We start from the raw sequence: 97,764 nt of genomic DNA on the forward strand, positions 1-97,764 counted from the left end.
GTTGAACGCCTTCGAGATGGCCTTCGAAGGCCGACTCGCCGCAGCCCGCAAGTAGTCCTCAACAACCCGTGTTACACCGTTTTCTTGACAGACCCACGGCGCCCGATCGGCGGCATGACAGGGCGTAGGGTCCCCGTGCCGGGGTGCATGATCGAGCGGTGTGGTCGACGCGACCGTCCTCGCGAGGATCAACGCAGGTGCTCGGCAGCCGGTGGGTGGTCGGCATGCTGGGCTAATGGTGATGCGGGACGGGGATGGCCAGGATCGACAAGAGCCGGATTGGGCGGCGCTGGCAGGTGAGTTCGGACTAGTCTCCGTGCCAGTCGATTTCGGCAGGTTCAACGACTTCCAGGACCTCGACGCGCTCGTCGAGACGGTGGAGACCCACGAGGACCTCACCGGGTTCGTGTTCGCACTTGAGGCCAATCTCCATCACGACCCCGAGGCGTGGGAGAACCGGACGCTGGAGAGTTACCTGGATGCTCTCCAGAGGTTCACCACTTCGTTGGACTCGTGGGCGCGGAACAATGCTCAGGCGTTACCGGTCCAGCCGACCTGGCATCTGATAGCAAGGCTGCTGCTGATCGCGCGCACATACGAGTAGCGGACGCGTTCGAGGCCACGCCGGGCGGCGTCACCCACCAGATTGCATGGTGGGCGCGATGAACCTCGTGCACCCAGCGCCACGTGATGTCATCGGCACCTCCGGACGGCATCCGGGCCAGGTCGGCGTGACGCCAGGTAGCGCGCGGATCGCAGCATGCACGCACCTCGCTCGGATCTATGGTGCCTGCTCCACAAACGTGTCGTCGAACGGCCATTGATCGGCGCTTAGATCGGTTCGGATGCTGCACCGGTACCTGAGTAGGTCGATCCGGTCCACGTCGTTCAGGTCCCGGTCCGGCTGTCTCGACGGATCGGCGTCGACGTTGTAGTACAGGTGGCCCTCCGCGATGTAGTCGCGACGAAAGTCCGTGCTCCACTGGGAGTTGTGACCCCATCCGTGGGATAGATCCACCGCTCTGCGGTTGCGCCGCCACCAGGCCCAGTACAGTGCCGAGCGTGCCGCCACGTCGGCGTCGAGGTGGTGGGCGCCGGCCCGGATCGCCACGCCTGCTCGGGCCACCAGCAGGCCGCCGACGATCGCGCCCGGCCAGAACTCGCCGATGACGCTCGGCGGCTCGTCGGCGTCGTCGCTGACCTGCACCTCGACGATCTCGTGGAAGAACGGGTGGAATGACGATTCGGCCAGCGGTACCGCCCTGATCGCCGCGCGAAACGCCGGCCATGCCGACGTGCCCGGGATGGTGCCCCGCCACCACGGCTTGCCGCTGGTCCCGTCCATTAACTCGGATTCCGGTTGAAACGCCGACACCAGCACGTCGACGATGCGACTGAACGCGTACAGCCCTTCCAGGGCCGTGTAGTGGTCGCCCTCGCGCGGTACAGGCACCCGGCGGCTGTCCAGACGGCCCAGCTCGTGCAACTCGGCTACAAGGTGAGGACGCCTATCAAGCCAGGGCTGTAACACCTCGCCGCCCCAACCCGGAGCCGGACCATCTCGCAGCTCGACGAACAAGTCTTGGAACTCCCACAGCGTCGACGGCACGCCGCGCACGTTAAGCCACCCGCACCGCGGCGACAACCGGCTTCTAACCGGACGTGGCCGGCATCGCAGGGCCAGCGCGCGTACGACTACGACACCTCAGCCCTCTTGATCACGTGCGCTGTCATCGGCAGATCCGCTCGTTGCGGCCGCTACGTTCCAGAGGCCATGTAGGCGGCGAGGATGTAGTTGGGGTGCCGGTCGAGGTTCTTGCGGGCGCGGTCGTAGCGCATGGTCGTCCGCGGATCGGCGTGACGGGCGGCGATCTGCACGTCGGGCAGGCTCACGCCAGCGTCGAGCATGGTTGTGACGAAGGTGTGGCGCAGCATGTGCGGGTGCATCCTCGGCATCCGTATCCCTGCAGTGGCCGCCAGGTGCTTGAGTCGGCGGGTTGCCGCGTGTCGGTCCATCCGCGCCCGGAGGGTGTTGCGAAGGATCGGCCCGCTGGTGCGGTCGTCGACGGCCCGGTCGATGGCTCGGGCCACCGCGGGTGGCAGCGGGACCAGCACGACCTTGCCACCCTTGCCGCGCACGCGCAGTACCCGGTGGCCGTGCTCCTCGCCCACGTCGGCGATGCTGGGCCCGCAGGCTTCGAAGATCCGCAGACCGAGCAGGCCCAGAAGCGCGACCAGGGCGAAGTCGTTCGGGTTGGTCGACAGTCGAGCGGTAGTGATCAGTGCCTCGAACTGCAGGTGGCCCAGCCCGAGGGTCGGCGATTCGGCCGGCACCGTCGGCCGGCGGACGTAGTCGGCCGGCGAGTGGTCCAGGATCGCGTCGATGACGCAGACCCGATAGAACCCGACGACGACGGACAGGCGCCGCGAGACCGTCGAGGGCTGGTACCGGCGTACGTCCTGCAGCCAGCGTAGATACCGCTCGACGTCCGCCCGTGCCGCAGCCAGCGGGTCGAGGTCATGGTCGGAGCACCAGCGTAGGAAGACTCGCAGGTCGGACTCGGTATGGACGCGAGTCTGGCCGCGGTAGCGGCCCAGGAAGGCGGACACCGCAGCGCGCAAAACGAGCTGATCGGTTGGTACGATGCCGCAAGCGGGAGCAGGAAAGGCAGCCATACATCACCGTGCGTCACCAGCAGCGATGAACGCCAGCACGCCCGGAGCGGCGTGTCCGGATGTCCTACCGCGGGCTGTAGCCACGCCGGCGCTTGATCGGCCCTCGGTCCGCGCCCGTGGGGCATACTTTCTCAGTCATGACCTTCAACGTCACTGCAGACGCCTATGACCGGTTCATGGGTCGGTTCTCCGAGCCGTTGGCCGTGCGGTTCGCAGAACTGGCCCAGGTACAGGCGGGCCAGCGGGCGCTAGACGTCGGGTGCGGACCGGGGGGACTGACCGCCCAGCTGGTGGACCGTCTGGGCGCAGACAACGTCTCGGCGGTCGACCCATCCGCCTCGTTCGTTGCAGCCGTCCGCGCGCGCTTGCCCGGGGTCGACGTGCGCTCGGCCGTGGCTGAACGTCTTCCCTTTCCTGACGACAGCTTCGACCTCGCTCTTGCCCAGCTGGTCGTGCACTTCATGGCCGATCCGGTGTCCGGGCTGTCGGAGATGGCTCGGGTCACCCGTCCCGGCGGCCTGGTCGCCGCCTGCGTGTGGGATCACGCCGGAGGCAGCGGTCCGCTCGCCACGTTCTGGCGGGCTGTGCACGACATCGATCCACATGTGCGCGACGAGTCGGAGCTGGCCGGGGCGCGCGAAGGTCACCTGGCCGAGCTTTGCGAAGCAGCACGCCTGAAGGACATCGAGCCCATATCGCTGACCGTCACTGTTCGGTTCGCCACATTCGACGACTGGTGGCAGCCGTTCACGCTCGGGGTCGGACCGGCCGGTGCCTATGTCGCGTGGCTGGACGATGCGCAGCGCGATGGCCTGCGCCGCCGATGTGTGCAGCTCCTGCCACCGTCACCGTTCAACATCTCTGCTTCAGCCTGGTGCGTGCGGGCTCGCGCCTGACCGCCGCCCAGCGCGGGGTCGCTCACTCCCAGCCACTTGTGTCACCGCCGTTCAGCCAACCGCATGACGGCACGACTCGCGGCAAAAGCGGATGTTTCATGCTGGCCGACCTACCAACTTCGACGGGACGCGGGTGGCGGCCTACTCGCCTGCGTTTGCGTGGGTGAGTAGGCGAGCGGCCAGCGCGCGCACCTCGGCTCTGAGTTCGGCGGGCCGTTCGATGGTGAAGGGCCAGCCGAGCCCGGCCAGCATCTGGGCGGCGCCGTCGAGGTGTTCGGCTCGGGTGGTCAGCCGCACTCCGTTGGCGACCTCGGTGAGTGTGCCGACCGAGGGAGGGATCCGCCGCCGTGCCTGGGCGAGGCTGGTGTGCAGCAGGACCGAGACGTCGTGGGCGTAGGGCACCGAGGCCAGTCCGGCGAGGACGTGGCCGGTGGGGTCGAATCCGGCCGGTACCTCGAACGCCCCGTCGGTGGCGCGGATAGTGCTGATGCGGTCGAGTCGGAATGTCCGCGCGGATCCGCTGGCGTGGTCGCGACCGGTGACGTACCAGCGGCCGTTGTGGAAGACCAGCCCGTACGGGTCGAGGCCGCGCTCGCTGGAGTGGCCATGCCAGGTGGTGTAGGTCAGCTGTACCGGGTGTCGGTGGCGGGCCGCCTCGGCGAGCACCAGCAGCACCTCGGTGCCGGGCGGGGCGGGTTGTCGGACGGGTCCGGTGACGTCCATGGTGATCAGTAGGGCGTCGATGCGTCGGGCAAGGGCGGCTGGCAGTACCCGGCGCAGCTTGGCGGTGGCGCTTTGGGTGGCCGCGTGATCGGCTGTGACCATGCCCGCGCGGCGTCCGGCGGCAAGGCCGAGGGCGATGGCGACCGCCTCGTCGTCGGTGAGCATGAGTGGCGGCAGCTTGTATCCGGGTGCGAGCCGGTACCCGCCGTAGCGGCCACGGCGCGCTTCGACCGGGATGCCCAGGTCGAGGAGGTGGGTCGCGTAGCGGCGGACGGTGCGCTCGTCGACGTCGAGCCGGCGGGCCAGGTCGCCGACGTTGAATGCGCCGCCCGACTGGAGGATCTCTAGCAGGGCCAGTACCCGCGCTGTCGGCCTGGCCAAAGACGTCCTCCTAATCCGGGCGGAAACTGTCCGGTATTGACCGTAGCGTACCGCGCATGACGACATTCGTACTGGTCCCCGGGTTCTGGCTCGGCACCTGGGCCTGGCATTCGACGGCCGCTGAACTACGCCGGCACGGCCACGACGTGTACCCGATCAGCCTGACCGGCCTCGGGGAGCGCGCTCACCTGGCCCGTCCCGACACCGACCTCGATGTCCACGTCACCGACGTGGTCAACCTCCTGCGCTACGAGGACCTTCGCGACGTGGTCCTCGTCGGGCACAGCTACGCCGGTAGCGTCGTCACCGCGGCCGCCGACCGCGTCACCGACCGCGTCGCCCAGCTGGTCTATGTCGACACCGGCCCGCTGCCCGACGGGGTGACCCACGTCGAGTTCACCCCGCCGGCCGAGCGCGAGCGCAACGCGGCATTGGTGGCCGACCACGGTGACGGGTGGCGGCTGCCGCCGCCGCCCTGGGCCGACCTGGCTGCCAGCGCGCCCGACGTGGATGACTCGATCGTCACGCTGCTGCGCGAGCGGTCGGTCGACCAGCCGTGGGCGACCGCCACCGCCCCGGTCCGGCTGACCGGGGCGTGGGAGAAGCTGCCCAGACTCGGCGTGCTGTCAAGCTTCACCGCCGCGCAGGCGCAGGGGATGGCCGCGACACTGCCGCTGTACCGCCACATGGCCGACGACGCGTGGCGCTACGAGGAACTGCCGACCTGGCATTGGCCGATGCTCAGCCGACCGGTCGAGCTGGCCGCAACCCTGCACCAGGCGCGGCTGACGGCGTAACCGCCGCTGCCGGGTGACCACACACCAGGCCACCCGGCAGCGGTACGCGGTCAACGACGGGAACCGAACAACCCGGCGCATGCACCCAAAGCAACGTCCGCAATTCGGCAGAGTCGGACGTGGCGGGGGCGGGGGCGGGCTGAACGCGCGCATCGCGGCAGAAGCGCGCACGCGGCCTTGCTTTATGGGCGGCCTCGCGGCGGCGGTATAAGCGACCTCGGTAATCTCGAGCCGTCCGGCGCTGGGGTGCTCGGCACTGTCGTGATCGCGCGACCATGGGCGGCAGCTGAAGGACTACCTCGACTGGCTAACGCACCTAGTGACGGAGATGTCGAGTGAGCCCCTGGGATTGCCACTGCCTTGACGGATTCGATGTCCCGAGCCTGCTCGGCACCTGGCCGGCACACCGGCCGCAGCGCGCTATCTCGGCGTTGCACCTGCCCGGAAGGGCTGCGGATGAGCCGCTGAGGGCGCGGCTATGATCCACTTATGAGCAAGCAAAGGCTGCCGCTGACAAAGGAGCAGAAGGTCGGGTTTGGGGTGGCGGCTGGTCTGCTCCCCATTCTCGCCATCATCATCACTATCGGAGCGATCAACGAGAGGAACGCGCCGACGTCTCCGGCTGCCACCACGACGGCAGCCCCGGCAGCGCAAGAGCCGGTAGAGCAGGCGCCTTCGCCGACACCTGCGGCTGCCGAGCCCAAGGCCGAGGCGGTCTTGACCGTGGAGAACAACAAGGATCTCGCAGCGCTCTTGGCAGCGGCGGAGAACCACGACCTGTTCCAGGAGTTCGCGACTAAGTACAATGGCCGAACCATCAAATTCGATGGCACCATTGCCGCAATGAACCACCACGGCGATTACAAGACGCGGTACGACATCTTGGTCCTCGCCGGAAATAGCATCGAGTCGGGAGTTACTGGGCCCAACTTCCAGTTCAAAGACGTCAACATCACCAGCGATCTGCGCCTCACGGGCTCGAACATCCCCGACACCATTGGCGTGGGGCAGAAGCTTCGCATCACTGCTGAGGTAGAGGGCTATGCCGGGAACCAAGACCTCTTCCTGCTCGATCCGGTTTCCACTGAGGTGAGATAAGACCGTGGCTGCAAAGAAGGCGGCGGGCTGCGTGTCGGCCGGTGCTGGCTGCGCCGGCGCGGCCGTCGAAGAGCTCCCCGACGAGGCGAGCCCTTCAGGGCATAGCCGGACGCCGCCCACTCAGCCGGTGAACGTTTCGGAGCCGCAAAGCACTCGTCAACTGGGCACGGGCTGTTATCGGTAGAGCGGCTGGTCCTGGGTGGGGTCGGCGGGGACCACGTCGAGGCGCGGGTCGGTGGTGAGCTGGGTGATCAGTGCCCGGGTCCCGCCGATCCCGGCCCAGTGCGGATCGACGTCCTTGGCCACGCACCAGGCGTGATCAGCGGGCCAGGCGAACGCCGGCTCGGCGTTGCTGAGACGACGCTGGCCCGGCCACCCCGCAGCGGTGTCCCATGTGCCGACGTCGGCTAACGGCCCTCGAAACAACCAGTACGCGCGGTTGGGCACCACAACCTTGGGTGCACGCGGCATCGAGGGCTGGGCAGCGGGTGTGGGCGCCAGTCCCGGCTGGCCGCCGGACCGCTCGAGCGGGGCTCCGCTGTTCTCTTCGTCGATGTACACAGCGTTGTCGTCGGCTGCGACGTCGGCGTCGCCGAAGCCTTCCCAGACGCAGAAGTAGCAGTGTTCGGGGGTTGTGGTGTGGGTGGCCAGCACCTCGAAAAGAGTGGGCAGCTGGTCCGTGGGCCAGCCCGCGGCGGCGTCGTTCTCGCTTTGGCCGGGGCGTGCCGGATCGGGCAGAAACCGAAGCCGCGCGTAGGCGTCGAAGCCCGCAGGGCCGAAGGTCACAAGACGCTGCCACGACAGGTCGCTATGGGCGATCCAGTCGGCGGCCGACAGCTCCCGACAGAAGTTGAGTGTCACGTCCCGGTTCTACCGCCAAGGCCCGTGCCGGCGCAGCCGCCAGGCCACACCGACGGGTCAGATAGGGAGTGAACTGCCGCCCAAGGGCAAGGCAGAAGCGTCGAATCCCGCGCGAGGCAGAGAGCAGGCTGCGAGGGAGTAGGCGCGCGATGACTGTGTTTGCTGCCGCGCACGTGTGGGTGAGTCGTCGCTTATCCTCATGGCCGTGCCGGGATCTCTGTCGCCCCGTCTCGCCGCGATCGTGAACGCGCTTCCGCTCCACCCGCACTCCCGCGTCCTCGAAATCGGGTGCGGGCCCGGGGCGGCCGCACGAGCGGTCGCAGCCCGACTCACCACCGGCCACATCTTGGCCATCGACCGGTCTGCCACCGCTATCGCCCAGGCAGAGGCCGCCGCAGTGGACGAGATCAGGTCAGGCCGTATGGGTGTCCGCCGCGTTGCTTGCCGAAGACTTCGTCCTGCAGACCCAAGAAGAGCCGTACGAGATCGTGTTCGCCGTCCGCGTTGGCGCCCTCGACGGGCGCCACCCCGAGATCGGTCAGCGGGTGCTGCAGCATATCGCCGGGGCGACCAAGGCAGACGCCCGGCTCTTCATCGACGGCGGCGATCCGCTTCGTGAACTACCCATCCCGCGGCCCTGAGCCGAACGAAGGGGCTCGGCGGTCGATGTAGCGACGCACCGGTCGTGCTCGCTGCATCAGCTGACCAGCGCTACATCGACGCCTTGGACGGGTATGCGTCCACGGCAACCCCGACACACACTGTCATCGGCAATAGCGGATGCCCAGCATCTGGCGTCGGCATCGCCGGCACCGCAGATCGTGGCCGTATCCGGCGCCACCGGTGTTCTATGGGATCAACTCAGCCACGGAAAGCGCCTCGTCCAGCCGACCAGCGGCCAGGTCGTCGTGACGGATCACGAAACTCCCGTCGCTCCGGTAATAGAACTCGTTTTCTACGGGAAAGCGGGCGAGCGACACCCACTCAATCGTCAGCCGGTGCGCCTCCTTCTCCACATGGGAATACCATTTCGCGACCGGGATGACGATCTCGCCGGTCTTCTCGCGCCACGCAAGGGTCTGCTCGGCAATACTCCTGATTACCTCCTCGTCGGCGTACCCGCCGATATAGGCGCTGGCGTACCCGTTGTCAGGCGGCCAGAGATCGTTGGCCAGAGCACAGAGTTCGTCAAGGTGCGGCAGGTCACGCTCGAGGTCACGGGCCAACTGCTGCTGGAAGGGCGACAGGTCGTCCTCGTCCTCCTCGTCCTCGTCCGTCCCGAACCAATCGGGGAACTCCGCGCGCAGCGTGGCACCGACGTCGTACTGCTTGTCGACGAACGCGTGGTCGGTGGATCCTGCCGCCACCTCGGTATCGGTGCCGGCCGGCACATACACGACTCGCCCGTACCTCCGCTCCCCGGTGGCAGCGGCCTGCTCGTGGTTCAGGAAGAACAGCAGCGAGCCGTCTGCCGGCAGGCCGGAGCCGTCGACTCTTGGCAGCGCCGCACAGTCGACCGAGAAGATGAACGGCAACGGACTGACACCGTCGGACGGCCAGTCCATGCCCACCGGCAGCCGGGGCAGCCCGCCGAACTGCCCGACCGGAACATCGCTGGATCCTCCGCTCAACCGGATCGACAAACGGAGGTGCTGGATGAACCGGCTGACCTCGTCGTCCGGGATGCCCAACGCGAGCGCTGCACGACGAAGCTGCCCCTGATGATCCATAGCGCAACATGGTGCCACGAGGGCGAGCCCGGCGACCGGGTGCCCCACGGCCCGCAGGCGCTGTCGTCGGCATCGCTGCCGCCGTGATCGGGTGCGCACATTTCGGCAGATCCGGTCGTTCAGCGACCGGTGAGCCGGCGCCCTGATCGCGGCAATGGGCGAACGCCGTGAGTAGTGCGCTGCTGGCGAGCACCGCAAGGGCCGCGGCTGTGTCAGAGGTTATCGATGTAGACGACCACCGCGTCGGGCGGTGGCGCCGATCGCAGGATGGATGTCGCGTCGGCGTCGACGTACAGCCACGCATGGTGCGGCGTCCAGTTCAGGATGCCGCCGGTCTCGCGGTCGCCAGTATAGAGGCCACGTTGTGGCTCAAGTGGCCAACCGCGGCTGCGAAGGTGCTCGACGAGCCGGGTCACCGTCGTTGCCCGGCCGGCACCGTCGGCGGCCGTCACCACGAACTCGGCCGTACAGTTGCCACTGCTGCCGCCATCGGCGCATTCGTCGGCTGATACCAGGTGCAGCGACGCCGGTAACGGAAGGACCTCGTCGGCTCGGACGGCGACCCGCAGTGAACCATCGCCGTCGGTTTGGACCAGGCCGAGCCCACAGCCGCACAGAAGCACCATGCCGGCGAGCGGTGCCACAGAGGCGACCCACCGCGCGTGGACGGCCAGCGAAGTGTGTTCGATCCGGTGACCAGCCGAGAGAGCGTGCACGCTCCAGTCGATGACCAACGCAGCCAGGCACACACCGCCGATCAGCAACCACACCACGAACCAGTCAAGCCACGGTGCGGCAATCAGGTGGTGAGGCCATTGCGAGACGGCGAACGTGGTGATCAGTGCGGCGATCCAACCGAAACCAAGGGTCACGCCGGTCGCACGGCCAGCACGAGTACCCCATGCCCACCCACCGACTATGGTCAGACCGCAAATCGCCGCCACTACAGCGAGCAGCGGCGTACCTTGCCACAGCGGCAACGATCCGAGCCCAACACCGGCCACGCTCAGCCACCAGCGCCAACCGTTGCCCGACGTCATCTGCCAGAACTCTCCTACCGCTGCGAGTTGACGAGTAACGTTTTCAGACGTCCGCGAAGACGAGGGCAGCTTACAGCCGGTGAGGTGCAGCGGGATCGGCTGGCGTAGTGCCAATGATCTTCGTCGAATCGGACCCCCACGATCCTCGGCTCGCGCCCGACGCCCCTACTGTCGGCAGGTCCGGAAGCCAAGCTGTGCCGCGGTCGGGGTTCCGTCACCCAGGATTGGTGACCCGGGCTGGCCATGGAATCCCGCGGGCGTCAACTTGCCCATTGCTACAGGTAGGCCGACCTGGCTGAAAAGTTGCCTTTCGGCGGTACCTGGCACTGCACTCGTCCCCTGCGCCGATTCCCTGGCTCAGTGTTGCGCCAGGCCGTCTCGGGCGAAGTCCTGGGGCGGCCCCTCTGCGCTTCCGGTCCGCGCCAACCTCGCCCGGCAACATGAGTCGCTGACCGGTCTTGTCAGGGTGTGACAGGCGGGCGGCGAGTTCATTGGAGCTGACAGCCGAGATCTGGGCGGTGCATGTCATCCACGGCATGCCCGCCGGGTGGGGACCACTTGTCCGGCGAGGCTATCGGTCCGGCATGGCTGGCGCGGCGTACTGACACACGGCAGCCCTTCGCTACGCGCAAGGGAGGAGAGCCCCCACCGGACCTCACGGTCCTTCGCCCCGTCCCCACCGCGGCGGCCCACACATCCCTGTGGAGCGCTGCAATGCACACGATCTCTGCTCTGAACGACCTGGTTTTGGCCGCCGCCCCTGGTGGTGGAGGCCCGAAGTCCATTGCCCAGGTCATTTCCAACATCACTGGCTGGGTCATGGGCATCATCGCGTTGGTCGCGACGATGTTCCTGGTCATCGGCGGCCTGCGCTACATGGCCGCCGGGGGCGACCCGGCCCAGGTTGAGCAGGCAAATATTGAAGACACCAATTGAAGGGCGACGCGCCCGTGAGCGCTCCGGGGTGGCGGCGGTTTCTGCGGACTAGTCGGCGGGCTCCGGCGCCAGCCGGAACCCACCGGCGGGGCGCGGCCACGCCAAACGCCGGCGGCCGGTGCCAGTGGCCTGGGCATATTGGCCAGCCCACCGGCCGCGGCGTCCCCTGCCGTTCCGAGGCGATCGAGCGCAGATGAACGGCCGGACCGGCTGACCAGGTGCTGTCGGCTCTGCGGTGGCACTTCGTCGCGCTGGTCGACCATCCGGGCGCCTCGATCATCGGGCAGGGCGATGCCGCACTGGCCGAGCTGATCGACAAGCCCTGACCTTTCGGCGGTTCGGCACCCATCCCGGAGGGGCCTACTTTCATCCAAAAATTCAGAAGTTGAATCGTATCGATCTAAAGATTAGCGTGTGGCTCATCGATCTTTTGTGCTGCGAGATCGAAGACGCCGGTCCAAGGGAGGCGAGCCCCACGGATCCTCCCGACCGGGCTCCCCACCACTCGCACCAGGAGGAACCATGACCGCACCGAACGGCCGGCACCGACGCCGGAGAGCCGCGCTCGCGGCCGCAGGTGCCGCTTTGGCGACCCTGCTCGCTGCCGTCCCCGTCACCCAGTCCGCGGCGGCGCCCGTCAACGCCGACGTCCCGCCCCAGGAACCCGGCGTCACCCTGCGCTCATACGACATGGGCGTACCACTGTCGGCGCTGTGCACCCTCAAACCCGCACAGACTCCGAACGTCGACAAGCTGATGCCGCAGATCAACTGGACCAGCACCGACGAGTTCGGTCTGTCCGACCGGTTCATCAGCCACGCCATCGCCAACCTCACCGTGCCCACCGCCGGGGAGTACACGTTCCGCCTCACCAGCGACGACGGATCGCGGCTGACGATCGACGACAAGCTCGTCGTCGACCACGACGGCCTGCACGGCGAAACCTCCAAGGAAGGGTCGCTCACCCTGACCGCCGGCCTGCACCCGTTGTTCGTCGAGTTCTTCGAGAACGGCGGCGGCCAGGTGCTGCGGCTGGAGTGGCGTCCCCCGGGCGCGAGCGGATTCGAGCTCGTGCCGACCTCCGCGTTGAGCACCGAGGCCGACGTCGTACGCGTCACCGCCCCGGGATGGAAGTACTGCGAGGGTGCGACCGACTCGGCGGGAGACGGCCTTCCCCTGGATCGGGTACACCCCGGCTACACGCTCACCGACCTGCGCCCCGAAGGCTTCAAGCCGCAGGTCACCGGCATGGCCTTCCTGCCCGACGGCGACCTGGTGATCTCGACCTGGGGCGGCACCGACAACGCGACCGGCGAGGTCTACCTGGTCGAGGGCGTCACCGGCAAGAGCGGCCCCGGACAGGTCACCTACCGCAAGTTCGCGCAAGGGCTGCGCGAACCGCAGGGAGTGGCGGTGGTCGACGGCACCGTCTACGTCAGCCAGAAGCACGAGCTGACCGCCCTGCGCGACACCGACGGCGACGGCGTCGCCGATGACTACCGGACGGTGGCAACCTGGCCGTGGGGCGGCAACTTCCACGAGTTCGCGTTCGGCCTGCTCTACCGGGACGGGTACTTCTATCTCAACCTGTCAGTCGCCATCAACCTTGGTGGCGCCACCACCGTGCCCCAGCCGGCGCGCAACCGCGGCACGTCGATCAAGGTGAACGCCGCGACCGGCGAGATCACGTACGTCGCCGGCGGCCTGCGCACCCCCAACGGCATCGGCTGGGGACCGCGCGGCGAGGTCCTCGTCACCGACAACCAGGGGGGCTGGTTGCCCGCGAACAAGCTGGTCCAGATCAAGCAAGGGGCGTTCTACAACCACTACACCACCCCCGCGGGCCCGTATGACGACAAAGCGGTGACCCGTCCCATCGTCTGGCTGCCGCAGAACGAGATCGCCAACTCGCCGTCCACGCCGGTGCTGCTGAAGCAGGGGCCGTACGCAGGGCAGCTGGTCGTCGGTGACGTGACCTACGGCGGACTGCAGCGCGTCTTCCTGGAAGAGATCGAGGGCCAGTACCAGGGTGCGGTGTTCCGGCACACGCAGGGCCTGGAGTCCGGCATCAACGAGGTGGCCCTCGGCCCCGACGGCGCGCTCTACGTCGGCGGCCTGGGCGCCGGCGGCAACTGGGGCCAGGAGGGCAAGCTCACCTACGGCCTGCAGAAGCTGACACCCAACGGCACCTCGGTCTTCGAGGTCAAGCAGATGCGCGCGTCGCACGTCGGATTCGAGCTGGAGTACACCGAGCCGCTGTCCGCCGAGACCGCGCAGCAGCTCGCCGACGCGTACCAGGTGGAACAGTGGCGCTACGGCGCCACGAGCCAGTACGGCGGTCCGAAGCTCGAGCTGGAGACGCTCAAGGTGGCCAAGGCCGAGCTGTCGGCCGACGGCCGCACGGTCAAGCTGCAGATCCCGGGCCTGAAGGAGAACCGCGTCGTGCACGTACGCTCTCCGCGTCCGTTCTCCTCCGCCAGCGGCGAGGAGCTGTGGAACACTGAGGCCTGGTACACGCTCAACGAGATCCCGGGCCGCGTGGTGCAACCGCAGACATTCTTCGAGGCCGAAGAGGGCCGAACTGTCGCGGTCGGTATGGCCACCGACCACGCCGCCTACTCCGGCGCGGGCTTCGCCGCCGGGTTCACCGAGAACGGCTCGTCGACCCGGATCTCCGTCGACGTCGGCGAGAGCGGCAGCTACGACCTGGCGATGCGCTACAGCAACGGCCCGAACCCCTACTCAGGGCAGAAACAGCTGAGCTTGTACGTCAACGGCGAACGCGTCGAGCAGACGGTCTTCCCCTCGACCGTGACTTGGGAGGAATGGGGGACGGTTACCACCACCGTGCCGCTGAACAAGGGGCGCAACTTGGTCGAGTACCGCAAGGAGGCCGCGGACTCCGGACACGTGAATCTCGACGTGCTCGCGGTGCGGCCGCACGGCAAGCGCATCGCACTGTTCAACGGACGCGAGCTCACCGAATGGCAACACACCGACGGACGCGAACCGACCTGGACCGTCGCCGACGGCGCCATGACGGTGCGCAACGGTGACCTGCGCACGTTGCAGGCCTTCGGGGACTTCCGGCTGCACCTCGAGTTCAACCTGCCGCTGTACCCGCCGGACGTGACCGGCCAGGCGCGCGCCAACAGCGGCGTGTTCCTGCAGGATCGCTACGAGATCCAGATACTGGACTCGTTCGGCATCGACCCGCCCCAGAAGAACGACGCCGCGGCCATCTACAACCAGAAGGCCCCCGACGTGAACGCGGCGCTGCCGCCCGAGACCTGGCAGACGTACGACATCGTCTACCGGCAGGCCCGCTACGACGCGGCCGGCAAGAAGGTCGAGAACCCGCGCGTCACGGTGGTCTGGAACGGCGTGAAGGTGCAGGACGACGTCGAGATCCTCGGCCCGACCGGCAGCAGCCGGCCCGAAGGCCCGGCGACGGGTGCCATCCGGCTGCAGGATCACGGCAACCCGGTCCAGTACCGCAACATCTGGATCGAGCCCCTGGACCTGTAGGTTCGCCAGCGATCAGAACGCGGGCGGTCGGGTACCGGTTCGCCGGCCCGGCCGCCCGCGGCCTGGATGGCCCGACAGCTTGTGCCCTGGCACAACGGAGGTGGTCGTGGCAATGACGGTTGATTCAGGGCGTCGCGGTGACATCTGGAGACTTCACGCCGACGACCGACCGGTGTGGACCATCGCCCGGTCACCCCCGACAACCAGGTCCACCAGCCGCTCGACTGACCGCCCCTGGTCGACCTTGCCCACCACGAGGCCGTAGTCCGTCATGGCCCCCGCTTCTCTCGCCAAATCCAGTGGTCTGTGATCCCTGGCGACTGCATTTCAGGTAGGCCGCGCCGCACGCGGGGCCGGGCTTGTAGGGCTGATGAACGCGCGTCCTGCCCGCTTATCGGTCCTGATAGTGGTGGTCACTGGAGTCGTAGAGGACGACGAAGCCCCGGCGGGTTGGTGCGGGCTGATCCCGAGCAGGCGTACGAGCGCCGGCCTGCCGTGGAGCGGGATGCAGTCCTGTGACCGGGGATGGGTGTAGGTCTCAGCCGATAGTGCCTTCGATCTTGTCGGTCAGGTCGAGGATGTCCGGGACGGCGCCCAACACGGTGACCTCGACCAAGGCGCCGTCGCGGCCGTACCGGCGGCGGTACTCGGCGTAGGGGTAGTCGGCGATCGGTAGCCAGGATCGATGGCCCCTCATGGGGTGGTTCTTCTGCGTCACAGCCCCGGAGTTGAGCCGGCACAGTTCGATTCGTGGGCCGTGTCGCTCGACGAGGGCGCGGGTGTCGACGTGCAGGACCACCTGGTTCTCGGTGCGGTATTCCTTCGCTTGACGCAGCCGGTCCAGCCGCTCGGCGCTGGCCCAGAAGAAGACCCGCGAGTTGATGGCCGCGAGGTACTCGGTCAGCGAAGAGCTTGGATCAATCTTCTCCGCGACGAATTTCATCGGCCTCTGGTCGCGGATCACGGCAGGCGGCAGGCCGGGTGCGCGCAGAACGGTGGACTGCTTGCGAGGGGCGTTCAGGAGTCGGTCACGCTCGGCGGCGCCTAGGTTGAAGAGATTGAGCAGTTGGTGCGTGGACAGGAGGCCGTGTCGCTGGACCGATGGCCACGCGGTCGCCGACATCGTGTGGAAGACCCGCGGATGGCGCGCGATCAGTTCCTCGACGTCCATGACGGTCATCATGCCGGACATCCGCGACCACGGGCCATCAGGGATCCGCTCGACGTCCTCCCATCACTTTGTCGACGGGTGACCTGCAGCGCTGGCAACTCCTCGGCGCTACGCCTACGCCTGTCAAGACAACCGCCACCCTCCGTAGTGACGGAATCGCGGCAACGCGTTTCCGCAGCGCCCGCAGGACCAGCACGTCCTCGTGCGCCACCAGGTGCACAGGGATGCCGTCGTCCCTGGCGTGGCGAACGGCGAGGAGCCCGAACATGTTGGCCCAGTACACGATCTGCCCGTCACGGACGGCTGCGAGCATCGCCGCGCACCGCTGCACCGGAATCAGCCCCACCGACCGGGAGACAGCGAGGAACTCGCCGGGCAGGTCGATCAGGTCGTCCCGCTGGCGGCTGTATCACCGCGGCGCAGCGCGGTGGCTGGTGTTGACGTGGCGTTGGTGGATCAGTGGCAGCTGATGCGGCGGTTGGTTCGTCGCGGACGATGAGGGTGACCTTTTGGCCCGTAACGCGTTCCAGCTAAAGATCATGTGGTGCCACATGGTTCGGTGTCACGGTCACGACGGCGCACTCCTCGCCGGGCACGAGGCCCGGCGGGTCGGCCCGGAAGCACCGTTAGATCCAAAGTCCCCCACAGTCGCCAGTCCACGGCCAGCCGCGGGCCTACGCGATCGCGTGCGTGCAACGCATCGACTCGTCGGGTGTGGCCTGGTCGTTGGTGCGCTGAAGGTGCGCCTCGCCCCAGACCCGGACGCCTTCCACGACGGGCAAAACCGTGGTGCCGTAGGAGGTGAGCCTGTAGATGATTGGCGCCGGGATGGGTCCGGTCACGACGCGCTCGACGAGCCCGTCAGCCTCGAGCTCGCGCAGCTGCTCGGCCAGCACTTTGGGCGTGATCGGCGCGCCCAGACGGCGGAGGCCGGCGAAGTGGCACTCGCCATGGGCTAGCCAGTACAGAAGGGTCAGCTTCCACTTTCCACCGATCGCGGCGAACGCCGCGGACATTGGGCAGCCGGGTAGAGGATTGGGACGCGACGGTGAGGGGTTACCTGCAGGTGCCTTCTTGTTCATGGGCGTGCTCCGCTCAGATAGTCGGATCATGAACCTTCACACCAAGATCACCGCGCCGTACAAGCAGATCCTGGTCCCGTGCCTGTCGCTTCTCATGCTGACCGTGATAGCGGCGTCGGGCGACGCGGTGGCGGCTCCCCTCAGGGCTTCGGCGGCTGTCGAGGACGGCCAACGTGACTTCGACTGGGAGATCGGTGCCTGGCATACCAAGGTGCGGGTCCTCGCCGATCCGCTCTCGGAATCCGAGGATGAATGGCTCCACTTCGAGGGTACGAGCGTCGTGCGCCCACTGCTGGACCGGCATGCGCATGTCGTCGAACTCAAGGTCTCGGGGCCGAACGGACGGATCGAGGGCCTCAATCTGCGGCTCTATGAACCCCAGGCGGGGCGCTGGAGCCTGACCTTCGTGAACATCCGCGATGGCCTGCTCACCCCGTCCGTGTACGGCGGGTTCCACGACGGTGTCGCCGAGTTCTACGGCGACGACCAACTCGGGGGACGTGCGATCAAGGTGCGCTTCCTCATCTTCCGGCAGGGCCCGGACAAGGCGAGATTCGAGCAGGCCTTCTCAGACGACGCCGGGGAGACGTGGGAAACGAACTGGATCGCCGTGGACAACCGAATTGACCATGCCAGCTGAACTTCCTTTTCAACCTCGGCGCCGCGGTCACCGGCGCTTGGAACGCCCAGGCCAGTGGCACCAACGGAACCGTCCGGTTAACCAACGTGAGCTACAACGGACACGTCGGCGCCCAGGAGTCGACCAACTTCGGCTTCCAGGGCACCGGCACCGGCCCGGGCGCGACGGCCACCTGCGCGGCCGGCTGACCCCACCCGATCCCGCGGCCCGGAGCGGAGGACCACTCTCCGCGCCGGGCCCGTCCCCGTCCTGCGGTACGGGCCGGACCGGCCGGCGCCGGAATGACGGGTGAGCGAACGTCACCGCATGGGCGGGGATTGCCTCGCCGTATACCGGTGGCGAATGTCTTCGAAAAAAGATTTGGGCGTGCTTGTCGATTGGGGTTGGTCCTCTTCGTCGTCCTGGTGAGAGCCCGGTACCGAGCCGGTCCAAACACCCACTGGAGGGCACGATGACCACCACCGCGAACACGACCCACGCCACCACTTCGACCTTCGGTGTGATGATCCGGGCCGGCGTCATCGCCGCGGTTGCCGCGAGCGCCGCCACCATGGCCGTCGCCGCCGCCGGCCACGCGGCAGGGGTCAGCCTCGATCTGGGCGGTGCCCCGATCCCGGTGGCGGGGTTCGGCGTGCTGACCGCTGCCTTTTCGCTGCTCGGCGTCGTCATCGCCGCGCTGCTGTTCCGTTTCGCCCGGCGTCCGCGGCGGACGTTCGTCCGCACGACGGTGATGCTGACGGTTCTGTCGCTGGCGCCGGACGTGATCGCCGATGCCGGGGCGGCCACCAAGGTGCTGCTGATGCTCACCCACCTGGTCGCGGCCGCGATCGTGATCCCGGCTGTCGCGCGCCGACTCGCCGCCTGACCGGCCCACCCTGCATGTCTGAGTCCATCGTCGGGGGTTGGCGTGCATGTCCGGCTTCTCAGTGGGAGTGGCTGGCAAGGGCGGGGCGTGGCTCTTCGCGGGCGGCCGGCTGGTCCGCCCGCGAAGAGCCGCGTGATGTGTGGTGGGCGGTTAGTGGTGGCGGCACAGCAGGAGGCGCAGGGCGGCCGCTGCTTGGGCGGGGACAACGCCGTTGCCGAGGACGCGCAGCGCGCCGGTTCGGGATAGGTCGAGCACTGGGTCGGTGACCCACCGGTCGGGTAGGCCCATGAGCCATTCCACGAACGGTGGCGCGAGGACGGGTCTGCCGTGCTGGCCGGGTTGGGTGGGCGCGGGTACGGGTCGGCCGGTCAAGCGTTCCCATCGGGCGACGGCCGGGGCGTAGACGCCCCAGATGGCTTCATCGGGTGTGCCGAGACTGCCGGTGGTGAGGTGGGCGACGGTGGTGCGCAGATCGGGTCCACCGGCGCCGTGGTGGCCGGGGCCTCGGGCGTCGGAGGCTCGGGGTGTCGGCAGGCTGGGTGGTGGGATGCGCACGGCTGCCGAGGGCAGGGTGAGGTCCCCGTGGGATCCGCGTTGCCCGGGACAGCCCTTGTGTCCGTCAGTCGCGCGGGGGGTCGGTAGGAGTACCTGGGACAGCGGCGGGCGGAACCCTGGGCCGGCGCGGCGGCCCGGGGTGCCGGTGTCGCTGGCGCGTGGTGTCGGCAGCAGGGTGTGGCGGGTGCGTGCGGTTCGATGAGGTCGGGCAGCCCATGCTGGTGGCCGGGTCCTTTGCCGTCACGGGCACACGGGGTGGGCAGCGTGCGGAGCCTCTCCCCCGCGGATGGTGGCGAGCAGGAACAGTCGGTCGCGTCGGTGGGGTGCGCCGATGTCGGATGCGCGTAGGCATAGCCAGCTCGTGTCGTACCCGAGCGCGGCCAGGTCGGCGTGGACGACGTCGAGTCCCCGTCTGCGCAGGGCGGCCACGTTTTCCACGAACACGAGCGGTGGTCGAAGGACGCGAAGGGCTGTAGGGATGTGGTGCCAGAGGTTGGAGTGGGGTCCGGTGATGCCGGCGCGTTTGCCGGCGTTGGAGATGTCCTGGCAGGGGAACCCTGCGGTGAGGACGTCGACGGGCGGCACGTGGGTCCAGTCGATGGTGCGGATGTCGCCGAGGTTGGGCACATGCGGCCAGTGGTGGGCGCAAACGGTGCGGGCGTGCCGGTCGGTTTCGGCGTACCAGGCGAGGTGGCCGCCGAGCACCAGTTCGACGGCCAGGTCAAGGCCGCCGTATCCGGTGCACAACGATCCGATGCGCGGTGCGGGTCTGTGGTCAATCACGCACCTCCCGCTCCGGCACGGCCGTCGCGTTTCCCCGCTGCCTCCGTCGACGGGGCGAGGTGGAAGCCGATGCACGACAGCCCGCCTTTGCGTCGACGCCTGCCGGAGGGTGAGCTCGTCGACGGGTATCCGCCCGATGCAGGAAGACCTGCCGGCGCAGGATCGCTGCCCGGCGTCGTTGGCGCGCGCCCTCCCGCGGCGAGTCGCAGCGTCGGACGCCGCTGCGGCCGCTCACGCGGCTGGCCGGGCGAGGCGCGGCCGAGTTCCGGGCAAGGTCCTGTCGGGAAGCCCGGTGTCGAGTTCCGGGGATGGTGGTCCGGCTGCCGCTATGGTCTGCCTCGTGAACGGCGGATTTGATCTCCACGACGAACTCGCGCGAGGCGTTCGGGACGCCGCTGGGGCGTGGCGATTCATCCGGCTCTTCGCCGCGCGCTATGCGAGCCCGATCGTGGCCGGCGACGGCCGCGACGACAGCGAGTTGCGGGCGGCGGAAGCCCGGCTGGGTTTTCCCCTGCCGGCGTCCCTGCGTGAGGCTTATGCGCTGGTCGGCAGGCGCTATGACCTGACCCGGAGTCAGGACCGCCTGCTTGCTCCGAATCAGGTCAGCGTCGACGCCACGGGCCAGGTGCTGGTCTTCCGGGTGGAGAACCAGAGCGTGGCGCAGTGGGGCGTTCCGCTGTCGGCGGTGACGGAGCCCGACCCGCCGGTGGTGTTCCGGGTTGAGTCGGCCAGCAAGGCCGAGCGGGACTGGCAGCCGTTCCTCGATCGGGTCTCGTTGGCGTGTGTGGAGATGGTGCTGTCGGAGTGGATGTTCTCGGGTGAGGTGTTCGCCGACAACCGTGAGCTGGACGATGAGGCCATCGCATTGCTCGAGCAGCGGTTCCGTCGGCTGCCGATGCCTGATTACCCGTTCTGGGCCGGGCCCGACGGCAGGCCGATGAGGTGGTTCGACGGGCTGGGGGCGGTCCTGCGTGAGGACGGCGGGGCGTGGTTGTGGGTGGCCGCGGCGACGGCGGGCGCTATCGCCGGGGTGCGGCGGGCGTTGCCCGGTGAGTGGTTGATGGACGAGGGGTAGCAGCCGGCTGCGCCGACGGGTGGTCATCGGGACGGACCACCTTCGGTTTCCGTGAGGTCTTCCGGCGTCGGGAGGGCTTGCGGCCGGCGGAAGATCAGCACGTCCTCGTGCGTGATCAGGTGCAGCGGGATACCGCCGGTGCGGGCCTTGCGCACGGTTTGGAGTTGGAAGAACGACGGCCGGCCGACGAGGTGCCCGTCTCGGACCGCGGCGAGCAGGGCGACGCACCGTTCGGTCGGGACCAGGCCGGCGCGCAGGCCGGCGGCGATGACCGCGGACGGCAGGTCGACGAGCTGGCCGTTCTTGCGCCAGGGGCGGGCGGTGACCACCACGGTGCCGCCGGGGCGCAGCACAGTGGCGCAGCCGGCCAGGATCTGTTCGAACCCGTCGGTGAGGCCGGTGAGGTCGCGGTAGGCGAGGTTCCCGCGGTCGGTGCCGTAGCTGTTGTCGAACTTCGCTACACCGTCGGCTCCGGGCCGGACGAGGCCGTGGACGGTGGGTCCGTACGGGGGTGAGGTGACCACGAGGGCGGCCTGCCCGGCGAGGGCTGCGGGCAGGAGGGCGGCAAGGCGGGTGGCGTCGCCGCGGACCACTGAGGCGCGGCCGGTGGCGCCGTGCTGGTGGGCGTGAGTGATGTTGGCGTCGGCGATGTTCGACCAGCGTGGCTCGTACTCGACCCCGATGGCGTCGCGGCCGGCGTGGATGGCTTCGACGAGGGTGGTGCCGATCCCGCACATGGGGTCGAGGACGAGGTCGCCGGGCTGGGTGTAGGCGGCGATGGCGTGCGCGGCGATCGCGGGGAGCATGCGGGCGGGGTGCTTGACGGACTCGGCGACATAGCGGCCGCGGCGTTGCACCGGTCCGGTCTGCTGCGCGGTGGCCCACACCGACAGGCGCTGTGGTTGGTCCGGTGCCCGGTGACGTCCGCTGTTCTCGCGGTGGCTGCCGTCGTCACGGTGCTGGCCGAGGTAGGCGTCCTCGGCGTCGCCGGGCTGCCCCTGGCTGGGTAGGAAGGGGCTGTGATCAGCCACGGCGTTCACCGCCCTCGCGCGGCCGCCGGTTCGCCTGCCTTGTGGCCGGTCCGGGTACGGGGCTGAACACGAGCAGGTCCGCGTGGACCTTCAGGTGCGCCACCGTCCACCGCTGCGGGCTGGCTTGCTGGGCGATGGTGAGTAGCTCCTCGTCGGTGACGTGGTAGACGAAGGCGTCCCCTTCGGTGTCGGCGGTGACGGCGACGATGTGCTGCAGGTAGCCCAGGCCCACGGACGCGGCGGCGGTGGCCACCGGGGTGAAGTCCTCTGGCCCGGCGGCCGTGGTGGTGGGGACGGTGACGACGAGGACGAGGCAGCCGCCGGGGCGCAGGAGGCGCGCGCAGGCGGTCAGCAGCCATGCCAGCCGGATCCGGTTGGTGGCATCGGCGGGGTCGAGGGGCCAGCAGGCCACGACGAGGCTGGTCGCCTCGTGCAGTGATGTGCCGTGGCGGGACGGGGTGGTCGGGTCGGTGGACGGGGGCAGGTCGGGGTCGGTGAGGTCGTCGCCGAACCAGGCGCCCAGGTCCGGCAGGTCCCCGTCATCGGGCGGCGCGGCCGGGTCGGGCGGGGTCGGTGCGGTGGCGGGGCCGATGATGAGGCTGGAGACGTCGGTGAACCAGCCGGGATGGTGCCGGCGGTGGCCTGCGCGGCAGACGGCGGCCAGGGCGTGGTCGCCGGTGAGGTCGACGACCGGGTCGCCGGGGCGGCTGTAGGCGGCGACGAGCCGGTAGGCCAGCCGGGCGCCGACGGTGCGGTCGGTGTCGGTGTCGGTGCGGGCGGTGCGCCACACGGTGACCGGTACCGGTGGGTCACCGGCGACCACGTCGGTCAGGGTCGAGTCGGCCTCGGGTGGGTCGACGGGCTGGACAGGATCGTGGGGGTGTTGCGGCGTGTGCTCGCTCATGTGGATGTGGGCTCCGCGCCGCGCCGTGATGCGCTGACACCCTCAAATCGGCGGTTGTCAGCTGTGGCGGACACCCTTTCGGTCTGACGGGGGTCTGACAGCACCGCCGGTCGTGGAGGCGTGGCGCCCTGGATCGGTCAAACGTGCCCGGGCGGCTGTCGCGCCGCCCTGATGGAAGGTGACGGACAGCCATGGCGGCAGCGGTGGATGCCGTTGGGGTGGGCCGCCGCTGTCAGACAGTCGCCTGGTCGTGGTCGCCGCGCGTGTCAGGTTCAGCGCGGTGAGGCGGCCTCCTCGACGACAGTCACGTCTGTCATCCGTCGGTGCCGCTGTCAGACCTGGCGCGGCCGCGGTGTCAGACGCCATGCCACGTTTCGCCGTATCGGCCGTGTCCGACAGCGGCAGGCTGTTAGAGACGGCCGGCGGCACCGTGCTCTGGTCAGACCGCTGTCAGGTTCGGTTGAGGGGACGGCGAGGCTGTCAGGTCCGCCGACACGGCCCGTGTCACCACCCGGGCTGGCGATATCGACGCGCAGGTCAGAGCAGGCTTGTCAGGCCGGTGCCAGGATCCGGCGCGGACGGCGGCCGTTGCCTCCATTGCTGCGTGCCGGTGCGGTGGCCCGGTCCTGTCGTGCTGCTGGCCTGGACTGTCATAGGTCTGTGAGGTCGCCGTGGCGCAATCGGTGTCTTCCGCGCCGGTGTGACACCACCTCGGCGTGTCGTCGACGATCGCCTCTGGAGTGTGTGACATGACCGTGTCCGACTCGAATTGGCCGGACTCGCCGCTGGACGCTGTCGAGGCCGCCTTCGCGGCACTGACCACGGGCCCCGACCCCCTGACACTCGATCTGGACACGCTCGGACCTGGCACCGGTTTGCCGGCCGGTGTCATGACACTGCCTGCGCTGCGGGACTGGCTGCTGCACCGTCCGCGCGCCTACGCGGCGCGTGACGCGGTGTGGCGGGACCTGGTTCGCCGCGCTCGCTTGGACGGACCGTCCTGGGTCATCGCGGCGGTGGCGATGGCGATGCCCGCGCTGCGCCGGCATGCCGGGCGGCTGCACGCGGGGTGGTCCGGTGACGGAGCCGACCTGGACGCGGAGATCCTCACCGGTTTCCTCGCCGCCTTGCGCGACCGCGTCGACCTGGCCAAGCCGGCCCCGTACGCCGCGTTGTGCATGGCCGCCTGGCGGGCCGGTCACGAGATGCTGCGCCGGGCGGGCACCGCGGTGCCGGTGCAGGACCTGGAGCACGTCATTGGCCCGCGCGCGCCGCACGTCCCCTACGGCCACCCCGACCTCCTGGTTCGCCGGGCCGCCCGGCTCGGTCTGCTCGAGGCCAGTGACCTCGAGCCCTACATCGACCTGCGGCTCGGGGGCAGAGCGATCGAACCGATCGCCGCGCGTCTGGGCATCACCGTCGACGCGCTGCGTAAGCGGATGAACGGCATCGACCAGCGCCTCGCTGACGCCCTCGCCATGGGGCTGCTCAGCGGCGTCGTCTCGGCCCAGGCTCGCGAGTATCTGCAGCACCAGTCCGCGCACCGCGCGCGCACTCGCACCGGCCGCGCCGGCGCCCTGCGCAGCGCGCCTCGAGCAGCCGCCTGACCTGCGACGCTTTTCCGCTGCGGGCTGGCGCCTTGGCAGGGCGCGGAGGCACGGCGCCGCGTGATCAGCGGCGGGTACGGTTGCCCGCTACTTCACGACCCGGAACCGCAGGTGCGTGACCGCGTCGGAGGCGATCACCTGCGTGCGCTCCAACTCGATGTGGCCCAGGTCGTCCAGCAGCCGGGTTCCGGCGCCCAGCACGACGGGCACCAAGTTGACCTGCAACTCATCCAGCAGCCCGGCGCGCAGGAACTGCCGTCCCGTCTGGGCGCCCATCACGATCACGTCCTTGTCGTCGGCCGCGTCCTGGGCGGACTTGAGGGCGGTCTCGATGCCGTCGGTGACGAAGGTGAACGTCGCGCTCGTCATGGCGAGTTCGTCACGGGCCTGGTGGGTGAGTACGAAGGTCGGTGCCGGATAGGGGGTGTCCTGCCAGTGGGGCAGTCCGACGTCGAACGTGCGCTTGCCGACCACGACCGCGCCCACCGAGGCGAACGTGGCAGCGATGACCTCCTTGTCGCGCGGGTCGGGACGGTCGGTGAACATCCATTCATGTAGCCGCATGCCGCCCTTTCCCATTGGATGTTCCGCGCCGATGTCGGGGCCGGCGACGAAGCCGTCCAACGACATGCTCTTGTACAGCACCACGGTGCCCATCGAGACCTCCTGAACGTTGTCTTCAGGGTTGGACCGTCAGGCCTCCCAGGACTCATCGGCGACGCCGCGTCGGTGCCAGATTCAATGGGGCGAAGCACCCAATCCACAACATCCACCGGACACCCGGTGAACGTTAGTGGACACCGCACTAGGCGAAGAGTTGCTCCAGCACCTGGGCGACACCGTCCTCGTCATTGCCGGCCGTGTGGTTGGCCGTCGCCGCGAGTACCGAGCCGTGTGCGTTAGCGACGGCGTAGGCAGTGCCCGCCCAGGCGAGCATGGGTAGATCGTTGGGAGCATCCCCGAAAGCGATCACCTCGGCTGGGTCCACCTCCCAGTCCTGGCAGAGCGTGGCCAGGGCGGCAGCCTTGGAGACGCCGAGCGCGGCGATCTCCAGCGGCGCGCGCTCGGCGGACCACGTGCATTCGATGAGTTGACCGAGTCCGGGACGCAGCCGCGTCCAGGCCACATCCGGGTCCTGATCGGGCAACCAGACCATGATCTTGACCAGCGAGTCGGCAACGAGTTCCGACAGCGTGGCGACGGGCACCCGGTCGTTGTCCAGTGTCGGGCGGTAGCGGTAACCCGGTTCGAAGAGCACCCGGTGACCGGTCTCCACGGCAAAGCCGGCCCCGGGCACCAGACGAGAGATCTCCGCCACCACCCGCCGCGTCACGTCCTGCGGCAGCGGGTGAGTGATCTGAATCTGGTGGCTGCCGACGGCGTAGCGCACCGCCCCATTGCCACAGACCGCGATGTCGATGAGCGTCTCCGACCCGAAGAGATCGTCGATGACCCGGGCCGGGCGGGCAGTTGCCGCCACCACGCGCACGTCAGCGGCTCGCGCGATTCGCAGGGCCTCGCGGGTCCGGTCAGACAGCGTCGAGTCGCTGCGTAGCAGGGTGCCGTCGAGATCCGTGGCGATGACGCGAGGGGTGACCATGGCGACATCTCACCACAGTTGCGCCGCTCCACATGGGCGCAAGTCTTTGAAGACAGGCCCGAGCGAGCGGGCCGGGCATCACGATGCCCGCGCGTGGGCGCAGCTGGTGGTCAGACGAGTGCCGTGGCTGTCAGACCGATGTCAGCTCCGGGGGTGTCCGGCAGAGCTGACAAACGCCGGTTTGAGGGTGCGGAACTCTTCCGCAGCGCTACACGCGGCGCTGGGAGGTTCCGCCCGCCGCCGGGCCCGAGGTGGGGGCTTACGCGAGCCGGGCGCCTCGGGTGCCGCGCCGTCTTGGTGCGCTGACACCTCACCGATTCCCGCTACACCCGACAGGGAGGAGGCGCTCCTCCCGAGGGACTGCCGCGGCTCGCCGACGCTCCGTCCAGTGCCCGGCGGCGGCCCTGTCGACGTCCTTTCGACGCCCGCCCCTCGCTAGCTCGAGGGGTGGGCTGGAGGTGAACCTGCCCATGTACCGCATCCGCGCACGTCTTCGTGCCCTCACCAACGTCCACGTCCTCCGCCGCCTCGTCACGGTGGCCGTCACAATCGCCCTGGTCTTGGCGGCACCGGCCGCCGCACAGGCCGATTCTGGTGCGCCGGCGATCGTGGCGGTGAACTCGCTGCCGGTTGTCATCGCCAATCTGCGGGCCTGGCTGATCGGCATCCTCGCCGCCCTGGCCACCTTGTTCCTCGTCCTGGCCGGCGTCTACTGGGCCACCGCAGGCGGCGACCCGGCGCAGGTCGAGCGGGCCAAGGGCGCACTGAAAAACGCCCTGGTCGGCTACGGCCTGGCCCTCCTCGCCCCTGTCCTGCTGCAGGTCGTCCAAGGCATCGTCGGAGGCTGACCATGAGCTGGCTACTCGACCAGATCCTGGACTGGCTGTCGACGACGATCCTCGCGAGCCTGGACGCCCTGTTCGGGGTGATCAGTAGCGCAATGCTGATCACCCCGAAGGTCACCGCCCTGCCGCAGGTGCAGGCCCTGACGGGCCGCTCGGTACTCGTCGTCGACACCGTCTTCATCCTCGCCTTCGTGGCCGCCGGGCTGCTCACCATGACCGCCGGCGGCAGTGAAACCACCCGCTACGCGGCCAAGGACCTCGTTCCGAGGCTGATCGTCGGGTTCGTCGCCGCGCACTTCTCGCAGCTGTGGTGCGGCATGCTCATCGACCTGGCCAACGCCCTGACCGGCGCGCTCACCACACCCGAGGGGGCTAGCGACGGCGCGCTGCGCGCCATCAAGACGCACATCCTCGCCGGGCAGGACACCACGGCGGTGCTGCTGTTCGTGATCTGCGTGGCAATCATCGCCGTCCTCCTCGCGGGCACCGCGTTCAGCGTGATCGTCCGCTTCGCCGTGGTCATCGTCCTGACCGCCATCGCGCCGCTGGCCCTCGCTTGTCACGCGATGCCGCAGACCGAACCAGTCGCGCGCATGTGGTGGCGGTCCTACGCCGGTGTCCTCGCCGTGCCCGTCGTGCAGGGCTTCACTCTCTACGCCGGGCATTGGATGCTCACCGACCCCGAGCACCTGCTGCCCGTGCTCGGGCTGCCGGTGGATCCGGGCAGCGCGATCAACCTGTTCGTGGTCATGGTCATGCTGTGGACGACGCTGCGCGTGCCGTCCCTGATGCGCCGCTACGTGGCCACCGGCAACAGCGGCCGCGGGGTGAACATGCTCGGCGCGGCGGTGCGGGTCATCGTCGTGCAGCAGGCCACCCGTACGGTGCCCGGCCTCGGCCGCGGGCTGAAGGCGGTCGGCCGATGAGCCGCCACGACGACCGCGCCGATCCGGGCCGGGTGCGGATGCCCGCTGACGTCGACGCTCCCGACAAGGTGCTCTACGGTCTGACGTTCCGGCAGCTGGCGATCCTCGCCGTCGCCGCCCTCGCCTTCTACGGGGCGTGGCGGGCCCTGCACACGTTCGTTCCCGCGCTGGTACTGATCTGCGCGGCTGTCGTGCTCGGCGGTCTCGTGTTCGGCGTGGCCGTGGGCCGGCGTGACGGCCTGCCGCTGGATGTGTGGCTGCTCGCCGCCGTGCGGCACTCTCGGGTGCCGCGGGCGTTGTCGACGACCGACACGACAACCGAGGTGCCCGACTGGGTGCAGGCCCCGGCGTCGAAGGTGACCCTGCCAGCGCCGTTGAAGCTGCCCGCCGACGCGATCGACGATGGCGGGGACATCCGCCTGGCCGGAGCGCGGGCGGCGATGGTGGCCGCCACCAGCGTCAACCTCGCCCTGCGCACCCCCGACGAGCAGGCAGCGCTGGTCGACACGTTCGGCCGGTGGCTGAACTCGCTGTCCGCGCCGACGCAGATCGTCGTGTCCGCCCAACCGGTGGACCTGCAGGGCGCCGCCCGCGCCCTCGCCGAGGCAGCCGAGAAGCTGCCGCACCCCGCTCTGGCGGACGCGGCGGCCGACCATGCCCGCTTCCTCGGCGACCTCGCTACCAGGCGGGATCCGCTGCGCCGGCAGGTCCTCATCGTCACCCGCACCACCGCCGGCGAGCGCGCCGCCCGCCGGCGCGCCGAGGACACCGTCCGCGCGCTGGCCGGCCTCGGCGTCACCACCCGGGCGCTGGACGGCGCGGCCGTCACCGCCGCTCTCGCCGCAGCCGCCGATCCCTACCGGCCGCCCCGACCCGGCGGCCTCGCGGCCCCCGACGCCGTCATCACCGCATCCGCGCCCCACCGGCGCCACCGACCCGAAAGGAGCTGACAGGCATGAAGAACCGCAACCGACCCCACCCGGGCGGGCCGGGCCACCGGGCGCGGGGGCTGGCCGCGACGGTCGCCCCCGCCTCGGTAGAGGTGACGCCGCGGATGCTGCGCGTCGGCGACGGCTACGCCGCCACTCTCGTGGTCACCGGCTATCCGGCCGAGGTCGGTCCGGCCTGGCTCGAGCCGCTGCTGTCCTGGCCGGGCCGCCTCGACCTCGCGTTGCACATCGACCCGCTGCCCGCCCCGGTCGCCGCTGCCCGGCTGCGCACCCAGCGGGCCCGCTTCGAGTCCTCGCGGCGGGCGCACGCTGAGCGGGGCAAGCTACCCGACCCGGCCGTCGACGCCGCCGCCGACGATGCGGCGGACCTCGCGCAGCGGCTCGCCCGTGGCGCGGCGCAACTGTTCCGCGTCGGTCTCTACCTGACCGTGCACGCCCGCACCGAAGACGAACTTCTCGAAGCGTGCGCGCAGGTCAAGGCCGCCGCCGCGTCCACCCTGGTCGAGGTGCAACCGTCAACCTGGCGGCACCTCGCAGGCTGGACCACCACCCTTCCCCTGGCCACCGACAGCCTGCAGATGCGGCGCACCATGGACACCGCCGCCCTCGCCGCCGCGTTCCCCCTCGCCTCCGCCGATCTGCCCGCGCCGCTGCCCGGCGACCCACCCGCCGAGGGTGGGGTGCTCTACGGGGTGAACCCGGACTCGCAGGGCATCGTGTGGTGGGACCGCTGGGCGCAGGAGAACCACAACTGCGTCGTCCTGGCACGGTCCGGTGCCGGCAAGTCGTATTTTGTGAAGCTGGAGATCCTGCGCAGCCTCTACCAGCGGGTGCAGGTCGCCGTCATCGACCCCGAAGACGAGTACCCGCGCCTGGCCGACGCGGTCGGCGGCGCCGTGGTCCGCCTCGGCGCGTCCGGGGTGAAGATCAACCCCCTGGATCTGCCGGCCGACGACACTCGCCCGGACGTGCTCACCCGACGCGGCCTGTTCCTGCACACCCTCGTCAGCGTCCTGCTCGGGCAGCAGCCGCCGCCCGCCGAGCGGGCGGCCCTGGACCGGGCGATCCTGGCTGTCTACCGGGCGGCGGGCATCACCGCGGACCCGGCCACCCACCACCGGCCCGCACCGCTCCTGCGCGACCTCGCCGACTGCCTGCGAGCCGACGACGACCCCGCCGCCAGGCAGCTCGCCGCCCGCCTCGCGCCATGGGTGCAGGGGTCGTTCTCCGACCTGTTCAACGGGCCGAGCACCACCCGACCCGACGGGCACCTCGTCGTGTGGTCGCTGCGGCACCTGCCCGACGAGCTGCGCACCATTGGCACCCTGCTCGCCTTGGACGCGATCTGGCGGCAGGTCGACGCCCCCGGCCGGCTGGCCGCACGGCGGCTCGTGGTCGTGGACGAGGCGTGGCTGCTCATGCGCGACGGCGAGGGCGCCCGGTTCCTGTTCCGCATGTCCAAGGCCGCCCGCAAACGCCACGCCGGCCTGACCGTCATCACCCAGGACGTCGCCGACGTCCTGGGCACCGACCTCGGGCAGGCCGTCGTCGCCAACGCCGCGACCCAGGTGCTGCTCAAGCAGGCGCCGCAGGCCATCGACGCCATCGGCGAGGCGTTCGGGCTCACCGCCGGCGAGCGACGGCTGCTCCTCGCCGCCCGGGTCGGCACGGGGTTGCTGATCTCCGGTACCAACCGGACCAGCTTCGAGGCCGTCGCCTCCCCCGCCGAGCACCGGCTCTGCACCACGAGCCCGAGCGAGCTGGCCGACCTCGACGACGAAGGAGACGAGCTGTGAACTGGTCCCTCGCCCCGTACCTGGCCTTGCCGGCGGCCGACCCCAGCCCCTCGGCGCCCGGCACCGAAGTCCTCCCACCGCCGACGGGCGCCGCGCGGTGGGTGCTCGACGCCGCCGGCTGGGTGGCGCAGCGGCCCTGGCTGCTCGCCGTCGCGGCGGCCGTGCTGGTGGCCTACGTCGCTGCCTGCAACCTCCTGCGGCTGGGGCGGCACCGCCGGCACGCCGACGGCGCCCGTCTGGTCACCATTGCTCCGCCACCGGAGGTCGACCCGCACGGCGCGGCGGCGTTGTGGGCCAACCTCGCCGGCACCCTCACCCAGTCGCGCCGGCGGCGGCTGCTCTACGGCAGTCCGCACGTGGTGTGGCAGTACTCGTGGACCGGTCGGCGGCTGCTGATCTCCGTGTGGGTGCCCGGCACCGTCGCACGCGGCGCCCTGGAAGCCGCCGTCCGCGCCGCCTGGCCCGGCGCCGCCTGCGCGGTCGAGGACAGCGCTCCCCCGCCAATGCCGGTGGATGTGCCGGCGGCGGTGGGCGGTCACCTGCTGCCGATGGCAGCGGAGTGGCTGCCGTTGCACACCGGCCACGACAACGATCCGCTGCGGGCGCTGATGTCCGCCGGCTCCCAGCTCAAGGCTGACGAGTACGCGTGTGTGCAGGTCCTGGCCCGCCCTGCCGGGCCGCGGCGCGTGTCGCGGGCCCGGCGGGCCGCCGCCCGGTTGCGCGACGGCAAAACCGCCGTCCCTGGGCTCAACCCGGCCGCTCCCCTGCGGTGGCTCGTCGAGCTGTTCCTGCCCGGCAGCACCGCAGGCCCCGCCCGATCAGCTCCGGCGGGGCGGCGCGACCCGGGCGTGGAGCGCGATGTGCGGGCGATCCTCGACAAGACCTCCCACCCGCTGTGGGAGACCGCCGTGCGCTACGCCGTCGGCAAGGACAGCCGGCGCGGCGGCACGGACCAGCGGCCCCGGCTGCTGGGCATCGCCGACGCGATCGCGTCCTCCTTCGCGATCTATTCGGGCCGCAACCGCCTCGTCCCTCGTACCCGCATGTCATCGCCGGCCGCGGTGCTGGCGTCGCGGCGGCTCGGCGGCGGGTTCCTCACCTGCACCCCGGAGCTGGCCGCGCTCGCCGCGCTGCCCCGGGACCTGGCCGTGCCCGGGCTGGACCGGGCGCGCGCGAAGTCCATGCCCGCCCCGGTCGCCGTGCCCACCGGGGGGCGCGGCATGAAGGTGATCGGTGACGCGCAGGTCGGTGGTCACGGGGTGGCCCTGGCCGTGCCCGACGCCCGCTACCACCTGCACGTCGTGGGGGCCACCGGCTCCGGGAAGACGACGCTGCTGGTCAACATGGCGGTCGACGACATCAAGGCCGGTCGCGGCACGGTGGTCATCGACCCGCACGGCGACATGGTCCTGGACATCCTCGACCGGCTCCCGGCATCGGTCGCGGACCGGGTGGTGCTGTTCGATCCCGATCAGCCGAACCCGCCGACGATCAACCCGCTGTCCGGCGACGACCCGGATCTGGTCGTGGACAACCTGGTGTCGATCTTCGGGAACATCTTCGCCAAGGCGTGGGGCCCGCGCATGGACGATGTGATGCGGGTGGCGTGCCTGACCCTGCTGCGGCACGCCAACGTCACCCTGCAGCACATCCCGCCCCTGCTCAATTCCGCGCAGTTCCGCTCGGCGATGACCGTTGACCTCGACGACCCGGCCGGCCTGTCCGGGTTCTGGCAGTGGTATGACGAGCTCAACCCCGCCCTGCGCTCCCAGGTCATCGGGCCCGTCCTGGCGCGCCTGCGGGCGTTCCTGCTGCGCGATTTCGTCAAGCGGACCATGCGCTACCCGCGCTCGAGTTTCGACATGGGTGAGGTCCTCGACGGCGGGGCGCTGCTCGTGCGCATCCCCAAGGGTCAGCTCGGGGAGGACACCAGCAAGCTGCTCGGCTCCCTGGTGCTGGCGCAGGTGTGGCAGGCGGCCACCGCCCGGGCGAAGATCGCCCCCGACAAGCGGCGCGACGCGACGCTGATCATCGACGAGGCGCAGAACTTCCTCACCCTCGCCAACAGCCTGGACACGATGCTCGCCGAGGCCCGTAAGTACCGGCTGTCGCTGGTGCTGTCGCACCAGGACCTCGCCCAGTTCCCGAAGGACCTTCTCGCCGCGGCGTCGGCGAACGCCCGCAACAAGATCTATTTCTCGTGCGCGCCGGAGGACGCTCGCGTCCTGGCTCGGCACACCCTGCCGGAACTCGACGAGCACGACCTGACCCATCTCGACGCCTACACCGCCGCCACCCGCCTGGTCGTAGGCGGCCGACAGACGCCGGCGTTCACCATGAAGACCCGCCCACCCAAGCCGCTGATCGGCGAGGCGACCGCGATCCGGCAGGCCGCGGCGCGCGCCGTTCCGGTGCAGGACATCGGCGCGATCGACGCTCTGGTCGACCGCTACTCAGGGCCACCCCAGCAAACCCGCGCGCCCCGTGTGGAGAGCAACAAGGCCAGGCCTTGAGGCCGGTTGACCGCGAACGGGTCGCCCGGCGCGGCCAGGTGGCGGGCTGACGAAGGTTCCTTCGGGGTCTGTCAGGCGCCTGGTGGGGATTTCCGTCACCCCTTCCGCAGACGCTTCCTTCGCCCTTCACCACCAAGGGCTGACTGCCGCTGACCGACAGCGCGGGCAGGCCTGTCAGTGCAGCACACGGCGGCCCACCGGCACCGTCACCACCACCCCTGATTCCAGACACCCCTCCAACGGAGGGGACCCACTTCCTCCCCTGAAGGGACGTCCGCTCGTGTCTACCGATCGACCTGTCTTCCATCCCCGGTCATCCAACCCCCGGCTCCTCGCCTCCCGCAGCAACACCAGCCGCCGCTCCCGCCTGGAACACCTACGTCGACTCACGCTGCGCGACCGTCAACTCCTCGCCTGGCTCGCCGAGCACTATGTGCTCTCCGCCGACCAGATCACCGAGGCGGCGTTCACCTCCCGCCGCTCCGCCCGGCTACGACTGGCCACCCTGCACGGCATCGAGGCCGTCAGCCGCTTCGTCGACATCACCACCGGCGACGGCCAGTACCTCTACGCCCTCGGTCCCCTCGGCATGCTCGTGCACCCCACCGCCTACAACGACCCGGATCGGCCCGACGCCCGACCGCCGCGCAGCAGCATCGAGCGCACCGAACGCATCGTCGGCAGCTGCCGGCTCGCCCACCTGCTCGGCACCAACCAACTGTTCGTCGACCTCCTCGCCCACGCCCGCTGCCACCAGAACGCGCGGCTGGCGAGGTGGTGGTCCGAGCAGCACGCCACCGCCGCCTATGCCGTCGCCGGCATCCGGCCCGATGGGCACGGCGTGTGGTGCGTCGGGCACCAGCAGGTGGGGTTCTTCCTGGAGCACGACAACGGCACCGAACCGCTCGCGATCGTGCTGCGCAAGCTGCGCGGCTACGAACGCCTCGCCCAGTTCGGGCCCCGCTACCCGGTCCTGCTACGCGTGCGGAGCAGACGCCGGGAGGCGAACCTGCTACGCGCGCTCGCCGGTGTTCCCACCGCAATGCCCGTCGCCACCGGCATCCACGACGAGCATCCCGCCGGACCGGCCTGGACGCTGACCACGGAGCCCGGGCTGCGCCGCTGGCTGCACGAGCTGCCCAGCGACCACGGCCCCGACAACCCCGCCACGAACCCCCACCGCTTCACCCACCCCGACGACGACTAGCCAGGTGCCCCAGTCAGCCCTGCTGGCGGGCCTCAACCGTGCGGGCTCGCATCTCCCCGTCGGGCAGCTGTAGACCTTCCAGCTTGCGCGGACGGGGACACGGTGGAGCGCCCTACCGGACGAGTCTCAAGGGCGTTGTCATGCGTCGACGTGGGCGCCGCGCGGTTTAGGAAGTGTGGACACGGCCGGGAGTCGTGCGGCAGTGACCTGGGCTGACCTGCGCTGCGATGCCGGCCGCCACGTCCAGGAGCTGACCGCCGTTGACCCTCGGCCCCCGTGTCAACGGACACGCAACGGGCACGGCGACTGAGGGGTTATGAGATCAACTGCTCCGCCCCGCCGAGCTGGGCACATGGTGATCTAGCAGCGGAAACACCTCTCGACATCTCACAGCACTCCCCCGCCATCCGCCGTCCTCTTGCGGACTAGATGCGGACCGCTCGCCTGCTGGTCCAGACACCTGCGGCTTCCTCATCGGTTCGACGGGATCGGCTGACCGGTCAAGAAGCCGTAGCCGACAGTAATCAAGATCATGACGCCGACCACTGCGAAAGCTACGCCAAGCAGCCGCTCCACCAGGACGAAGCGCGCCAGACGCTCCTCGTGCGGGACGTCTGGTAGCCAGCGCCACGGTGGAACTCGCCGTAGAACGCTCGCGGTGGCCATCGACCGCCGCACATGCCACTCCGTCACGCCGCGAAAGTTGGTGGTCAGGGCGACGCCGATGAGGACCATGGTCAGGCTCATCATGACTCCGGCCAGGAAGCGCCATGTCTCCATCTGACCTCCTCGGCGTGGTCACCGGATCATATGTTGCCCTGCCTTGCAAAGATCGAGACTGCTGTCTGCCTGCGTCGGTGACTGCCGCTGACCTGCTCGCCGTGTCGCCCACCGTCGACCCGGGACCGTGTCCGTCGGCGGGCTTGGCTGTACGGATGGCTGTACAGCCACCTTCTGATCCGTAGATTCCCAAGACCACTCCGCACCCGTTTGGCAACGTCCGCGTCGCCCTGGTCGCCGCGCTCTTGGCAACTGGATCGGTCCGGACCCTCCGGCTCCGTTCGCCCGGGTGGCTTTCACGCGTGGCTCCCAAGCCAGACGCTCTGATCCGTAGCCTCGGCCGGACTGTCCGGCTCCGCGCAGGAGGGTCGGAAACTACTGCTCGCAGCGCTCTACTCGTCCGCTGCCGCGTCGATCTGTCCAGCGCCGTTGCTAATCGTGGTTTCGGGCTGCTGTCAGCTCGGCAAGCAGCGCCCTGGACGGTCTGTGGTGGTCTGGCGCGTTGCAGATACGATCACGGCCCTCCTGTGCTTGTCTGATCGGGGTGTGGCCGTGGAATGGGTATTTCCGATCCTGTGGGTGGCGATCTTCGCCCTCTTCTACTTGACCGAGGGCAGAACCACCGTGCGGGAGTGGCGGCTGCGGCTCTTCGGTCAGACCGTTAACGGCAGGGTTACGAGTCTTAGGCGGTCGGCCGGTCGTTATGGCCCGGTGTGGAGGGGCAGCGTCACGTACTCATCCCCGCGTGGCAAGCACACGATCACCGGCCACGTTGCCCCAGACGTCGAAGTCGGGCAGGACTTCCTGGTGCGTTACCTTCCAGGAAACCCCGAAGTGGCAGTCATGTCCGAGGGCGTCGTCATGCTCATTGTCAAGACCATCGCGGCCATAGCCGTCACCGCGATCCTCATCGCCATTGCACTTGCCGTCGCGCTGGGCTGAACTCGTCATTAGGACCACATTGGTGTCGGCTGGTTAGCGGATCTCCTCGTCGGGCAGTCGCAGGCCGTCCAGCCTCCCCGGGCGGGGCCAAGGCGGAGCGCCCTATCGGACGAGTCTCAATGTCGGTCGTCAAGGGTCGGCCGGGCGACCGAAGGATTATGAGATCAAGTTGCCCACGTCAGATTACCTGCATGCACCCGCGTCTAGCTGCGGAAACGTCTCTCGACATCTCACACCGCTCCCCCGCCGTTCGTCGCCCTCTTGCGGACTGAATGCGGACTGGTCAGGACCAGCAGGTGGCCTTGGAGTTAGAAGGCAGGTGCCGGCTGGTCGGGCGGTCGTGCTCGCCGATGGCGCCGAAGAGCGACCGTGTCCCGTCGGAGCAGAACCCCGGAGACCACGATTCCGGTGCCGGTGCCGAAAAAGGCAAGTACGTCGATCACCGAGAACGGACGTGCCCGGTTCCGGACAACGTCACTCGGATCGCTGGTCGAGTACTCAACCTCCATCCGGTCGCCCTTGTCGGGACATGAGGTGCCACAGTAGATTCACCCCTGATGACGGTCACCGTCGGCGAAATACTCGACCTCGGCTTCACCGGTTCGCCCTGGAACCACCTTCAAAACGCGGGCGTCAACGACCTCTCCGTCCTTGAACGTCCCGTGGCGAAACCAGAACGTGCCCAGGACCGACGATCCCGCCACCAGGAAGAGCATCCCCAATATGGCAATCGCAGCGACGAGCACTCTTGCCCTACGGTCACTGACGTCACCCGCCACTCTTGACTCCTCGTCCACCGCCCGAGCGGGCCGCTGGATGTCACCGTCCAGCGACCCCCTGACCACCGCCACGCTACTTACTGGCTGAACAGGTGCAATAGACGTGGGCACGCTTCAACCTGCAAGCACCGAAGCGCGCTGGCTGGGATGAAGGATCTCCTCGTCGGGCAGTCGTAGACCGTCCAGCCTCCCCGGACGGGGACAAGGTGGAGAGCCTCACTAGCCGAACGACCTTGGCCCCGTCCGCGGAGGCTGGTAGCCCTTGTGGGGCCCGACGAGGGATCCGCGGCTGATCTCTGAGGAGGGCCGGGGTTCGGGGCGGAGCCCCGAGGTCTTCAGGGTCCTGGTCGTCCCTCAGCGTGGCCGGCCGGCCCGGCCGATGCCGGCCGAAGGTCGCCAGCAGGCCGGGGCCGGGCAGGCGCGGCCCGCTTGCGGGCCGCCTTGACCTGGGATGACGGTGGTGCGCCCGGCAGGATTCGAACCTGCGGCCTTGGGATTAGAAGAAGATCGCGGACGACTGGTCCACCGGGTGTAGGGCTGGTCAGCCCGTCGGCCGCTGTCGGACAGCGTCGGCGGCTGTGGGCGGTCTTGGCTGTACGAATGGCTGTAGCGGCCCTGGTAGCTGACCTCTACGGTTTACGATCATGGACGCCACACTCGCAGCCGTTCTCTTCTACGCGCTGAGCATCTTCGTTCTTTACTGGGTTATCCGTCTAGCGGTCCTGCACGCGATCCAAGCCGCCGACAAGGACCGGCGGAGTGGGGCGTGACGGTCGGGTCCGTTCGGGCAGTCGTAGCCCGGGGGACAAGGTGGAGCGCCCTACCAGACGAGTCTCCATGGCTGTCAGGCGTCGGCGTGGGTGCCACGCGGTTTAGAAAGTGTGGGCACGGGCGGAGGTTGTTCGGCACGGACCTGGCTTGACCTGCGCCGCCATGATGGCTTCCACGTCCAGGAGTTGACCGCCGTTTACCGCCGGCTCCCGCCCCATCGGGACGGAACGGGCACGCCGCGCTTCCCTGCTGCCTTGCAAAGATCGCGCCGGCTGTCTGCACATGTCGGCTGCCGTCACTGACTTGCATCGTGTGTCGGCCGTGCCGCTCTCGCCCGATCCCCCGGGCGGCGGGCTTGGCTGTACCGGTGGCTGCACGTCGGTTGCCTGCTCCATGGATGCCCAAGACCACTCCGCACCTGTTCGGCAACGTCCGCGTCGCCCTGGTCCCCACGCTCCGGAGCTGAATCCGTCCGGTGGCATGCACGCCGTTGAGATGCTCCGATATATCACGGACCGCAGGGAAGGGGAGCCCATGTCGACTATCACGGTTCGTCGTGCCGTGGACGCTGGCGGGATTCTTACCCGCATGAAGATCGAAGTTGATGGTCAGATCGTGGCGCGCCTTAGACGTGGTGCTGAGCACAGCTTCGATGCACAGCCTGGCCGACATGTCGTCCGGGTCCGTCTGAGTTGGCAGAGCAGCTTGCCAGTCGAGGTGACCTTGAGCGGCACCGAGACAGTCGCCTTGGAAGCGGCATACAGCGAGCGATCCTGGAGGTTCACAGAGACGTTCCTGCGACCCGGAGGAGCCCTCGACTTGCGGGTGGTGTGACATAGGCATTACGAGATCAAGTTGGTGACCTGTGCCTACCTGGCCTCGACTGGCCTGACGTGCGGAAATGACTCTCGGCACCTCTCAGCGTCGGTGGTCGCGGTCCGACTTCTTGAGGACCAAATGAGGACTGCTGCCGGCCGGGCGCCCGACCTCCTGATCCGTAGATTCCAAGACCATGTCAAGGCCGTCCGATGCCATCCGCCTGGTCCTGGTCCTCAAGCGCCCGGCAACTCGATCGGTCCCGTCCCGTCCGGTCCAGTCCGCTCCGGTGGCTCCCACGCGTGGCTCCCAGACTGTCAGCTTCGGAACCGCACAAGTTCGGCTCCGGCGAATATTCGGCCAGAGGCCGACGTGGCCTCCGATGGACAAGTTGGCCCTCGGATCACACCGGCTTGTGGCCCGTGGATGGCCCGGCACGGGCCTCGTGGCTACGTCCGGAGAAAGCGGGTGAAGGTCCGCGGCGAAGCGGGTCAATTCCTCCCCGCTCGAAGGACGAAGACGGCTCTGGCGGACAGCTGCCAAGAGGGGATAGCGCGTCGGTCCTGCGAGGCCTACAGTGATCCACCCGGTCAGGCAGGGAGTGCCCATGAGTGATTTCTTCTGGAGCATGTTTCGGCTTGTGCTGCCCTCGGCGCCGGAGGCGGTCATGTTCGTGGCGGGTCTGCTCGTCACGATCGCCCTCCGGCGACGCCTTGGTGCGGCCGCCTCCACCGCCATCATCGGCTTCGCCTTTCTCGCTCTGGCCAGCCTCGGAGACATCGCCTGGAGGCTGCCCAAGATAGACCGCACACCGAGTGTGGGGTGTACGAGTGGTTGACCTGCTGATCCACCCGTCGCTGGTTGAGCGACCGGGGCGCATCCTGCTTCTTGCAGCCGTGTTAGCAATTCCCGGGCTGCTGGTTTTCGTTGCCCGGCGGCTTGGAGCGGTACGTCAGCTGCGCGTATGGCCCTGCCTCGTTATGTCTTGCCTGTGGGCCGTTTACGCGTTGTACGAGGCTACCTTGCAAGGGAAGGGCTACAACATCCGCGTCGAGCTCCTGCTGATCCACCCGGCTCTTACACTCTTGTCGGTACTGGCATTGATCGCCACCGCGATCCCCCGCCCTCGTGCGTCTGCGGGTCCGGCTGGCGGGGCAATGCTGGGCGGGTCATCCGAGCGGACCTGAGCGCCGCGCCGAACCCAACTCGGCATGATCGGACGCTGACCTGGCGCGCGGTCAGCGGCAGAAGAGGATGCCTGTCACCTGCCGGTCAGATGAACCCGTGCGGCCGGTGAGCCATCACACCACCATAAGTCGTCTTCTCGACGCCGACCTGAGTCTGGTACTGCTTTCTGCCTGCGGCCCCACATCGCCGTCAAAGGACACGGTCGGCGACTACTTCCTCTCCGAGCCCTACCTGGACAACAGAGGATGGCCGCCGGTCGATGGGCATGAGCTGAATAGCATTGCCGGACCTGATCACTGCGATTGGCAGGGCGTGATGATGCACGTCGGCTGGCCTCTCGGCACCGTCTCTCGGACGTCTGCCGAAATGCACCAGTTCATTCGTGATCCCGACGGTCATCGATCAGGGACTTCACGGGGCGTGACCTGGCCCGGCTGGCGTCACTCGGGATGGCCCAACCGCAGGTCGCGGCCGTCGTCGTCCCGGCCGTTGATGGTCACGGTGTCGGACCCGGGCGGGTACTTCGTTACCGGTCCCGGGTCGGCTTGCCAGTGGCCGAGCGGGGCAACGTCGTGACGATGACGATGTCACGGGGCAGTTCGGCGCGGGTGAGCCGGTGCCGTAGCCACTCGCGGAGGCTGGCCTCGGTCAACGTGCGATCTGTGCGCACCTCGACCGTGGCCAGCAGGCGCTGGCCGAACTCCTCGTCGGGTACCGGCCGCAGCACGGCGTCTGCTACGTCGGGGTGGCTGGTGATTACGGCGGCGACGGGACCGGGGTACACGTTCTGTCCACCGGAGACGATCATGTCGTCGATACGGCCGTCCAGCAGGAGCCGGCCCACCAGGTCGAGGTGGCCGAGGTCACCAGTGGCGAGCCAGGCTCCGTCCGGCTGCCATCCGCTGACCTGTACCTCGCCGACGTGGCCGGGTGGGAGGGACGCGCCAGCGCGGTCGACGACCCGCAGTCGTGCGCCGCGCGGTGACCGGCCGACGGTGCCGGGCGCGGCTCGCAGGTCGGCAGGCGTGGCCATCGAGGCCCAGCCTGCCTCGGTCGTCGCGTACATGTTGAAGACGCGGTCGCCGAAGAGTCCGCGCAGCCGCTCGCCGAGTTGGGCCGGGAGGGGGGCGGCGCCGCTGATCACCGCCCGCAGGTGGCGGAGCGGGGGGCGATCGGTCACGGGTAGGTCGCACATGCGCCGCAGCTGGATGGGCAGTGCGACGAGCAACCGGGCGCGGTGCTCCTCGACCGCGTCGAGGATGTCCTGCGGGTCGCGGCCGCTGACCAGCACCACCGGGCCGCCGAGGGTCAGGCCGGCCGCGAGGTACGTCAGCCCGTAGCCGTGGTGGACCGGTGCGGCGACGGCGATCGGTTCCCCAGGGCGGACCGGGGTGAGCCGCAGGTGGGTGATGGCCGGGCCGAGGAGCATGCGCACCGGCAGGGGTCGGGACACGCTGCGAGGGGTGCCGGTGGTGCCGGACGTGAGCACCGACATCCGGCCCTTGCCGCGCCCTCGGGGCGGATACGTCGCCGGGTCGCCAGCCAACAGCACGGATATCGGCACGGCGGGCACCGGGCACGCAGGCGCGCCCGACTCGTGTACCAGCGCGACCAGGCGTTCCCGGGTCACCAGGTCGGTCAGCCGGTCGGCGGGCAGGTCCGGGGGCAGCAGCAGCACGTCAGCGCCGGCGCGGGCCAGGCCGGCCGCTGCCGCGACGAAGCCGCGGTGGTCGCGGCAGGCGAGGCCCACCCGGTCACCGGGCTGTACGCCGAGGGTCGCCTGGGCCGCCGCCGCGCACCTGCCGGCGGCCGCGTCGAGTTCCGCGTACGTGGCCGGTCCGTCCTCATCGATCACGGCGATCGCCGTCGGCGACCCGGCGGCGACCGCTGTGGCGAGGGTACGACCGTGGCGGCGGCCAGCCCACGCCAACCGCACCAGCCGGCCCGGCCGCAGAAGGCCCGCGCCGACGATGACCCGTACCGGTTCGGTCGCCGCCACCACCTGTAGCCCCGCGGCGAGCGCCCGCTCCACCGCGCGGGGCAGCGCGGCCGCCGCCGCCGAGCCGAGCCGGGCCCACCATGGCCACCAGGTCCGCGGGCGCGCGACGGCGCGGCACACGATGCCCGCCGCCTCGGCGGCCGACATCGCCGGGGCACGCCGGTAGTGTGCGGTAGGTGCAAGCATCCGGGTACGCACCAGGTTGCAGTACACGGTGCTGACGGTGACGCCGTCATGCCGCAGCTCCGCGGCGGCAGTGCGCAGCCACGTGTCGAACGCCGCCTTCGAGGCGTGATACGCCGACCAGTGCGGGGCGTTGATGGCGAGTCCGGCGGTCGAGACGTTGACGAGGTGCCCACCGCCGGTGGTCCGCATGCCGGACAGCAGCACCAGCAGCAGTTGCGCCGGCCCCAGGTAATTCAGGTTGATCGTGCGTTCGAGGTCGTGGAACCGGTCGGCGGTGTCGGCCACCGCACGGCGGATCGACCGCCCGGCATTGTTGACCACCACATCGATCCGGCGGTACCGCGTCAGCAACTCCTCCGCCAGCGCGGCGGCCTCCGCGGGTACTGAGAGGTCAGCGGGGTGAACGTACGCCACGCCGCCGCTCGCCACGATCTCGTCCCGAACCTGCTCCAGCCGCGACGCCGTGCGTGCCACAAGAAGCACAACGGCGCCCGCCGCGGCCAGACGGCGGGCAGTCGCCGCGCCGATCCCCTCAGACGCGCCGGTCACGAGGACAGTACGACCGGCGACCGCCGCGCGCAGCCGGTCAGGGCTCACCCCACGTCCGGTGACACCCGCAGCAATCCGCACCCAATGCATGAGCCCGCCCATCGCATGATTGTGGCGTTAGCTCGGAACCTGTCAAGATCAATTAGATCTGAAACCGCTATATAGGTCCACCAACCTCATCAACGACGCCGCTGACCCGACCTTGTCTTCGTGGCCGAGTCGATGCGCGATGGCTTTGGCCTGGGCGTAAGGATCAGTATCGTCGACCGGGAAGGTGAACGGACCGCGGCGCACTCAACTCGGCTACGTGCGTATGCCAGCCAAGTAAGCACCTCGTGACGCCGCGTAGCGCGCGGATCGCGACATGAGCGTGCACATGGCTTGGGCGCCGCCAGGCGGTTTGACAGCGCCCCTGGCGCTTACGTGGCGGTTGGTCGGTGCCGACAGTGTGGCCGGCGCATAACGTACGGTTCATGACCGACGGCGGTTGGGCGCCGGACCCCGAGTACGCGAAATACCCGGACCATGATCTTCACGATGTTCCGCTAGCGGTGTTGGAGGCCGCGCGCACGTACATGCGGCAGGTCGCGAGTCTGGGAGACGTCGCCGAGGACGATGCTGAACCCCTGGCCGACGCGGTGATCGCAGCCGCCATGCCCGTTGTCCGGCAATGGCTGCGAAGTCAGTACGCATAGTGAGGGCGGCGCGCCCATGAGCACGCGCGCCTCGCGGCAGATGAGGATGGTCGACTCGCGGCCACATGGGTGCGGAGACCGACGTGAGGTCGCCTGTTCCGGACAAGCGCTGTCACGATGACGGCGACAGTCCCGATGCGCGAGGGATGGGCGGCGTGCAGATCATCGAGGTGACCGATCTCGGGGTCCGGTCGGCGGTTATCCGGCTGCGCCGTCGTGAGACAGCGCTCCAGTTCGTGCTGTATCCAATGATCCACATGGCGAAGCCCGCGTTCTATGCGGCCGTGACCGCCCGGCTCAAGCGCGCAGACGTCGTGGTGGCCGAGGGCGTGGGCGGCGGCCGGGGGAAGCGCTCTGTGCTGGTCGGTGCGCTGACGCTCAGCTACAGGGTGCTCCGGCTCAATCGACGGGCGAAGCTGGTCGAACAGGACATCGACTACGCGGCGCTCGGCGTTCCGGTGGTGCGCCCCGACGTCAGCTTGGAGGAGTTCGCGGCCGGCTGGCGGCGAGTGCCGCTGGCGCAGCGGTTGATGATGTGGGGAGTGCTGCCATTCGTCGTGGTGGCCCGACTGTTCGGCGGCACCCGCATGATCTGGTCGCGTTCGATGGAGCAGAACGACCTGCCCACACCGGAAGCGGAGGACCTCGCCGACTGGTCGCCGAAACTGGCGGCCGCTTTCCTTGGTGAACGCGACGAGCGGCTGCTGGCCGCGCTCTGCCGGCTGCACGAGGAGCGTAGCGGGGAGGACATCGAAGTGGCTGTCGTCTACGGCGCTGCACACATGCCCGCTATCGTGCTCGGGTTGATGAGCAGGTATGGCTACCGGCCACGCTCCGCCGACTGGCTGACCGTCGCCGACCTTTGACCGGGACCGACGAATCGATATGGCGAGCCGTAGCGGTACGGGTCGGAGCCCAGCTCCAGGCAAATGCTCCCTCAGCGGCAGATGAGTGCGTTCTTCGGGTGCTCAGACGCCTTGCGGCACCAGGTTGAGCGGTCCACCGAGTGAACGGTGACCTTCTTGCCGAAGAGAACGCGGGGGCGGGCACTACCGCCAGCTGGCGGGGTAGACCCCGCCCGGCACGTCGGCATCGGGGTCGTAGGGCGTCCGGGTGAAGCGGAACGAGGCGAGGTCGAGGTGCGACACGGCCCCGTCGGTCCGGCGGACGACCCGCAACGGCTCGCCCGCGTAGTAGCCGTCGAGCCCGACCCACGCGTCGACGCCGACCGGGCGGAAGCGGGAGCCGCGGGCGACCCCCGGCTCGCCGAGGACGAGGTGGCCGCCCTCAACCCGGGCCACCGTGACCGATGGTCCCCAGTGCCACGTGCCCACGAGCTCCAGGAGGGACGCGTCACCCGACGCGGACCACGGCTCGACGGATGCGGGCTCGTGCTGCTCGAGCCCGGCGAGCAGCGCGGTGACCAGGCGCCGGGGCGCCGGGCTGCTCGTCGTGTTGGTCAGCACGACGACGCTGTCTCCGGTGTCGCGGGCGACGCGCAGCTCGGCGACGAAGCCCGGCATCGACCCGCCGTGGCCGGCGTACCGGCGTCCATCGACGTTGAACACCTGCCAGCCGAGCCCGTGCGCACACGTCCAAGGGACACCAGGGTCATCGACGACGAAGTGCGGCTCACACATCTCCTCGAGCGTGTCGGCGGCGAGCAGCTCGCCGGTGTCGCCAGCGAGGAACGCCGCCCACCGCGCGAGGTCCTCGATCGTGGTCCACAGCTGGCCCGCGGGGCCCATCGCACCGGCGTCGTGCTCGGGCTCGGGCAGGAGGACGTCGGCAAAAGGGTGCACGGCGAGACCGCGCGCTGCGCGCCCGGTGGGCCGCGTCGTCGTGCGGCGCATGCCGAGCGGCTCGAGCAGGTCGCGGCGTAAGACCTCGAACCAGTCGACGCCGTGGGCCCGGCGATGAGCTGACCCAACGCGCTGTAGCCGACGTTCGTGTAGTGGAAGCGACGCCCGGAGCGGAAGCGCAGCCCGACGCCCGACGCGACGAGCTCGTCCCACGTGCCGCCCGGCGTCCGTTCCCACCACGGGCCATTAGTCTCGGCCTGCAGGCCGGCCGCGTGGACGAGCAGCTGTTCGACCGTGACGTCGCCGAAGGACGTCCCCGGCACGTGGTCGTCGAACCGGTCGGTCAGGCGGAGCCGCCCAGCGTCGCGCAGCCGCATGACGGCGACCGCGACGAACGTCTTGGTGATCGAGCCCATCCGGTACTGGACGTCGGTGTCGGCCGGGTCTCCCCCGGCGCGGCCGTCGAGCGTCCCCACCGCACCGGACCAGGCGAGCCGCCCGTCGCGCACCACACCAGCGGCCACCGACGGGAGGCGACCGGCCCGCTGCTCTGTCGACAGCACGTGGTCGAGGTGGCGGGCGGTCGAAGCGGTGGCGGCCGAGCGGTCGGGGTTAGTGATCACGGCCTCACCATAGGACGGCGGTCTGGCGTGGCGCAGACCGGGCGTTACCGGATCTCGGCACGTCCGCGCCGCCACCCGTGGACAACCGGCTCCGTTCAATTACGCGCGGTCTGCGGCAGAAGCGGATGCCTTCGCCGATTTCAGATCTTGCGTTCGGCTCCTGCGCTGCCACGCCGCCGACAGGCAGGCCTCGGCCTCGGAACCGAGGATCCGGTAGGCCGCCCCGAGAATCGCAGGTCGATGCGATTCCCAGTGGGTCTCCGCCAACGTGCCGGTCAGCTCCACTCCCGAACTCCTGCACGCTCGGATCAGCGCCTTCCACGTTTTGGTATACACATGCGACGCTTCGTGGAAGGAAACCGCCGTGGGTTACGAGACCACGTTCACCGGCCAGGTGACCATCACTCCTCCGCTGAACCAGCACGAGATCGACTACCTGCTGGCGTTCGCCGAGACCAGGCACGAACCCCGGTCCACCGGCCCCTACGCCCTCGGCTACGGCGACGAGGTCGAGGACGCCAGGGATCCAGACCCGAGCAAGCCCGGGTACTGGTGCAAGTGGGCGCCGACCGCCGACGGCGCCGCGATCGCCTGGAACGAGCGCGAGAAGTTCTACGATGCCGAATTCTGGATGGGGTACCTGGTGCACACGTTCCTGAAGCAGGATGCCACCGTCGTGCGCGAGCGGGTCGACCCGGTGCCCGGCCGGGTGTATCCGCCCGTGCTGGACAGGTTCACCTTCGACCACGTCGTCGACGGCGTCATCGAGGCCGAGGGCGAGTGGCCCGACGACCGCTGGCGTATCGAGGTGCGCGCCAACGCCGTCTACGTGGTCCGGCTGCTGACCGAACCGGACCACGCCGAGTACCCCCGCACCCACCGCGACGACTGGACCGACGAGCAGCGGGCCGACTTCGCCGCGCGGACCCGGCACAATTTCGTGTACCTGGTGCGGGACGGGCGGTTGCACGAGGTGGGCCCGGCGGACGGGACGTCGTTCGAGCCGATCCCGGCCGACGTGGACTGAGCGCTGGCCCGGGCGTCCGCGTGGGCAGGGCAGCGGTTGCGTCGGCTGGTCAACGATGAACAGCTCGCCATGCTGCGGGTTCCGCAAGACTGCCGCCGGTCGCTCGGTGAGGACCCCACTCAGATGATTCCCAGCCGCGCCAGCTGTTGTTGAAGAGCGAGCGTCACGGCGCATCGAGGCCCAGCGCGCACGGTCGGCGGCAGAAGCGTGAATGGTCTGACCATGGCAAGTCTTTCGCCTTTCCGTCAGCTGATCTCGATGAACTGTGCTTCGGGTAGCGTCGCGTGCCGGTGGCAGACGGTGTCAGGCATGGAGGCGCCCGACCGAGGGAGACCGACGATGTCGACGTCGCATCCTTCGTCTTCGCGTGACTGAGCGCGAGACGACCAGGCTCATCGCCTGGAGCCGTGAGCTTCGCCAGGTGCACGCGCGCCTGCGCGAGGCGCTCGACCTCACCCGCAGTGCGGTTGCCGAAGGCAGGTCCGGCGAGACAGCCACCCGTGACCTGCTGCTGTACTGCCACGGGTTCTGCGCTGCCCTTGACGGGCACCATCGGGGCGAGGACCACACCCTGTTCCCGGCGATCAAGGCGGTCCACCCGGAGCTGGAGCCCGTGCTCCGCTACCTCACCCAGGACCACTCGATGATCGCGCACCTGCTCGCAGGCCTGCAGGCCGCGGTCGATCGGGCCGCACCGGTCGCCGAGCTGGATCGTCACCTCGAGGGCGTCGCAGCCATTATGGAGAGCCATTTCCGGTACGAGGAGCGTCAGCTGCTCACTGTGCTCGAGTCGCTCTCGCTGGATGCGCTACCCGAGGAGGTCCTGGGACCGCTGTGAGCAACCCGGGCCCGCGAACCGGCGGGCCCTGCCACTCCATCCTCAGCTGCCGAACTTGGTCCACGTCCCCCGATTGCCGGGACGAGGACAGCACGATGGTGTCCGGACAGGGTTCACCGCATCGACAGCGCGCTCTTTGACATGTTGGGACCGTTTGCGTCTGGCAGGGTCCGCTACGACGCGTGACCTATCCGCCGAGTCGCGCGCACGGTCGGCGGCAGATGAGTGCGGGTCATCGGCCAGGTTCGAGACCTGCGGAACGAAACCATGACCGGGCTGTGTCGGTGCTGAGCAGAATCGCGTAGACCGCCGGCCAAGCGAGCGAGCCGACGGCCGACGATGTGCCCGATGCGAACAGACGGACGCCGGCGAGAGCGGCCCCGACCCCGCACAGGACGAGAACCGCTCGCCGCGCCCACCGCCGGGCTCGCTGCACCGCACGTGCGAGCCCGATGTACAGCGCCCCGAGTAACACGTACGCCCCGGCCCGCAGCAGACCGCCCAAGGTTCCGGACCCGAGGCCGGTCAGCGCGGACAACACAGTCAGCGCACCGCCGACGTAGAGCAGAATCGCCGCAGCTTGGACGGTGCCGGGAGCCGATCCATGCCGCGGCTCGTCCGCATGAGATGGCTGGCCCCCGGGCTCGCTTTCCTGATCCGGGCTGGACACGACAGGCATTAGATCAGATCACTGGATTGGATGCGGTCCCCGTAGCGAGCGACTGTTCGGATGATCAGTCTCCCTCCGACGAGGACATTGACCACCGGCCGCCGCAGACTTCGGAGCCGCCAATCAGACGCACTCATTCCGACATGACCGCGCGATCAGCGGCAGATCCGTGCACCCGAGCGTGGACTCGACGAGGTAACCAGCGAACCAAATCAGCGCTCCAGCGACGTTTCACCTTCAGCTATCGTCGTCAGGTGCCCGCTGCCCGCACCGCCGTGACCGCCCTCGTCGCCCTCACGGTCGTCGACGTCTTCCACACCATCGTCGCCCTCGCAGCGTACGAGCACCGGATCGGCGTAGTGACCCACGACGGGTCCGGCACGGTGGACATGCTCAACACCATCGTGCCGCTTCGCGAGCTGTCCTCGGCGATGTTCTGGCTTCTGCTTCTCACGCTGCTTGCCGCCTGGGCCGGCGTCGCCAACTGGGTCATCCGGACCCGGCGCACCGAGCCACCGGTCGCACCCACAGCGCCTGTGGCCCGGTGGCGGATGAGCGCCATCGTCGCCGTGCCCCTCAACCTGATCGCAGCCGTGCAGTACCTGTCCGCCACCACGAACGGGGGCGAGTACATGCGCACCGTCCTGGCCGAGACCACCCTGCTGCTGGTCGCCGCATCCGTGGCACTCGTGATCACCACGACCGCCGGCATCCAGGTCGTCCGGCGCACCGCAGAAGACCAGCAGCACACCGATGCCGAAGCCACAACTGGTAGTCGTCCCAGCCGTCTGAGCGGGACCGGTGCTACCGGCGCGGCGGCACGCCGTACATCTCATTGGCAGTTCCTGACCCGGACGGCTGTCGCGTGCCGTAACACCACGTGACGCGCGATCGGCGGCAGTTGAGGATGACCTGGCTGGGAAAGGTGTGGCAATCAGTCGTAACCGTGTCCTCGTGATCGGCGGAAGTAGGAAACCGTCGTTACGGCTAGCAGCACCGCGCCTATAAAGAAATAGGTGTTGATCCCAATGCCGGCCCAGAGCTCAGCCGTGGAGATGTCTTGCGCCCCCACAAAGCCGCCTCGGCGGATGCCTGTAGCCATCAGCAGGTTTTCGACCATCCCGGGAACCCCTCGGACGACGAGTAGCGTGCTGCCAAACCACAGCGGCGTGAGCAGTATCCATCGAGGGACGCGTCGTCCCCATGGCCGGACGGTGGCTACAACGACAGCTGCCCCGACGGCCGACATGAGGATAAGAGTGATGTTGAAGATCACGTATGCCCTTAGGCCCCAAGGTCCGTCGCCGGTCGGATCGTCACCGGGGAGGAACACCGCTACCACGTGGGACGCGACGAAGAAGATCAGCCACGCGAACGTGCCGTACGCCCAACGAGGGCTGCCCTGAACTCTCACACCACCAACATCGTCGACTCGGGCGCCATGACGCCTCCCACCCTGAGGGGACTCATCTCCCTCACTGGAGGGAGGCTCGAATTCTCGGGCACACGCAACTTCGCATGACCGCGACCAGCGGCATGCGCCCGAACGGATGGCCTAGTGCCTCGCGGGCGGCGGGCGAGTCGGATTGCGGCTGGGCGTCGACCACGGTGGACATACTCAATTCGGCATGACCGCACGACCAGCGGCCATGAGAGTAAGCCGTTGTGCAATGCGGCCAGCGGTGGCGACGGCCGTATGGATACTGTCACCGTGCATACGTCCTGGACCCACATCGGGCGGCTCTGGACGAACGGCGAACCGTACCTCGCCATCGACGCCGCTGTTCGCCGTTTCTGGCGCGGCATGAGTGACGACGAGTACGACCGGATCGTCGACATGACCCCCGAGGAGACCAGCATCGCTGTGGCCGGCTCTACCGCTCTTCTTGTCGGCGCCGACGGGGTCGTTCGTGACGACAGTTGGATGGAGGTGTTCGAGTCTGCGGAGGGCACCTTGGCGATCGTCCAGGTCTCGGGCCCGGACTATCGCGGAACCCTCGAATCGGCGCTGCACTACCCATCGGCCACCGATGATGTCGGTGATGCCCTGAGCGTCCCCAGCGGCGACCTCGCAATCTTCAGCGCCGCCCTCGACGGAATAGGCGAGCACGCGATGCCGCTGTCGCATCCTCAACCAGGCCCGCCACCGGCTGAGCATGGACCTCCGTCACGGGAGCCGGACACGGGACTGCTCCTGCCAACCCGCAGCAACGGATACAGGCTCAAAGTCAGGTGGTACACCAAAATTGACGACCAGAGCTGCTTCGCCCGGTGGCTGCTCCTCCCGGTACACGACCGCCAACCCACATGACGCTCAACCAGAGGCACGCGCCTCGGTACGACCGTCGCCGGCGAGCAGCGCCCGCCGTCGACTTCGGCGACGCGCGGATCGCGGCGAATCCGGATGTCGCGTCACGATGCTGCCAGGCATCATCATCGTGTGGATGCCCGCCGAACGATCGTCCTGGTCGATGACCTTCGTTCGTTCGTGGATGGCCGTGGTGCCCAGGTGGCCCGTACCAGCGCCGCCGGGGTTGAACTCCTCGACCGGTACCGGGACCGGCGCTTGGACGAGCTGTGGCTAGACCACGATCTCGGCGGGGACGACACGATCTGGCCGGTCGTGGAGGTCCTGGAACGGGCTGCCTTCGACAAGCGCCCCTTTGACGTCGGCGTCATCAACGTCCACTCCGTTAACCCGACCGGCGCCGCGAAGATCGCCCAGGTCTTACGGCACTGGGGGTATCGCGTCCGGATCGCGTCGGGTTCTACCGACGTCGGCTATCTCGACGGCCCCGCGTGAGCTGACCGGCTCGAACGCCCCGTCCGACGGCCGCCACACTCGGACGGCGGCATGTGAGCGCACGGCGACGGCGGGACCTTCAGGGCCAATTGGGCCGTGTTTCGTAGTGCCCGCAGGCATTGCCCTGACGCCGGTAGGGCCGCCGCATGAAGCAGCAGGTCGCGATCGCGGATGGCACTTCGTCAGCGTGGGCCCTTTGAATCGACGACGGGAAACGCCCGGCGCACTTCTGCCAGGAATTCCGCGCGCCGAGCCGCGTAGGTGGTGATCGCCGCCCACAGCGCTTCCAGCGCGGCCTGCAGCGGATCCGGCCCGGCGGCAGCCGCCAGCGCCGGCAACGCCATCGCTGCCGGATCCACCGGGCCGTCGAGTATCGCGCCGAGCGAAGGGGCCGCGCCATGGCTTTGCCGGACCATCCCGACGATGCGGTACCCGCCGGGCTCCTGCGCGCCCGAGATCCGCGCTAGCAGCGCCTTCGGGTCGGTGAACTCGGCGGGCAGGGGGTCTCCGTGCTCCAGCGCCGCCCATGCCGGGGCCATCCAGCCGAGGTCCGCGATGCCGGCGAGGGCGAACGCCTGCCGCGCGGCCCAGACCGCGATCCGGCGCTGGATGACGTCGTCAGCCTCGGCAACGCCGTCGACGAGGTCCCGGTCCAGCAGGGCGATCCCTTGAACGTTGCCCCGGACCTGACGCAACCGTTCCCCCGGCGGGCGCCCACCCCAGCGCCGCTCCTCTTCCCGCCGCCGGTACTCCTCCGCGCGCCGCTCCTGCTCTCGCCGCTCAAGCTTCGTGGCCTCCACCTAGTCCCACAGCGACGGTGGCGCCGGCAGGGTCGAGGCCCAGTTGTGCCCGGTGCTGGTTAGCGAGATCGTGACGTTCCTGCTGGAGTACCGGCTGTTCGTCCTCGATGCCACAGGGGTCGTGGTGGAGGCGAACATGGCCTGGTTCAGCACAAGCTACGCCGCCAACCCCGACCAGGTCCTCGACGTGGTGCTCCGCGCAGCCGGACCACGCCACCGCCTGGCGCCCCGCGACCATGCGTTCACAAGACCGCCCACCCCCTTCGGATAGCAGCCCAACATCGGCAACACCGCCAACAACGTCTGCTGCGAGCCCAGCCAAGACCTCACAGCCGAGGAGGCACCCGGACAGCGTCCGGGTAAGTGACGACGCCCAGCAAAGCGACCGGCTCGGCGGCAGAAGAGGACGTTCAACGCAACGACGGCAAACCCCATCGAGGCCAAGGCGGGGACGTGCCATCAAGACGTCATGGACGAGCTGCACGGTGCGAGTCGACCCCTGACCAGCGGTATTAACCTACGGGTCAGGGGCTGGCCTTCGAGGTCTCCCGCCGACGGGCGGGAGTAGTTCGATCAATCCTTGGCGGCACGCTCGGCCGCGGCGCGGTCGCTCGCCACGATGAGGTTGAGCAGTTCCTTGCCCAGCCGGGCCGGCACCCGGACGCGACCGCCGCCGGTCGAGATCGCCTGCGGGCACGTCGCGTCACCCAGCACCACCGTGACGCCGTCGAGGGCGATTCCGACCGCACCGGGCACCTGTAGCGTGCATTCCTCACCTGCGGGCACGGGGTCGCGCAACTCGGCGAGGGCTGCCCGGATCCGGGTCAGCGTCTTGGCGTCCGTCGCGGTGACCATGGGGCCCGCGTGCTCGCTGACGGCGCCGGTGATGCGATCGGGCAACATCAGTCCGCCGGAGGCCGGAGCCGCCGGTCCGGCGGGCCAGGTGACGCGCTTGAGCAGCTGCTCGCGACCCTTCTCGTCACCCGAGATGAAGACTCCCGTCGCCCTCTCCTCCTCATTGAAGGCGCGGTAGGTCCACTGGGACTGCGTAACGTCCTCCGTGACTTGGAGCAACTGCCCGTCCTTGACCACCAGCCGCTGCGGGTTGACGTACAGGGGAACGGCGTCCTGCACGAGAGCGATCCACGCCTGACCTTCTGACGGGCACCTAGACCTGGGCTGCGTGTCCCGGGGGGAACCCCACCTCGCGGCGAGGTAGACGGTGTGCGGCTCGGCGACGCAGGGGTCGAAGGTCGTGACCTCGCTCGTCCGCCAGCCCTCCGGGACGACGACCGACAGGCCACCCAGCCTCACCGTGGTCCCGGGCGCCCCGGCGGCCTCGGACCGGTCCGGGGCCGCCATTCGGAGGGGCAGGGCCACGATGGCCGCGACCGCGGCCGCGACGGCGACGGAGCCGGCAGTTCCCCAGGCACGGCGACGGCGCTGCACGCTGCGCCGCCCGAGGCTGACCAGCCGGGAGGTGGGATCGGTCTCGGTCGGCGTCACGGAGGCGGCTGCGCGTTCGAGTAGTTCTCTGACGTGGGTGGGATTCACGGCGTCTCCTTGGAAGATTCGACGAATAGACCGCTGGCGCGCAGCACCGCCAGGGCACGGGACGTGCGGCTCTTGACCGTTCCCACCGCAACGCCGAGGGTCTGCGCCACCTCGGCCTCGGAGGCGTCGGCCCAGAACCGCAACACGAGCACCACCCGCTGGTCGGCGGGCAGCCGGCGCAGGCTGGCGAGCACCTGCACGCTGAGATCCGACTGATCCGCGAAGCCACGACGGGACGCGTCCGGCAGCTCCTCGGTCGGCACCTCGTCGCGCCAGCGCCGGCGCCTGGCCCGCATCGCGGTACGGACCATCACCCGCCGGACGTACGCCTCCGGTCGCCCGTCCGGCACGCCCAACCGATGCCACGACCGATAGGCCGCGATCAGACCCTCCTGGGCGAGATCCTCACCCAGCCGGCCGTCACCGGTCAGCAGCGCGCCGAAGCGAACGATCTCGCGGTACCGGCTGGCGACGAAGTCCTCGTAGCCGGCGGGTTCCGCTCTGCGAAGCAAGCCCATACCTAATTAAGGGACCTGGACCTGGCCGATGGTTCCCCGGTCGGGCCGCCGGTCACCACGTGTCGGCCGCTAGGCGCCCGCCCGAAGACGACCGCATCCGCGGTAACGGCGACGTTGTCCCTCAGGACATGCATGGCCAGAAACCCCGTGCTACGAGCTGGATGTTTAACCTCCATCGGAGTACCGCGACAAGCGCTCGCTCATCGGCACGTCCGGATGCAGGCACCGGCGGTCAGGTTACCTTGCGTAACGAGCGCCTCGCGGCATGAGCGCACACCTGATCGTGGCTAGCAGTCGATGCCGCACGGTCGGGCGGAAGTTTGAGGGCGTCGGATCTTGCGGGTCCACGCCGTCACATCCTGTGAGGGAACCACCGACACCAAGTCGCTATTCTAGCGCTAGAGTATGCACGTGGAGTTGACTCCCGCTGAGCTAACCGTGTTGGGCTTGGTCATCGAACGGCCGCAGCACGGTTACGACCTGGAGCAGGTGATCGAGCAACGCGGCATACGGCAGTGGACCGATATCGGGTTCTCCTCGATCTACTACCTACTCGCTAAGTTGGAGCAGCGCGGCCTGCTCCATGTCCCGGAGGCTCCGGCCGCCGCGAAGTCCCGCCGCGTCTTCCACGCCACCACTGAGGGCCGCGAGGTTGCGGCACGTAACGCGCTGGCCTTCGTCGCCGAGGCACGGCCAGTCCCACACCCACTGCTGGTCGGCGTCGCCAACCTGTCCCTGCTCTCGGCGCAGCAGTACGCGCAGGCGCTGCGCAAACGACTGGCGCAGATCGAAGCCCAGATCGTCGCGGTCCGGGCCGTCCAGGCGGTGCAGCAGGCACAAGCCCCCCTCCCGCTCGCGGCGCGCGAGGTGTTCTCCTACTCCCTGAGCCTCATGGAGGCAGAAAGGCAGTGGCTCGCCAGCCGAGTCCAGGTGCCCGGTGACGAACAAAACTGACGACAAGACCGACTTCAAGAAGACCCTTGACGCTTACCAAGCACAACGAGGCCGGTTCCGGATAGTCGACGTACCCGACATGCAGTACCTCATGACCGACGGCCGCGGCGACCCCAACACCTCGCCCGCCTTCACAGAGGCGATCGAGGCGCTCTACCCAGTGGCGTACAAGCTGAAATTCGCCAGCAAGCGAGACCTCGGGCGCGACTACGTCGTTCCGCCCCTGGAAGGCCTGTGGTGGGCCGAGGACATGGACTCCTTCACCGCCGTACGGGACAAGTCACGGTGGGACTGGACGCTGATGCTCATGGTCCCGGACTGGATCGACCAGACCATGTTCACGACCGCCGTCGAGCAAACCGGAGCGAAGCACCGACCGGCGCTTCTCGACGACGTCCGCCTCCAGACGCTGTCCGAAGGGCGGTGCGTGCAGACGCTGCACGTCGGTTCCTTCGACGACGAGGCCGGCGTGCTCGCGCAACTGCATCATAAGTTCATCCCTGGGCACAGGCTTCGCATGGCCGGCACTCACCACGAGATCTACCTCAGCGACTTCCGCAAGGTCGCACCCGACAAGCAGCGCACCATCCTCAGGCAGCCGATCACCATCGACACCCGAGCGTGAGCGGCTGGCTCGCAGACCCGAGCCGTAGTCGGTGACGGACGGGTGCGCGCTCATCGGCAGATCCGCGCGTCCCGAGGCGCGCACTGCAACCGGGATCTACTGGCCCGGGCGACGCCTGGCTGCTCCCCAGGTTGCAGATGCAGTTCCGGGCCGTGTCCGAGCCCATCGGCGCCCCGGTGGCCAAGCTCGCCCTCCTGACCGACCGTCACGCCTTGGCGCTCGGGTGCCTCTCAGGGACTGGCATCGTTGAAGGGGGACCGGTCACAACGCCAGGGCGGCCAGCTCGGTGCGGCTGGTGACGCCGAGCTTCGGGTACGCCTTGTACAGGTGGTACGCAACCGTCTTGGGGCTGAGGAACAGCTGCGCCGCGATGTCCCGGTTGGACAATCCTTCGCCGGCGAGCCGGGCGATCTGCAGCTCCTGCGGGGTGAGTTCGGCGGCGGCCGACGCGGCGGGTTGCGGGGCGCGCAGGCCGTTGGCCTCCAGCTCTCCGCGCGCCCGCGCCGCCCACGGCGCCGCGCCCAATCGGTCGAACGTCTGCAGGGCACCGTGCAGCCGGCCCCGGGCGTCGGCCTTGCGCCGGGCGCGGCGCAACCACTCGCCGTACAGCAGCTCGGTGCGGGCCTGCTCGAAGGGGCGACCGTCGACCTTCAGGGCGAGCAGGTAATCCTGCTCGTCGCCGGAGAGCAGCGCCCGGCACCGGTACGCCAGGGACGTCGCCCAGGGCTGGTCCACCCGCTGCGCCCAGGCCGAGAAGCGCGTGGACGCCTCCTGGGCCTGCTCGGGCACGCCGGCCCGGACGGCCGACTCGACCAGGTCGGGCACGCTCCGGTACGCGCACACCTGGTGGGCGTACGGGTTCTCCTGCAGGGCGGCGAGCCGGGCCACGGCGGACTCGGCCCGGCCCTGGCCGAGGTCGAGCAGTCCCTGCGCCCACAACGTCCACGCCCGACCGCCCGCCTCGGCGCCCGCCCCGGCACCGTCCAGCGCCGAGGCCACCAGCTCCCGGCAGCGCGCCTCGTCGCCGGCCACCGCGGCCAGCATCGCCTGCACGGCGAGCAGCTGGCTGACCCAGAGCGGCTGGCCACCGTCGCGGGCGACCCGGACCGCCTCGTCGAGACTGACCTCGGCGTCACGGTGCCGGCCGTGGAAGAACTCCGCCTCGGCGAGGAAGAACAGCAGCGTGGGCAGCAGCCCGAGGACGCCCTCCGCGCGGCAGCGGGCGGCCAGGCCGGCCGCCAGCTCGTACGTGTCGGCGTCCTGCCCGGCGACGAAGCCGAGCCCGCAGAGCTGCACGCGGTCGCGGGGTTCGGCGCTCACCTGGGCGGCCACCGCGGCCAACGGCAGCGGTCGGCCCCGGACGGCGGCGACCTGGTAGCGGGCCACCGGATGGTCGAGGGTCGCGAGCTGGTCGAGGCAGGCGCTCAGGTACGGCTCGCCGAGGTACCAGGCCGGGTGGAACGCCGCCACCAGCAACGCGTCCCGCTGTCCCGGGTCGAGCTGCGCGCCCTGGCTCATCAGGTCGTACGCGGTCTGGTGGCCGCCCTGCCAGAACCAGGCATGCCCTTCGACCCAGGCGACGCGGGCGTGGAAGGCCGGCTCGTTCACCAGGCCGGCCGCCCGCTCGGCGAGTCGGACCGCGTTGTCCAGGTGCCCGGACTGCAGGCCGCTCTCCGCGGCCAGCAGCAGCCGGCGCGCCTTGGCGGTCTCGTCGCCGCTCAGTTCGGCGGCGCGCTCGAACGCGGCCAGCGCCGCGCCGTAGCCGCTGCGCCCGCGAGCCTGCTCGGCGGTGCGTTCCAGGGTGGCGGCCACCTGCTCGTCCGGTCCGGTGGTGGCCGCGGCGAGGTGCCAGGCCCGCCGGTCGGCGGTGTCCAGCGTGGTGAGCACCTCCGCGAGCGCGCGGTGCACCGCGAGCCGCTCCGGGTACGTCGCGGCGGCGTGCACCGCGGCGCGGACCAGCGGGTGGCGGAACCGCAGCCGCCGGCCGGCGACCTCGACCAGCCGGGCCTCCTCCGCCGGCCGCAGGTCCGCCGGGCCACCGCCGAGGGGGGCGGCGGCGCGCAGCAGCACGTCCAGGTAACCGCTGTCCTCGACGGCGGCGACGAGCAGCAGCGTCCGGGCACCGGCGGGCAGCCGGTCGACCTGGCCGTGGAACGCGGCCTGCAGCCGGTCGGTGAGCGGCAGCGGGCCACCGGCGTCATCGGCCCGGACGACGCGGGGCAGCTCGATCAGCGCGAGCGGGTTGCCCTGCGCCTCGCCGAGCACCCGCATCCGCACCTCGGGAGCGAGCCGCGGGTCGAGCAGCCGGACGGCGTCGGCCGGCGCGAGCGCCCCGACGGTGATCTCGGGCAGGCCGGGGGCGGGAAAGCTCCCGTCCCGGGCCGCGAAGATCATCACGACGCCCTCGGCGTGCAGCCGGCGCGCCGCGAACAGCAGCGCCTCGGCGGAGACACCGTCCAGCCAGTGCGCGTCGTCGACGAGGCAGAGCAGCGGACCGTCCTCGGCCAGGTCCGCCAGGAGCGACAGCACCGCGAGCCCCACCAGCAGCCGGTCGGCCGGGGCGCCGCCGCCGAGCCCGAACGCCGCGGCGAGCACCTGCCGCTGCGGTGCGGGCAGCCGGTCGAGGCGGTCGAGCGCCGGCCGCACGAGCTGACTCAGCCCGGCGAACGGTAGCTCGGCCTCGAACTCGGCGGCGCTGGCGCGCAGCACGCGCAGCGGCCGGCCGGCCGGCGAGGTCAGCTCGGCGGCCCAGTCCAGCAGCGCGGTCTTGCCGATGCCCGGCCCGCCCCGCAGCACCAACGCGGCGCTCTCCCCGACCCGGGCCCGTGCCACCAGGGCCGCGATCCGGTCCTGCTCTGCGGCCCGGCCGTGCAACATTCCCGAACCCTACACAGGTACGCGGTACCTAAGCGCTACCGATTCCCGGGCGCCCGATCCCTCATAGCGTCGTGGCCATGGAACTGATCGAGAAGTACCTCGCCGCCTGGAACACCACCGACCCCGCCGCCCGCCGGGCCCTCATCGACGAGGTCTGGACCGCCGACGGGAGGTACACCGACCCGCTGGCCGCCGTCGCCGGGCGCGACCAGATCGACGCGCTGATCGCCGGCGTGCAGCAGCAGTTCGCCGGCCTGGAGTTCAGCCTCGCCGGCCCGGTCGACGCGCACCACGATCTCGCGCGGTTCACCTGGCACCTGGGCCCGCGCGGCGGCGAGCCGATTGTCGCCGGCTTCGACGTCGCGGTCGTCACCGACGGCCGGATCGCCACCGTGCACGGCTTCCTGGACCGGGTGCCGGCATGACCGTCCTGAGCGCGCGGCCGGTGCGGGTCACCGCACCGGCCGCGCGGCCCGGCGCGTTTCTGCCGGTGCTGCTGACCTCGACGTTCATGACCGCCATCGACGCATTCATCGTCAACGTGGCCCTGCCGGTGATGCAACGCAACCTGCACGCCGGCCCGGCCGCGCTGGAGTGGGTGGTCGCCGGCTACGTCCTCGCGGTGGCCGCCGGCCTGATCACCGGCGGCCGGCTGGGCGACCGGTACGGCCGCCGACGGATCTTCGGCCTCGGCGTGGCGCTGTTCACCGCGGCCTCGGTGCTGTGCGGGCTGGCGCCCACCGTGGGCGTCCTGATCGGCGCCCGGGTGCTGCAGGGGCTGGCGGCGTCGCTGCTCATGCCGCAGGTGCTGGCCATCGTGCGCACCAGCGTCGCGCCGGCCGAGCAGCCGAAGGCGTTCGCCCGGTACGGCCTGACGCTGGGTCTGGGTGCCGTCTTCGGCCAGTTGATCGGCGGCCTCCTGATCCGGGCGGACCTGTTCGGCCTGGACTGGCGGCTGTGCTTCCTCATCAACCTGCCGATCGGGGTGGCCGCGCTGGCCCTGCTCCGCCGGGTGCCGGAGTCCCGCCGCCCGGAGGCCCGGCTCGACCTGGTCGGCGTGGTCCTGGTCAGCGCGGCGCTGGTGGCGCTGGTGCTACCACTGGTGGAGGGACGCGAGCAGGGCTGGCCGATGTGGACGTGGCTGAGCCTGGCCGCGTCGGTGCTGCTGTTCGCGCTCTTCGTGGCGACCCAGCGGCGGAGCGGGCAGCCCTTGGTGGACCTCACGCTGTTCCGGGAGCGCGCGTTCTCCGTCGGGCTCGTGGCGACCCAGGTGTTCTGGATGGGACAGGCGTCGTTCTTCCTCATCCTGGCGCTCTACCTGCAGGTCGAGCGGGGCCTGTCGGCGCTGGAGTCGGGCGTCGTCTTCATGGCGATCGGCGCCGGCTATCTGGCCACCTCGACCTACGCTCACCGGATCGCGGCCCGGCTCGGTCGTCAGGTGGTCAGCGTCGGCGCGTTGGTGATGGCAGTGGGCCTGTACGGCATGTGGCAGGCGGCCGGACACGGCACCGGGTGGCTCGTGCCGGGGCTGGCCGTGGACGGCATCGGCATGGGCATCGCGCTCGCCCCGCTCACCGCCACCGTGCTCGCCCGGATCAACCCCCAGCACACCGGCGCCGCCTCCGGGGTGCTCGCCGCGGTGAACCAGACCGGCAACGCGGTCGGGGTGGCCCTGATCGGCATCGTCTTCTACCAGGCCGCGGATCTGACCGGCGGGTTCCGGGACGGGCTGGTCGCGCTCATCGTGCTGGAACTGGCACTGGCCGCGATCATCCAACTGCTGCCGAGAAGATGACGCCGCCGCACCGGCCGCCGTCCCCCAGGGCGGCGGCCGGTGGACCACCGACGCTCACACCGGGCTGCCCGCCCCCGTCATCGTCCATTCCTGGATCCGGCCGCACACCGCCAGGTCGGCCGGTAATTTGATCCCATGCCAGCACAGACCCGTAGCCTTCTCGCCGTCCAGGATCTCGAGGACTCCAGCAGGACGAGAGGTCTCGCGGACAGCGATCTCAATGCGCTGCGCGCCGTGGCAGATTGGATCAAGACCTTCGTTGCCATGCCCAACAATGACCTCGGCCGTGGCGGGCCGGTATGCCCCTTCGTGGGCAGGGCGATGGAGCGCAACACGCTGTGGCTGGCTCCGGAGCGGGTCGCCGATCGCGGCGTGGCGGATGTCGTCCAGCTCGTGAACGACTACAAGGGAAGGCTCCTGCGCGCTGACCCCGTGCAAGGTGAGGCGATCGCGTTCAAGGCGATTGTCGTCGTTTTCACGGACGTGTCGGCGGATCGTGCCAACGACATTCTTGGCGACGCTCAGGTGGCACAGCTGTTGAAGCCCTCCTACACCCAAGACGGCGTGGTGATCGGGGAATTCCACGAACGGAACGAGTTGTCGTCGGTTCACAACTCGGCCTTCCAGCCGTTCAGATCGCCCGTGCCGTTCGTGCTGCTGCGGCACGCCGACATCACCGACTGGAAGCTCTACCTGAGCGACGAAGACTGGCTCGGCAGGTGGGCACGCCGTTTTCCCGAGTCCGCGGTGCCCGCGCTGGCCGAGGAACTACGCCGCACCAACTGGCAGCAGCTCGAACCGTGACGCGGACGGCCTGCGGAAACCCCGAGCTTCTACTCGCTGCTGTCCGCTCCAACGTCCTGCCGACGACGAGGGACCGGTGATTCGCCGTAGTAGGAAGTGACCGCCGGCTGGCCGGTGTAGTTGGCTCCGGCGCGGTCGTCGGCGCCGAGGTACGTGTAGGGCAGCGACACGATGCCGGGCCCGTTTCGCCCGATTCGGTGACGGCGGGTGTCGACGGTGAAGCCGGCCTCGCGTAGCGCGGTCGCCAGTTTCCGGCCGGCGGGTCGCCCGTCGGCGAGGCGGATGCTGTCCAGGTCGAGATCGGCGCTGAACCGTCCGTCGTCGGTGAGCCAGCCGGCCACGCGGGTGAGCACCGCGAGCTTGTCGCCGACGTAGTGCAGTCCGTGGACGCAGGTGATGAGGTCGAACCGGCGCGGCGGCGACCAGGACGTGACGGAGGCACAGCTCAGCTGCAGGGCCGTGCCCGGGACGGGCGTGCGGTCGAAGAAGTCGACGAGGTCCACGCCGACGATCGTGACGAGATGATCGAGTCCGTCACGGGCGAGTGCGTCCGCGGCCTGCAGGAGGCAGCGGCCGGTCCCGCAGCACAGATCCAGCCAGCCGATTGTCGTCTGCAGGGATTGTGCGGTCCGAGCCATGATCCACTCGAGTGGGTTGAAGCCCAGCTCCCGCGTGTAGCTGTTCACGCCGGCGAGCTGGCGTTCCCGGTTCATCGCCGAGTTGGCCACCACCGCGGACGATTCCAGGGTCTCGTCATCGAGCAGACGCTCCGGCATGGTGAGCAGCCTGCCAGAGCTGTCAGGCCGCCCCTCCCCCGGCGGCCCGCCGGCGGGCGAGCCATCCCGCCAGGGCCAGCAGCACCAGCGCCTCCGCGACCAGGATCGCGACGGCCAAGCCGCCGCCGACCCAGCGGGCCAGCGTGACGTACCAGTAATGCACGAGCAGTGTGAGCAGCGTGGCCGCGAACGCCAGCGAGGCCAGCCCGTAGAGGGCGTAGGCGGCCCGGTCCCGGGGCCGGTAGCCGCGTACCGCCGTAGGCCCCCGGCGGAGCAACCGGCCGTAGAAGCGGTAGCTGTCGGTCCGCAGGTCGGCGAGGTTCAACGCGTGGCTGAGCATGTAGTAGCCGTCGAGCCGGAGGAAGGGCACCAGGTTGAGCGCGGCGGTCGCGGTGCCGAACAGCAGCATCGTGCCGGCCAGGTCGTGCAGCGTCCCGGGCGCGGCCCAGATCCAGAGCGCGGCGAACGGCACCAGGGCCAGCATGCTGACGAACACCCCGGCGAACGCGGTGGCCACCCGCCGGCGCGGGCTGAACAGCACGATGTCGTCGACCTTGCAGTACGGGGCCAGCATCGGGAATCGCCACATCACGCCGATCTCGGTGCCCCGCCCGCCGAAGTGCCGGCAGGTCAGGCCGTGCGCGCACTCGTGCAGGAAGACGATCAGCCAGGTGATCACCACCGACGCCAGTATCGCGGCGAGCGGCCGGTCGCCCCGGGCGACCACGTCGAGCAGCGCCGGCACGTGCAGTGCCACGTACCCGGCGAGCGCCAGCACCACCAGCAGCGCCGGCAGCACGAACCACCAACTGAACAGCGGGGCCAGCCGCGGCAGCAGCCGGTCGAAGAACCGGTCCGGGTCGTACAGCGGCCACCGGGCCGACAGCGGGCCCCGCCGGCTGCGGGCCGCGCCCTCGGCGGCGGTCGCGGTCAGCCGGGCGAGGGCCGCCGGGTCGGTCGCGCCGTCGAGCAGTTGCCGCTGGTGCAGCATGCCGAAGAGCTGTTGCCAGTTCTGCGTCCCGAGCCGTTTCCGGAAGGTGGCCGCGTACTCGGTGGCCAGGTCGTCCAGCGTCCGGGTGCCGTCCATGCGGGACAGCAGGAAGTGCTCGCGCGGCCCGATGCGGTAGAACCAGCCGGTCTCCGGGTCCTTGACGTGGTGGACCAGCTTCTCGCCGCGCCACTGGCCGGGGCCGAGCACGACCCCGGCCCGCAGCCGGGGCCGGGTCCAGGTCGCGTCCGTCGTGGTCATCGCGGGCCGGCCGGGGCGAGGTCGTCGAGCAGCGCGGTCCGCAGCACGTACGACAGGTAGATCTCGTCGAGGATGCTCACGCCGAGCCGGTTGTTGGTCATGTGCACGTAGGAGCTGAGCAGGATGGGCAGCGCGGCGTCCAGGTCGCGGACCTCGGTGGGCTCGGCGCCGCCGCGCTGGAACACCAGGTCGCCCCGTTCGGTCGCCGCGACGACCCGGTCGCGCAGCTCCCGGCAGTGCGCCGACCAGCGGCCCTCGACGCCGCCGGGCCGGACGTCGGCGCGCTCCCGGGCGCCGGCGCGGATCTGGGCCAGCCGGTCGCGCAATGCGGCGTCCATCCGCCGGTAGCTGCTGTCGAAGCTGGCGTGGTAGTCGTCGCTCGGCTCGGAGTAGGAGACCTCCCAGAACCGGCGGTACTCGTCGAGGAACTCGGCGATCCGCCGGTCGTCGGCGAGGAAGACCGCGCACGTCATCATGGTGAGCTGGGCGGAGAGTCCGAGCAGCACCGGCCGGACGTGCACGTTGGTGGTGGCCAGCAGGTCCAGCACCACGTCGCTGGAGTGCTCGAAGTGCCACTCCGCCAGTTCCATCCCGGCCGGTCCGCCGTAGCGGCCGTACTCCCGCTCGTAGGGGATGTGGTGCCAGCTGTTGTTGGCCCGCATCGGCATCACCCCGTCGGGGCCGTACTCCTCGTCCCAGCGCTGTTGGCCGTACTCGGCGAGGAACATCTGCTTGTACAGGTCACCCAGGCCCTCGCTGTCCACCTCGTAGAGCGCCGGGCGGCGGCGCAGGAACGCCTCGATCGCCTCGTCCACCCGCTCCCGGACGAGCGCCGGGTCGACGCCCGGCGCGGGCAGCACCCGCAGCCGCACGTGCGGCCCCTCCATCCAGTACTTGATGAAGAAGTACCGGCTGATCAGCCCCTCGGCCCGCAGCTCGTCCACCAGCGGCCGGACCCCCTCGACCAGCATCGGGTTGGCGTTGCTGGCGTAGAAGACGTGGACGCTGAGCCAGTCGTGGGCCACCGGGGACGGGAAGTGCGTCATCGGTCATCCACCTTTCCGGCGCGGACGCCGTTGAGTTCCACGGTCAGTTCGGTGACGTGGGTGCCGCCGGGGCCGCGGAGCACCTGCTCGTCGCGGTCGGGCAGCATCTCGGTGAGCACCAGACGGCTGCCCGCCCCCCGCCCGGTCGCCTCCAGCAGTTGCAGGCAGAAGTGGCTGTCGAAGTCGACGTAGAGCGGCTTGTGGTCGGGCCGGCCACCCGGCTGGGCGCCGGGCTGGCCGTCGTCGGTGGCCGGGGTGAGCCGGCTGCCCTCGGGGGTGGCGAAGACCCGGCGGGGCAGGCCGTTGTCGCGCCGCCACCGCTGCCAGCGCAGGAACCAGTCGGCGTCGCTCTGCTCCGGGGTGCGCGGCGGCGGCAGGTGGTCCGGGTGCAGCTTCCACATCCGCCGTTGCAGCACCAGGTCGCCGTGCACGACGCGCGGGTATCCGGCGATGCCGTGCCCGGGCAGCGGCACGGTGGTGCCGGCCCACAGGTCGGGCTGAGCCATGCCCAGATACGCGAAGGTGAGCAGCACCTGCTGCACCTCGGGCAGCGCCATCGGCAGCAGGAACCCCAGGTACACCGGGATCACCTCGGCGTCGAGCCGGCGCGAGCGCAGCAGCAGCCGGTCGCTCACCGGGTCGTGTTCGACGCTGAGGTCGTCCATGTGGATCTGCTCTGCGGCCGGCCGGAAGCTGACCTCCCCCGGGCAGACCAGCTCGTACGGGGTGACCGCCGGGTGCAGGTTGAGGTTGGTGGCGTCGTACCCGCCCTTCAACTCGGCGAGCACCGCGCCCGGCGGCTGCAGCCGCGCGAGTTCGGCGCGCAGCGTCCCGGCGAGGTCGTGGTCGGCGAAGAGGTGGGCGAAGCGGGAGAACAGCAGCGTCATGCCGGAGTAGATCCGGTTGACCACCACCCGGTGCCGGTCGCCCTGGTCGGCGAGCTGGAGGAAGAACGACCGCGGGTCGAGCGTGCCGAGCGTCTCGGGCACCATGGCGGCCACCTCGGTCATGAAGTCGTCGTCCAGGCGCAGTTCCTCGGCTCCGGCCGGCAACCGGTCGTACGCCTCGTTCATCCGCCGGGCCACCTCGATGCGGGCGTCGTCCAGCGCGGTGATCTCCTCCTGCCGGAACCAGTTCTCCTGCCGCACGTAGGTGTTGTCGGCGTCGAACGCCCGGCGGCGCATCATCCGCCCGCTGTAGTGCTCGAAGAAGTCCTGCTGGAACTCGTGGGCGAAGGTCAGCAGGTCGTCGCAGCGCCCGCCGGCGCCGTAGCGGGCCCGGAAGAAGCCCTTGGTGGCCAGCCGGCGCGGCAGGTTGATGTCGAACACCGGCATGATCCGGGCCAGCGCCCGCAGGCCGGGCAGGACGTCCCGCTCCCAGCGGATCCGGTCGGCGGTGACCGGCTTTCCGGTGCGCAGCGTCGCGTCCTCGTAGAGCAGGGTCCGCGGGGCCGGGACGTCGGCGCGGCCGAGGTCCTCGTGGGCGGCGACGAGTTCCCGCCGGATGTCGGCGAGCACCCGGCGGCGGCCCGCCACGTCGTGCCCGGGGTAGCCGGTGGCGAGGTGGTTGGCGATCGCCACCCGCTCGGCGAGCCGGTCGGCCCAGTCGCGGCCGATCTCCCCCAGCGCCCGCCGGTAGCCCTCGACCGGGTCGTCGGCGTGGATGTCCAGGTGCAGGTTCGGCACCACCAGCAGGCCCACCCGCAGCAGGTGGTGCAGGTACTGGGCGATCTCCGCGGCGGGCCGGTCCGCGGTGGCGAGCTCGCCGACCAGGTCGGCCAGCCGTCGGACCCGGCCGCCGTCGAGCGCGGCCAGGATGTCGTGCAACACCCGGCCGGTGGGCAGCACGAACAGCGACTCGTGGATCGACTCCAGGGTGATCGCGGCCTCGCCGTCCTCGGAGCTGGTCCGGCGGCGGCGCAGGTAGCGCAGCCGGCCGCGCTCGATGCGCCAGCCGGTGGTGAGGGCGACCGGCAGGTCCGCGCGCAGCGTCTCGTCGGCGAGGACGATGGCCGACAGCCGGCCCAGCGCGGCCAGGTTGAGCCGGGCGGCGCCCCGCTTCCCGTCGCCGGTCCGGTCGGTCACCGGCTCGACGTCGAGCAGCGGGCCGGCGCTCGGGGCGAAGGTGCCGACGTTGACGGTGGTGAGCCGGCTGAACGGGCTGGTCTTGCAGGCGGTGCGCAGCGCGTACTCCAGCAACGACCGTTCCACCCGACGGGCCCGCTTGCCGAGCCGGCCGGGCGCGGCCAGGTAGGTGGGCAGGTACTGGTCCAGCGACGGTGAGGCGAGCAGGATGCCGCCGCGCAGGTCCGGGTCGTCGGCCAGCTCGCGCAGCACGGCCCGGCGCTGCGCCAGCTCCGCGGTCAGCACCGCCGCGCCCTCGGCCAGCTCCCGGTGGTACGCCGCGAAGGTGTCCAGCCAGTCGGCCAGCATCCGGTGCGTCCCGGCGCCCAGTTCGGCCGCCGGCCAGGCCGCCGGGTCGGCGGGGTCGGGCCGGCGCAGGTTCCACACGTCGCGGCGGAGCCGGATCAGCCGCCGCCGCAGCCGGTCGTCGGCGAGGTTGCGGGCCACCGCCTCCTGGAGGGCGTCGGCCAGCCGGGGCCCGGTCGCCCGGAGCCGGTCCTCCAGGTCGAGGGTGCGGCGGGCCCAGGCGGCGCTGCGGTCGAAGGCGAGCCGGTCGGCGACCTCCAGCGGCAGGCCGGCGGTGCGCAGCATGAACACCTCCGGCATCCGCCAGGACACCTCGGAGCCCGCTGGTGCGGGCAGGGACACCGTCACGGGTCTCTCCTTCGTCGACGTGTGTGGTCAGAGCCGGTGGACGACATCGGCGGTGCCGTCCGGGTGCCGCCCGAGCAGCAGGAACAGCACGGTCCGTTCGTCGGTGCCGGTGAGGCCGAGGGCGTCGTCCATGGCGACATTGTCGAAGCCCAGCACCGCGCCGCAGCCCACCCGCTGGGCGGTGGCGGCGCAGTATCCTCGCTGGGCGACGGCGCCGATCTCGGCGTTGAGGAGGCGGTAGCCGCGCGGCCCGACGGCGTCGAGCACCGCGTCCAGCCGGCCGGAGATGGCCAGCACCGCGCCGACCTGCCCCATGGTGTAGTTGGTGAGGAAGTACTGCTGTTGCAGGAACGCGGACATGCCTCCGTCGGGCTCGGCCGCGGCGGGCAGCAGCGCGTGCCGCCGGGGGCAGTAGCCGTAGGTGCCGGCGGTGAGGCCGTCGACGTGGTTCGCGAACACCCACAGGCGGGTGAGGGCCGGCGCGTCCGCGGGCAGCCCGGCGTCGGCCGGGTGGTGCCGCCCCGCGGCGGCGAAGGCGAGGGTGGTGCCCAGTTCGGCGGCGGTCAGCTCGGGCGGCCGGCGGAACCGGCCGAAGCTGCTGGACCGGGTCGCCAGCACCGTCGACAGGGGACGGTCCAGGCGCTCCAGCAGCGGCGGGGGCAGGGCCACCGGTTCGCCGGTCAGCTCGCGGGGCGCGGCCTCGGCCAGGGCCTCCGCAGCGGGGACGGCCGGGGCGGCCGCCGCCCGGTGCACCGCGGTCACCGCGGGGAACTCCCGCAGTCGGCGGGACCGTTCGAAGGCCGGGTACCGGACCCGGAGGTCCGGGCTCTGCCCGACCGGTTCGGCCGGCTCGGCGCCCGCCCAGCTCAGGGGCACGACCGCGAAGGCGCTCTCCCGGTCGCCGTCGAAGCCGAGCAGCCGGTCCACCGGCGCCGGGTCGAACCCGAGCAGTCGGGGCAGCGGTACGCCGAGGGCGCGCGCGAGCAGGTCCCAGGAGCCGAGCAGGGCGCCGAGGTCCTGGGTGACAACGTGGTAGCAGAAGCTGTTGTACTTGAAGGAGTTCTTCCAGAACCGGATGCTCGCCACCAGGAAGCTGTCCGCGGCGCCCGCCTGGTCGCCGACGGCGGCGCGGACCGTCTCGCTCACGTCGCCGAGCAGCAGCCGTTCCAGCACGTGCTGGCCGGTGCCGTAGTGGTAGACGCCCGGCAGCAGCGGCGCGGACCCGCCGGCCACCAGATAGAGCTCCACCGGGTACATGCCGCCGCCGGAGGCGGTGCCGCGTCCCCAGACGGCGTGCTCGAAGTGCGCCCGCTTGGCCAGGTCCTGGTTCCAGTTCACGGTGAGCCGCCGGTCGAGCACCCCGTACGACAGGCGCAGCAGCGTCGCCAGGGCGGGCAGTGACCAGCCCCCGCGCGGCGGCAGGCGCTCCCCGGTGAACAGGTCACGCAGGGTGGGCAGGGTGGGGATGTCCACCGGCAGCGGCACCCGGGGCGCGGCCGGGTAGCTGGTGTGCCGGGAGGGCTGGTCGACCCAGTCCACCTCGTAGTTGAGCGGCTCCATCGGGACCCGCGCCCGGCGGAACACCGCCTCGGCGTACTCCCGGACGACCTGGAGGGCCTCCTGCTGCATACCGGTGCTCCTACGGGAAGGGGTGCGGGTGGGGGTTGCGGCCGGTGGCGCCGAGCCGGTCGGGTCCGTGCGTGCCGCGGGCCAGGTAGCGCTCCAGCCGGTCGCTCCAGATCACCCGCTGGCGCTGCCAGCCGAAGTCGATGGGAACCAGGGCGGGCGCCACCACCGCCATCGTGTGCACGCCGGCGACCTCCTGCTCCGGGCAGGTCTGGTCGACCGCGACGACGTCCCCGCCGAGCCCGGCGATGAGCCCGCACAGGTACTCCATGTCGGCGCGCAGGTCGTCGTGGGCCGGCCGGGCCGACAGCCAGTCCCCGTACAGCTCGGTCACCGAGCGCAGCGGCGGGTCGTCGAAGAGGAAGCCGGCGTGGTGGGTCATCTCCGGCAGCCCGTACAGCAGGGCGTGGTGGCTCAGCTCGGTGACCTTCGTGTAGTCCCGGATCATCTCGCGCAGCTCCGGCTCGCTGGCAGCGACGCGGTCGTCGAAGCCGGGTACGTAGGAGGCGGTCTCGCAGACCGCCGCGCGGATCGCGTCGTCGGGGTCGAGGCTGGCGCCGGCGGCGAAGCAGAGCTGACCGAGCCCGTCGCCGCGCTTCACCGCGACGGCGGTGACCACCGGCACGGGCAGGTCCGCCCGGGTGTCGAACAGCCGGATGTCGTAGCCGAGCAGGTCGACCCGGTCGAGCATGAAGTGCACCCGCTCGTCGCGGCAGGTCGCCGGGTCGATCTCGGCGAGCCGGGCCGAGCCGTACCAGGCCAGCAGGAACGCGTCCCGCTCCACCAGCTCGAGCATGCCGTGCAGCAGCGCCTCCTCCGGGCAGCTGCCGCTGGCGCAGCCGTTGGAGCACTCCTGGACGAACTTGCGGTGGTCGGTGCGCCGGTCCAGGTAGTAGACGAGCTGCTCGGGCACCAGCCGCGGCACCCGGTCCCGCAGCGACCAACCCCAGACCCAGGGCATCGGCCGCTCCGGCGCGTACGGCTCGTAGTAGAGGCCGTGTCCCTGGTAGAACGCCGGGTGGTAGCCCAGCCCGGCGGGGTCCAGGGCGTCCGGGGCCAGGTTGGCGTAGCTGTCGAAGACGCTGGTCCGCCGTGCCCGGGGGAACTGGCCGGCGTACCGTTCCAGCCCTTCCAGCAGGGCATAGGTCTCGCTGCTGCCGTAGCTGTTGGCGTGCCCGCTCCACCACATCTCGTGCAGGTCGTAGCGGCTGCGGATGCGGAAGTAGCCGGTCACCGGTGCGGTGGCGGTGGCGTTGTACGCCCGCAGCGCGCCGCCGCCGAGCGCGCCGGCCACCGGGTTCGCCAGCGCCGCGACCGGCAGGTCCAGCTCCCCGGCCGACCGCAGCCGGTACGCGGACGGGTCCGGCTTGGGCCGGCTGGTGAGCGGGATGACCGCGGCCTCGGCGGTGTCCGCAGGGGCGGTGGCGCAGGCCGGGCACTCGGAGTCGGCCAGCACCTGCACGACCGTGGTCTCCAGGGTGTCCATCCGCAGCTGCCACAGCCGTCCGACACCCGGCCGCTCGGCGGGCGACCGGCACCCGTCCAGCAGGAGCTGCCACAGCGCGTCGACCGCGAACGGCGTGAGATGGGGCAGCGCGGCCACCGTGCCGACCCGGGCCTGGTGCTCCAGGGCGTGCCGCTCATCGCGGACCCGGATGGCCTGCCACCGGCGCTGGACGCAGAGCGGGCAGGGGCCCGGCTCGGTGCCCGTCCACCGTGGCCCGACCAGCGCGGTCGCGCCGTGCAACCAGATCGGCATCACCGTGCCGGTCATCCCGTCCCCGCCGTCGGCGTACGCGTCGGTGAGGCCGAGGGCGGCGATGCGGACGGTGACGCCGTCGAGCGGCGCGTCGGAGCCGGCCGGCTGCCGCGCGCGATCCTGGAATCGCTCGTGCAACGCCTCGCCGAGCTGTTTGAGGCTGCTGTCCCACCCGGTGGAGGTGGTCCGGACATCGACGATCATGCGGTTCACCTGTCTGCGGTCGCGGGGCTGCGGTGCGGGTGCGGGTTACCGGTGCCCCGCCGGCGTGGCTCGCCGGCGGGGACGGCAGGGCGGCGGGTGCGGATCACCCGCCGCCGCATCCGGTGCTGGTGCTGCTGCTGCAACAGCTCGACGTGCTGCAACTGCAGCAGCTGGAGCAGGAACAGCTGGAGCTCGACCAGTCCATGACCATCGCGTCGATGGCGTCGACGTCCTCGATCTCGAACGTCTCCGTCTCCAGCGCGCGCAGTTCCTCAGTCAGTTCCGGCATTTCCTTCCACCTCCCCTCTGGCGGTCAGGGCGCGCGGCGCCGGGCGGTCGTCCGGAGCGACCGGGGGCGCCGTCGCTCAGCTGGTGCTGCTGCAACTCGACGAGGTGCAGCTGCAACAACTGGACGTGCTGCAGCTGGAGCAGCTCGACGTGCTCGTGCTGCTGCTGCAGATGTCCATGAGCTCGGCGGACAGATCAGCGATGTCCTCGATCTCGAACGTCTCGGTCTGCAGGTCGCGCAGTTCGCTGCGGACCGAGTCGGGCAGTACGCCGGATGTCGGGGGTTGTGTCGGCACAGGCCTCTCCTTGAGCCGAGTTCGAGCCGGTCGTCGGTGGTCCGCCCGCACCACCACGGTGGTTGCGGAGGCACGCAGGGGCTGCTCGCCGGCGTCGGCCGGCGGCGGATGGTGCGTCATTCATGCGGCGTCGCACCGGGGACCGGAAGTCGTCAGCGTCGGGGGCAACCCCGTTGGGCCGGTCAGCCGCAGCTGGAGGTGCTGGTGCTGGTGCTGCAGCAGCTCGACGTGCTGCAGCTGCAGCAACTGGAGCAGGAGCAGCTGGAGCTGGTGGCGGCGAGCGCCTCGCCGCCGTCCTCGACCTCCTCGATCTCGAAGGTCTCGGTCTCCAGCTCGCGGAGCTCGTCGTTCAGGGTGATCGGCATGTTGTCACCTCCTCTCGCGGTGCGTGCCTCGCCGAAACCACTGACGTGGTGGTTCAGTCGGCCGTCGGGGCGTGCCGACGCAGCAGGACGACGCCGCTGCGGAAGGCCCCGGTGGCCCGGACGTCCCGGGTCGTCGTCTCGACCAGCAGGGCGCTCATCCCCCGCTGCGCCAACGCGGCCAGCACGGCCGCCCGGTCGGTCGGCGCGGCCGCCGGCGCGGCCGGGGCGGCGCCGACGGTGAGCGCCGCCGGATCGAAGTCGCGCAGCACCGGGTCGCCGAGGTCGGCGACGGTGCCCTCGAAGTGCCGCACCTGGACCCGCCCGACCGCGTCGCGGACGGCCGCCAGCAGGGTGGCGGCCGGGTCGTACCCGCCGGCGAGCGCCCAGTCCCGGTCACCGCCGCCGGGCGGTTCGGCGACTGCGAGCACGGCGTGCGCGGGCGCGGCCCCGGCCAGGGTGTAGACCGACAGCCGGCGACCGAACCGGTGTGCGGCCTTGACCACGAAGGCGGTGTCGTCGTCGCCGACCAGGTCCTCCTCGCTCACCGGACGCACCTCGGCCCGCCCGCGCAGCGCGTCGATCAGCGCCCGGTAGGCCAGCGCGTCGGCCAACCCCCGGTCGACGACTTCGTCGAGGGAGCCACCGGCGGCGGCACCGGCCACCGTCGGCTCGGCCCAGCCCTCGGCGTTGAACGCGGAGGTCGGCAACGCCAGCGCGGCCGGCACCCGGACGGACCCGGTCCGCCCCAGCACGGTGGCCGTCAGCCAGCGGGTGCGCCGCCGGTCGTCGGCCGGCGGGGCCTCGGTGGGGGCCAGCTCCGACCAGGGGACCGGCTCCTCGCCCCGGTCCCGTAGCTCGGCCGCCGACGCGGTCACCGCCGCGGCCGGGTCCGCGTACCGGGCGGCGTGGTCACGGACCGCCACGCGGTACGCCGCGAGCCGGGCGCCCATCACGGTGTGCACGTCGAAGGCCGTCACCTCGCGCGGGCCGCGCCGGCCGGGCAGCCGCAGCCGGGCCGTCTTCAACGGCGCCTGCTCCAGCGGGTCGTCGACGAACCTGGTGAACACCCCGGCGTTCGGCGTGACGAGGGCCTCGGCCCGCTGGTAGGTCTCCTCGTCGGATTCCGCCGGCGGCGCGGGCTCGGCCACCTCGACGTCCCGGCAGACCGGGCACGCCGGGTGCGGCAGCACCCGTTCCCGGGTGGACTCCAGGGTGGCCGTGTCGAGCAGCAGCACCCCGCCGCCGGTGTCCGGGGCGAACGCGCCGGTCAGCGCTCGGAACAGTTCGAAGGCGGCGGCGTTGCCGAGCATCCGGGCGGTCACGTCGGGCAGGGCCGCGGCGACGTCGCCGCCGACGGCGAGTTGACGCCAGAACTCGGCAGCGGTGGCCGGGTCGGCGCCGGCCGCCAGCCGGAGCTGGGCGCAGTGCCAGCACGGCGTCTGTCCGGCGCGGACGGTCGGGCCGACCACCGCGCGTTCGTCGTCCCAGCGCACCGGCACGAGCAGCGGCCCGTCCCGGTGGCAGTCGCGGGCGAGGGCGGCCAGGCGGGCCAGCCCTTCGGGACCGGTGCAGCAGATCACGGCGTCCACCGCGCGCAGGTCCGGCGCCCCGTCGCGGCACCGCACCTCCGCCGGCAGGCCGTCGGCGCGCAGGTCCGCCACCTCGGGGCGCAGCGCCTCGGCGTACCGCTCGGGATCGTCGTCGGGGTGGAGGTCGAGGCGGACGCAGCCGTTGCGGAGCAGGCCGCTGGCCGCGGCGAGCAGCGCCTCTCCCCCGCCGCAGAGCGCCACCCGGGCGGCGTGGAGGCGCTGGAACCGGCCGGTGGGGTCGTCCGCGAAGTGGTCGACGAACTCGATCTGGGCGGCGAACCGGCGGGCCAGCGGCTCGGGCAGCGCGCTGCGGTCCCCCGCGTCCTTGGCGAAGCCGCGGTCGAGCAGGGCCCGGACCAGGGTGAGCACGGTCTGCCGCTGGCCCGGGTCGAGGGCGGCGGTGAGCTGGGCGAGCGTGTGCTCCCCGGTCAGGTAGGGGCTGAGCGATGTCAGCCAGCGGAACGCCGACCTGCCCTTGATCAGGAAGGCGCTGTCGGGCCCCCGCAGATACGCGCCGGCCGGAGCGTCCAGGAACACCACGTCATGTCGCAGTTTGGGCCGCATCTCAAGGCTTGTTCCACCGTCCGACGACTGGCTCATAAGCCCCCCATGACAACGTCTTCGGCGTCTTGAAGTGACTTCATGCTGCCCAAGATCAAGTTTTAAGTCAACAAAATGTTTCGCGCCGGGCGGAGGCGCAAGCGAATTGAAGGGCATTGAGCTGCGGCTAAGACAAAAACGCGGCGCACCCGGGTGCCGCCGGCCTTCCGGAGTCGATCCACCTCGGCTAGTCTGTCGGCACCGTCCACACTGTCGCAGGTCAGAGCGCCTTTCATGACGGCCACACTGGCCGGCGACGGCGGCGGGTCACACCGGGGGCGACCGCACGATCAGGCTAGTCGCCACCGACCCCGCCGTGCGGAACCGACAGTTAATTGACGGTGGGCAATTACCCTGGGTTGCGGTCGGGAATTCGAGGGACGGCAGATGAACGCAACGGAAAATTCGGTCCGCCAGCTCTTCGCTCGGCATCGCACGATTGCGGCGTCACGTTGAGGAATGACCGTTTTGCCATTGAAGTCGATAAGGTGACCAAGCGCTATCCCGGCGGCGTCACCGCGGTCGACGGGCTTGACCTGCGGGTGCGTGAGGGCGAGGTCCTCGGGTTCCTGGGACCCAACGGCGCCGGGAAGACCACCACCATGCGCATGCTCGTCGGCCTGGTCCGGCCCACCAGCGGCCGGATCCGGGTGCTGGGCCGACCACCCGGCACTCCGGAGCAGCTGGCCCGGGTGGGCGCCCTCATCGAGTCACCCGCCTTCTACCCGCACCTGTCCGGACGGGACAACCTCCGGCTGGCTGCCCGGTACGCGGGCGCACCCGACGCCGCCGCCGAGCGGGCGCTGGCCGAGGTCGGCCTCACCGAACGGGCGGCCTCGGCGTTCCGGACGTACTCGCTGGGCATGAAGCAGCGGCTCGGCGTGGCCGCCGCCCTGCTCAAGGAGCCGAGCCTGCTGATCCTCGACGAACCCACCAATGGCCTCGACCCGGCGGGGGTGACCGACGTCCGCGAACTGCTCCGCACGCTCGGCCGGCAGGGACGCACCGTGCTGCTGTCCAGTCACGTCCTCGGCGAGGTGGAGCAGATCTGCGACCGCATCGTGGTCATCGATCGCGGCCGGCTGGTCGCCGACGGCACGCCGGACGAGCTGCGCGGGTCGCTCGGCCAGGCGGTGCTGCTGATCGACGCCGAGCCGCTGGACCAGGCGGCGGAATGCCTGCGCGGGCACGACGGGGTCCGGTCGGTCGAGCCGGTCGACGGGCGGCTGCGGGTCACCACCGACCCGGCCCTGGCCGCGGCGCTGAACCGCCGGTTGGTCGAGTCCGGGATCGACGTGCGGGAGCTACGCCCGGTGCGGCACTCGCTGGAGGAGGCGTTCCTGGATCTGACCGCGCCCGCGCGGCGCGAACGGCAGGAGCCGGCGACCACGACGGGAGGCCTCCGATGATGGCAGCGGTGCGGGCGGCCTGGTTCGCCGACCGGAAGCGACCGGCGGTGTGGACGGTGACGGCGACCTGGCTCGTTCTCGCGCTCACCTTCGGCATCGGGGTGCCCTACCTCGTGCACCTGGCGCTCGCCGGCGAGCCGAAGGAGGCCAAGTCCGCCGAGTCCCTGCTGGAAGCCGTCCTGCCCGGCCAGCTCGTGCCCACCGGGATCGGGCTGTTCCCGCTCTTCGGGGGCGCCATCCTGGTGATCCTCGGCGCGCTCGTGGTCGGCAACGAATACCGCTGGGGCACCTGGAACCTCGTCTTCACCCAGCGGCCCCGGCGGGCGCAGGTGATGGCCGGGCAGGCGGTCGTCCTGTGCGGCCTGACCCTGCTGATCGCGGTCCTCACCTTCGGTCTGCTGGCGCTGACCACCGGGATGCTTGCCGCCGTCGAGGGACGGGCCGCCGACTGGCCGTCGCCCGGCCGGCTCGTCGCGGCGGCAGCGGGGGCCTGGCTGATCTGCACCGCGCACGCCGGCGTCGGGTGGTTCCTCGCGATCGCGTTCCGCAGCGCCACCACGGCCATCGCGGTCGGTCTGATCTGGACGCTGGTCCTGGAGAACGCGGTCAGCGCGCTCGCCCTCGCGCTGAACCCGCTGACGGTCGTGCAGAAGGTGCTACTGGCACCGAGCTCGGGCGCCCTGGCCGGCGCGCTGGGAGCACGGTCCCAGTTCGACGGGGGCACGCCCGGGGTACTGGAGTCCTCGAGCGCGCTGCTGCCGATCCTGGTCCTGCTGGGCTACGTTCTGGTCATGTTCGGCGCGGGCAGCTGGCTGGCCGCGCGGCGGGACGTCGGCTGACGGAGCGGAGGAGACGCCGAGATGGAATTCCTGCTCGCCTTCGCCGTGACCGGGCTGGCCGCGACCGGGGGGTGGATCGCCTGGGCCGCCGTCCGGGGCTGGTCACGCGCCCGCGACCGGCGGCACGAGCTGCGGCTGACCCGCGCCCGGGCGAGCGCGGACATCCGGCGCGCCGAGCTGGCCGCGCAGGTCCGCGAGATCGAGCTCGCCAACGAGACCTACCAGGACTTCGTCCGCCGCCACCCCGAACGCTGACAGCTGCGGCCGGTCATCCAGCAGCTCCCCGCACTGAAGGGTGACCCGGCCGGGTGGCCGGGCGAACGGTGGCGACGAACAAGGCCAGGGCGACGGCCTGGATGCCGGCCACGATGACGATCAAGGCGGTGATCGAGTAGTCGTAGAGGGCGCCGGTGATCAGCCCACCGACCAGGGTCGCCGCGCCCAACCCGGCGGCGAAGATTCCGTAGGCGGTGCCCCGCCGGGCGGCGGGGACGATGTCGGCGATGGCCGCACGCATGGTGGATTCCTGGATGCCGAGCACGGCGCCCCAGGCCAGGACCCCGGCCACCGCGGGCGCCGCGGTGGTGGTGAAGGCGGCCAGCGGGATCAGGGCGGTCAGCACGGGTACGGCGGCCAGTACCCGGAACCCGGCCCGGTCGTACAACCACCCGGAGGCCAGTGCGGCGAGCGCGTCGACGCCCATCGCGGCGGCGTACACGACCGGGACCACCGCCACCGGAACGACGTGCCGGGTGGCGAGGTGGAAGCTGAGCACGCCGAAGGTGGCGTAGCCGGCCGTGGTCAGCACCGTGAAGGCCAGATAGGTCCAGAACACGCGGGGCAGCCGGGCGTCCGGCGGGGCGGGCCTCGCGCCGGGTTGCGGGCCCGGTTCGAAGCGACGCGGATCGGGCACGCCGGCGCGCAGCCACAGCAGCAGGAGCAGCACCGCCACACCCGGCACGGCCAGGGCGAGGAACGCGGGCCGGTACTGGTAGGCGGTGGCGGCCAGAACGGCGGCGACCAGCAACGGCCCGGCAACCGCCCCGGCCTGGTCGAGCGCCTCGTGGACGGCGAAGCCCTTGCCCCGGCCCACTGCCGAGGCGGCGTGGGAGAGCATGACATCCCGCGCCGGACCCCGGATCGCCTTACCGGCACGTTCCGCGACAAACAGCACCGCGGCCAGCCACAGCACGCTGGTCAGCCCGAGAGCGGGCACCGCGACCACGGTCAGGACGTAGCCGGTCAGGACCAGCGGCCAGTAGGCCCGGGTCCGGTCGGCGAGGGGTCCGGTGCCCAGCCGTCCGGCCAGGGCGAGCGCCTCCCCGACGCCGGTGACCAGGCCGACGAGGGCCGCGGATGCGCCGAGGGTGGCCAGGTAGGGGCCGATGACCGACCGGGCGCCCTCGTACACCACGTCCGACAGCAGGCTGACGACACCGAACGCGGTCACGAACCGCCACGGCGTCCACCTGATCGTCGGCGCCGCGCCTCTCATCCATGCAGTCTGGCCCACCGGCAGGCGGGTCGGGCGTGGATCAGCGCAGGCCACGCACGAGGCGCCGCGGCGGAGCGGAGCGTTTACCCAGGTACGCCTCGGGCAATCGCGCGGCGGAGCAGGGCATGCGGGGAAGCATCGGTCTACAGCCAGGGGGCGTACGGGGCATGCGGGGCAGCGTCGCGGTGAAGCCGGAGGTGACCGGCGGCGAGTCGGTGGGGCTGGCCGACGTGGTGTGGGAGAACGCGCGACGGAAACCGGACACGGTGCAGTTCCTGCGCCCGGACCCGGACATCCGGTCGTGGCCCGGGCAGCAGTCCGGCGTCGGCGACGCGGGTGCGGTGACCTGCCGACAGTTCCGCGACGACGTGCTGGCGTTGGCGCGAGGACTGATCGCCGCCGGGGTGGAGCCCGGGGCCCGCGTCGCGCTGATGAGCCGCACCCGCTACGAGTGGACTCTGGTCGACTATGCGGTGTGGACGATCGGCGCGGTGACCGTGCCGGTGTACGACACCTCGAGCGCCGACCAATTGGCCTGGATTCTGGCCGACTCCGGCGCGGTGGCGTGCGTGGTGGAGACACCTGCCCACGCCGCGATGCTGACCGGCGTGCGGGACAGGCTGCCGGGGCTGAGCCAGGTGTGGCAGATCGACGCCGGTGACCTGCCGCGGGTAGCCGCCCGGGGCCGGACCGTCGACGACGAGCAGGTGGAGGCCCGCCGTGGCGCGGTGTCCGGTGGAGACGTGGCGACGATCGTCTACACCAGCGGGACGACGGGCCGGCCGAAGGGCTGCGTCCTGACGCACCGCAACATCTGCCTCGACGTCGGAAACGCGGTCGCGGCGCTGCCGGAGTTGTTCCACGAGAGGGCGTCGACGGTGCTCTTCCTGCCGTTGGCGCACGCCTTCGCCCGAATGATCCAGGTAGGGATGGTGCGGACCCGGGCGACGATGGTGCACAGCGCCAGCATGGGCGGCGTGATGGATCAGCTGCGTCGATACCGGCCGACGTTCGTCCTCGCGGTGCCGCGCGTGTTCGAGAGGATGTACAACAGGGCGCAGCAGAAGGCCATCGAGAAGCACCAGGGTCGCCTCTTCGCCATCGCGGACCGGGTGGCGGTGCGCTACAGCCGGGCGCTCGACCGCCCGTCCGGCCCTGGCCCGATCCTCCGGCTGGCGCGGCGGGTCTTCGACCTGCTGGTCTACCGGAAGCTGCGGGCGGCGCTCGGCGGACGGTGCCGCATCGCGATCGTCGGCGGCGCCCCCCTCGGCGAGCGGCTCGGACACTTCTTCCGCGGGGCCGGCGTGACGGCGCTGGAGGGGTACGGGCTGACCGAGACCTCCCCGGCGCTGACGGCGAACCGGCCGTCGGCGATGCGGATCGGCACGGTCGGCCGGCCACTACCGGGCGTGGAGTTGGCGATCGCCGACGACGGCGAGGTCCTCGTCCGCGGCGATGTCGTGTTCCAGGGCTACTGGAACAACCCGTCCGCCACCCGGGAGACGTTCACCGTCGACGGCTGGTTCCGCACCGGCGACCTCGGCAGCCTCGACGAGGACGGCTATCTGCGGATCACGGGACGCACCAAGGAGATCCTCGTGACCGCGGCCGGCAAGCACATCGTGCCCGCACCGATGGAGGATCGGCTGCGCGCGGACCCGCTGGTCAGCCACTGCATGCTCGTCGGCGACGCCAGGCCGTACGCCGCCGCTCTGATCACCATCGACCCGCAGGCATGGCAACGGTGGCGAACCGCTCACGGTCACCCACGCGCATCGGTGGCGGAACTGCGCGACGACCCCGCCCTGCGCCGCGACATCCAGGCCGCGGTCGACCGTGCGAACCGCTCGGTTTCCAAGGCGGAGGCGATCAAGACCTTCCGCATCCTGCCCGACGACTTCACCGAGGCCAACGGTGAGCTCACCCCCACGTTGAAGATCAGGCGTGAGGTGGTGCAGCGGCAGCGGGCCGCCGATATCGACGCCCTCTACACCGGCCACTAGGCCGGCCGTGGTGCCGTCTCGTTGCCGCGCCGGCCGTGCCCCGGTGTGCCTTGTAGGGTCGGCCCATGATCGCTGACCTGCAGTGCGTGGTGCTGGACTGCCCTCACCCGGCGGAACTTGCCCAGTTCTACCAGGCACTGCTTGGCGGTGCCGTCAATCAGCGGGATCGGCGATGGGCCCTCGGCGACGACTGGGCGACGCTGCACACGCCGTCCGGCCTCGTCCTGGCCTTCCAACGGGTGGCGGATTACCGGCCACCGCGGTGGCCCGATCCGGCCCGGCCCCAGCAGTTCCACCTGGACTTCGGTGTCGCGGACCTGGACCGCGCCCAGGAGCAGGTGCTGCCCCTGGGCGCAACGGTGTTGGACGATGGCGCGGATGGGCGCGGTTGGCGTATCTACGCCGACCCCGCGGGGCATCCGTTCTGCCTGGTGCGCCACTGACGAAACACGCCCTGGGCGGCACGAGCAGCCTGGCCCGGGCCGGTTCGGGGCTGCCATTCGCCGCCTTCCCGCTGCCGGGCGGGTGGACGATGGCGACATGCGGCTGTCCGACCGGGTGCTGGTCCATCAGGTCCACCCGGTCAAGATCTCGGCAGACGTCACGGCGAGCCTGATCTCCAACCTCCTGCTCTGGCGCGGGCATCCGAAGGCGGCGGCCGCCGTCCGGGTCGCGCTACCGGTCGCCGGTTCGGTGGCGGTGCTGCGCCTGGCGGACCTCGACGCGCTCGCCCGCACCCGGCGGGGACGCTGGGTGCGGGCGCACATGCCCGCGTCCGCGCAGGCGGTGCGGCTCGCGGGTGACGCGGTGATGGCGGTCGGCGCCTGGCGACGCAGTCCGCCGCTCCTCGCCGTCGGCGCGCTGGTGATCGCAGCCGGCGGGGCGCATCCGTGGTGGCCGCGCGGGAGTACACGCCGTGCCCCGTCGTGCCGTTGACCGGCGCGCGAGCCCACCCGACTTTGGCGGTGAAGGCAGCGCGACAGGCCACTTTCGTCGATCTCGGACGAAAGTTTGGCCGCACCAGTGGAAAGCTATAGACACGTGGACATGTCTTTTGTAGCGTCGGCCAGGTCGATGGTGTTTCGTCGCGGTTAACCGCCAGGTCGCTGCCGGCCGACACCTGACCGCCACCTGTCCCCTAACCCGAGCCCTCCGCCCGTTCCCGACCGCCCCGCCAATGGCGTGCGGCGTGACGGGCGACTCCGCCATGCCCGCAACAGGTCCATCAAGGAGTAGCTGACCCCCTCGACCTGCCCCGACCGGTCCCGAACACAAGGAGAGGCAGATGAAGAGACGACTCGCGCTCGCCATAGCGGGTCTCACGACCACGGCGCTCGTCGCCACCCCCACCGTCGCGACGGCCGCGCCCGACGCGGCCGCGCCGCCCCCGGACAGCGACTTCCAGAAGGTCACCCTCAACGACAACCCGGGCGAGCCCATGGACCTCGCGGTGCTGCCCGACAACCGGGTGCTGCACGTGACCCGTGCCGGTGAGGTCTGGCTGCACGACCCCACCACCGGCCGCAACACGGTCGCCGCGACCCTGGACGTCTACCGGCACGACGAGGAGGGCCTGCAGAACGTCGCCATCGACCCGAACTTCGGCCGGGCCGGCAACAACTGGGTCTACCTCTACTACTCCCCGCCGGGGAACACCCCGGTCGACGACCCGTCGACCCCGGACGTCAACGAGGGCGACGCACCGGGCTGGGGCACCGCCGCGGACTTCGCCAAGTTCAAGGGTGCCCTGCGGCTCTCCCGGTTCCGGCTGGTCAAGGACAAGCTGGACCTCTCCACCGAGCAGCAGATCCTCGACGTACCGGTCGACCGGGGCATCTGCTGCCACGTCGGCGGCGACATCGCCTTCGACGCCAAGGGCAACCTGTACCTGTCCACGGGCGACGACACCAACCCGTTCGAGTCCGGCGGCTACGCGCCCATTGACGAGCGCCCGGGCCGGAACCCGGCGTACGACGCGCAGCGCACCTCGGCCAACACGAACGACCTGCGGGGCAAGATCCTGCGCGTCAAGGTCGGCGAGAAGGGCGGGTACAGCATCCCGGACGGGAACCTGTTCCCCGAGGGCACGGCCGGCACCCGGCCGGAGATCTACCTGATGGGCCTGCGCAACCCGTTCCGGATCGAGCTGAACCGCGAGACCGGCGACCTGTACGTCGCCGACTACTCGCCGGACGCGGGCGCGCCCGATCCGCAGCGCGGACCGGCCGGGCACGGCAAGTGGCTCGCCGCCCGCAAGGCCGGCAACTACGGCTGGCCGTACTGCGCCACCGCGCAACTGCCGTACGTGGACTACGACTTCGCCACCGGCCAGTCCGGGGCGCCGTTCAACTGCGCCGCGCCGATCAACGAGTCGCCGCACAACACGGGGCTGCGGCAGCTGCCCCCGGTGCAGCAGCCGCAGGTCTGGTACAACTACGGCCCCTCGGCGCAGTTCCCTGAGCTGGGCACCGGCGGCATCGGCCCAATGGCCGGGCCGGCGTACCAGTTCACGCAGCCGACGACACGGGGACGCGCGCCGGTGGCGTGGCCGGCCCACTACGACGGCATGCCGCTGTTCCACGAGTGGACGCGGGACTACGTGAAGGGCTTCCGGCTGGACGCCGACGGCGACCTGACCGGGATCGAGCCGGTGCTCCCCTCGATCACCTTCGACAACCCCATGGACCTGGAGTTCGGCCCGGACGGCGCGCTCTACGTGCTCGAGTACGGCGACGGCTTCTTCAGCGAGAACCCGGACGCGCAGCTGGCCCGGATCGACTACACCGGCTGGACCGGCAACCACACGCCCGTCCCCCAGGCCTCGGCCACACCCACGAACGGGGTCGCCCCGCTGACCGTCACGTTCTCCAGCGAGGGCACCACCGACTACGACGGCGACCGGCTGGCGTACGCGTGGGACTTCGACAACGACGGCAAGGTCGACTCCCGGGCCGCGAACCCGACGTTCACCTACCGAAAGAACGGCCTCTACAACGCGACGCTCAACGTGAGCGACCCGGGCGGCCTCTCGGCCTCCGCCTCGGTCCGGATCGTGGTCGGCAACGCCGCGCCCGTGGTGGAGCTGGTCAAGCCGGCCGACGGCCAGCCCTTCGCCTTCGGCGACACCGTCCAGTTCGAGGTACGGGTGACCGACGACCAGCCGGTGGACTGCTCCCGGGTCACCGTCACGTACGTCCTCGGCCACGACCAGCACGGGCACCCGCAGACCACCGCCACCGGCTGCACCGGCTCGATCCAGACCACGGTGCCGTCCGGCCACGACCCGGAGCACGACAACCTGACCGCGGTGTTCGTCGCGTCCTACACCGACGCCGGCGGTGACGGCCTGCCGTCCCTGACCGGCACCGAACAGGTCGTCCTGGTCCCCACCGCATAACTGACGACAAGGAGCAATCATGTGTTACGGACACGACGGGATGGCCGCGCTGCGGCGCTCCGTTGACCGGCGCAGCCTGCTGCGCGGCTCACTGGCCACCGTCGCCGGCGTCGGGCTCGCGGCGTCCGGCCTCGGCGCGACGGCCGCGTCGGCCACCATCCACCCCACGGGACGAAACCACGTACCCGCAGGCCTGATCAGCATCCAGCTGTGGACGGTGCGCGACGCCCTGTGGGGCTCGCCCGGCTACGACGCCACCCTCACCCACCTGGCCCGGATCGGGTATCCGCGCGTGGAGCTGGCGCTCGGCTACTTCGGCCGGACCGCCGCCCAACTGCGTCAGTTCCTCGACGGCATCGGCATCAAGGCCAGCTCCAGCCACGACGGGATCAGCGCGAACGCCGCCGAGCTGGAGCAGAAGATCCAGAACGCGGTCACCCTGGGCCAGCAGTTCATGGTGGTGCCGTACCTGTACTCCGAGAACGCGGACGAGTGGAAGCGCTGGGCGGAGCAGATGAACGTCGAGGCCGCCGCGGCGCGGGCCGCCGGCCTGCGCTACGGCTACCACAACCACGCCCACGAGTTCACCATCGACCTCGGCGGCGGGAAGCGGCCCTGGGACGTGCTGACCGCGGAGCTCGACCCGAAGCTCGTGCACCTGGAGGTCGACCTCTACTGGGCCGTCACCGGCGGCATCAACTCCGGCGACGGCGCCGCGGACCCCGAGGGCTTCACCCTCGACGTCATCCGCTCCGCACCGCAGCGCGTCCTGCAGTACCACGTGAAGGACCGGGACGCGTCCACCGGCGACATGGCCGACCTGGGCACCGGGACCATCGACTTCGCCCGGATCTTCCGGGAGCACTCGGTGCTCGAGTACATCGTCGAGAACGACACCCCCGACGTGACGCCGCAGCAGACGGCCGAGGTCGGCTACCGCTACCTGCGCAGGCTGCGGTTCTGAGGCGTCCTACCGCAATTCCGTCTCCAATATTGAATTAAGCGCCGATAACCACTCCCTCAGCGAGGGAGTGGTTATCGGCATGCAATAAAGCTGTCGCAGCGACGGAAATGCGGGTTCCTCCGGAATATTGACCCGCCGAAATGGATCTCGTAGGGTGCAGGGAACGTGGAAAGCGCTTTCTTGCCACCGTCCCCACCTAGGAGCGCGTGTATGAGACGCCAACGCACGCTACTGTTCGCCCTGCTCGCGGCCATCACACTCCTGTTGCCGACCGCGCCGGCGACCGCCGCCGAATCCGCGACCGCCACCAATTTCCGGGTGCTGGTCTTTTCCAAGGTCACGAACTTCTACCACGACTCCATCCCGGCCGGCGTCGCCGCCATTCGGCAACTCGGCGACCAACAAGGATTCGCCGTCGAGGCGACCACCGACGCGGGCGCGTTCACCGACGCCAACCTCGCCCGCTTCGACGCCCTCGTGTTCAACAACACCAACTCCACCCCGGCCTCCGGCGACCTCCTCGACGCCGACCAGCGGGCCGCGCTCCAGAAATTCATCCGTAACGGTGGCGGCTGGGTCGGCCTGCACGCCGCCTCGGCGAGCGAGCGGAACTGGACCTGGTACGAGGGACTGGTCGGAACCATCTTCGACCAGCACCCGGACTTCTCCGCCACGGGCGGCACCTTCCCCGGCCGGATCAAGGTCCTCGACCACGCCCACCCGTCCACGAAGGACCTGCCGGAGCTCTGGGAGCGCAGCGAGGAGTGGTACAACTGGCGGACCAACCCCACGGGCAAGGTCCACACGCTCGCCCAGATCAAGGTGCGCGACGGCATTCCCGGGCTCGACGAGGGCACCGACCACGCGTACTCGTGGTGCCAGAACTACGACGGTGGGCGCTCCTGGTTCACGGCCGGCGGGCACAGCTCCTCGTCGTTCCAGGAGCCGGCGTTCCTCGCGCACCTGCTCGGTGGCATCAAGTGGGCCGCCGGCGCCGCCCCCGGTGACTGCGGCGCCACCAGGACCACCAACTTCGAGCGGATCCCGCTGGTCAACCAGGACCTCTCCGACCCGTTCGAGCTGGCGGTCGCGCCGGACCGCCGGGTCTTCTACATCGAGCGCACCGGCGCCCTGAAGGTCGTCAACCAGGACACCCTCGCGGTCACCACGCTGCTGGACTTCGCCTACACGCCGGAGCAGACCAGCCAGTCCGACGGCCTGCTCGGCATGACACTGGACCGGCACTTCGCCGGCAACAACTGGCTCTACCTGCTCTGGTCCGACCGGGTGGAGAAGCAGCTGAACCTGTCCCGCTTCACCGTCGACGGCGACAGCGTCAGCCTCACCTCGGAGAAGCGCCTGCTCACCATCCCGACCTGGCGCGGTGAGGCGCGCGCCAACTCGCACATGGGCGGCTCGGTCACGATGGACCAGCAGGGCAACCTGTACGCCGCCATCGGTGACAACACCGACCCGTTCGAGTCCAGCGGCTTCACCCCGATCGACGAGCGGGCCGGCCGGCGCGCGTACGACGCCCAGGGCACCGCCGGCAACACCAACGACCTACGCGGCAAGATCCTGCGGATCAAGCCCCTGCCCAACGGAAAGTACGCCATTCCCGACGGCAACCTGTTCGCCCCGGGCACGGCCCGGACCAAGCCCGAGATCTACGCGATGGGCATGCGGAACCCGTTCCGCATCACCGTCGACTCCAAGACCAACGCGCTGCTGGTCGCCGACTACGGCCCCGACTCCCGGTCCGCCAACCCCAACCGGGGGCCGGAAGGGACCGTCGAGTTCAACCGGATCACCAGCGCCGGCAACTACGGCTGGCCCTACTGCATCGGCAACAACACCCCGTTCAACGACTACGACTTCGCCACGTCGACCTCCGGGCCGAAGTTCAACTGCGCCGCGCCGGTCAACGACTCCCCCAACAACACCGGCCTGACCAACCTCCCGGCGACCAAGCCGGCCCTGGTCTGGTACGCCTACTCGGCGTCCCCGCAGTTCCCCGAGCTGGGCACGGGCGGCGGCGGCCCCATGAGCGGACCCGTCTACGACTACGACCCGTCCAACAAGCGGCTGACCAAGTTCCCCCAGTACTTCGAGGGCAAGTGGATCGTCTACGAGCTGACCCGCCGGTGGTTCAAGACGCTGTCGATCCACGACACCGCGCAGACCTTCAGCGACCCCCGCTTCGGCCCCACGAAGGCCGGTGACCTGCAGTCCATCAACGGGATCCTCGGCAACATGTCCTGGATCCAGCCGTTCGAAGCGGAGTTCGGGCCGGACGGCTCCCTCTACGTCATCGACTTCGGCGAGGGCAGCGGCAGCGGCCGGGGCGGCAGCAACGAGGGCGCCGGCATCTACCGCATCGACTACGTCGCCAACAGCCGGCCACCGGTGGCCAAGCTGACCGTCGACAAGGACACCGGCCCGGCGCCCCTGACCGTCGCCTTCTCCAGCGCCGGCTCCAGCGGGCCCGACGGCACCGCCATCGAGTACGCCTGGGACTTCGACGGCAACGGCAGCGTCGACTCCACCGCCGCCAACCCCAGCCACACCTACAGCACACCCGGGCGCTACACCGCCCGACTCACCGTCACCGCCACCAACGGACAGACCGCCGTCGCCGTACAGGAGATCACGGCCGGCAACACCCGCCCGACGGTGACCCTCAGCGTCCCCGACGGAGCCTTCTTCGACTTCGGTGACCGCATCCCGTACACGGTCACGGTCACCGACCCGGAGGAGAACAGCACCGACTGCTCCAAGGTCGTCGTGCAGACCCAGCTCGGCCACGACTCACACGCCCACCCGCTGGACAACTACGTCGGCTGCACCGGGGTCGCGGTGACCGAGAGCAACGGCGGCGACGGGCACGGCCCGGGCCAGAACCTCTACACGCTGCTGTCGGCGCAATACACCGACGGCGGGGCGAACGGCGCACCGGAACTGGTCGGCTCGACCCGCGCGGAGCTACAGACCAAGAGCAAGGAGGCCGAGCACTTCGACGGCCAGAGCGGCATCCAGGTCCTCGACCGCGCGACCGCGAGCGCCGGCAAGCGCATCGGCGACATCGACCACGGAGAGTGGATCAACTTCGGCCCGGTCAACCTCCGCAACATCGACTCGGTCACCTTCGGCGTCGCCTCGGGCAGCAGCGGCGGCGACATCGAGGTCAGGGCCGACTCCCCCACCGGTCAGCTTCTCGGCCGGGCCACCATCGGCGGCACCGGCGGCTGGGACAACGTCGTCTCGCCCACCGTCGAACTCACCGACCCGGGCCGCACGACCACCCTCTACCTGGTCTTCGTCAACCCGAACCAGACCGGTGGCACCCCCGACCTGATGGCGCTGGACTGGCTGCGCTTCAACGGCGCCGGGGTACGCGAACAGACCGCGGCCACGATCTCGGCCTCGGCCACGCCCACCACGGGCACCGCGCCGCTGGCGGTCGCGTTCACCGGAACCGCCTCGCCGGCGCCCGGGCGCACCATCACCGATCACGTGTGGGACTTCGGTGACAACACGGCCGCCGTGCACGGGGCGTCGGCCAGTCACACGTACGCCCGCAAGGGCACCTACACGGCACGACTGACCGTCACCGACAGCGTCGGGGCGACCCTGTCCTCGACAGTGGTCGTGACGGTGAGCTGAGCCGCTGGCGGTGGTGGCGGGGTCGGAGGGCCTCGCCACCACCGCCGATCCTCCGTCGAATTTCGATCTGACTGGGAGAGACCATGAAATCCGACCTCACCCGCCCGTCCCACCGTCGATCGGGACGCGCGCGTCACCTGCTCGCCGCATCGCTCGCCGCGACCCTCCTGCCGTTCACACCGGCGTCGGCGGCCGCCGCCGAAGCGTCGACCGACGCGACCGCGCCCGTCACCACACCGGCGATCGCCGACAGCTGCCCCTGGGGCTACACCGCCTCGTCCACGGTGTTCTTCGGCCGGAACCGGGCCGACTCGGGCGTACCCAACCGCGACCTTGGCGACGGGTGCACGATCCTGGACGCCATCTGGGCCGCGGCGCCGTTCGCCGACCACGGCGCCTTCGTGAGCACCGTCAGCGGGCTGGCCAACGCCCTCCGGCAGGACGACGTCATCACGTCCGAGGAGAGCGCAAGCATCGTACGGGCGGCCGCCGGCTCCGAGATCGGCAGGTCGCAGCCGGCCCCCGGGACCCGCGCGCTGCCCGACGACCGGATCGGCCTCGTCCTCTACACGGTGCGGGCCACCATGCCGAACGCCCCCCAGGCCACCCTGGCCGCGCTCGCCGCCTGCGGCTACCGCAACGCGGAGCCCTCGGGCTCGGTGAACAACTTCTACGGCAAGCGGGCCGACGCGCTGGCGCCCCTGGTGGCCGACGCGGGTCTGGCGGTCCCGTCGATCGGGATCAGCCTCGGCGACCTCCAGAACAACCTCGCCGGCGTCATCGCCAACGCCAGGACGTTCGGCGCGAAGTACGTCCGGATCTCTGGTTCGGGCTCGTGGGGGCTCGAGGACTACTCCGAGGTCGCGGCGACCCTCAACGCGGTCGGCGCCGAGCTCAAGCAGGCGGGCATCACCGTCGCCTACCACAACCACGGGTTCGAGTTCACCACGCAGGAGGGCGGCGTGCGGGGCTACGACGTGCTGGTCCGCGAGACCGACCCGAACCTGGTGGCGATGGAGCTCGACCTGTACTGGGCGTCCAGCGTCGGCGCCGACCCGGTGGAGCTGATCAAGCAGTACCCGGGCCGGTTCTCGCTGTTCCACGTCAAGGACATGGCCGCCAACGGGTCGTTCGCCGACGTGGGCGAGGGCACCATCGACTTCGCTCGCATCTTCGCCTACAGCGAGATGGCCGGGGTCGACTACTACTTGACCGAGAACGACAGCCCGCGTCCGGACGGCGTCTCGTCGGCCTGCGACAGCTACGGCAGCCTCCGCGCCCTGCGCTACTGACATCTTCCACGAAGTCGCCCGCTCCGGCCGAACCGCTGTGTCGGCCGGAGCGGGCGATCTTCTGACTACCGAGATGCGGGCCGGTGCTCCGCCCTTCACGGCGGGGGCCAACAACTGCTGGCTCGTTGGTGGTCAGGAGTGCTCAAGGGTTAGCTATGGTGACGGTGTGAATTTGAAGGAATGGGCAGCGGCCACTGGCATCTCGTATGCAACCGCGCGGCGGCGGTACGAGTCTGGAACGCTGCCCGTTCCCGCTTACCGGCTGGGCCGGCTGATCATGGTGGGTGAACCGCTGACCGGCGCGGCCTCGGACGCCGGGCAGGTTGTGGTGTACGCCGGGGTGTCCTCGGCTGATCAGCGGCCGGACTTGGATCGGCAGGTGGCCCGGGTGACGGTGTGGGCCACGGGTCAGGGACTTGCCGTGGACCGGGTGGTGACCGAGGTCGGTTCAGCGCTCGACGGGGAACGTAAGAAGTTGCTCTCTCTGTTGCGTGACCCGGGCGTTTGGACGATCGTGGTGGAGCGCCGGGATCGGTTCGCTCGGTTCGGAGCCGAGTATGTCGAGGCTGCGCTGTCCGCGCAGGGCCGCCGGCTGTTGGTGGTGGACCCGTCCGGGGTCGTCGACGACCTGGTGGCGATGTGAGGGAGATCCTGACGTCGCTGTGCGTCCGCCTGTACGGGCGCCGCGCCGCTGCGGACCGTGTGCGCCGGGCGGTCGAGGCGGCCACCGAGGATCCGACGTGAGGACGATTCAGGCGTACCGGTTCGCCTTGGACCTCACCCCGGGTCAGGAACGCGCGGTGAACGCGCACGTGGGGGCTGCGCGGGTCGCGCACAACTGGGCGCTGGCCCGGGTCAAGGCGGTCATGGACCAGCGTGCGGCGGAGCGCTCCTATGGTGTGCCCGATGAGCTGTTGACGCCGTCGCTGCCGTGGTCGCTGGCCGGGCTGCGCAAGGCGTGGAACGCCGCGAAGGCCGAGGCGGCGCCGTGGTGGGGCGAGGTGTCCAAAGAGGCGTTCAACACCGGCCTGGACGCTCTCGCCCGCGGTCTGAAGAACTGGGCTGACTCCCGTAAGGGCGGGCGGGCCGGTAGGCCGGTCGGTTTCCCCCGCTTCAAGTCGCGCCGCCGTGCCACACCGTCGGTGCGGTTCACCACCGGCGCGATCCGCGTCGAGCCCGACCGCAGGCACGTGGTGCTGCCGAGGCTGGGCCGGTTGAAGCTGCACGAATCCGCCCGTAAGCTCGCCCGCCGTGTCGATGACGGCACCGCGCGGATCATGTCCGCCACCGTGCGCCGCGACGGCGGACGCTGGCATGTCTCGTTCACCGTTGAGGTGCAGCGGCCCGAACGGCAACCGGCCCGGCCCGGCTCGGTGGTGGGTGTGGATGTCGGGATCAAGCACCTTGCGGTGTTGTCCACCGGCGAGCTGGTCGACAACCCGCGCCACCTCATCGCCGCGCAGGCCCGACTGCGGGCGCTCGGTCGGGCCTGCTCGCGAAAGTCCGGGCCCGACCGGCGCACCGGCTGCCGCCCCTCGAACCGCTGGCAGCGCGCCTCGAACCGACTTGGCCGTGCCCACGCTCGAGTCGCGAACCTGCGCCGCGACGGGCTGCACAAGCTCACCACCAGGCTGGCACACGAACACGGCAGCATCGTTGTCGAAGACCTGAACGTCGCCGGCATGCTCCGCAACCGCCGGCTGGCCCGGCACATCGCTGATGCCGGCTTCGCCGAGATCCGCCGTCAGCTGGCATACAAGACCGGGTGGAACGGCGGCCGGCTGCTCGTGGCCGACCGCTGGTATCCGTCCTCGAAAACCTGCTCGGGTTGCGGCGCGGTGAAAGCCAAGCTCGCCCTGCACGAGCGTGAGTACAAATGTGAGGCGTGCGGGCTGGTCATCGACCGTGACCGCAACGCCGCACGCAACCTGGCCGCCCTGGCGGCCGAGTTCAACACCGCCGGGAGTGGCTCGGTGGCAGCACGTGGAGCCGACCAGAAGACCCGCGCACGCGGGCAGGTGGCTGTGAAGCGTGAACCCGGCACGGCATCCGCCGGCAAGACCGGGACCGTCCCCACCGCAAGGCGGGGCGACCGATCGTGTGCCCACTAAAGCGCACCGAAAGGTAACGGCTAATGGCATTCACGTGCACACTCCAGTGCTCGACCAGCGCGGCCAGCCGGTTCGGCCACGGACGCGGAGACCCAGGTGGCGCAGGCCGAACCCCGACGCGATGTCACCCTGCAGCACTCTGACGTCTACCGCGGGCCTCGCCGGGGCTGAGAAGGCGCTCATGCCGACTCTCCTGGCGTCGTTCCGGCCAGAGGGGCGTCGGGGCAAGCGGGCGGTCGGAGAGCGTGTGCGTGCACCGACCAGGCGAGGGGAAGTGCGGCCAGGACCACTGCCTGGATCGCGAGCAACGCCGCGACGATGCCCCAACGGTCTGCCACCAGGCCGACCCCCACGGCGACGAGCGCGTACAGCACGCTGCCGAGCAGCGACCCGAGCGAACCCATCGTCGCGCGTTCCCGATCGGTGAACTCGCGCTGCAGCAACGTCTGCTGGGCGATTGTCGACATGCCGTAGGCCGGTGACCCAAGCAGCACGGGCGAAAGTACCGTCGGCTTGACCAGTGCCACGAAGTTCGCCAGGTTGTCGAACACCTCACCGAACAGCAGAGTGCGGGCCGCGCCAACTCGGCCGATCACCCAACCACTGACGCGGAAGCCGATGAAGGCCACGCCATGGCCGAAGGTGCGCCACACGCCCAGCGCCCAGAGCGGCCACAGCCCTGCCACGAAGACAGGCGACAACTGAGCCGCGCTTTCGCTGCTGTAACGAAGCGCCGACACCAGAGTCATCCGGCGGAGAACCGGATTACGGCGGATGCCGCGCAGGGCCGATCCGAGATGCACCAGCACGTTCGATTCCAGCGGGCCGTGCACCCGCGGTTCCCGGACCCGCAAGGCGACGAGCACGCACAGGACCTGCGGCACGACCGACAGCACGACCACCGCACGCAGCGACCACGCGCCGGCGACCACGCCACCGATGGCTGCCGCCAGCGCGAGCGCGAGCTGGAACATCGAGTTCACACGGCCCGAGTGCCGGGGGAACTCCTCCTCCCGGTCGGCTCCGAGCAGAGTGTCGTACAGAAGCGCGTCGTTGTTGCCGCTCCACAGTGAGGCCGCCGCTCCCTCCAGAACAACAGCTGCCGCGAGGAGGCCGTAGCCGGAAGCTCCGGCGTACCCGAGGTGGGCGGCCACCATGACGACGGAACCGGCGATCATCGTGCCGCGACGCCCGAGCCGGTCGGAGAGCACGCCGGTGGGGACTTCGAACGCCGCGGAGGACAACATCTTCAGCGCCAGCAGGCTTGCGGCGGCTGTGTACGAGCCGGTGACCTGCGCAAAGTAGATGACCATGATTGGCCCGTACATGCGGAAGTCGCCGAGAAAGTTGAACCAGCCCAGCAGGCGAACGTTGCGGCTGACGGTCTCGTCAGCAAGGTTTGGAGCAGCCGGAGCTGACCTGAGCCGTCGGGCTCTCCTGCCGAACGGGGAAGTGATCAGGCGTTGGAGTAAGAGAAGGACAGGGTGGATCGAGGAACGACGAGCGGACACAGCAGAGCTCCGGAAAGGCGAACGGAGACGCCGAAAAGCGCCAAGGGCCGGTGACACGTGTCACCTCGCCCCGGCGACCGGGATGTGGGCTGAGTTCGCTACACGAGCGGCGTTACGAGCCTGCGACTGCGGTTGCCAAGGGGCGAATGGAAGCTCCGGCCGACAACTTAGACATCAGTGCTCCTCAAATCCCAGGCGGACGGTTCCGCAATAGCTCGAACTCTAGCGACTCAAGATCTACGTGTCCGTCGAGTTATTGACCTGCATCAGCTGGCTCCGCCTGGACGAACGTCCTCACCCACCGGCCACGACTCACGGTCATCCGGTCGCATGGAGGACCAGTGGCGAGCCCTACCGCTGCTGGTCGCCCTGCGCCTGGTGGGGCCAGGCCTGCGGCGCAGGCCCGTACTGCGGCGCAGGCCCGTACTGCGGCGCGGCGGGAGGGTACGGCGGATACTGCGGCGGTCCGGCCTGCGGGTAGGGCGGGTAGGCCAGGTGGGGCTGCCGCCCGGGGCCCGGCTGCAGGGCCGCGACCTGCTCGGCGAAGCGGTCGTGCGCGCGGCGGACGTGCACGGTGCTGCCGTCGTTGGACACGTGTCCGGAGGCGATCGGACCGCTGCCGGCGGTGCTGGCCACACCGAGCCCCGCGATGAGCAGCAACACGAAGACCAGCACGATGGGGCCGGCGGTCGAGTCGTTCGGCGCCAACAGGGCGGACAGCGCCACCACGCCGACGACCGCGAGCACCACCAGGCCGACGCCGATGAGCAGGCGGCGGGTGCGCAACCTGCCGCAGTCGGCGCAGAAGGGCCAGGTCGGGGCCTTGACGCGCTTCTGCAGCACGGCGGCGACGATGGCGAACGGCAGCACTCCGAACAGGAGCAGGACGTAGGTCCACTTCGGCGTGTAGGACCGGAACACAGTCTTGCGCCGGCGGGTCGCGGGCTGACCGTGACGGGCACATACCTCGGGTACGGCCCCGGCGGTGACCGCCTGGGCGGGGAGATCGACTGTCATGGCGTCTCCATCGGAAGGGTCTGCGGCGTGGGCGGCGGCGACGCGGGCTGTACCCGGAATCGGCGCCGGCCAATCGCCGGTCGAACCAACCTCCGCCCTGCGCTACCTGGCATCTCCAGGCACGGGTTCGCCCGCTCGGCCGACGCATCGTCGGCCCGGAGCGGGCGAACCCGTGTCTACGCGACCTGGCCCTTGTTCATTCAGGCCCGCCACCCGGACACTGGTCATCGCCCGTACCGTCCACAGTCCTCGACCCGTCCGAGTCGTACCCGCCCACTGCGCGAGGGAAGCCATGACCGCAGAGGTCCACCCCACCGAGAGTCAAGGCCCGACGCCCGGCGCCGGCGGGCCGGCCGGTCTGCCCGTCGAGCTCAACGGCATCAACGTGATCGCGGAGGAGGAACGCAAAGGCCGACCCCGCGACCTGTTCTGGCCATGGTGTGCCGCGAACATCGCCGTCCTGGGCATCAGCTACGGCTCATTCTTCCTCGGCTTCGGCGTCTCCTTCTGGCAGGCGACGTTCGCCGGGGTGCTCGGGACCGTCGTCTCGTTCCTGCTCGTGGGCTTCGTGTCGCTGGCCGGCAAGCGCGGCTCGGCGCCCACGATGATCCTCAGCCGGGCCCCGTTCGGCGTACGCGGCAACGCGTTGCCGGCGGCCATCAGCTACGTGCTGCTCGTCGGCTGGGAGACCGTGCTCTGCGCCCTAGCCACGCTGGCCACGGCGACCGTCTTCGACCGGCTGGGCTGGGGCAGCGGCAACCTCACCAAGGTCGTCGCGTTCCTCGTCGTGGCCCTGATCGTCGTGCTCGCCGGGGTCCTCGGCTTCGACGCCATCATGCGCCTGCAAGGCATCATCACCATCGCCACCGCGGTCCTGACTGTCGGCTACCTCGCGCTGACCGCCGATCACGTCTCCTGGGCCACAGTGTCGTCGGTGCCGAGCGGGTCCGTCGAGGCGTTCATCGGCACTCTCATCTTCGCGATGACCGGCTTCGGCCTCGGCTGGGTCAACTCCGGCGCCGACTACGCCCGCTACCTGCCGCGCGGCGCGTCGAGCCGGGGCGTCGTCGGCTGGACCACGTTCGGGGCGAGCGTGGCGCCCGTGGTCCTGGTGGTCTACGGCCTGCTGCTCGCTGCCTCCGACCAGCAGCTCAGCAGCGCGATCGCCGCCGACCCGATCGGCGCCCTGACGGCGCTCGTCCCTACCTGGTACCTCGTACCGTTCGCGATCGTCGCCATCCTCGGCCTCATCGGCGGCGCGGTCCTGGACATCTACTCCTCGGGCCTGGCGCTGCTCACCCTCGGGCTGCGTGCGCCGAGGTGGGTGGCGGCGGGCATCGACGGTGTCCTGATGATCCTCGGCACCATCTACGTCGTCTGGATCGCCAGCAGCTTCATCGGTCCGTTCCAGGGCTTCCTCATCACCCTCGGCGTGCCGATCGCCGGCTGGTGCGGCGTGTTCCTCGCGGACCTCGCGCTGCGCAGGCAGGCGTACGCGGAGGCGGACCTCTACCGGCCCGATGGCCGATACGGCTCGATCGGCGTGGCAGCGGTCGGGCTCGTCGTCGCCGGCACCGCCGTCGGCTGGGGCCTGGTGACGAACAGCTTGGCCTCGTGGCTGTCCTGGCAGGGCTACCTGCTCTCGGCGACGGGCCTCGGCGGTAGGACCGGCGACTGGGCGTACGCGAACCTCGGGGTGGCGGTTTCGTTCGCCATCGGCTTCCTCGGCTACCTGCTGCTCGGCCGGCGCCGCGTCCGCGACCAGGAACGCACCGCGTGATCCGGGCAATCCCGGAATAATGCCCGTTGTCCCACGGACTTGGAAGGATGGGCCATGAAGCTCGGCCTGCACTACTGGAATTTCTCCACGCCTGCCGACCCGTCGGAGATGGCCGGGGCGCTGGCGGAGACCGCCCGGATCGCGGAGCAGGCCGGGATCTCCGCCTTCACCGTCATGGACCACTACTTCCAGATGGAGTTCACGACGGCGGCCGAGGAGCCGATGCTCGAGGCCTACACCACCCTGGGCTACGTGGCGGCCAAGACCGAGCGGATGACGCTCGGTGTCCTGGTCACCGGGGTGATGTATCGCTATCCGGGCCTGCTCGCCAAGATCGTCACCACGCTCGACGTGCTCTCCGGCGGGCGGGCCCGGCTCGGCATCGGCTCCTCCTGGTACGACCGTGAGCAGCGCGGCCTCGGCGTACCGGTCGTCCCGGTCAGCGAACGCTTCGAGCGGCTCGAGGAGACGTTGCAGATCTGCCTGCAGATGTGGAGCGACAACAACGGCCGCTTCGACGGCAAGCACTACCAGCTGGCCGAGACGCTGAACGTGCCGGCGCCGATCAGCCGACCACACCCCCCGATCATGATCGGCGGCGGCGGTGAGAAGAAGACTCTCCGGCTCGTGGCCCGCTACGCCGACGCCTGCAACCTGTTCGGCAACATCCCGGCGGAGGTCGCGCACAAGCTCGACGTGCTGCGGGAACACTGCGCCGCCGAGGGCCGGGACTACGGCAGCATCGACAAGACCGTGCTGGTCATGCGGCCGCCGCTGCCCGACGTCGACGCGTTCGTGGCCGAGGTGGCCGAGTACGCGGCGCTCGGCGTCACCGAGGTGCAGACGATGCCCGACCGCCACCCGCTGGAGTTCGCGCAGGAACTGGCCGAGCAGCGGATCGCGGCGCGACTCACCGAACTCGCCTGATCCACTACTGACTCGGCCGCCTGCGAACCGTAGGACCGGCGGCCGGGGCCTCGTGCGACCCGGAAGCGCAGGTGGGTCACGGTTCCGGTGACCGGCTTTCCTGGCTCTTCACAACTTGGGGTGTAGTTGGGGACCGAAATGCGCCGGGGGCCCGTCAGTGATCGGCGCCGGCTCGATGCTGGCGGCGGCGCGTTATGCCGGATGGGGGCCGTCGGCGATGATGTCGGCGTGGAGTATGTGTCCAGGGCGCCCAGTCCGCCGCTGGACGGGCTGATCGACGACCTCTACTACCTGGAGGGCGCCCCGCCGTACTCCCGCTTGATGCTGCCGGCGGCGCCTGCGCCATTGCTCATCGTCAACCTCGGGGCGCCGTTTCTCATCCGCGCAGGCACCGACGTAGAAGCCGTGGAGTACGCCGACGGCTGCGCGGTCACCACGCCCACCCGCGCGTGGGAGTTCAGCTACCCAACCCCGACCCGGTCCGTCGGCGTCCACTTCAAGCCGTGGGGGCTGGCACCGTTCCTTCCGATGCCCGCGGCCGAGCTGTGCGACCGACCGGCGACGGTCGAGCAGATCTGGGGCCAGCCCGCTATCGCTGAGTTGCGACGCCGACTGACCTTGGCAGACGCACCGCACAAGATGCTGATCTTGCTCGAAGAGGAACTGGTGCGACGGCTGCGGGCGATCGACGGTCTTGACCTGGTCCGCCAAGTGAGCAGCGCCATCGCGGCGACAGGCGGGACAGTGCCAATCAGCGACATCGGTGTGGCGGCCCGCGCCAGCAGCACGTACTTGGCGAAGCGGTTCAAGACCGTCGTCGGTGTCACGCCGAAACGGCTGGCTCGCAGCTACCGCTTCACCTCCACTGTGTTGGCGATCGACGTCGCTGCACCGATCGACTGGGGAGACGTTGCCGCCGACGCGGGCTACTTCGACCAGGCCCATTTCGTGCGCGAGTTCCGGGAGTTCACCGGTCTCACGCCGACCAGGTACGTCGAAGTCCGGCGGCGATTCCTGCGCGACCATCCTGGCCACGCACTGGACGGCTGGCCGCTGCCAGCCGATTGATTTCGTACAAGAGCGACAGCTCACGCCGCACAAGACTGGGGACTCCCAACAGAGGAGGAACCCATGGGCAAAGTGGTCATGAACGCGTCGGTTTCGGTGGATGGTTTCATCGCAGCTGAGAACGACGATCCCGGTCCGATATTCGAGTGGCTGGTCAGCGGTGACGTGCCGTTGGACGACGGTGGCGTTCTGAAGGTGTCGCAGGCGTCCTACGACCACATCCGGCCGTACTGGGACGAGATCGGTGTGACGATCGCCGGCCGTCACGTCTTTGACATCACAGACGGCTGGGATGGGACGCCTCCGAGTGGGATCGACCATGTGGTCGTCGTGAGTCACCGTGGTGCGCCCGAGGGCTGGGACCCCCAGGCGCCCTTCCACTTTGTCGACGGCATCGAGGCAGCCGTGGCCAAGGCGCGAGAGCTTGCGGGTGACCGCACTGTCGAGGTGGCCGCCGGCGACGTCGGCGGCCAGATGCTCGCCGCAGGTTTGGTCGACGAGGTACGCATGGACGTCGCACCCGTCGTGCTCGCCTCCGGCAAGCGCTACTTCGGGTCCGTCGACGCGCAGCACCTGCTGGAAGGCCCAGACGTAGTTGTTCAGGGCAACCGGGTGCTTCACCTGCGCTATCGGGTGCGCCGATGACCGATCTGAGTGGGTACGCGAAGAAGTCCGCTGCGACGGTGACACGAGATCGGGCCTCCGGCTGCGTTTGTGCATCGCTGCCCCGGCATGGAAGTCGTGGTCTTCCAGATTGGCACACCTCCACGACCTTGCCCATCGCTGACCTCCGCCACACTCGCAGCACAGCCGTCGGGCGCCGTCAGGAGGTAGTCGGAGCCGACGCGGCGGTCTCGACATCGGCGCTCGAAATCGGGGGCCGCCCTCTTGCGGCGCTGCCCTCCGCCACACCCGTCCGGCGCCGTTCGCCGCCGCCCACCCGAGCTGGGTGGCCGACTCCGAGCCGGCGGCGCCCGCCCCTGTAGGCGCCTGCTCCGCCGGCCGTCACGGATTGAGGGGCACGGGGCGGGCCGGACGAACTGGTGGGGCCCGGCCCCCCGGGGCGCGGGGCGGCCCGCCCGTACCGCTGGGGGCCGCCACC

83 protein-coding genes and 4 pseudogenes are annotated in these 97,764 nt (G+C 70.2%); 53 read left to right on the forward strand and 34 right to left on the reverse strand.

Going from position 1 to position 97,764, the window contains the following annotated elements; all coding sequences use genetic code 11:
• Positions 1–160: 160 nt before the first annotated feature.
• Positions 161–604 (forward strand): hypothetical protein, encoded by a 444-nt coding sequence (locus ABZV78_RS06395; protein ID WP_355635871.1) that lies wholly within the window; start codon positions 161–163, stop codon positions 602–604.
• Positions 605–781: 177 nt separating this feature from the next.
• Here ABZV78_RS06395 and ABZV78_RS06400 read toward each other — a convergent pair whose 3' ends face one another.
• Positions 782–1,609 carry a hypothetical protein gene (locus tag ABZV78_RS06400; protein WP_355635873.1) on the reverse strand — a complete coding sequence of 276 codons (828 nt, stop codon included), beginning with the start codon at positions 1,607–1,609 and terminating at the stop codon, positions 782–784.
• A 149-nt stretch (positions 1,610–1,758) separates the two neighbouring features.
• The gene (locus ABZV78_RS06405; protein ID WP_355635875.1) at positions 1,759–2,676 is read right to left on the reverse strand and encodes a tyrosine-type recombinase/integrase; all 918 of its coding nucleotides are present in this window, start codon (positions 2,674–2,676) and stop codon (positions 1,759–1,761) included.
• Between the two features lie 137 nt (positions 2,677–2,813).
• Here ABZV78_RS06405 and ABZV78_RS06410 point away from each other — a divergent pair, with 137 nt between their 5' ends.
• A complete protein-coding gene (locus ABZV78_RS06410) occupies positions 2,814–3,572 on the forward strand; it encodes a methyltransferase domain-containing protein (RefSeq protein WP_355635877.1) in 759 nt (252 codons plus the stop codon).
• Positions 3,573–3,713: 141 nt separating this feature from the next.
• On the opposite strand, the gene ABZV78_RS06415 is transcribed toward ABZV78_RS06410, so the two are convergent.
• Positions 3,714–4,676 (reverse strand): YafY family protein, encoded by a 963-nt coding sequence (locus ABZV78_RS06415; protein ID WP_355636011.1) that lies wholly within the window; start codon positions 4,674–4,676, stop codon positions 3,714–3,716.
• A gap of 56 nt (positions 4,677–4,732) precedes the next feature.
• Between ABZV78_RS06415 and ABZV78_RS06420 the strand changes: the two genes are divergently transcribed.
• Positions 4,733–5,473 carry an alpha/beta hydrolase gene (locus ABZV78_RS06420; RefSeq protein WP_355635879.1) on the forward strand — a complete coding sequence of 247 codons (741 nt, stop codon included), beginning with the start codon at positions 4,733–4,735 and terminating at the stop codon, positions 5,471–5,473.
• A 489-nt stretch (positions 5,474–5,962) separates the two neighbouring features.
• Positions 5,963–6,571 carry a DUF4839 domain-containing protein gene (locus ABZV78_RS06425; protein WP_355635881.1) on the forward strand — a complete coding sequence of 203 codons (609 nt, stop codon included), beginning with the start codon at positions 5,963–5,965 and terminating at the stop codon, positions 6,569–6,571.
• Between the two features lie 174 nt (positions 6,572–6,745).
• Here ABZV78_RS06425 and ABZV78_RS06430 read toward each other — a convergent pair whose 3' ends face one another.
• The gene (locus ABZV78_RS06430; RefSeq protein WP_355635883.1) at positions 6,746–7,432 is read right to left on the reverse strand and encodes a hypothetical protein; all 687 of its coding nucleotides are present in this window, start codon (positions 7,430–7,432) and stop codon (positions 6,746–6,748) included.
• A gap of 199 nt (positions 7,433–7,631) precedes the next feature.
• Here ABZV78_RS06430 and ABZV78_RS06435 point away from each other — a divergent pair.
• Both ABZV78_RS06435 and ABZV78_RS06440 read left to right on the forward strand, forming a co-directional pair.
• Positions 7,632–7,781, forward strand: a pseudogene (locus tag ABZV78_RS06435) (hypothetical protein); the annotation flags it as partial.
• Positions 7,782–7,857: 76 nt separating this feature from the next.
• Positions 7,858–8,073 carry a hypothetical protein gene (locus ABZV78_RS06440; protein ID WP_355636017.1) on the forward strand — a complete coding sequence of 72 codons (216 nt, stop codon included), beginning with the start codon at positions 7,858–7,860 and terminating at the stop codon, positions 8,071–8,073.
• A 207-nt stretch (positions 8,074–8,280) separates the two neighbouring features.
• On the opposite strand, the gene ABZV78_RS06445 is transcribed toward ABZV78_RS06440, so the two are convergent.
• Entirely contained in the window at positions 8,281–9,162 is an 882-nt protein-coding gene (locus ABZV78_RS06445; protein WP_355635884.1) for a DUF1963 domain-containing protein, read from the reverse strand.
• A 212-nt stretch (positions 9,163–9,374) separates the two neighbouring features.
• Positions 9,375–10,202, reverse strand: coding sequence for a hypothetical protein (locus tag ABZV78_RS06450; RefSeq protein ID WP_355635886.1), 828 nt, complete (start codon positions 10,200–10,202; stop codon positions 9,375–9,377).
• Positions 10,203–10,916: 714 nt separating this feature from the next.
• Here ABZV78_RS06450 and ABZV78_RS06455 point away from each other — a divergent pair.
• On the forward strand, positions 10,917–11,138 hold the full coding sequence (locus ABZV78_RS06455; protein WP_355635888.1) for a hypothetical protein: 222 nt from the start codon (positions 10,917–10,919) through the stop codon (positions 11,136–11,138).
• Between the two features lie 522 nt (positions 11,139–11,660).
• Entirely contained in the window at positions 11,661–14,666 is a 3,006-nt protein-coding gene (locus ABZV78_RS06460; protein ID WP_355635889.1) for a family 16 glycoside hydrolase, read from the forward strand.
• A 538-nt stretch (positions 14,667–15,204) separates the two neighbouring features.
• Here ABZV78_RS06460 and ABZV78_RS06465 read toward each other — a convergent pair.
• Both ABZV78_RS06465 and ABZV78_RS06470 read right to left on the reverse strand, forming a co-directional pair.
• On the reverse strand, positions 15,205–15,837 hold the full coding sequence (locus ABZV78_RS06465; RefSeq protein ID WP_355635891.1) for a hypothetical protein: 633 nt from the start codon (positions 15,835–15,837) through the stop codon (positions 15,205–15,207).
• Between the two features lie 674 nt (positions 15,838–16,511).
• Complete coding sequence (locus tag ABZV78_RS06470) at positions 16,512–16,853, reverse strand: helix-turn-helix domain-containing protein (RefSeq protein ID WP_355635893.1); 342 nt, start codon at positions 16,851–16,853, stop codon at positions 16,512–16,514.
• A gap of 94 nt (positions 16,854–16,947) precedes the next feature.
• Here ABZV78_RS06470 and ABZV78_RS06475 point away from each other — a divergent pair, with 94 nt between their 5' ends.
• From ABZV78_RS06475 to ABZV78_RS06485, 3 genes and pseudogenes are all read left to right on the forward strand, one after another.
• Positions 16,948–17,559, forward strand: coding sequence for a hypothetical protein (locus ABZV78_RS06475; protein WP_355635895.1), 612 nt, complete (start codon positions 16,948–16,950; stop codon positions 17,557–17,559).
• Positions 17,560–17,576: 17 nt separating this feature from the next.
• Positions 17,577–17,747: pseudogene (locus ABZV78_RS06480) on the forward strand (cellulose binding domain-containing protein); the annotation flags it as partial.
• A gap of 263 nt (positions 17,748–18,010) precedes the next feature.
• Complete coding sequence (locus ABZV78_RS06485) at positions 18,011–18,424, forward strand: DUF6069 family protein (protein WP_355635897.1); 414 nt, start codon at positions 18,011–18,013, stop codon at positions 18,422–18,424.
• Between the two features lie 795 nt (positions 18,425–19,219).
• Here ABZV78_RS06485 and dcm read toward each other — a convergent pair.
• Complete coding sequence (gene dcm / locus ABZV78_RS06490; RefSeq protein WP_355635898.1) at positions 19,220–19,762, reverse strand: DNA (cytosine-5-)-methyltransferase; 543 nt, start codon at positions 19,760–19,762, stop codon at positions 19,220–19,222.
• A gap of 340 nt (positions 19,763–20,102) precedes the next feature.
• Here dcm and ABZV78_RS06495 point away from each other — a divergent pair, with 340 nt between their 5' ends.
• Positions 20,103–20,837 (forward strand): hypothetical protein, encoded by a 735-nt coding sequence (locus ABZV78_RS06495; protein WP_355635899.1) that lies wholly within the window; start codon positions 20,103–20,105, stop codon positions 20,835–20,837.
• 23 nt (positions 20,838–20,860) lie between these two features.
• On the opposite strand, the gene ABZV78_RS06500 is transcribed toward ABZV78_RS06495, so the two are convergent.
• Positions 20,861–21,868: a DNA methyltransferase gene (locus ABZV78_RS06500; RefSeq protein WP_355635900.1), complete on the reverse strand. Its 1,008-nt coding sequence runs from the start codon at positions 21,866–21,868 to the stop codon at positions 20,861–20,863.
• Complete coding sequence (locus ABZV78_RS06505; protein ID WP_355635901.1) at positions 21,861–22,772, reverse strand: hypothetical protein; 912 nt, start codon at positions 22,770–22,772, stop codon at positions 21,861–21,863. Before ABZV78_RS06505 ends, ABZV78_RS06500 begins: the two co-directional genes overlap by 8 nt.
• A gap of 749 nt (positions 22,773–23,521) precedes the next feature.
• On the opposite strand from ABZV78_RS06505, the gene ABZV78_RS06510 reads away from it, so the two are divergent.
• The gene (locus ABZV78_RS06510) at positions 23,522–24,379 is read left to right on the forward strand and encodes a hypothetical protein (RefSeq protein WP_355635902.1); all 858 of its coding nucleotides are present in this window, start codon (positions 23,522–23,524) and stop codon (positions 24,377–24,379) included.
• Between the two features lie 87 nt (positions 24,380–24,466).
• Here the strand turns inward: ABZV78_RS06510 and ABZV78_RS06515 are convergent, their stop codons facing one another.
• Positions 24,467–25,036: a dihydrofolate reductase family protein gene (locus ABZV78_RS06515; RefSeq protein ID WP_355635904.1), complete on the reverse strand. Its 570-nt coding sequence runs from the start codon at positions 25,034–25,036 to the stop codon at positions 24,467–24,469.
• Between the two features lie 148 nt (positions 25,037–25,184).
• Entirely contained in the window at positions 25,185–25,979 is a 795-nt protein-coding gene (locus ABZV78_RS06520; RefSeq protein WP_355635906.1) for an HAD family hydrolase, read from the reverse strand.
• Positions 25,980–26,449: 470 nt separating this feature from the next.
• On the opposite strand from ABZV78_RS06520, the gene ABZV78_RS06525 reads away from it, so the two are divergent.
• From ABZV78_RS06525 to ABZV78_RS06550, 6 genes are all read left to right on the forward strand, one after another.
• On the forward strand, positions 26,450–26,827 hold the full coding sequence (locus tag ABZV78_RS06525) for a pilin (protein ID WP_355636013.1): 378 nt from the start codon (positions 26,450–26,452) through the stop codon (positions 26,825–26,827).
• A gap of 2 nt (positions 26,828–26,829) precedes the next feature.
• A complete protein-coding gene (locus ABZV78_RS06530) occupies positions 26,830–27,750 on the forward strand; it encodes a hypothetical protein (protein WP_355635908.1) in 921 nt (306 codons plus the stop codon).
• Complete coding sequence (locus tag ABZV78_RS06535) at positions 27,747–28,700, forward strand: PrgI family protein (RefSeq protein ID WP_355635910.1); 954 nt, start codon at positions 27,747–27,749, stop codon at positions 28,698–28,700. Before ABZV78_RS06530 ends, ABZV78_RS06535 begins: the two co-directional genes overlap by 4 nt.
• A 5-nt stretch (positions 28,701–28,705) precedes the next feature.
• On the forward strand, positions 28,706–30,496 hold the full coding sequence (locus ABZV78_RS06540; protein ID WP_355635912.1) for a DUF87 domain-containing protein: 1,791 nt from the start codon (positions 28,706–28,708) through the stop codon (positions 30,494–30,496).
• Positions 30,493–33,009, forward strand: a complete 2,517-nt coding sequence (locus ABZV78_RS06545; RefSeq protein ID WP_355635914.1) for a DUF87 domain-containing protein — start codon at positions 30,493–30,495, stop codon at positions 33,007–33,009. The genes ABZV78_RS06540 and ABZV78_RS06545 overlap by 4 nt, the downstream gene beginning before the upstream one ends.
• 367 nt (positions 33,010–33,376) lie before the next feature.
• Positions 33,377–34,216 carry a replication-relaxation family protein gene (locus ABZV78_RS06550; protein WP_355636014.1) on the forward strand — a complete coding sequence of 280 codons (840 nt, stop codon included), beginning with the start codon at positions 33,377–33,379 and terminating at the stop codon, positions 34,214–34,216.
• Positions 34,217–34,687: 471 nt separating this feature from the next.
• Here ABZV78_RS06550 and ABZV78_RS06555 read toward each other — a convergent pair whose 3' ends face one another.
• Positions 34,688–34,996, reverse strand: a complete 309-nt coding sequence (locus tag ABZV78_RS06555; RefSeq protein ID WP_355635915.1) for a hypothetical protein — start codon at positions 34,994–34,996, stop codon at positions 34,688–34,690.
• A gap of 579 nt (positions 34,997–35,575) precedes the next feature.
• On the opposite strand from ABZV78_RS06555, the gene ABZV78_RS06560 reads away from it, so the two are divergent.
• The 5 genes from ABZV78_RS06560 (at position 35,576) to ABZV78_RS06580 (ending at position 39,491) form a co-directional block, all read left to right on the forward strand.
• Positions 35,576–35,938: a DUF3592 domain-containing protein gene (locus ABZV78_RS06560; RefSeq protein ID WP_355635917.1), complete on the forward strand. Its 363-nt coding sequence runs from the start codon at positions 35,576–35,578 to the stop codon at positions 35,936–35,938.
• Positions 35,939–36,495: 557 nt separating this feature from the next.
• On the forward strand, positions 36,496–36,723 hold the full coding sequence (locus tag ABZV78_RS06565) for a hypothetical protein (RefSeq protein ID WP_355635918.1): 228 nt from the start codon (positions 36,496–36,498) through the stop codon (positions 36,721–36,723).
• A gap of 638 nt (positions 36,724–37,361) precedes the next feature.
• Complete coding sequence (locus ABZV78_RS06570; protein ID WP_355635920.1) at positions 37,362–37,487, forward strand: hypothetical protein; 126 nt, start codon at positions 37,362–37,364, stop codon at positions 37,485–37,487.
• 1,424 nt (positions 37,488–38,911) lie between these two features.
• Complete coding sequence (locus ABZV78_RS06575; RefSeq protein WP_355635922.1) at positions 38,912–39,142, forward strand: hypothetical protein; 231 nt, start codon at positions 38,912–38,914, stop codon at positions 39,140–39,142.
• Entirely contained in the window at positions 39,135–39,491 is a 357-nt protein-coding gene (locus ABZV78_RS06580; protein ID WP_355635924.1) for a hypothetical protein, read from the forward strand. Before ABZV78_RS06575 ends, ABZV78_RS06580 begins: the two co-directional genes overlap by 8 nt.
• A 527-nt stretch (positions 39,492–40,018) precedes the next feature.
• Here ABZV78_RS06580 and ABZV78_RS06585 read toward each other — a convergent pair.
• Positions 40,019–42,328, reverse strand: coding sequence for an SDR family NAD(P)-dependent oxidoreductase (locus ABZV78_RS06585; protein ID WP_355635926.1), 2,310 nt, complete (start codon positions 42,326–42,328; stop codon positions 40,019–40,021).
• A gap of 371 nt (positions 42,329–42,699) precedes the next feature.
• Between ABZV78_RS06585 and ABZV78_RS06590 the strand changes: the two genes are divergently transcribed.
• Positions 42,700–42,921 carry a hypothetical protein gene (locus tag ABZV78_RS06590; RefSeq protein ID WP_355635928.1) on the forward strand — a complete coding sequence of 74 codons (222 nt, stop codon included), beginning with the start codon at positions 42,700–42,702 and terminating at the stop codon, positions 42,919–42,921.
• A 146-nt stretch (positions 42,922–43,067) separates the two neighbouring features.
• Positions 43,068–43,787, forward strand: a complete 720-nt coding sequence (locus ABZV78_RS06595; RefSeq protein WP_355636016.1) for a hypothetical protein — start codon at positions 43,068–43,070, stop codon at positions 43,785–43,787.
• 183 nt (positions 43,788–43,970) lie between these two features.
• Here ABZV78_RS06595 and ABZV78_RS06600 read toward each other — a convergent pair.
• Positions 43,971–45,421: pseudogene (locus ABZV78_RS06600) on the reverse strand (serine hydrolase domain-containing protein).
• A gap of 289 nt (positions 45,422–45,710) precedes the next feature.
• On the opposite strand from ABZV78_RS06600, the gene ABZV78_RS06605 reads away from it, so the two are divergent.
• The 3 genes from ABZV78_RS06605 to ABZV78_RS06615 all read left to right on the forward strand — a co-directional run bounded on the left by ABZV78_RS06605 (position 45,711) and on the right by ABZV78_RS06615 (position 48,765).
• The gene (locus ABZV78_RS06605) at positions 45,711–46,373 is read left to right on the forward strand and encodes a hypothetical protein (RefSeq protein ID WP_355635930.1); all 663 of its coding nucleotides are present in this window, start codon (positions 45,711–45,713) and stop codon (positions 46,371–46,373) included.
• Between the two features lie 367 nt (positions 46,374–46,740).
• Entirely contained in the window at positions 46,741–47,211 is a 471-nt protein-coding gene (locus ABZV78_RS06610; RefSeq protein ID WP_355635932.1) for a hemerythrin domain-containing protein, read from the forward strand.
• A gap of 924 nt (positions 47,212–48,135) precedes the next feature.
• Positions 48,136–48,765, forward strand: a complete 630-nt coding sequence (locus ABZV78_RS06615) for a hypothetical protein (protein WP_355635934.1) — start codon at positions 48,136–48,138, stop codon at positions 48,763–48,765.
• A 50-nt stretch (positions 48,766–48,815) separates the two neighbouring features.
• Here the strand turns inward: ABZV78_RS06615 and ABZV78_RS06620 are convergent, their stop codons facing one another.
• Positions 48,816–49,001, reverse strand: a complete 186-nt coding sequence (locus ABZV78_RS06620; protein WP_355635936.1) for a hypothetical protein — start codon at positions 48,999–49,001, stop codon at positions 48,816–48,818.
• A 591-nt stretch (positions 49,002–49,592) separates the two neighbouring features.
• On the opposite strand from ABZV78_RS06620, the gene ABZV78_RS06625 reads away from it, so the two are divergent.
• Together ABZV78_RS06625 and ABZV78_RS06630 are read left to right on the forward strand one after the other, a co-directional pair.
• The gene (locus ABZV78_RS06625) at positions 49,593–50,192 is read left to right on the forward strand and encodes a hypothetical protein (protein WP_355635938.1); all 600 of its coding nucleotides are present in this window, start codon (positions 49,593–49,595) and stop codon (positions 50,190–50,192) included.
• A gap of 129 nt (positions 50,193–50,321) precedes the next feature.
• Complete coding sequence (locus ABZV78_RS06630; RefSeq protein WP_355635940.1) at positions 50,322–50,684, forward strand: cyclic-phosphate processing receiver domain-containing protein; 363 nt, start codon at positions 50,322–50,324, stop codon at positions 50,682–50,684.
• 182 nt (positions 50,685–50,866) lie between these two features.
• Here ABZV78_RS06630 and ABZV78_RS06635 read toward each other — a convergent pair whose 3' ends face one another.
• The gene (locus tag ABZV78_RS06635) at positions 50,867–51,484 is read right to left on the reverse strand and encodes a hypothetical protein (protein ID WP_355635942.1); all 618 of its coding nucleotides are present in this window, start codon (positions 51,482–51,484) and stop codon (positions 50,867–50,869) included.
• Between the two features lie 52 nt (positions 51,485–51,536).
• On the opposite strand from ABZV78_RS06635, the gene ABZV78_RS06640 reads away from it, so the two are divergent.
• Entirely contained in the window at positions 51,537–51,755 is a 219-nt protein-coding gene (locus tag ABZV78_RS06640) for a hypothetical protein (protein WP_355635944.1), read from the forward strand.
• A 302-nt stretch (positions 51,756–52,057) separates the two neighbouring features.
• Here the strand turns inward: ABZV78_RS06640 and ABZV78_RS06645 are convergent, their stop codons facing one another.
• Both ABZV78_RS06645 and ABZV78_RS06650 read right to left on the reverse strand, forming a co-directional pair.
• Positions 52,058–52,618, reverse strand: coding sequence for a hypothetical protein (locus ABZV78_RS06645; protein WP_355635946.1), 561 nt, complete (start codon positions 52,616–52,618; stop codon positions 52,058–52,060).
• Positions 52,619–53,034: 416 nt separating this feature from the next.
• The gene (locus ABZV78_RS06650; RefSeq protein WP_355635948.1) at positions 53,035–53,550 is read right to left on the reverse strand and encodes a SigE family RNA polymerase sigma factor; all 516 of its coding nucleotides are present in this window, start codon (positions 53,548–53,550) and stop codon (positions 53,035–53,037) included.
• A gap of 417 nt (positions 53,551–53,967) precedes the next feature.
• Here ABZV78_RS06650 and ABZV78_RS06655 point away from each other — a divergent pair, with 417 nt between their 5' ends.
• A complete protein-coding gene (locus ABZV78_RS06655) occupies positions 53,968–54,510 on the forward strand; it encodes a PadR family transcriptional regulator (RefSeq protein WP_355635949.1) in 543 nt (180 codons plus the stop codon).
• Complete coding sequence (locus tag ABZV78_RS06660; protein WP_355635951.1) at positions 54,494–55,135, forward strand: GyrI-like domain-containing protein; 642 nt, start codon at positions 54,494–54,496, stop codon at positions 55,133–55,135. The genes ABZV78_RS06655 and ABZV78_RS06660 overlap by 17 nt, the downstream gene beginning before the upstream one ends.
• 261 nt (positions 55,136–55,396) lie before the next feature.
• Here ABZV78_RS06660 and ABZV78_RS06665 read toward each other — a convergent pair whose 3' ends face one another.
• Positions 55,397–58,012 (reverse strand): LuxR C-terminal-related transcriptional regulator, encoded by a 2,616-nt coding sequence (locus ABZV78_RS06665; RefSeq protein ID WP_355635953.1) that lies wholly within the window; start codon positions 58,010–58,012, stop codon positions 55,397–55,399.
• 77 nt (positions 58,013–58,089) lie between these two features.
• On the opposite strand from ABZV78_RS06665, the gene ABZV78_RS06670 reads away from it, so the two are divergent.
• The 3 genes from ABZV78_RS06670 (at position 58,090) to ABZV78_RS06680 (ending at position 60,611) form a co-directional block, all read left to right on the forward strand.
• The gene (locus ABZV78_RS06670) at positions 58,090–58,437 is read left to right on the forward strand and encodes a nuclear transport factor 2 family protein (RefSeq protein WP_355635955.1); all 348 of its coding nucleotides are present in this window, start codon (positions 58,090–58,092) and stop codon (positions 58,435–58,437) included.
• Positions 58,434–59,807 (forward strand): MFS transporter, encoded by a 1,374-nt coding sequence (locus tag ABZV78_RS06675; protein ID WP_355635957.1) that lies wholly within the window; start codon positions 58,434–58,436, stop codon positions 59,805–59,807. The genes ABZV78_RS06670 and ABZV78_RS06675 overlap by 4 nt, the downstream gene beginning before the upstream one ends.
• A gap of 135 nt (positions 59,808–59,942) precedes the next feature.
• Positions 59,943–60,611 (forward strand): DUF6875 domain-containing protein, encoded by a 669-nt coding sequence (locus ABZV78_RS06680; protein ID WP_355635959.1) that lies wholly within the window; start codon positions 59,943–59,945, stop codon positions 60,609–60,611.
• A gap of 29 nt (positions 60,612–60,640) precedes the next feature.
• Here the strand turns inward: ABZV78_RS06680 and ABZV78_RS06685 are convergent, their stop codons facing one another.
• From ABZV78_RS06685 to ABZV78_RS06730, 10 genes are all read right to left on the reverse strand, one after another.
• Positions 60,641–61,387, reverse strand: a complete 747-nt coding sequence (locus ABZV78_RS06685) for a class I SAM-dependent methyltransferase (protein WP_355635961.1) — start codon at positions 61,385–61,387, stop codon at positions 60,641–60,643.
• A gap of 22 nt (positions 61,388–61,409) precedes the next feature.
• Positions 61,410–62,636, reverse strand: coding sequence for a M50 family metallopeptidase (locus ABZV78_RS06690; protein ID WP_355635963.1), 1,227 nt, complete (start codon positions 62,634–62,636; stop codon positions 61,410–61,412).
• A complete protein-coding gene (locus tag ABZV78_RS06695) occupies positions 62,633–63,682 on the reverse strand; it encodes a thiopeptide-type bacteriocin biosynthesis protein (RefSeq protein WP_355635965.1) in 1,050 nt (349 codons plus the stop codon). The genes ABZV78_RS06690 and ABZV78_RS06695 overlap by 4 nt, the downstream gene beginning before the upstream one ends.
• A complete protein-coding gene (locus ABZV78_RS06700; protein ID WP_355635967.1) occupies positions 63,679–66,459 on the reverse strand; it encodes a lantibiotic dehydratase in 2,781 nt (926 codons plus the stop codon). The genes ABZV78_RS06695 and ABZV78_RS06700 overlap by 4 nt, the downstream gene beginning before the upstream one ends.
• A gap of 27 nt (positions 66,460–66,486) precedes the next feature.
• A complete protein-coding gene (locus ABZV78_RS06705) occupies positions 66,487–68,088 on the reverse strand; it encodes a SagB family peptide dehydrogenase (RefSeq protein WP_355635969.1) in 1,602 nt (533 codons plus the stop codon).
• 10 nt (positions 68,089–68,098) lie between these two features.
• Positions 68,099–70,048 (reverse strand): TOMM precursor leader peptide-binding protein, encoded by a 1,950-nt coding sequence (locus ABZV78_RS06710; protein WP_355635971.1) that lies wholly within the window; start codon positions 70,046–70,048, stop codon positions 68,099–68,101.
• 103 nt (positions 70,049–70,151) lie between these two features.
• A complete protein-coding gene (locus ABZV78_RS06715; protein WP_046564718.1) occupies positions 70,152–70,337 on the reverse strand; it encodes a thiazolylpeptide-type bacteriocin in 186 nt (61 codons plus the stop codon).
• Between the two features lie 76 nt (positions 70,338–70,413).
• On the reverse strand, positions 70,414–70,632 hold the full coding sequence (locus ABZV78_RS06720; protein ID WP_225853738.1) for a thiazolylpeptide-type bacteriocin: 219 nt from the start codon (positions 70,630–70,632) through the stop codon (positions 70,414–70,416).
• 182 nt (positions 70,633–70,814) lie between these two features.
• Positions 70,815–70,997 carry a hypothetical protein gene (locus ABZV78_RS06725; RefSeq protein ID WP_046564715.1) on the reverse strand — a complete coding sequence of 61 codons (183 nt, stop codon included), beginning with the start codon at positions 70,995–70,997 and terminating at the stop codon, positions 70,815–70,817.
• 53 nt (positions 70,998–71,050) lie between these two features.
• The gene (locus ABZV78_RS06730) at positions 71,051–73,126 is read right to left on the reverse strand and encodes a TOMM precursor leader peptide-binding protein (protein ID WP_355635974.1); all 2,076 of its coding nucleotides are present in this window, start codon (positions 73,124–73,126) and stop codon (positions 71,051–71,053) included.
• A gap of 548 nt (positions 73,127–73,674) precedes the next feature.
• On the opposite strand from ABZV78_RS06730, the gene ABZV78_RS06735 reads away from it, so the two are divergent.
• Genes ABZV78_RS06735 through ABZV78_RS06745 form a run of 3 tightly spaced genes read left to right on the forward strand, consistent with a single transcriptional unit; the run spans position 73,675 to position 75,689 of the window.
• Complete coding sequence (locus tag ABZV78_RS06735) at positions 73,675–74,595, forward strand: ABC transporter ATP-binding protein (protein WP_355635976.1); 921 nt, start codon at positions 73,675–73,677, stop codon at positions 74,593–74,595.
• Positions 74,592–75,434, forward strand: a complete 843-nt coding sequence (locus tag ABZV78_RS06740; RefSeq protein ID WP_355635978.1) for an ABC transporter permease — start codon at positions 74,592–74,594, stop codon at positions 75,432–75,434. The genes ABZV78_RS06735 and ABZV78_RS06740 overlap by 4 nt, the downstream gene beginning before the upstream one ends.
• Positions 75,435–75,455: 21 nt before the next feature.
• On the forward strand, positions 75,456–75,689 hold the full coding sequence (locus tag ABZV78_RS06745) for a hypothetical protein (protein WP_355635980.1): 234 nt from the start codon (positions 75,456–75,458) through the stop codon (positions 75,687–75,689).
• Between the two features lie 13 nt (positions 75,690–75,702).
• Here the strand turns inward: ABZV78_RS06745 and ABZV78_RS06750 are convergent, their stop codons facing one another.
• Positions 75,703–76,929: an MFS transporter gene (locus tag ABZV78_RS06750; RefSeq protein WP_355635982.1), complete on the reverse strand. Its 1,227-nt coding sequence runs from the start codon at positions 76,927–76,929 to the stop codon at positions 75,703–75,705.
• 167 nt (positions 76,930–77,096) lie between these two features.
• Between ABZV78_RS06750 and ABZV78_RS06755 the strand changes: the two genes are divergently transcribed.
• The 9 genes and pseudogenes from ABZV78_RS06755 to tnpB all read left to right on the forward strand — a co-directional run bounded on the left by ABZV78_RS06755 (position 77,097) and on the right by tnpB (position 90,359).
• Positions 77,097–78,932, forward strand: coding sequence for an AMP-dependent synthetase/ligase (locus tag ABZV78_RS06755; RefSeq protein ID WP_355635984.1), 1,836 nt, complete (start codon positions 77,097–77,099; stop codon positions 78,930–78,932).
• Between the two features lie 65 nt (positions 78,933–78,997).
• The gene (locus ABZV78_RS06760; RefSeq protein ID WP_355635986.1) at positions 78,998–79,375 is read left to right on the forward strand and encodes a VOC family protein; all 378 of its coding nucleotides are present in this window, start codon (positions 78,998–79,000) and stop codon (positions 79,373–79,375) included.
• Positions 79,376–79,472: 97 nt separating this feature from the next.
• Positions 79,473–79,868 carry a hypothetical protein gene (locus tag ABZV78_RS06765; RefSeq protein ID WP_355635988.1) on the forward strand — a complete coding sequence of 132 codons (396 nt, stop codon included), beginning with the start codon at positions 79,473–79,475 and terminating at the stop codon, positions 79,866–79,868.
• 349 nt (positions 79,869–80,217) lie between these two features.
• Positions 80,218–82,329, forward strand: a complete 2,112-nt coding sequence (locus tag ABZV78_RS06770) for a PQQ-dependent sugar dehydrogenase (protein WP_355635989.1) — start codon at positions 80,218–80,220, stop codon at positions 82,327–82,329.
• A 19-nt stretch (positions 82,330–82,348) separates the two neighbouring features.
• Complete coding sequence (locus ABZV78_RS06775) at positions 82,349–83,293, forward strand: sugar phosphate isomerase/epimerase (protein ID WP_355635991.1); 945 nt, start codon at positions 82,349–82,351, stop codon at positions 83,291–83,293.
• A gap of 210 nt (positions 83,294–83,503) precedes the next feature.
• The gene (locus tag ABZV78_RS06780; protein WP_355635993.1) at positions 83,504–86,956 is read left to right on the forward strand and encodes a ThuA domain-containing protein; all 3,453 of its coding nucleotides are present in this window, start codon (positions 83,504–83,506) and stop codon (positions 86,954–86,956) included.
• Positions 86,957–87,039: 83 nt separating this feature from the next.
• Entirely contained in the window at positions 87,040–88,248 is a 1,209-nt protein-coding gene (locus ABZV78_RS06785; RefSeq protein WP_355635995.1) for a sugar phosphate isomerase/epimerase, read from the forward strand.
• Positions 88,249–88,414: 166 nt separating this feature from the next.
• Positions 88,415–88,992, forward strand: a pseudogene (locus tag ABZV78_RS06790) (IS607 family transposase).
• The gene (tnpB, locus tag ABZV78_RS06795) at positions 88,989–90,359 is read left to right on the forward strand and encodes an IS607 family element RNA-guided endonuclease TnpB (protein ID WP_355635997.1); all 1,371 of its coding nucleotides are present in this window, start codon (positions 88,989–88,991) and stop codon (positions 90,357–90,359) included. Before ABZV78_RS06790 ends, tnpB begins: the two are co-directional and overlap by 4 nt.
• A 179-nt stretch (positions 90,360–90,538) precedes the next feature.
• Here the strand turns inward: tnpB and ABZV78_RS06800 are convergent, their stop codons facing one another.
• Entirely contained in the window at positions 90,539–91,927 is a 1,389-nt protein-coding gene (locus ABZV78_RS06800; protein WP_355635999.1) for an MFS transporter, read from the reverse strand.
• A gap of 294 nt (positions 91,928–92,221) precedes the next feature.
• On the reverse strand, positions 92,222–92,887 hold the full coding sequence (locus ABZV78_RS06805) for a hypothetical protein (protein ID WP_355636001.1): 666 nt from the start codon (positions 92,885–92,887) through the stop codon (positions 92,222–92,224).
• Between the two features lie 292 nt (positions 92,888–93,179).
• Here ABZV78_RS06805 and ABZV78_RS06810 point away from each other — a divergent pair, with 292 nt between their 5' ends.
• From ABZV78_RS06810 to ABZV78_RS06825, 4 genes are all read left to right on the forward strand, one after another.
• Positions 93,180–94,667: a cytosine permease gene (locus tag ABZV78_RS06810; RefSeq protein WP_355636003.1), complete on the forward strand. Its 1,488-nt coding sequence runs from the start codon at positions 93,180–93,182 to the stop codon at positions 94,665–94,667.
• Between the two features lie 54 nt (positions 94,668–94,721).
• Positions 94,722–95,594, forward strand: coding sequence for an LLM class F420-dependent oxidoreductase (locus ABZV78_RS06815; protein WP_355636005.1), 873 nt, complete (start codon positions 94,722–94,724; stop codon positions 95,592–95,594).
• A gap of 228 nt (positions 95,595–95,822) precedes the next feature.
• Positions 95,823–96,662: a helix-turn-helix domain-containing protein gene (locus ABZV78_RS06820; protein WP_355636007.1), complete on the forward strand. Its 840-nt coding sequence runs from the start codon at positions 95,823–95,825 to the stop codon at positions 96,660–96,662.
• 63 nt (positions 96,663–96,725) lie between these two features.
• Positions 96,726–97,307 (forward strand): dihydrofolate reductase family protein, encoded by a 582-nt coding sequence (locus ABZV78_RS06825; protein ID WP_355636009.1) that lies wholly within the window; start codon positions 96,726–96,728, stop codon positions 97,305–97,307.
• Positions 97,308–97,764: the final 457 nt, after the last annotated feature.

The sequence above is a fragment of the Micromonospora sp. NPDC004540 genome (assembly GCF_040610095.1).
Classification (GTDB): domain Bacteria; phylum Actinomycetota; class Actinomycetes; order Mycobacteriales; family Micromonosporaceae; genus Micromonospora.

Excerpts from the sequence above, each read along its gene's own strand:
- ABZV78_RS06745 (WP_355635980.1), top strand. The coding sequence starts at position 75,456 with ATGGAATTCCTGCTCGCCTTCGCCGTGACCGGGCTGGCCGCGACCGGG.
- ABZV78_RS06445 (WP_355635884.1), bottom strand. The coding sequence starts at position 9,162 with ATGGATCATCAGGGGCAGCTTCGTCGTGCAGCGCTCGCGTTGGGCATC.
- ABZV78_RS06685 (WP_355635961.1), bottom strand. The coding sequence starts at position 61,387 with ATGCCGGAGCGTCTGCTCGATGACGAGACCCTGGAATCGTCCGCGGTG.
- ABZV78_RS06780 (WP_355635993.1), top strand. The coding sequence starts at position 83,504 with ATGAGACGCCAACGCACGCTACTGTTCGCCCTGCTCGCGGCCATCACA.
- ABZV78_RS06670 (WP_355635955.1), top strand. The coding sequence starts at position 58,090 with ATGGAACTGATCGAGAAGTACCTCGCCGCCTGGAACACCACCGACCCC.
- ABZV78_RS06680 (WP_355635959.1), top strand. The coding sequence starts at position 59,943 with ATGCCAGCACAGACCCGTAGCCTTCTCGCCGTCCAGGATCTCGAGGAC.
- ABZV78_RS06410 (WP_355635877.1), top strand. The coding sequence starts at position 2,814 with ATGACCTTCAACGTCACTGCAGACGCCTATGACCGGTTCATGGGTCGG.
- ABZV78_RS06555 (WP_355635915.1), bottom strand. The coding sequence starts at position 34,996 with ATGGAGACATGGCGCTTCCTGGCCGGAGTCATGATGAGCCTGACCATG.
- ABZV78_RS06620 (WP_355635936.1), bottom strand. The coding sequence starts at position 49,001 with ATGGTCGAAAACCTGCTGATGGCTACAGGCATCCGCCGAGGCGGCTTT.
- ABZV78_RS06595 (WP_355636016.1), top strand. The coding sequence starts at position 43,068 with ATGGGCGGCGTGCAGATCATCGAGGTGACCGATCTCGGGGTCCGGTCG.
- ABZV78_RS06815 (WP_355636005.1), top strand. The coding sequence starts at position 94,722 with ATGAAGCTCGGCCTGCACTACTGGAATTTCTCCACGCCTGCCGACCCG.
- ABZV78_RS06405 (WP_355635875.1), bottom strand. The coding sequence starts at position 2,676 with ATGGCTGCCTTTCCTGCTCCCGCTTGCGGCATCGTACCAACCGATCAG.
- ABZV78_RS06765 (WP_355635988.1), top strand. The coding sequence starts at position 79,473 with ATGCGGCTGTCCGACCGGGTGCTGGTCCATCAGGTCCACCCGGTCAAG.
- ABZV78_RS06450 (WP_355635886.1), bottom strand. The coding sequence starts at position 10,202 with ATGACGTCGGGCAACGGTTGGCGCTGGTGGCTGAGCGTGGCCGGTGTT.
- ABZV78_RS06705 (WP_355635969.1), bottom strand. The coding sequence starts at position 68,088 with ATGCAGCAGGAGGCCCTCCAGGTCGTCCGGGAGTACGCCGAGGCGGTG.
- ABZV78_RS06520 (WP_355635906.1), bottom strand. The coding sequence starts at position 25,979 with ATGGTCACCCCTCGCGTCATCGCCACGGATCTCGACGGCACCCTGCTA.
- ABZV78_RS06690 (WP_355635963.1), bottom strand. The coding sequence starts at position 62,636 with ATGACCACGACGGACGCGACCTGGACCCGGCCCCGGCTGCGGGCCGGG.
- ABZV78_RS06785 (WP_355635995.1), top strand. The coding sequence starts at position 87,040 with ATGAAATCCGACCTCACCCGCCCGTCCCACCGTCGATCGGGACGCGCG.
- ABZV78_RS06715 (WP_046564718.1), bottom strand. The coding sequence starts at position 70,337 with ATGCCGGAACTGACTGAGGAACTGCGCGCGCTGGAGACGGAGACGTTC.
- ABZV78_RS06725 (WP_046564715.1), bottom strand. The coding sequence starts at position 70,997 with ATGCCGATCACCCTGAACGACGAGCTCCGCGAGCTGGAGACCGAGACC.
- ABZV78_RS06470 (WP_355635893.1), bottom strand. The coding sequence starts at position 16,853 with ATGTCCGCGGCGTTCGCCGCGATCGGTGGAAAGTGGAAGCTGACCCTT.
- ABZV78_RS06585 (WP_355635926.1), bottom strand. The coding sequence starts at position 42,328 with ATGGGCGGGCTCATGCATTGGGTGCGGATTGCTGCGGGTGTCACCGGA.
- ABZV78_RS06420 (WP_355635879.1), top strand. The coding sequence starts at position 4,733 with ATGACGACATTCGTACTGGTCCCCGGGTTCTGGCTCGGCACCTGGGCC.
- ABZV78_RS06750 (WP_355635982.1), bottom strand. The coding sequence starts at position 76,929 with ATGAGAGGCGCGGCGCCGACGATCAGGTGGACGCCGTGGCGGTTCGTG.
- ABZV78_RS06740 (WP_355635978.1), top strand. The coding sequence starts at position 74,592 with ATGATGGCAGCGGTGCGGGCGGCCTGGTTCGCCGACCGGAAGCGACCG.
- ABZV78_RS06760 (WP_355635986.1), top strand. The coding sequence starts at position 78,998 with ATGATCGCTGACCTGCAGTGCGTGGTGCTGGACTGCCCTCACCCGGCG.
- ABZV78_RS06460 (WP_355635889.1), top strand. The coding sequence starts at position 11,661 with ATGACCGCACCGAACGGCCGGCACCGACGCCGGAGAGCCGCGCTCGCG.
- ABZV78_RS06810 (WP_355636003.1), top strand. The coding sequence starts at position 93,180 with ATGACCGCAGAGGTCCACCCCACCGAGAGTCAAGGCCCGACGCCCGGC.
- ABZV78_RS06485 (WP_355635897.1), top strand. The coding sequence starts at position 18,011 with ATGACCACCACCGCGAACACGACCCACGCCACCACTTCGACCTTCGGT.
- ABZV78_RS06565 (WP_355635918.1), top strand. The coding sequence starts at position 36,496 with ATGACGGTCACCGTCGGCGAAATACTCGACCTCGGCTTCACCGGTTCG.
- ABZV78_RS06505 (WP_355635901.1), bottom strand. The coding sequence starts at position 22,772 with ATGAGCGAGCACACGCCGCAACACCCCCACGATCCTGTCCAGCCCGTC.
- ABZV78_RS06570 (WP_355635920.1), top strand. The coding sequence starts at position 37,362 with ATGGACGCCACACTCGCAGCCGTTCTCTTCTACGCGCTGAGCATCTTC.
- ABZV78_RS06590 (WP_355635928.1), top strand. The coding sequence starts at position 42,700 with ATGACCGACGGCGGTTGGGCGCCGGACCCCGAGTACGCGAAATACCCG.
- ABZV78_RS06540 (WP_355635912.1), top strand. The coding sequence starts at position 28,706 with ATGAAGAACCGCAACCGACCCCACCCGGGCGGGCCGGGCCACCGGGCG.
- ABZV78_RS06710 (WP_355635971.1), bottom strand. The coding sequence starts at position 70,048 with ATGATCGTCGATGTCCGGACCACCTCCACCGGGTGGGACAGCAGCCTC.
- ABZV78_RS06515 (WP_355635904.1), bottom strand. The coding sequence starts at position 25,036 with ATGGGCACCGTGGTGCTGTACAAGAGCATGTCGTTGGACGGCTTCGTC.
- ABZV78_RS06465 (WP_355635891.1), bottom strand. The coding sequence starts at position 15,837 with ATGGACGTCGAGGAACTGATCGCGCGCCATCCGCGGGTCTTCCACACG.
- ABZV78_RS06695 (WP_355635965.1), bottom strand. The coding sequence starts at position 63,682 with ATGACGCACTTCCCGTCCCCGGTGGCCCACGACTGGCTCAGCGTCCAC.
- ABZV78_RS06805 (WP_355636001.1), bottom strand. The coding sequence starts at position 92,887 with ATGACAGTCGATCTCCCCGCCCAGGCGGTCACCGCCGGGGCCGTACCC.
- ABZV78_RS06775 (WP_355635991.1), top strand. The coding sequence starts at position 82,349 with ATGTGTTACGGACACGACGGGATGGCCGCGCTGCGGCGCTCCGTTGAC.
- ABZV78_RS06825 (WP_355636009.1), top strand. The coding sequence starts at position 96,726 with ATGGGCAAAGTGGTCATGAACGCGTCGGTTTCGGTGGATGGTTTCATC.
- ABZV78_RS06475 (WP_355635895.1), top strand. The coding sequence starts at position 16,948 with ATGAACCTTCACACCAAGATCACCGCGCCGTACAAGCAGATCCTGGTC.
- ABZV78_RS06530 (WP_355635908.1), top strand. The coding sequence starts at position 26,830 with ATGAGCTGGCTACTCGACCAGATCCTGGACTGGCTGTCGACGACGATC.
- ABZV78_RS06455 (WP_355635888.1), top strand. The coding sequence starts at position 10,917 with ATGCACACGATCTCTGCTCTGAACGACCTGGTTTTGGCCGCCGCCCCT.
- ABZV78_RS06425 (WP_355635881.1), top strand. The coding sequence starts at position 5,963 with ATGAGCAAGCAAAGGCTGCCGCTGACAAAGGAGCAGAAGGTCGGGTTT.
- ABZV78_RS06510 (WP_355635902.1), top strand. The coding sequence starts at position 23,522 with ATGACCGTGTCCGACTCGAATTGGCCGGACTCGCCGCTGGACGCTGTC.
- ABZV78_RS06675 (WP_355635957.1), top strand. The coding sequence starts at position 58,434 with ATGACCGTCCTGAGCGCGCGGCCGGTGCGGGTCACCGCACCGGCCGCG.
- ABZV78_RS06665 (WP_355635953.1), bottom strand. The coding sequence starts at position 58,012 with ATGTTGCACGGCCGGGCCGCAGAGCAGGACCGGATCGCGGCCCTGGTG.
- ABZV78_RS06535 (WP_355635910.1), top strand. The coding sequence starts at position 27,747 with ATGAGCCGCCACGACGACCGCGCCGATCCGGGCCGGGTGCGGATGCCC.
- ABZV78_RS06770 (WP_355635989.1), top strand. The coding sequence starts at position 80,218 with ATGAAGAGACGACTCGCGCTCGCCATAGCGGGTCTCACGACCACGGCG.
- ABZV78_RS06575 (WP_355635922.1), top strand. The coding sequence starts at position 38,912 with ATGAGTGATTTCTTCTGGAGCATGTTTCGGCTTGTGCTGCCCTCGGCG.
- ABZV78_RS06525 (WP_355636013.1), top strand. The coding sequence starts at position 26,450 with ATGTACCGCATCCGCGCACGTCTTCGTGCCCTCACCAACGTCCACGTC.
- ABZV78_RS06755 (WP_355635984.1), top strand. The coding sequence starts at position 77,097 with ATGCGGGGCAGCGTCGCGGTGAAGCCGGAGGTGACCGGCGGCGAGTCG.